Source organism: Cupriavidus sp. USMAHM13 (genome assembly GCF_001854285.1).
Classification (GTDB): domain Bacteria; phylum Pseudomonadota; class Gammaproteobacteria; order Burkholderiales; family Burkholderiaceae; genus Cupriavidus; species Cupriavidus malaysiensis.
The window spans coordinates 2090063-2202139 of sequence record NZ_CP017752.1 but is presented as its reverse complement, the minus strand read 5'-3'; the positions used below and the strand labels follow the sequence as shown (position 1 = coordinate 2202139).

Here is a 112077-nt window from a genome sequence, read left to right as displayed (position 1 = left end):
CCCCTGCTGGAAAAGCTTGGCGCCGACCGGGACGGCGAGCGCCGCTGAGGTGCGGGTTTACGGCTTGCCCGCGCGCGGCGGCCCGGCCCGCCGACGGGCGGCATCCGCAGGGGTACGCGCGACTCTCGGGCGCTAGCCCCGCCCGCTCTCCTCGATCGCCGCCGCCTCGACTTCCGCGTTGAATTCCCCATCCCTGGTGGCAATCAACCCCCTCGGCACCGCCGCAATCAGCGGCAGGATCAAGGCATAAACGAACGTAGTCGCCACCACACAATAGACAAATCCCCATTCCTCCCCGCTGCGATAGATCCACGACCCCAGCAGGTCCCCCGCCCGCCCCGACAGCGCGAACACCCCGTCCACCAGCATCATCAGGGTTCCCTGCAGCCCCGGCGGGCAAGCGCGCATCGCCAGGTCGAAGTAGGCCGCGGTAGCCACGCCGCCCATCAGCCCGATCGGCGCCGCCAGCACCAGCGCGAGATTGGCCGAGTGGATGAAGGCCAGCGGGATCATCTGCGGAATGGCAACCAGAGTGCCCCACCACAGCAGCTTGCTCAGCGCCACCCTCTTGCACAGGTAGCCGTACAGCAGGAAGGTCGGCACGAAGGCGGCGGCGAAGATGCCGTTGTAGTAGGAGTAGACGGCATCGGAGGCGTGCAGCGTATTGCTCAGGTAGAACTGCAGCGGCGTGGCGGCGCCCGGCGCGAAGTTCCACAGGAAGCAGATCAGCAGCGCGGGGTAGATGGCCCCATGGTTGACCAGCCGGCGGACGTTGCCGACGAAGTCCGTGCTCCTGGCCTGCGGTTGCTCGTAGGCATGGCGGAAGACGGAGGCCGGTTTCCACAGGGACAGCAGGGCGAGGCCGAGATTGAGCACCGCCACCAGCAGGAAGGCTTGCTGCGCGCCGAGGTGGTCGGAGACGTAGCCGGAGGCGAAGGCGCTCGCCACGACCGGGATGGTGCCGACGACGTTCCATAGAGCGCTCAGCCGGCCGGACATCAGCTTTTCCTGGCCGACCAGCGCGATCAGCCCTTGGTAGGCGGCGGCGACGAAGCGGGAGGACAGCATCGCCAGCAGCATGCCGAGGCCCAGGCTCGCATAGGAAAGGCCACTGAAGGCCATGCCGAGCAGCGCGACGGCGGTGAGCGGGGCGAAGATCAGGAAGAAGCCGCGGTCGCGCCAGCCCAGCGGGTTCCATTGGTCGCGCGCGAGGCCGAAGGCGAAGGCGAAGTAGACCGGAATGCCGGTCAGCAGCCGGAACACGGAAATCTCCGTGGCGGTGGCGTGCAGCTGGTTCTTGAGCAGGTAGGAAGTCTGGATATCGACCAGCGCGCCGCCCGGTGCGGCCAGGTAGGTGAGCAGGGTCAGGCAGCCGAAGTACAGCAGGGTCCGGTCGCGGCCTTCGGCACCGTTATGACCTGAAGCGGCCAGCATATGCGTCCCCCACGCGGCAAGAGCGGGATGGCGTCCGGTGCCGGGCAGGCGGCCGGAACGGCTCGTGGCCCCACGTCCTTGGGCACCGGCGCGGCGATGGCTGCCGCCGGCGGCCAACCGGGCGGTCGTGGTACCGACATGCCAAGGTGCGCCCGCTTGTCGCTGCCGTCAAGCCGGAATCACGCACGGCCCAGGCGCTCGAGATAGGCAACCAACATATCGGCCATGGCGTCCGCGTAGATATCGATTTCCTCGTCGCAGCGCGGCGCCTCCGAGAACTGCTTGCCGACCGCGCCGAGCGTGCTGGCGATCAGCCCGCCGGCCAGCGCCCGCGTCGCGTCCGAGGCCGCGGGCAGGGCCTCGCGCATGAAGGCGTCGACGATGCCCTGCCCCGCCGCCTTCACCTCCTGCGCTTCGGGCGCATCGCGATAGAGCGGTGCGGCGTCGTTGAGCGCCCCCCGGATGGCGGCTTCTTCGCATTCGGAACGCAGGAAGGTGTGCACCAGGACGCGCAGCCGTTCGAACGGCGGCCGGGCGCGGTCTTCGAGAATGGCGCGCAGCAGTTCGGTGGTCCGGCGCCATTCGTCGCTCTGCAGGCGGAACAGGATGGCCGCCTTGTTGGGGAAGTACTGGTACAGCGAGCCGACGCTCACGCCGGCCCGCTCGGCCACGCGCGCGGTGGTGAAACGTGGCGCGCCTTCTTCGGCCAGAACCTGAACAGCGGCTTGCAGGACGGCCGTGACCAGTTCGGTGGAGCGGGCCTGCCGGGGCTGTTTTCGCGAGGCAATCTGGGTGTTTCGGCGCGGCGGCATGGGGTGGTCGGCAATGCGAATAGAAAACCTGAAGGATTCGTCGCATTATAGGTTTCACTCTTTCAATGAGGAAAGCCCGATGACTACCCTGACCACCTCCCCCGTCGCTCCCTTGCTGGAACGCCTGTTCGCCGAGGCCGACGCGGCCTCGCCGGCGCTGCTTGCGGGCTTCGCCGACCTCGCGCCGGCCGAGCGCGCACGGCTGCTGCAGAGCAAGACCGATTATCTCGAGCTCTATGGCCGCCTGAAGGACGTGCCGCTGCCGGTCTCGCGCGCAACCGGCCGCCTGCTCTACCTGCTGGCGCGCGGCTGCGGCGCGCGCAGCATCGTGGAGTTCGGCACCTCTTTCGGCATCTCGACCCTGCACCTGGCGGCGGCGCTGCGTGACAACGGCGGCGGCCACCTGATCACCAGCGAGTTCGAGCCGTCCAAGGTAACGCGCGCCCGCGCCAACCTGGCCGCCGCCGGCCTCCACGACCTGGTGGAAATCCGTGTGGGCGACGCCCTGCAGACACTGGCCTCCGACCTGCCCGCGCGCATCGACCTGCTGCTGCTCGACGGCGCCAAGGCGCTCTACCCCGACATCCTCGCCCTGGTGGAGAGCCGGCTGCGGCCCGGTGCGCTGATCGTGGCCGACAACGCCGATGACAGCCCGGAATACCTGGCGCGCGTGCGCGCGCCGGCGGCAGGCTATCTGTCGGTGCCATTCGCGGAGGATGTGGAGTTGTCGATGCGGCTGGGCTGAGCCTGCGCTGACTGGCATCATGGCGGATTGGCAAGGCAATCGCGCAGTTCCCGCCCTGCCCATTGGATACCCCATCCTGCCACCCACATGAAACCAGCACCACGGATCTTCCTCAAGGCATTGCTCAGCGTCCCGGTCGGCTACGGCCTGGCCTATCCCTTCTTCCACCCCGAGGCCGGCGGCGGCATCCTCGCTGAAATGCAGCGCTTCGGTCAGGGCACCGGCGCGGCCGTGGCCCTGGTCTTCCTCGCCCTGGTCTACCTGTACGCCCGTGACCTGAAGACGTCGCTGTCGCTGGTCTCGCCACAGGCCCGCCGCGCTTCCCCTGCCAGCGTATGGCTGATGTTCCTGCTGCCCTACAACTTCATCGAAGACTTCTGCATCGTGGCGAACGTCGCGCGCTCCCTGGAGGCGCAAGCGCGTTCCCACGCAGGCCTGGCGCGGTTCCGCTCCTTCGGCCTGGCAAGCGGCATCGGCTGGTGTGCGGCGCAGCTCGTCTCATTGCTGCCGAACGCGCTGGGATCGGCCGCCGGCCTGGCCGCTCTCGCCTTCTGGGCCTGGCATTGGGCCTTCATCCGCCGGGCCAATCGCGTTCTCGGGCAGGCTGCCGAACCTGCATCGCGCCAAGTGCGCCGCCAACAGGGGGGCGCCTGAGAAGCGTGGCCCCGGGCAGGCGCATCGCGTGCGTCCCCGGCCGCCGCAGCCACCACGCGCCAGCTCCGGCCTTCGCTTCCGGCCTGTCGCGCAGTGAGCCGAAGCCGGCCCGGCGCTCGTCGTCCTGCCCGGTAGCCCCTGGTCCTGCCACAACGTCGCCGCGTGGCACGGCTGAGGCCATCGCCCTCAGCGCGGCAACCCTCGCAAGGCCGCCACGAGCCGCCCTGCCTCCTCCACCGTGGTCAGGTAGCTGACCGATGCCCGCGCCACCTGGTCCAGGCCGCGCGCGCGCATGTCGAGCGGCGTGTAGGGAATGCCGCTGGTGCCGATCGAGATACCCTGTGCCGCCAGCGCGCGCTGCAGCGCGGCCGGCTCGTGCCCGGCCACCTGGAAGGCCACCAGACCGGAGCGTTCGGTGCCCGCGTCGAGCACCGTCACGCCGGCAACCGCGGCCAGCTCCGCGCGCAGGTGGGCGGCCGTGGCCAAGATCCGCGCGCGGATGGCCGGCAGGCCGATGGCCAGCGCTTCGCGCAGCGCGTTGGCGAGACCGCAGCGCAGCGCCAGCGAGGCCTCCGCCGCTTCGAAGCGGCCGGCGTCCTGGCGCAGCCGCGGCTCGCCATGGGCGTCGAGCGGCGCGGCATGGCGGTCGACCCAGGCCGGCGTGGCCATGCGCGGCAGGAACCCGCGCCGTACATAGAGCAGGCCGGTACCGCGCGGCGCGCGCAGCGCCTTGCGGCCAGCCGCGCTCAGCACGTCGCAGCCGAGGCGGGCCACGTCGACCGGCAACTGGCCGACCGCCTGCGCGGCATCGACGAAGTACGGGATGCCATGGCGGCGCGCCACCTGGCCCACGGCCTCGGCCGGATTGATCAGGCCGCCGTTGGCCGGCAGCCAGGTCAGCGCGATCAGGCGCACGCGTTCGTCCAGCATGGCCTCGAGCGCGGCGGGATCGACCGTGCCGTCCGGCGCGCAGGGGATGGTTTCGACCGAAGCCCCGGCCTCGCGTGCCGCCAACTGCATGACCGCAAGATTGCCGCCCCATTCGTGGCGGCTGACCAGCATGCGCTCGCCCGCACGCCAGCGGCCCAGCGCGGCGAAGGCGCTGCCCCAGCCTTGCGAGGTGCCGCCGGTCAGGGCGATCTCGTCGGGCCCGGCGTTGAGCAGCGTGGCGGCGAGCACGCGCGCCTGCTCGCTCTGCTCCGCGGCGGCCACGCCGGCCTCCATCGGCCCGCGCGTGGCCTCGCGCTCCAGGTGGGCGTGGATCGCGCCGAGGGTGGCGGCGGAGGGCAAGGAAGCGCCCGCGTGGTTGAAGTGGATGGTCGTGCGCGTGCCGGGCGTGGCGGCGCGCAAGGCGTCGACTGCGGCGTCGGTGAGCAGTGCGGTCATGGCGGATCAGGCTGCGGGCTGGCCAGGCTGGCCGGACGGCGCGTCCAGCGGCCGCAGGGCGACCACGGCCTCGATCTCGACGGCGCTGCCGGTGGGCAGCTCCGCCACGCCGACGGCGCTGCGCGCGTGCCGGCCGGCCTCGCCGAAGACCTGCACCATCAGGTTGGAGGCGCCGTCGGCCACCGCGCTCTGCCGGCGGAAGCCCGGCGCGCTGGCGACGAAGACGCCGAGGCGCACGATGCGCGCCACGCGGTCGAGGCGGTCGCCGGTGGCGGCCGCGATCTGCGCCAGCACAGCCAGCGCGCACAATCGCGCCGCCTCGATACCCTCGGCTTCCGTGACCTCGGCGCCGAGGTGGCCGACGCAGGCCGTCTCGCCCTGGCGGCGCGCGATCTGGCCGGAGATATACAGCAGGTTGCCCTCCTGCACGAAGGGAACATAGTTGGCGGCCGGCGCGGCGGCGGCCTCCAGGTGCAGGCCGAGTTCGGCCGCGCGTGCGCTGAGGGACTGGGTCATGGGGATCGCTCGGGTCGGGGATCGCGGGTTGCGGCTTGCAGGTTGCGATCGGGAAGTCCCATGCTAGCGCCGGCCGCGGCGCCTGACCAATCAATCCTTTGCACGCACGGATGAGCCAGATTGATCCATGCCGCCGTCGTCCTTGCCGAGCGGCGCCGCGCCTGCGTTGCCGACCTCCTCCACGGCTTGCGCGGCCACGGCCATCAGCCAGTCGCAGAAGGTCTCCAGCGCCGCGCCGCGCGGCCCGTTCGCCGTCACCAGCCACCAGCCGATGTCCGGGTCGTCCAGCACCATGCCGGGCAAAGCGTGCACCAGCGCGCCGCTGGCGAGCTGCGGCCCGATCAGGCGGTGACGGCCCATGGCGATGCCCTGGCCGGCCAACGCGGCCTCGACCACGATGTTGTAGTCATGCAGGTGCACGGTCTGCGCCTGGCCCAGGTCCAGGCCGAAGCGGGCCGCCCAGGCGGCCCACTCGAAGGGCTCGCTGGCGTGCGAGCTGAGGATGGGGAAGCGCAGCAGGTCCTGCGGGCGCAGCCGCCGCGGCGGCCGCCCCGGGCCGGCGAGCAGCGCCGGCGCGCACACCACCGCCAGCCGTTCCGGCATCAGCTTGCGCGCGCGCAGGCCGGGCCACTTGCCGCGGCCGTAGCGGATCGCCACGTCCACCTCGCCGCGCGCGAGGTCGGCCAGCGCGATGTCGGGCCGCAGGCGCAGTTCGATACCCGGGTGCGCCGCGTGGAAGCCGCGCAGGCGCGAGGCCAGCCAGCGCGTGCCGAAGGAGGCCAGCAGCCCGACCGTCAGCACGCTCGGCGCGGACGCGGCGCGGATCGCTTCGGTACCCAGCCGCAGGCGCTCGAAGGCCGCCGCCACGTGGACCTGGTAGGCCTGCCCTGCCTCGGTCAGCGCGACCGCGCGCGGGCGCCGCGCGAACAGCGGCAGGCCCAGGTCTTCCTCCAGTTTCTTGATATGGTGGCTGACCGCGCTCTGGGTCACGTTCAGTTCCTGCGCCGCGCTGCTGAAGCTCAGGTGGCGCGCCACCGCCTCGAAGACGCGCAGGGACAGCAGCGGCGGGATGGGGCGCACGGAACGCATGGCAGGCACGGCAACAAGGCAGGATGCGGAAGGCGGACCATTCTACGCCACGCCTCACGCACCGCCGCGGCCACGCTGGCGCTCAGCGCGCATCGGCCCCGCCCCTCGCGGGCGCTTCGTCCCCGCTATGCCGCGCGCAGCGCCCACAGGACGTCGAGCACATGCTCGGTGGCACGCTCGACCTGCCCCGCGCGATGTGCCAGGCCCAGCTGCCGCCACAGTGCCGGGCGCAGCGGCCGCATCACCACACGCGCGTCCGGCACCGGCGTGGTGGCCTCGTGCGGCAGCAGCGCCGCGCCATAGCCGGCCGCCACCAGGCTCTTGATGGCGTCGTTGTAGTTGAGCTGGATGCGCGGCACCGGCCGGTGGCCGCCGCTGGCGAACCACTCGGCGGTCAGGCGCGACAGGCGCGTGGTGCCGTCGTTCAGGATCAGCGGGCGCGACACCAGCCAGGCCGGCGTGATGCGCGCCGGACAAGGCCAGCTCGCCGGCAGGAAGGCCAGCACCGGGTCGCGCCGCCAGGGGCGGATGGCCAGTCCCGCCACGCGCGCCTGCGGCAGCGCCACCAGGCCGACCTCCAGCGTGCCGGCGGCCAGCCGCGCCAGCGTCTCCTGGGAGGTCAGCACGGCCACCTGCACGTCGATGTCGGGATGCCGCTCCGCCAGCATGGCCAGCGCCTGCGGCAGCAGGTGGGCGATGGCGCCGGTCGAGGCGCCGAGGCGCACCCGCCCGGCCAGGCCCTGCACCTGGCGCTGCACGTCGTCCAGCGCCTGGTCGGCATCGGCCAGCAGGCGGCGGGCGCGCTCCACCAGCGTCTCGCCGATGGCGGAGGGCCGCACCTCGCCACGCTTGCGCGTCAGCAGCGGCGCGCCGACGCGGGCCTCCAGCTCGGCGATATGCAGGCTGACGGTGGGCGGCGCCAGGTGCAGCGCGCGCGCGGCCTCGGCGAAGGAGCCCAGGTCGGCGATGGCGACGAGGGTACGCAGGCGGTCCAGGCTGATTTCGCGCATCGGCGGCACTCCGGTTGAGGGTGGGTCCGTGGCAGCGGACTTCATTCAGGAAAGATGAACTTCAGCGTCATGAAATTCAACTTTTCCGATTCTATCCGGTGGCGCAAGATGGCGCTTCCCGTACCGGCCACGCCGGCCCCGGGCTGACGCTTTCCCATCGATTCCCAAGCCACTTTCGAGGACCCACATCATGCGCTACCCCCTCGTTTTCATCGACGGCGACCAGGGCACCACCGGCCTGCAGATCCACGAACGCCTGCGCGACCGCGACGACCTGCGCCTGCTGACGCTGCCCGCCGGCCAGCGCAAGGATGCACGCGCCCGCGCCGAGGCCATCAACGCTTGCGACATCGCCATCCTGTGCCTGCCGGACGCGGCCGCGCGCGAGGCGGTGGCATCCATCGCCAACCCGGCGGTGCGCGTGATCGACGCCAGCTCGGCGCACCGCACGCAAGCCGGCTGGACCTACGGCTTCCCGGAAATGGCGGCGGGCCAGGCGCAGCGTATCGCCGGCGCGTTGCGCGTCAGCAATCCGGGCTGCTACCCCACCGGGGCGATCGGCCTGCTGCGCCCCCTGGTGGAGGGCGGCCTGCTGCCGCCCGCTTACCCGCTCGCCATCCATGCCGTGTCGGGCTACTCCGGCGGCGGCCGCGCCGCGGTCGATACCTACGAGGGACCGGACGCCGATCAGGCCCTGCCGTTCCAGGTCTACGGCCTTGGCCTGGCGCACAAGCACGCGCCCGAGATCCAGCAGTACGCGGGCCTGGCGCGGCGCCCCGCGTTCGTCCCGGCCTACGGCGCCTTCCGCCAGGGCATCGTGCTGACGGTGGCGCTGGAACTGGACCTGCTGGCCTCCGGCACGGACGGCGACAAGCTGCATGCCTGCCTGGCCGACCACTACGCCGGCGCGCGCCATGTCGAGGTGATGGCGCCGGCCGAGGCGGCCGCCGCCACCCGCCTCGACCCGCAGGCGCTGAACGGCACCAACGACCTGCGCCTGGCCGTGTTCGCCAACCGCGAGCATGGGCAGGTATTGCTGGCGGCGGTGTTCGACAACCTGGGCAAGGGCGCTTCGGGCGCGGCGGTGCAGAACCTCGACCTGATGCTGGCGGGCGTGGCGGCCGACGCGCGCCAGGCGGCCTGACGCGGGCGGGCGGCCCCTGGCACCGGCCGGGGCGCCCGCCGACATCAGGCCGCACATCGCGGCAGCATTCCCGATCGCCTCCGCGCATCCCCAGCCCCGCCGATCGCCGCGCGCCGGGTCCCGGCCCGAGCCCGGCCAGCACCGGCAATCCCGCGCTGCCGCCGGCCCGGGTTCCGTCCATGTTGACCGGACCTCACACCCTTGCCGACAATGCCGTCCACGGCATCCGTACCGGTGCCACCATCGTCGGGGATCCCGTCATTGGAACCCAGGGAGCATGCCATGAGGGGATTGCGTTTTCGCCTGGTTTGCCGCGTCGTCGTGGCGCTGGGCACGATCTGCGCCTTGGCCGCCCCCGCGCTGCCGGCGCACGCTGCATCCGCGGCAACCTTTCCCGATTTCACCACCCCACCGGAGCAGATCGCGCGCGCCGTCCTGGCCGATGAGCCCGGCACCGTCGCGGTCGGCATATGGCGCCAGGACCACGAACAGTCGGCGCTGCTGCGCCGCGCGTCGGAGGATGGTCCTGCCATGGTGCAAAGCGCAGCCGCCGGCGCCGAGCCGCTGTTCGAGATCGGCTCGATCAGCAAGCTCTTCACCGGACTGCTGCTGGCCCAGGCCGTGGAGCACGGCGAGCTTGGGCTGGACGATTCGCTCGGCACCTTGCTCGGCGGCGCCTACCGGCTGGCGCCGGAGACCGCCGCCATCACGCTGCGGCAGCTCGCCACCCATGGCGCCTGCCTGCCGCGCGAGGCGCCCGGCTTTCCGGGCTATACCGAGCCCAACCCCTTCGCCGCCATCGACCGCCAGCGCCTCTACGCCGCCGTGGCCGGCCTGCGGCTGGCACACGCGCCGCCCTGCGCCGGCGCCTACAGCAACTTCGGCATGGGCCTGCTCGGCCAGTTGCTGGCCGACCACTACGGCAAACCCTGGGCCACCCTGGTGCGCGAGCGCATCACCGGCCCGCTGGGCATGCACGACACCATGCAGGTACTCGGCGCCCGGCAGGAACGGCTGGTGCCCGGCCACTTCCACCTGGAACCCGCGCCGCCCTGGGACTTCGATGCCCTGGCCGGCGCGGGCGCGCTGCGTTCCAGCACCACCGACCTGCTGGCCTTCGCGCGCGCCCTGTCGGCAGGCAGCGCCGGCCCGCTGGGCCCGGCCGCCACGCGCATGCTGACGCCGCTCGGCCGCTACCGCGCCGGAGAGATCGGCTACGCAGTCATGATGCGAGGCACCGGTGCGCACCGGACCTACTTCCACGACGGCCTGACCGCCGGCTACCGCGCCCTGCTCGTGTTCGCGCCGGACACCGGCGAGGCGGCAGCGCTGCTGGCCGCCAATACGCATGCCGAGCCATCCCGGCTGCTGACCGGCGTGCTGGCACGCCGCTACCCGCCCGCCGCCACGGCCCGCGGTACGCCGTCGGACGCCGAGCTGGCGGCCGTCAGCGGCAGCTACCGCGTCGACCGGGACACCTTGGAGATCTTCGCCGCGCAGGACGGCCGGCTGTACCGCCGGCTCTCCGGCGGCGGCTTCCGGCCGCTCGAGCCGGCCGGGACCGATACCTTCATCGATGCGCCCGTCGGCGCCGAATTCGTCTTCCGGCGGCAGGACGGCCGCGTAGCCGGCGTCGACCTGTATCAAGGCGGTGGGAGCTATTCGGCAAGCCGCACCGAAGCGGCGGCGCCTGCGGCGGTGGTGATCGAGCCGGCACGCGCCGCCGACTACGACGGCCGCTACGCAGGCAAGCGCCTGCTGCGCACGGAACTGAAGCTGGATGTCCGGCAGAGCGCCGGCCAGCTCGGCGTCCGGCTGGGCAATTTCTGGCGGCAGCCGGTCTTTCCGCTGCCGGGCCGACCCGACCGTTTCGTCTTCGAAGACGGCCGCGCGCAGCTCCAGTTCACCCGCGACGCAGGCGGCAAGGTCGACGGCGCAGTGCTGTACGACCGTGGCGTGATTTCGGTGCGGCGGTTGCCCTGAGGCACCGCGGCATGGCGGCAGCGTCCCGCCGCTCAAGCCGCCGGGTAGCTCGCCACCTCGATCAGGTTGCCATCCGGGTCGCGGCAATAGACTGAAGTCATCGGCCCGAGCGCGCCGGTGCGCTCGGCCGGCCCGGCCTCGATCGGCACCTCGTGGGCGAGGAAATGCGCCACCACTTCCTTCGGCGGCATGCGGGTGATGAAGCACAGATCGTCGCTGCCGGCGGTGGGACGGACGCCGGTGAACCATGCCACCGTGTCTTCGCCGACCGGCCGCAGGTTGATCTTCTGCTGGCCGAACCTGACGCTGACGCGCGTGCCGGTACGGGAGGCAAAGTCCTCGCGCTGCATGCCGAGCACGTGTTCGTACCAGGCGGCGCTGGCCTCCACGTCTTTCACATTGAGGACGATATGGTCGAAGCGGTCGATCACCAGGCTCATGGCAGGGTCCTGTGGGCGGTGGGTGGAGGAAGGGAGCCCCGCGGCCGGCTTGGCGCGCGGGCTGTCGTACTCTACACCGGATGGCGCCGACGCCGCGCCGGGGTCCGCCTACGGACGCAGCAGGTCCAGCCCGCCGAAGGCGACCACGCCGCTCAGGGCCAGCATCGACACGGAGTCGTGGGAGAACAGGAGGATCGCCGCGGCTGTCCAGCTCACGACGAAGAATGCAGCCATCCGCTTCATGGGGTAGTACCAGGTGCAATGCCGTGCAGCTTCACGGCCGCCCGACCCGCATGTTGGCAGCCGGGACAGCCGGGCACACGGCCGAGGGCCGGGCGACGGGGGCGCGGGAGACAGCGGGACAGGGGTTGAAATCGTCAGCGGCCCGTCCAGGCGGGCCGCTCTCACTCGCTGCCGCCGCGTGGCGGAAGCGTGGCGATCAGTATAAACCCTAGGTCAGCCCGCCACCAACGGGAATATCGGCCGATCTGCCGGCTTCTCCCGGCATTCCCTCTCGATGTGCATCCAACGCCGCCGCCACCGATGTGCCGGCGCGGCGGCGGGCCGTGGCGCCGTGCCCTGGCCTCAGGCCGCGCCTTCGCGCAGACGCTCCTGGGCCCACAGCACGGCCACGCGGGCCGGCGCCTGGGCGCTGGCGCGCACGCGTTCGGCCAGCTCCAGCACGCGCTCGCGGATGCCGGCCACTTCGGCCATCACCGTGGCCTCGTCGGCGCCGCCCAGGAATTCGCGGGCGCAGCTGATGATGCCACCGGCATTGATGAGGAAGTCGGGTGCGTAGAAGATGCCACGGCGCTGCAGTACATCGCCTTCGGCCAGCGAGGCGAGCTGGTTGTTGGCCCCGCCCGCCACCACCTGGAAGGCGCAGCCGGCGGCCACCGCCGGCGTGATGACGGCGCCCAGTGCGCACGGCGCGAACACGTCGGCCTGCACCTGGACGATGTTGTCCGGCGCCACGGTGCGGGCGCCGAAACGTTCGGCGGCCTGCGCCACCTTGGCGGCGTCGACGTCGGCCACGACCAGGCGGGCGCCGGCTTCGTGCAACAGGCGGCACAGCTCCCAGCCGACCGAGCCCAGGCCCTGCACGGCCACGGAGACGCCGTCCAGGCCGGTGCGGCCCAGCGCGACCTGCACCGCGGCTTCGATGCCGACGAACACGCCATAGGCGGTCTTGGGCGAGGGATTGCCGCCGAAGCCGCCGGCGCGCGGCAGGCCGCTGATATAGCGCGTTTCCGCCTGGGCGGCGCGCATGTCTTCCACGGTGGTGCCGACATCCTCGGCGGTGATATAGCGTCCGTCCAGCGACTCCACCAGGCGGCCGAAGGCTTGGAACAGCGCCGCGCGGTCGGTCTGGCCGGGCGCGCGCAGGATCACGGCCTTGCCGCCGCCGAACGGCAGCCCGGCCAGCGCGTTCTTGTAGGACATGCCCTGCGACAGACGCAAGGCGTCGGTCAGCGCGTCCTGCTCGGCCGCATAGGTCCAGTAGCGGCAGCCGCCGAAGGCCGGGCCGCGGGACGTATCGTGGATGGCAATGATGGCTCGCAGGCCCGACGCGGGGTCGGTGGCAAGCGTGATGTGCTCATGGGACGGGCCTTCGCCCGTGCCGAACAGGCCGCGGGCGGCGTCGGCGGGGATGCGTGCAGTCAAGACGTCTTCTCCAGCAGGAATGGAAGCGCAAAGGGGTAGCTCTGCCTTCCCGGCACACCGCGTCGGGTCGCGAAGCGGTGCAGGTTCGACAGCTGCCGGCAAGCGGCGGCGGCCATCATGGGCGGACCGGGTGCCAATTGTGTTGGCGCCTGGCCCGGGAAACTCGCGGTTGCCGCCATGCGAAGCGGCACCGAGGGCGCATCGTAGCGGAATCCGCGCGGCGGCGGCATCAGGGTTTCAGGGGAGTTGACGGCGGCGGCATCCGGCGGGCCAGGCCTGGCCCGCCGCAGCGGAGGGCCGTACCGTGCGGCCGGGCTACGTGGCCGGGGCCGCATTGCGGCACGGGTGCGCGAGCCTATACTCAAGGCACGATCCCGGACCGCCCACCCGCCTCCCGGCACGCTGTCCGGCAACGCTTCCCGCGCAAGGAGCCCGCCATGTTCCAACACCTGCTGATGCCGGTCGACGGTACCCCGGGCTCCGAGGCCGCCTTCCGCAAGGCGCTGGAATTCGCCGCCGCCATCGGCGCCCGCCTCACGCTGCTGCACGTGATCCCGGATTTCCAGCTCCACACCTACCAGGTGGAACTGCTGGGCGACACCCGCACACGGTACGCGCGCGAGGCCAGCCGCGCCGCGGAGGACTACCTGGGTGGCTTCGCCAGCGAGGCGGTCGAAGCCGGCGTGCCCTGCGATACGGTGGCGCTGATCCACGACCATCCCTACGAGGCCATCCTCGACACCGCACGCGACAAGGGCTGCGACCTGATCGCGATGGCCTCGCACGGCCGGCGCGGCATGGTGGGCATGCTGCTGGGCAGCGAGACGCGCAAGGTGCTGACGCATGGCAGCATCCCCGTGCTGGTCTACCGCTAGATCCCTCGCCAGGCCTGCCGCCAGGCGCTTGCGCCGCCCCGCCGTCAGGCCTCCCAGTCGAGCAGCACCTTGCCACTGTTGCCCGACATCATGGCGGCGAACCCCGCCTCGTACTCCGCCACCGGGAAGCGGTGCGTGATCATGGGCGCCAGGTCCAGCCCGCTCTGCAGCATCGCCACCATCTTGTACCAGGTCTCGAACATCTCACGGCCGTAGATGCCCTTGATCTCCAGGCCCTTGAAGATGACCTGGTTCCAGTCGATCGGCACGCTCGACGGCGGTATGCCCAGCAGGGCGATCTTGCCGCCGTGGTTCATGGCCTCCAGCATGGCCGCGAACGCCGACGGCACGCCCGACATCTCCAGGCCCACGTCGAAGCCTTCGACCATGTGCAGGCCGGCCGCCACCTCGCCCAGGTCCTCGCGCGCGACGTTGACCGTGCGCGTGGCGCCCATGCGCGCCGCCAGCGCGAGGCGGTAGTCGTTGACGTCGGTGATGACCACGTTGCGGGCGCCCACGTGGCGCGCGATCGCCGCGGCCATGATGCCGATCGGCCCGGCGCCGGTGATCAGCACGTCCTCGCCGACCAGGTTGAAGGACAGCGCGGTATGGGTGGCATTGCCGAAGGGATCGAAGATGGCGGCGATCTCGTCGGGGATATCGTCCGGGATGCGGAAGGCGTTGAAGGCGGGGATCACCAGGTATTCGGCGAAGGCACCGGCGCGGTTCACCCCGACGCCGACCGTGTTGCGGCACAGGTGGCGCCGCCCGGCGCGGCAGTTACGGCAGAAGCCGCAGGTGATATGGCCCTCGCCGGAGACGCGGTCGCCGATGGCCAGCCCGCGCACCTCCTGGCCGATCGCCACCACCTCGCCCACGTACTCGTGCCCGACCTGCATCGGCACGGGGATGGTGTGCTGCGCCCACTCGTCCCACTTCCAGATATGGACATCGGTACCGCAGATGGCCGTCTGGCGGATGCGGATCATCACGTCGTTGTGGCCGACCTCGGGCTCGGGCAGGTCGGTCAGCGCCAGGCCTGGCGCGCGTTCTAGCTTGGCAAGGGCTTTCATGCTGGACCTCCTGCTTCCAGCTTAGGCGATGGCGGGCGGAAAGCGGAGCACGATGCGCAACATGAGGCGCAACATAAGGCGCAACATGAGGTGCAAGACCAGGCCGGGCACGGCGGGGAACCCCTCAGGGAATCGCGCCCAGCTTGCGCCCGACCTTGGCAAAGGCTGCCACCGCCTGCTCGACCTGCGCCGGGGTGTGGGCCGCGCTCATCTGCGTGCGGATGCGGGCACGCCCGCGCGGCACCACCGGATAGGAGAAGCCGATCACGTAGACGTGCTCCGCCAGCAGGGCGTCGGCCATGGCGGTGGCCCGGTCGGCGTCGCCCAGCATGACCGGGATGATGGGATGCCGGCCCGGCACCAGCGTGAAACCCAGCGCGCTCATCTCGCGGCGGAAAAGCTCGCCGTTGGCGCGCACACGCGCGCGCAGCGCGGCGCCCTCCTCGCTGCCGAGCAGTTCCAGCACCTTCAGCGTGGCGGTGGCGATGCTGGGCGCCAGCGCGTTGGAGAACAAGTAGGGCCGGGAGCGCTGGCGCAGCAGTTCGACCACCTCGCGCCGGGCCGCCACATAGCCGCCGGAAGCGCCGCCCAGCGCCTTGCCGAGGGTGCCGGTGAGGATGTCGATGCGCCCCTCGACGCCGCACAGCTCGGGCGTGCCGCGCCCGTGCTCGCCGACGAAGCCCACCGCGTGCGAATCGTCCACCATCACCAGCGCGCGGTAGCGGTCGGCGAGGTCGCAGATGCCCTTCAGGTTGGCGACGATGCCGTCCATGGAGAACACCCCGTCGGTGGCGATCACCTTGAAGCGCGCGGCGCCGGCCTCGGCCTCCTGCAGGCGGGCCTCCAGGTCGGCCATGTCGTTGTTGCTGTAACGGTAGCGGCGCGCCTTGCTCAGGCGGATGCCGTCGATGATGCTGGCGTGGTTGAGCTCGTCGCTGATGATGGCGTCGCGATCGTCGAACAGCGTCTCGAACAGGCCGCCATTGGCATCGAAGCAGCTGGAGTAGAGGATGGTGTCCTCGTAGCGCAGGAAGGCGGCCAGCGAGGCTTCCAGCGTCTTGTGGACCGACTGCGTGCCGCAGATGAAGCGCACCGACGCCATGCCGAAGCCGTCTTCCGACAGGCCGCGACGGGCCGCCTCGATCAGGCGCGGGTCGTCGGCCAGGCCCAGGTAGTTGTTGGCGCAGAAGTTCAGCACCTCGCCGCCGGCCGCCAGCCGGATGGCGGCGGCCTGCGGGCTGCCGATGACGCGTTCGGCCTTGTAGAAGCCTTCGGCGCGGATGGCGGCGAGCGTGTCGCGCAGATGCGGAAGATAGCGGTCGTCCATGTCGGCTCCCCCGGGCGGCAAGATGGCAGGCCGGAGCGGCGGACTGAGCGCCCGCGCGCGTCCCGGCCCGACCAGTCTAGTGCGCGCGCCGGGCGCGCACAAGACGGCCGCGCCAAGGCTGCCGCCTCAGGCGTACTTGCCGGTCAGGCCGCCATCCACCACCAGCTCGGTGCCGGTGATGTAGGCCGCCGCGTCCGAGGCCAGGAAGGCACAGGCGTGGGCCACCTCCCAGGCACTGCCCATGCGCCCCATCGGCACCTGGCGCGCGCGCGCCTGGCGGGCCTCGTCCAGGCTGTCCTGCGAGAACATGTGCGCCACCGTGCCGGCGATGCGCGGCGTGTCGATCAGGCCCGGCACCACGGTGTTGGCGCGCACGCCGTGCGGCGCGTACTGCTGCGCCACCATGCGCGTGAACTGCATCACCGCGGCCTTGGTCACGCTGTAGGCCAGGTGCGGATAGCCCACGTAGCGCATGCCCGCCACCGAGGCGATGGCGACGATGGCGCCGCGCCCCTGCTCCACCATGCCGGGCAGCACCTGCTGCGTGCACAGCAGCAGGCTGCGCACATTGACGGCGTGGACCCGCTCGAGGTCGGCCGCGCTGGTCTCCATCGGCCCCCCGGTCTTGCCGATGCCGGCATTGTGGTGCAGCACGTCGATGCGGCCGAAGTGCTCGCGCGCGGCAGCAAAGACGCGCACGATGTCGCCCTCCTCCGCCAGGTCGCCCTGCAGCGTCAGCGCGCTGCCGCCCTCGGCGCGGATCAGCGCCGTGGTCTCGTCGGCCGAGGCGGCATCGCGGTCCACCACGCAGACTTGCGCGCCGAGCCGGGCGTAGGTCACGCAGGAAGCGCGGCCGATGCTCCAGCCCGGCCCCGCCGAGCCGCCGCCGGCCACCAGCACGGTGCGCCCGGACAGGTCGAGCGGCAGCGCCGGCGCGTTCATTGCCCTGCTCCGCCGGCCTTGCCGCCTCCGTTGCCGCCTCCGTTGCCTCCTTCCCCCACGTAGGGAATGGCTTCCTCCACCGTGTCCCAGATGAAGCGGCCGGACGGGCTCTGCTGCTCCTCGACGATATGCGCGACCAGCCCGGCCGCGCGCGAGATCACGGCGAAGCCGCGCATCACGCCGGTCGGCACGCCGATCTCGCCCAGCAGCGCCGCCACGGCGCCGGTGGCGTTGATGGTGATCGGGCGGCCGGCCACCGCGTCCACGGCCTGCGACAGCCGTTCGAGGGCGCGGATCTTGTCGCCCGCCAGGTCCGGCTCCGCGCGGCCCATCTCCAGCAGCTTGTAGGCGCGCGGGTCCACCGGCTTGTGCAGGTGGTGGCCGAAGCCGGGCACGGCGCCCTTGATCTCCTTGTAGTGCCGGGCGATGGCCAGGGCCTCGGCATCCGGATCGGCGGCAGCGCCGATGCGGTCGAGCAGGCGCGAGCAGTTCTCCATGGTGCCGACGAAGGAGCTGCCCACCGCGAGCAGCCCCGCCGATACCGCGCCCTGCAGGTTCTCGGGCGCGCTCATATAGATCAGCCGCGTGGCGATGGCGCTGGGGGTCAGGCCGTGTTCCATCAGCACGATCAGCACCACGTCGGTGATGCGCAGGTCGACCGGGCGCGGCGTGCGGCCCAGGATCTGCATCAGCATCACCTCGGTGAAGGTCTTCTTGCCCATCAGGTCTTCAACCAGGTTGGCATCGCGATAGTGCAGGCTGGTCAGCGTGTGCGTGCACAGGCGGGTGACGGGGCCCTGGTCCGGCTTGGTTGTCATGGCGGTCTCCTCAGTTCTGGGTCTGGTTCTGGGTCTGGTTCTGGTTCTGATTCCGGATGGGGTTCTGGTGACCGCGGCCCGCCGCATCGGCGGCGATGGCCTGTTCGCGCACGGCGGTCTTCAGCACCTTGCCCACCGGCGACAGCGGCAGGCTGGCATGGAAGTGGACACGCTTGGGTGTCTGCACCGGGCCCAGGCGCTCGCGCACGAAGGCGATCAGCTCGGCTTCCTGTGCCTGCATGCCGGGACGGAGCTGCACGGCCGCCTGCACCGCCTCGCCCCATTTATCGTCGGGCACGCCGAACACCGCGCATTCGTGCACGGCCGGGTGCTGGCCCAGCGCGTTCTCCACGTCGACCGGATAGACGTTGAAGCCGCCGGTGATCACCATGTCCTTGAGACGGTCCTTCAGGTAGAGGTAGCCGCGTTCGTCGATCAGGCCGCGGTCGCCGGTGTGCAGCCAGCCGTCGACCAGGGTCTGCGCGGTCTTCTCGGGCAGCTTCCAGTAGCCGCCCATCAGCAGGTCGCCGCGCGCCACCACCTCGCCCACCTCGCCGGGCGGCAGCAGGCGTCCGTCCGGCGCCATGATGGCGACGTCGCTGAACCAGGTGGCGCGGCCCACCGCCGCCCAGTTCTGCTCTTGCTCGAAGTCCTCGGGACGCATCACGGTCAGGATCTGCGGCGCCTCGGTCTGGCCGTAGGTAGTGCCCAGCACCGGGCCGAAGAAGTCGCGCGCCTGGCGGATCTTCTCCGGCGGCATCGGCGCGCCGCCGTAGATCAGGCGCCGCAGCGCGGGGAAATCGGCGCGCGAGGCGCCCGGCAGCGCCATCAGCATGTAGATCAGCGTGGGCGGCATGAAGCAGACCGTGCCGCCGCGCGTGCGGAAGGCCTCGCGCACGGCCTCGGCGCCGGCGCCGGCCAGTACCACGTGGCAGCCGCCCTGGGCCAGGATGGGCAGCAGGTAGGTGGAGGTGCCGTGGGTGACCGGCGCGGCCACCACATAACGATCGTCGGCGTCGAAACCCCAGGCCTGGATCTGGTTGGCGATATTGGCCATCCAGGCCCGGTAGGGCTGCATCACGCCCTTCGGCAACCCGGTGGTGCCGCCGGTGAACTTGATGGCCTGCGTGGCCTCGGGCGGCAGGTCGAACAGCGGGCGCGGCGCCCCCGCGTGCGCCGCGCACAGCCCGGCGACACTCAGGCCGTCCGCGGGCGCGGTGCCGCAATGGACGCGCGCGCCGGGCGCCCCCTCCAGCAAGGGGGCACAGGCCGGGTCGAGCACCAGAATCGAGGGTTCGGTCACCTCGAGGATGCGGCGGATCTCAGGATGCGTGCTCTTGGGGTTGAGCGGCACCCACACCTTGCCGCAGGCCAGCACGGCCAGCAAGGCAACGATATGCTCGGCGCTGTTGCCGGCGCAGATGCCCACCCGGCTCTGCGGTGCGCTGTCCAGGGACTGCAGCGCGGCGGCCAGCGCCGCCACGCGCGCGGCCAGCTCGCGATAGGCGATGGTGCCCTCGGGCGCGTCGATGGCCGGGCGCTCGGGCCAGCGCTGGGCTGCGCGCCAGAAGAAGTCGATGGGGTACATGATTGGGCTGTCTCTCCTGTGGATTGGCTGGCGAATGCTGGCCGGTCCTAGTCCACTGAATCGCTGAAATCGGTCGGTGCCTGCCATGGCATGCGGGCTCATCGCGTCGTTGCAAATGCTCGCCATCGCCGTGCTATGGCTGCGCTTTGCGCCTAGCGCTGATTCCCGCATGCCATGTCTTTCCCCTCCCATTTCAATGATTCAGTGGACTAGTCCGCCTTGGCGCCGGACTGCTTGACCACCTCGCGCCAGCGCTTGATCTCGGCGGCGGCGAAGGCGCGCGCCTGTTCCGGCGTGCCCGGCTCCGGCGTGGCCGCCAGGTCCTGCAGCCGCTGGCGCACGTCCGGCGCACCCAGGGTCTTGTTCAGCACGGCATTGAGCTTGTCGATCACCGCACGCGGCGTGCCGGCGGGCGCGGCCAGGCTGAACCAGGACTGCACGTCGAAACCCGGGTAGCCCGACTCGGCCACGGTTGGGACCTCCGGCAGCAGCGGCGAGCGCTGCGCGCTGGTGATGGCGATGGCGCGCAGGCGGCCGGCCTTGACATGCGGCAGCGAGGACGGCGTGTTGTCGAACATCGACTGCACCTGGCCGCCCAGCAGGTCCGACACCGCCGGCGCGCTGCCGCGGTAGGGCACGTGCAGCATATTGAGGTGGGCCTGCATCTTGAACATCTCGCCCGACAGGTGGATCGACGAACCGCTGCCGGACGAGGCGAAGGTGACGCCGTCGGGCGAGGCCTTGGCGAAGCGCACGTAGTCGGCCACGGAGTGCACCGGCAGCTTGGGATTGACCACCAGGATGTTCGGGATCTTGGCGATCAGGCCGATCATCTCGAAGTCCTTCTGCGGGTCGTAGCCGAGCTTGCTGTAGAGCGTGGCATTGATGGTGTTGGCGATGGTGTAGTCGTACAGCGTGTAGCCGTCAGGCGCCGCCTTGGCCACCATCTCGGCACCGACGTTGCTGTTGGCGCCGGCGCGGTTGTCGACGATCACCGCCTGGCCGAGCTGTTCGCCCATCTTGAGAGCGATGATGCGCGCCAGCACATCGGTGGCGCCGCCGGCGGCATAGCCGACGACGAGGCGGATCGGCCGCGTGGGCCAGTTGGCGGCGTCGGCACGCGCCGCCGCCGGGGACAGCGCCGCGCCGAAGGCGAGCGCCGCCATGAGCGCCAGCCAATGCCGGCGACCCTGGGTCTGCATGGTCATCTTGTCTCCTCTTTCTGTTCTGCCGGGAGCCGTTCGCGCCGCGCTGCGGCATACTGGCGGACGGCTCCTACGACCAGCAGATTCTTCCCCATGCCTTCCCTCCCCGCCAACCGGAATGTCCGCCAGCCGGACGTTTTTGCCGCCGGTCCGACCATCGCCCACGCCATCGCCACACCTGGCGAGGACAGCGCCGATGCAGTCGATGCAGTCGAGGACAGCGGCAGCCGCACGCTGCGGCGCGGCCTGCAATTGCTCGATGCCATCCTCGCGGGCGGCCGCGAAGGCCTGCGCGTGGTCGACCTGTGCCGTGCCGCCGGCCTGGAGCGGGCCACCGTCTACCGCCTGCTCTCCACCTTGGTCGAATGCGGCTATGTGGCGCAGAAGGGGCGCTTCCGCTATGTGGGCGGACCGCGCCTGGCGGCGGTGGCGCAGGCGCGCGGCACGCCGGCGGTGGTCTCGCGCCTGCAGCCGGTGCTGGCCCTGGTCAGCGAAGCCTGCGGCGACGCCGCCTTCGCGGTGATACGCGAAGGCGCGCTGTCGCACTGCATCGCGCGGCACGTGGGCAGCTATCCGGTGCAGGTGCTGGTGATCCAGGTCGGCACGCGCCAGCCGCTCGGCGTCGGCGCGGCCGGGCTGGCGCTGCTGTCGGCGCTGCCGGACCGCGAAGTGGAAAACGTCATCGCGGCCAACGGGGCCACGCTCGAACGCTACGGCGGCATGACGCCGGAACGCATGCGCATCCTGGTGCGTGCCACGCGCGAGCGCGGCTGGTCGGTGATCGGCAACCATGCCACGCGCGATGTGCTGGCGGTGGGCATGGTGGTGCGCGATGCGGAAGACGAACCGGTGGCGGCCATCAGCGTGGCCTCGACCATGGCCCGCATGCCGCGCGCACGGCAGGACCTGATCGTGCGCGCGATGCGCAAGGCGTTTGCCACGCAGCTGCCGCGCGGGTTGTAGCGCGGGCGATCTGCCCGGGAAGGCGTGCCGGGGCGATGGATGGCGCGGCGGGGCTGCCGGCGCCTGCCCTCTCCCCCGGCCCCTCTCCCGCAAGCGGGAGAGGGGAGCAAACCAGCGCGGCGCGAAGCCCATCGCACTGGGCGAAGCCGACGAGATGCACCAACACCAATCGCCAAGCACACTGTCTTGGCTCCCTCTCCCCGCACGGAGAGGGTTGGGGAGAGGGGTGGTTCAGCAAGGCGCCACGCATGACGAAGCCGTCGGTGTGGTCCAGCCCGCGAGCCAAAAGACGAAGCCGATGGTGTAAACCCAACCATCCCAACCCTCCCAGCCAGCCCCGCCGCCGCGAAGCTCAATCCTCCAGCGTCTCGTGCACCGCCGAGGCACCGCGCTTCCAGTAGGCCGAGGCGCGGATGCGGCTCTTGTCGATGCCGCGTTCGCCCACCAGGTGCTGGCGCACCGCACGCATCGCCTGCGCTTCGCCGGCGGCCCAGGCATAGCCTTCGCCCGGCGGCAGTTGCAGGTCGTGCAGCGCCGGCGCCAGCAGGCTGCCTTCGGCGGCCTCGCCGTTGCGATGCAGCCAGCGCACGGTAAGCTGCGCGGCGCTCTGCAGCGGGATCTGCGCGATCGGGCTGGCCACTTCCACCACCACCAGCGCCTGGCTGCCCGCGGGCAGTTCTTCCAGCCGGCGGCCGATCGCCGGCAACGCGGTCTCGTCGCCCACCAGCAGGTGCCAGTCGAACTCGCGCGGGATCACGAAGGAGCCGCGCGGCCCGCCGATGCCCAGGAACTGGCCCGCACGCGCCTGCGCCGCCCAGGTCGAAGCGGGGCCGTCGCCGTGCAGCACGAACTCGATGTCGAGCTCGCACGCGGCGTTGTCGAAGCGGCGCGGGGTGTAGTCGCGCGCGGCGGGCCGCGCCGCCCCTTCCGGGAACACCGGGCCGTTCGGCCCGACTTCGGGCAGCGCCGGCTGGTCCTGCCCCGGGGCGGGAAAGAACACCTTGACGTGGTCGTCGAAGGAGCCCGAATGGAAGTCGGCCAGGTCGTCGCCGCCGAAGGTGACGCGCAGCAGTTGAGGGGAAACCAGGCGGGTACGCAGCGCCTGCACCAGCCGCATCTTGAGCGGATGGCGCACGCGCTGCACGGTCAGGTCGCGTGTCGTCATGAAGTTCCTTGTCGATCCGCCTTGCCGGGCAAGGCGTGGGAAAGCGGGGTGCGCCGGCATCGGCCTCAGGCCTTGCCCGGCGCCTCGATCTCTGCGGTGGCGCGCTGCAGGATGGCGGCGATGCGCCGCTGTTCGTCGGGTGAGGCCTCGCCGCGCAGCACCAGCGCGCGCTTCAGGCCCTGGCGCGCGGCCACGTACTCTGGCAGCCAGCCGCCGGCCTCCGGCTCGACCTGCGCTTCGCCGGCCATGGCGCGGCGCATCCACTCCATCTTGCGCGCCACGTGCCGCAGTTTGCCGAGCATCAGCGCCAGGCGCTCGCGGTTGGCTTCGAGATGGTCGCGCCCCGGCTGGGCGAGGTGGTAGCGCTTCTTGTTGCCCTCGCTATCCACGGTGGCGTAGCCAACCTCTTCCAGATAGGTCAGCGCGGGATAGATCACGCCCGGGCTGGGCTTGTAGAAGCCGCTGGTGCGTGTCTCGAGCGCCTTGATCAGTTCATAGCCGTGGCTGGGCTGCTCTTCCAGCAGCGACAGCAGCAGCAATTGCAGGTCGTCGGCGCTGAACTTGCGCCCGCGCCGCCAGCCGCCCTCATCGAAGCCATCGGTACCGTCGCCGCCATCGGCATCGCCGAAGCCGCTCCAGAAGCCGCGGCCGCCGCCGCGCGAGTGGCGGCCGATGGCGTGGCGCGCAAAACGCTCGCCGAACTGCTCGGAGAGATGACCGAGCAAGTGCCGGCCGAGACCTCTGCCAAAGGGATGGGAATGCATGGATTCACTCCGATATATCGTAAAACATATCTTACGATATAAAGCGAGGCGTGACTTGTCAAGGACGGCTTTGTCCCGGCGCGGCGGCATTCTCCCCTTCCCCGCCCGCCTTGCGGCATCCTGCCGCCCCCCCTGCCGACGCGCCTTGTCCTCTTGACATGAAGCATGCCCGGCCCTAACGTTCGTGACTAAACGGTCGTCATACAAATATACCGCGACCGTTCCGGCCAGGTCCCTTCCGGACCCGCCCACGACATGGACATGGCATCGACACAGGAGACAAGACCATGCAACAGTCCGCGCGCCGCACCTTGGAGTTCTTCTTCGACTTCGGCAGCCCCTATTCCTACCTCGCCTACCTGGAGGCGCCGCGCGTGGCGCAGCGCGCCGGCGCCGACATCGCCTGGCGGCCCATCCTGCTCGGCGGGGTGTTCAAGGCCACCGGCAACCACAGTCCGGCGGAGATCCCCGCCAAGGGCCGCTGGTCGAAGACCGACCTGGCGCGCTGGGCCAGGAAGTATGGCGCGCCGTTCCGCCACAATCCGCACTTCCCCATCAACACCTTGATGCTGATGCGGGCCGCGATGGGCTATCAGCGCCAGGACGAGGCGCTCTTCCAGCGCTATGTGCAGGCCATCTTCCAGGCCATGTGGGTGGACGGGCGCAACCTGAACGATCCGGCCGAGATCGGCGCAGTGCTCGCGCAGGCCGGCCTCGACCCGCGCGCGGCGCTGGCCATGATCGACGATCCTGCCGTCAAGGACGCCCTCAAGCAGGCCACCGAAGCCGCGGTGGCGCGCGGCGTGTTCGGCGTGCCGAGCTTCATCGTGGGCGAGGAGCTGTTCTGGGGCAACGACCGGCTGCACTTCGTCGAGGAAGCGCTGACGGAGTGAGCGCCGCGGAGGATCGTCGGCGCCGCCCGGCGGCGGCCCGCGTCGCGCCGCAGGATGCAACAGGGGCAGGCCCTGCCCCCCTCAGAAGGCCGGCAGGATCGCGCCGTGGAACTGCCGGGCCAGGAAGTCGCGCACCTCCTGCGACTGGTAGGCCTCCACCAGCGGCTTGACCCAGGGCTTGTCCTGGTCCTGCTCGCGCACTGCGATCAGGTTGGCATAAGGACCGCGCAGGTCCTCGGTGGCGATGGCATCGCGCGTGGGCGACAGGCCGGCCTTGACGGCATAGTCCGTGTTGATGGACGCCGCGTCGAGGTCGGCGAGCGCGCGCGGCAGGATGGCCGAGTCCAGTTCCACCAGCTTGAGCCGCTTCGGATTGTCGACCACGTCGAGCGGCGTCGCGTTGCGGCCGCCCGTGCCCGCGCCGGCGCGCAGCTTGATCAGCCCTTCCTTCTGCAACAGCAGCAGTGCGCGGTTGCCGTTGGAGGGGTCGTTCTGGATGCCGACGCGCGCACCGCGCGGCAGCTCGCCCAGCGATTTCACCTTGCGCGAATAGAAGCCCATCGGCGCCACATAGGTCAGGCCGACGCTGACGATCTTGTAGTGGCGCGCCTGCACCTGGCTGTCGAGGAAGGGACGGTGCTGGAAACCGTTGGCGTCGAGATCGCCGGCATCCAGCGCCGCATTGGGCTGCGCGTAGTCATTGAACTCGACGATCTTCACTTCGACACCCTTGCGCTTGGCCACCTCGCGCACCACTTCCCAGATCTGGGCGTCGGGACCGCTCATGGTGCCCAGGCGCACCACCTGGTCGGCGGCGCGGGCCAGCGGCAAGGCCCCGACCGACAGCGATAGTGCCAGCGCGAGCGTGGCGGCGTGGAAAACGTGACGGCGTTGCATGAAGGCTCCTCTGTCCTGTGCGAAGGTGTCGCGGCCACGCCGCCCGCGCGGGCAGGCTCCGGCCGCGGCCCGCGGCACCTGCCGGCGGGCATGTGCTGCCCATCCTAGCGACACGCCGCGGCGACGGGAATGAAGGAGTTCGGCTATCGATATGCCATGCGCGCCACGCTGGCATCGCCACCATCGGCCGCACCGCCGCGCGCCTCGAGTGGCATTTCCAGAACCCATCGCTGAGCGCGGGCGCCGCGCGCGCCGCGCGAATGCGGCGCGCTTGCGATTCCGCTTGGCCGCGCGCGCGGATCTTGCCTACCATGGGCAAAGAGTTGCCGGGCACGCCGGGGGGCATGAACGGGAGGCCGTCATGGATATTCCGCGCCTCATCCTCGAGTTCTACCGGTGCGCGCACGAATGCGACGCGGCTTCGTTCCAGGACACGGTGCTGCGGACACTGCAGGGTGCGCTGCATTTCGACGCCGGCAAGTGGGGCATCGGCCGGATCGCACCGGACGGCATCCATTTCCTTTGCGCGCATCTGTTCCACGACGACCCCGAAGCCCCGCTGCTGTACGAAAGCATCTCGCTGCAGGACACCGCGGCCTTGCGTGCGCTGGCAAGCCCGGGCATGCCGGCACGCTTTCATGCCGAGAGCGAGTTCGGCGCCGCCTCGCAGAAGGCGCTGCTCGACTACAAACGACGCTTCCGCCATGCGAACGGCCTCATCACGGTGCTGCCCGGCCAGGACGGCACGGTACAGAGCCTGTCGCTGTACCGCCATGCCCCCAACCAGCACTTCAGCGCGGCCGACACACGCCTGTGCCACCACCTGGTTCCCCACTTGATGGAAGCCCTCGCCATCAACCGGTCGCTGGCGCTGGCAGCGCTGCCGCCCTCCTTCGGCGAGCAGCGCTATCCCGGCGCCATCGTCGCCCTCAGCGGCTACATCCTGCACGCCGAAGCGGCCTTCCTCGACCTGCTGCGAGCGGAATGGCCTCAGGCCGAGGCACTGCACCTGCCCGAAGCCCTGCGCGCCGCGCTGGTCGCGCAGGGCCGGCCGGCCTTCCTCGGCGAAGCCATCGCCGTGCGCCGCGTGCTCGGCGGCGAGCCGCTCTTCCTGCGGGCCAGGACACGGCTCCCGGTCGACCGCCTGACCGCGCGCGAACTCGCCATCGCGCAATGCCTGGCGGCCGGCGACAGCTACAAGACGATCGCGCGCAAGCTGTCGATCGCGCCGGCCACGGTGCGCAACCACATCGCCGGCGCGCACGAGCGTCTGGGCATCCGCTCCAACGCGGAACTCGTACTGCACCTCAAGGCCGCCGCCTTCTGAATGCGCCACACCAACGCGCACTGGATGCGCACTGGATGCGCACTGGATGCGCACTGGACGCACGCTGGCTGCGGGGATTGATGCATTTGCATCATTGGCAGGCCCGGCGCCGATTCCTATGCTCACCCTGCGCGGCCGGAAGGCCCGTGCCAGCCCCCCGGCGAAAGCGCCCCGGCGGAAGCACCCGACTCCCGCCAGGCACGGTGCGCGCGGCGCTCCCTTGTCCATGCGCCGCCGCCCGCGCCGCTCCCCCTGGGGCATGCCCCGTCACCCGCAGGAGAAACCCATGACACCTCATCATCGAATGGCCTGGATGGCGGCCCTCGCGGCCGCACTGGGCACCGGCGTCTGCGCCGCGCAGGCAGCCCCGGGCGCGATCGGGGCGGCCCGTCCGTCGATCGACGCCCATTACGCCGCCGCAGCGCGGAGCGCCACCGGCACGCACGACCCCTACACCGACGGCATGCGCACCGTCAGCGACCTGCGCGATCCGTTCACTGACGGCAGCCGTTCGTCTTCCGCCCCGCGCGACCCCTACAGCGAAGGCGGCAACTGAGCGCCGCGCACTCGCGCCGCACCGTTCCCTCTTTTCCGCGCCGGGCCGGCCGCCCTCCCTGAGGGGGCCGGCCCGCCTGCATACGCCAGTCTCCGGTCCCCTCCTAGCGTCCCGCATGGCGCCGGCCCGCCCCCTCCGGTGAGCGGCCCGGCCCTGCCCGCGCACGCGGCGGCAAACCCCGTGCGCGGCCCGCTCAGCCGGTGCGCGGCCAAGAATCCGAATGACCGCATCAGGATTCTTTCCCCATCTGTCACTGCGATGACAAGCCCCCTCCTTACGCTGCGTACGCATTGCGGGGAGCGCAATCCGACACGCATCCAGCGCCGTGGCACACAGGCGCCGCGGCACAACAGAAGAAGGGGAATCTCAGATGGCATGGACTCGACACGCACGCCTGGCGTGCGGACTGGCATTGGCCGGCACGCTGGCCGCCTGCGGCGGCAGCGATGACGGCGCTGCGGCATCGGGCGGGCAGAACCCGCCCTCGCCCAGCACCCAGACACCGGCGACGGCCAGCAAGAAGGTGCTGCTGGTCGGCGTGGACGGCGCCACCTATTCCGCGCTGCAGTCGGCGCTGCTGGCGCACGCGCTGCCGAATCTCGGCCAGCTCACGCTGATGCCCAGCGCCACCGGCGGCACCCTCGGCACGGTGACCGAGCAGGCACCGCTGGACGCGCCGAGCTGGGCCACGGTGCTGAGCGGCACCTGGCGCAACCGCCATGGCATCGCCGACGACAGCGCCAGCCAGCTGCAGGCGCCGACGCTGTTCGCCCGGCTGCGCAGCGCCGCCGGCAGCGCGCGCCAGGCCGGCGCCGCCACCAGCTCGATGGTGATGCCCGGCCTGCTCAAGTCCGACCAGGCCAGCGGCGCGCTGAACACCCTGGTTGACTGCGCCGGCGCCGACGACTGCGTCACCCAGAACAGCCTGCGCCTGGTGCGCGCGGGCTACGACACGGTGTTCGCGCACTACACCGCGCCCGCCGCCGCCGCGGCCGCGGCAGGCCTCGAAAGCAGCGCCTACACGAGCGCCCTGGTCAGTGTCGACGCCGCGCTCGGCAAGCTGCTGGCTGCCGTCGCCGAGCGCCGCAAGGCCAACCCCGGCGAGGACTGGCTGGTACTGGTCACGGCCAGCCACGGCCTGGACGCCACCGGCGCCACCACCTCGGTGCCGATGCTGGAGAACCGCACCGCCTTCATCGCGCTCAACAAGGCGCTCAACGCAGACCTGACCAGCCCCGGCGGTCCGGCCCCGACCAACAATGCCCAGCTGGCGGCGCTGCCCAGCGGCGCCGACATCGCCCCGACCCTGCTGGACCATGTCGGCGTGCGCGCCGACGCGGCCAGCAATGCCACCGACGGCGCCTCGCTGATCGCCAGCGCCACCGGCGTGCGCGGCATCGCCACCACCGTCGGCCGCTACGGCGACGCGCTGCTGCTGAACTGGCAGAACCCGTCCGCCGCCAGCGGCAGCATGACCCTGCTGCGCGACGGCAAGACGGTGGCGACGCTGCCGGCCGGCACCACCCAGTACAACGACAGCGGCTTCGACCTGGCCAGCGGCCTGTACCGCTTCAACTACACGCTGGTGCGCAACGGCGTGCCGACGTCCTACCTGGCCCAGATGAACTACATCCGGCCGACCCCGCTGGCGACCACGCTGACCAATAACCTGGCGCTCTACTACAGCTTCGACAAGCTGCCTCCGGTCGACGTCAAGGGCGCCTCCACGCTCGGCCCGTGGATCGCCGGCACCGACGGCGGCTCGGCCAGCACCGACAACTTCGGCAGCGGCGCGCTCAAGGTGGACTCGCGCATCGATGCCTACAAACTGGCCTTCAGCGGCACCGACCTGGCGCTGAGCCCGCAGTTCACCATGGGCTTCTGGTTCAAGACGGACTGCACCCAGGGCAACGGCACCGGCGAGCCCATCCTGTCGAACAAGGACTACTACACCGGCAGCAACCCCGGCATTGCCATCGCCCTGTGGGGCAGCTGCGAGCTCCGCTTCAACATCGGCAGCGGCGGCAAGCGCGACGACATCACCGGCATGAAGGTCAGCGCCAACCAGTGGGCCTATGTCGCCCTGTCGATCAACGCCACCGCCAAGACCTTCAGCGCCTACATCATCGACCCCGTGCTGGGCCTGCAGAAGACCGAGAACAAGGCCATCGCCAACACTGACGTCAGCAAGCTCGGCGGCCTCGGCACCAAGACCTGGGGTGTCAACGACGACGCCACGCATAACTACGTCGCCAACAATCCGGGCTCGCTCAAGGGCGTGATGGAGTTCAACGACCTGGCGATATGGACACGCACCCTGACGCTGGACGAGCTCAAGTCGATCCCGGGATCGCGCCAGCCGATCTCTTCGCTGCAGCCGTGACAGCCCAACCTCATCATCGGACCTCACTGACATGACGCCACTCCTCCCCACTCTTGCGCGCATGCGCTGGCTCGGCGCCGCGCTGCTGTGCGCCGCGCTGGCCGCCTGCGGCGGCGACGGCGGCAATGCCGGCACCACCGGCGGCACCGGCTCGCCGGCGACGCCCGCGGCCGACGCCGATGCACCCAACCAGACGCCCGACAAGACGCCGCAGAAGCGCTGCGCGCCTTGAGCGCCGCGCCTGCCGGAAACCGCCCACCATTCCACGCTGCACGCACTGACATGACTTCGTCCAGCCGACGCAACTTCCTTCGCATGGCCGGCAGCGGCACCGCCGCCGCCGCGGCCCTGGCCGCCTTCCCGCCTTCCATCCGCCGCGCCCTGGCCATCCCGGCCAACAACGCCACGGGCACCATCCGCGACGTCGAGTACGTGGTGATCCTGATGCAGGAGAACCGCTCCTTCGACCACTATTTCGGCACGCTGATGGGCGTGCGCGGCTTCGGCGACCGCTTCCCGATCCCGCTCGCCGGCGGCCTCAACGTCTGGCAGCAGACCTACACCTCGGGCTCGCGCACGGTGCTGCCGTACCACCTCGACAGCCAGGCCGGCAACGCCCAGCGCGTCAGCGGCACGCCGCACAGCTACCCCGACGCGCAGAACGCCTGGGACCTCGGCCGCATGAACAAGTGGCCGACCTACAAGCAGACGCAGTCGATGGGCTACTACACCTCGGCCGAACTCGATTTCCAGTTCGCCCTGGCCAATGCCTTCACCCTGTGCGATGCCTACCACTGCTCGTTCCACGGCGGCACCAATACCAACCGCCTGTTCCACTGGACCGGCACCAACGATCCCACCGGCGCCTTCGGCGGGCCGGTGATCGACAACAGCGGCGACTCGCTCGATGCCACCGGCATCAACTACCGCTGGACCACCTACCCGGAGCGCCTGCAGGCCGCCGGCGTGAACTGGAAGGTCTACCAGAACATGCCGGACAACTACACCGACAACCCGCTCGCCGGCTTCGACCAGTACCGCAAGGCCAACGCCGCGCGCGGCAACGCGGCCAACGGCAGCCCCTATCCGGCCTACACCGTCAATGACGAGACCATCAGCCCGCTCATCAAAGGCATCGGCAACACCATGCCGGACGCGGGCTTCCTGCAGGCCTTCAAGGACGACATCGCCGCCGGCAAGCTGCCCCAGGTCTCGTGGATCGTGGCACCCGCCACCTACTCCGAGCACCCCGGGCCGTCCAGCCCGGTGCAGGGTGCGTGGTACACCCAGGAAGTGCTCAATGCCCTCACCGCCAATCCCGATATCTGGAGCCGCACCGTCCTGCTGATCAACTTCGACGAGAACGACGGCTTCTTCGACCATGTGCCGCCGCCGTGCGCGCCGGCCTACGACGGGGGCGTGCTGGCGGGCGGCGCGACCATGTCGGCCGACGGCGAATATCACACCGACCAGCACCCCTACGGTCCGGGCCCGCGCGTGCCGATGTACGTGGTCTCGCCCTGGAGCCGCGGCGGCTGGGTCAACTCGCAGGTGTTCGACCACACCTCGGTGCTGCGCTTCCTGGAAGCCCGCTTCGGCGTGGCGGAGACCAATATCAGCGCCTTCCGCCGCGCCGTCTGCGGCGACCTGACCTCCGCCTTCAACTTCGTCACCCCCAACCGCGAGGTGCTGCCCACGCTGCCCAACCGCGACAAGACCAGCGCCGACGCCATCCGTACCGCGCAAGGCCTGCTGGCCCAGGTACCGCTGCCCACCGTGGCGGCGCAGAAACTGCCGGCCCAGGCCACCGGCTCGCGCCCTTCGCGGGCCCTGCCCTACGAGCTGCACGTCAGCGCCCGCGAAGACTACGCCGGCCGCCGCGTCTGGCTGGCCCTGCGCAACACCGGCAAGGCCGCCGCGGTGTTCCACGTCTATGACCGCCTGCACCTGGACCGCGTGCCGCGCCGCTACGCGATCGAGCCGGGCAAGGAACTCAGCGGCAGCTGGGACACCTTCGCCAGCGACGGCGGCAAGTACGACCTGTGGGTGCTTGGCCCGAACGGCTTCCACCGCGCCTTCCAGGGCGACGTCAGCGCGCTCGGCGTGCCCGGCGCCAGCGCGCCGGAGATCCGCGTCTGCTACGACGTGGCCAATGCCCACGTCTACCTCGACCTGATCAACACCGGCACGGCTGCCTGCACCTTCACCGTGACCGCCAACGCCTATCGCGGCGACGGCCCCTGGACCTACGAGATCCCGGCCGGCAAGCAGATCGAGCAGCACTGGCCGGTGGGCCGCCAGGGCAACTGGTACGATTTCACCGTGACCACCGCCCAGGGCGGCTTCCTGCGCCGCTTCGCCGGACGCCTGGAGACCGGCGCCGACAGCGTCTCCGATCCCGCCATGGGCCAGGGCTGATGCGCCGCGCGGGCCGGCCCGCCGGCCCGCCACCCACCTGCGCCCCGGTTCAGTGAACCAGCCTTCGCCAAGGCGGCCTCCCGGCCAGGGAGGCCGCCTGTCTGCACGCCATCCACGCGACTGTCACAAACCGCCCGTAGACTGGCGCCCCGCATACTCTCCCACCCCTATCATGCTCGGCGACCTGTTGATGACCTTCTTCGAGGTGGCCCGCCAGGGCAGCATCACGACCGCCGCCAAGCAGCTACGCGTCAGCCAGCCCACCGTCACCGGCCGCATCCGCCAGCTCGAAGACCTCTACGGCGTGGAACTGTTCTACCGCCGCGCCAGCCGCGTCGACCTCAGCGACGTCGGCGTGGCCCTGATGCCCATCGTCGAGCAACTGGTGCAGCAGGAAGGCAGCGCCGACTTCCTGCTGCGCAACGCCGGCGACCTGCGCTTCGGCAACCTGCGCATCGGTGCCACCGGCCCGTACTACATCCTGCGCAGCGTGGCCGCCTTCCGCCAGCGCTACCCCGCCATCGACGTCAGCATCGACATCGGCAACTCGCAGCAGATGCTGGACGCGCTGTTCGAGTACCGCATCGACGTCGCCATCTCCTCCCACACCGTCGACGACCCCCGCCTGGCGCGCGTGATGCTGGCCTCCGACCCGCTCGTGCTGGTGGCGCCGCCCACCCATGCGCTGGCGCGCCAGACCAGCGTCAGCCTGGCCCAGCTCACCACCTGCCACCTGTTGATGCGCGAACACGGCTCGATGACCCGCAAGGCGACCGAGACCGCGCTGGCCGACGCCGGCTTCGAGCTGCCGCAGCACACCGTGATCGGCAGCCGCGAGGCGATCTACGAAGCGATCCGCCAGGGCCTGGGCGCGAGCGTGGTGCCCCTGGGCGAAGTGCCGGACGACCCGGCGCTGCGGGTGGTGCCGTTCTCGTGCCAGCCACCGGTGTTGCATGAGTACCTGTATTGCCTGGAGAACCGCAAGGGGACACGGCTGCTGGGGGCCTTCCTCGATTGCCTGGTGTTGCCGCAGGAGCGCGGCGGGGAGCGGGTCGGGACCCGCAGGCCGGCGCCGGCACCGGCGCGGACCTGAGGCATAACGGGCCGCATCGTTCGATACCGGCCCGGGTGCTTGCCCTGGGTGCTTGCCCCGGGCGGTCAGCCGGAGCACGCCCCGGTGCAGCGGGTGCGGCCCGCTGCGGTCCGCGCATGCCGGAGCCCCCGCCGGCATGCCCGGCCGGCATCCCCGGCATGCGCACATTTCCCTTGATTCCGGGGGCGATGCACAGTGAAATCTACGTCCCATCACACAGTCGGGCCATGCGCCCGCGACCTCATCATGCAAGCATTCTCTGCCGAGCATCGGAAGAAGGCCCAGGCCTTCCGCGATCGCCATTTCCAGGGCGAGGGTTTCATCATTCCCAATCCCTGGGATGCCGGCACGGCCCGCCTGCTCGCCCATGCCGGCTTCGAAGCGCTGGCCACCACCAGCGCGGGACTTGCCTTCTCGCTCGGCCTGCCGGACGGCGCGGTGCCGCGCGAACGGGTGCTGGCCCACCTGGAGGAGATTGCCGCGGCGACCGGGCTGCCTGTCAGCGCCGACCTGGAGAACGGCTACGCCGACGCGCCGGAAGATGTGGCCCGCACCATCCGGCAGGCCGCGCAGGCCGGTGTCGTCGGCGCCTCCATCGAGGATGTCACCGGCCGCGCCGACGCGCCCTTCTACGACATCGGCTTCGCCGCGGAACGGATCCGCGCGGCGGTGGAGGCCGCGCGCGCCCTGCCCATCCCCTTTACCCTCACGGCACGGGCCGAGAACTTCTTCCTCGGCAAGCAGGACCTGGCAGACACGATCGCCCGGCTGCAGGCATTCCAGGAAGCCGGCGCCGACGTGCTCTATGCACCGGGCCTGAGCCGCAGCGAGGATATCGCCACGGTGATACGCGCGGTGGACAGGCCGGTCAACGTCCTGGCCGGCTTCGGCGGCTCGACGCTGAACGCACCGGAACTGTTTGCCCTCGGGGCCCGGCGCGTCAGCGTGGGAGGCGCGATGGCGCGCAGCGCCTTGGGCGCCTTCATGCAGGCCGCGCGTGAGATGCAGGAGCAAGGCAGCTTCGGCTACATGCGGACTGCCGCGAGCGGCGCGGCGATCAACGCGATCTTCCGCCCCTACGCGACCAACTGATCCGCGTGGGCGCCGCCGTGGCAGCGCATGCTGCCGGGAAACATGCCATTTGCGCCGGCATTGGCTTGCTCTCCCATTCTTTGCCCTTGGCGCTGCTCCCCTTCCTGGCTGAGCTTCCCATGGCGGTGCGCGCGACCCGCTCAGGTCTGGCGCATGAACGCCGAGACCAGGCCGGCCACGGCAGCCGGGGCATCTTCCAGGCAATAGTGGCCGACTCCCGCCAGGCGCTTGACCGGCGCCGCGGGAAAGATCTCGGTGAACAGGGGCAGGAAATGCTCAGCGCCGAGCGTGCGGTCCGCCTCTCCCCAGATCGCGAGCGCCGGTTTGCCGCGGATCGCCCGCTCCGCCGCCGCATCGGGCGTTTCGAAGCGGTGAGCACCGGTGGCGAATCCCTTGGCCCAGCCGATGGCGCCCAGGCAGTCGGCCGGCGTGGCGAATGGCGCGGCATAGGCCGCCAGCCAGGCATCGCTGATGATGGCGTTGTGTTCGAAGCCGTTCAGTTTCAGCGTGCTCAGGATATTGAAGCCGAGCTGGCCCAGCACGGTTTCCAGGCTGCCGTCCGCTTCGGCCTTGGCGATCCACCGGAACCACGGTGACTCGGCGGCATTCGCCATGACTCGCTGCGGCAGGGTCGCCTGCCCGAAGGGAGTCGGACCGTTGGCGCTGATGACGCGGCGGATCCGGTCCGGATGGCGGGCTGCCAGCCCCATTCCGACAGGACCGCCGAAGTCGTGCATCACGAGCGTGATGCCGGTGAGGTCGAGCGACAGGACCAATCGTTCGAGATTGTCGATGTGGTCCTGCAGCCAGTAACTGCGGCCTTGGGGCGTTTCGCTCTTGCCGAATCCCATATGGTCGGGAACGACTACGCGCCAGGTCCCGCGCAGCGTCTTGATGAGATCGCGGAACAGGTAGCCCCAGGTTGGCTCGCCGTGCAGGCAGAGCAGGACTTCGCCGTCGGCGGGGCCTTCATCGACGTAGTGCATGCGGAAGCCGGGGCTGTCGGTGAAATGGGGGGTATAGGGGAAGGTGCCAGCCAATGTTGTCGCGTGATCGGTCATCGTTCGTTCCTCCATCTTTTTTGGTTGCAAAATAAAACCAGATGGAATTTACAAGGCATGGTTTTGTTTTGCAACCACCTGGTGATGAGGGGTTCTTGCTGGGTGGGCGTGGTGCATGTCGGGCGGTGTTGGTGTGCGGGGCAACGGCCTGTTTCGGCTCTCGTGACTTGGTGCTTTGGTTGGGGCGATGTCGGTGTGCGAGGCAAAAGCCTGTTTCGACTCCCCTGCGGGGAGCCGACCTACTTTCTTGTCTTGCCAAGAAAGTAGGCAAAGAAGGCGCGCCGGGTGCGGCTTAAAACCCCCTCGCGTGCTGGGGCAAAGAGCGGCCGGGCCCCAACTCGGATCGCCTTAAGGCGATCCTCAGACAGGGGGCCCTCTTTTCCGCTCCTTGCCCCAGCCCGCGAGGCGCCGCACACGGCAGGGAACAGACGCCACGCCTCGCTTCGCTTCGGGTGGGGGGTGTTCGGCCAGCTCGCTGGCCGAACACAAAGAGTCAGCGAACCAAGCCATTACGCAAGAACGAGCCGAGCCGCATACCAACGGTTTGGCCTTTCCCTCCCGTGTGCGGCGCCTCGCGAATGGGCCCCGGCCGCCGATGAAGCCCGTCCGCTGTCTGGGCGGCCGCAGGCCGCGAGTTCGGACGGGCGCGGCGGACGGGGCTAATTCGCGAGGGGGGGGGCGCCGCACCCCGGTCGCCTTTCTTTGCTTACTTTCTTTGGCGAGATGTATAGACCGGGGACATGGTGGACAGGTGTACGAGGACATGGTTGACACTTCACGGCAGAGTTTCTGCCGGAGTCCGTCATGCCCTGGAGCCCACGCGACACCATGAGCCTGCGCCACGAATTCGTCCTGCTCGCCCAGCAAGAGGGCTGCAATCGCCGCCAGCTATGCCAACGCTACGGCATCTCCCCGCAGACCGGCTATAAGTGGATTGCTCGGTACACCGAACAGGAGATGGCTGGCTTGGTCGAGCGGTCGCGCCGGCCCGCGACCAGTCCGACCCGAACGGCGGAGGAACTGGAGCGACTGGTCGTCGACCTGCGCCTGCAGCACCCGGCTTGGGGCGGGCGCAAGATCAGCCGGCGGCTTCAGGATCTGGGCCACACACCGGTGCCGGCTCCGAGCACCGTGACGTCCATCCTGCATCGACATGGCCTGATCTCACCCGAAGCCTCGGTCAAGGCCCAGCCCTGGCAACGCTTTGAACATGCGGCGCCCAATCAGCTGTGGCAAATGGATTTCAAGGGCGGCTTTCGCACGCACGATGGCCAGATGTGCTCACCATTGACGGTACTGGACGATCATTCCCGCTTCGCCGTCACGCTGGCCGCCTGTACGCAGACCCACACTGCTGTGGTCCAGGAGCACCTGGCCCAGGCCTTTCGCCACTTCGGACTGCCTTGGCGTATCAACGCCGACAATGGGGCGCCGTGGGGCAGTCCTTCACAACCGGGGCAGCTCACCGGCCTGCGGGTCTGGCTCATCCGGCTGGGCGTGCGCCTGACCCATAGCCGTCCCGCCCATCCTCAAACCAATGGCAAGGACGAACGCTTTCACCGGCCGGGGCCCATTCGCGAGGCGCCGCCCACGGGAGGAAAAGGCCAAACCGTTGGTCTGCGAGCGGGCTCGCTTTTGCATAACGGCCAGGTTTGCTGAGCCTTTGTGTTCGGCCAGCTGCTGGCCGAACACAGCCCGCCCGAAGCGCAGCGAGGCGTGACTTCTTTTCCCTGCCGAGTGCGGCGCCTCGCGTGCTGGGGCAAAGAGCGGAAAAGAGGGCCCCCTGTCTGAGGATCGCCTTAAGGCGATCCGAGTTGGGGCCCGGCCGCTCTTTGCCCCAGCACGCGAGGGGGGATTGAGCCGCACCCGGCGCGCCTTCTTTGCCTACTTTCTTGGGCAAGACCAAGAAAGTAGGTCGGCTCCCCCGCAGGGGGAGTCGAAACAGGCCGTTGTCACACTGACCGATACCACTCGAATCCACGCGCAAAAGCCTTGCGTCACGAAAGCCAGTCGGCTCCCCGCAGGGGGTCGAAACAGGCCGTTGCCCCGCAGAGCAGCATCGCCCGAAGACAAGCACCAAGTCCAATCCAATACCAGCATCAAAAAACTTACGAAAACCATCACGCACCAGTCACCCCGCTGCCACATGCTTGCGGCTTTCCCCCAGGAGCCCCCAAGCATGACCAGCCTCGCCCTGTTCGACCTCGACCACACCTTGCTGCCGCTGGACAGCGAGTACGAGTGGACACGCTACCTGGTGCGCGTCGGCGCCCTCGACGCGGCCGAGGCTGATGACTACAACGCGCGCTGGCTGGAGGCCTACCAGGCCGGCACGCTCGACGCGCGTGCCCACGCGCGCTTTGCCCTCGGCCTGCTGGCGCGCCACCCCCGCCTCCGGCTGGAGCAATGGCGCGCCGACTTCATGCGCGAGGTCATCGAACCGGCTTTGCTGCCGGATGCCGCGGCGCTGCTGGCGCATCACCGGCACGACGGAGCGCTGTGCTGCATCGTCACGGCTACCTGCCGCTTCGTCGCCGAACCGATCGCGGTGCGGTTGGGCGTGCGGCATCTGATCGCGGTGGAGGCCGTGGTCGATGGGAGCGGTGAGTTCACCGGCGAACTGGAAGGCGAGCCCAGCTTCGGCGCCGGCAAGGTCGTGCGCGTGGCACAGTGGCTGCAGGCGCAGAACCTGCGCCGCGAGGCCTTCGATCGCATATTCTTCTACAGTGATTCGCGCAACGACATCCCGCTGCTGGAGCAGGTGAGCGACCCGGTCGCGGTCAACCCCGACGCCTCGCTGCTGGCGCTGGCGCGCGCGCGCGGCTGGCCGGTGCTGGCGCTATCCACCGATGCCCCGGCCGGCGCCGCGCTATCGGCGGCCTGAGGCAGCCTCAGGCGGCCCGAGGCGGCGGCACGCGCGGGCACCGGCAGGCCGGACTTCCCCCGCCGTCGCGGCCATGTCATGCCGGATTCACAAAGCGTCGCCATCATCACTGCCGCCGCCGCCTCGGGATACGGTGGAACGAGGCGGAAGAAGCGACCCCGGAGACCGAACGCGCATGGCATCGCCCGACCCGCGCAGCGCCAGCTTTGCCGAGTATGAGCAGCTCCAGGACATCCTGGCGGCAGGCGTCGGCGTGCTGCGGGCGCGCGTGGCCTGCGAGGTCAGCACGCAGGGCCACCGCTTTGCCGTCTACGTGGCCTGCCTCGGCAGCGAGGCGCCGCAGGCGCCGGCGATCGGCATCTTCGGCGGCATCCACGGCCTGGAGCGGATCGGCACGCTGCTGGTGCTCGACTATATGCGCGCGCTGCTGGGCCGGCTCGAATGGGATGAGCTGCTGCGGCGCCAGCTCGAATCCGTGCGGCTGGTCTTCATGCCGATCGTCAATCCGGGTGGCATGTGGGCCGGCACACGCGCCAACCCCGCCGGCGTGGACCTGATGCGCAATGCGCCGCAGGACGCCGAGGGCGCGGTGCCCTTCCTTGCCGGCGGCCAGCGCTACGGCGCCTGGCTGCCGTGGTACCGCGGCCGCGCCGGCGCGCCGATGGAGAGCGAAAGCGCCGCCATGCTGCGCGTGGTCGAGGAGGAACTGCTGCCGCGCCCGCTCAGCTTCGCCGTGGACTGCCACTCCGGCTACGGCTGGCGCGACAGCATCTGGTTTCCCTATGCGCGCACCACCCGGCCCATGCCTCACCTGGCCGAGATGTTCCTGCTCAAGACCTTGTTCGAGCAGGCCCACCCGCACCACGGCTACGCCTTCGAGCCGCAGAGCCAGCAGTACCTGCTGCACGGCGACCTGTGGGACTACGCCTACGACCGTGCGCGGGCGCCCAACCTGTTCCTGCCGATGACGCTCGAACTCGGCTCCTGGCTCTGGATCAAGAAGAACCCGCGCCAGCTCTTCTCGCGCCAGGGTATCTTCAACCCCATCATGGCCCACCGCACCGCGCGCGTGCTGCGGCGCCACGTCAGCCTGTTCGATTTCCTCGGCCGCCTGGCGGTGGCGCCGCAGCGCTGGCTGCCGCACGACGAGCAACGCGAGCGCCTGCGCCAGGCCGCGGCCGCCCACTGGCTCGGCGGGGAGCGCCGGTGAGCGGCGCTCCCTGGCTGCTGCTGCGCGGCCTCTCGCGCGAAGGGCGGCACTGGGCCGAACTGCCGGCACGCATGGCCGCGCAGGGCCTGGGGCCGGCCGTGCTGGTCGACCTGCCCGGCTGCGGCCGCCATGCGCGGGTGCCGGCACCGCTCACGGTCGGCGCCATGCGCGACTTCGTGCGCGCGCAAGCGTGCGCAGCGGGGCTGCGGCCGCCCTACCGCCTGCTCGCCATGTCGCTGGGCGGCATGGTGGCGCTCGACTGGGCGCAGCAGCATCCCGGCGAGGTGGCCGCGCTGGTCCTGATCAACACCAGCATGCGGCCCTATTGCCGCGTCGACCAGCGGCTGCGCCCGCGCGCCTGGCCCGCGCTGCTGGCGCTCGCCGCGCGCTGGCCGCGCCACGCCGAACGCGAACGCCTCATCCACGCGCTGACCTGCCGGCGCACGGATACGCTCGACGCCGACCTGAGCGCCTGGAGCGAGATCGGTGCCAGCGCGCCGGTCAGCCGCGCCGCGGCACTGCGCCAGCTGTTCGCCGCGGCCCGATTCCGCGCCCGCCCGGGCGCGCCCGCCTGCCCGGTGCTGCTGCTGTCATCGGCCGGCGATGGATTGGTCAGCCCGCGCTGCTCCGAGCGACTGGCCGGCGCCTGGCGGGCGGAGCTGCGCTGCCATCCCTGGGCCGGCCACGACCTGCCGCACGACGATCCCGACTGGCTGGACCGTACCCTGCGCGAAGCTGTTGCACGCTGAGCCCCGCGGAGCCCGCCCCGGGGATGCCGCGCCCCGCCGATGCGGCTACACTCCTGCCATGCAAGTCCTGACCCGATCCCCTGCCCGTCCCGACCGGAGCGGCCGATGACCCGCCCGAGCTCACGCAAACCCTTCCCGCTGGCACGCTGGCTCGCCGGCGCCGCCTGCGCGGCGCTGCTGGTGGCGCTGGGCCGCGAGGCCCTCTACCTCGCGGTCGAGCACGGCGCCTTCCAGCCGTCCCGCCTCGGCCCGCTGACCCCGGAAGACTTCGGCGTACCGTCGCAACAGTCCACCTTCGACAGCGGCGACCGCACCTTGCATGCATCCTTCGTGCGCGCCGCCGAGCGCGATGCGCCGGCGCTGCTGGTGTACCACGGTGACGACGAGAGCCTGTCCGACTGGGCCCGCGCGCAGGCCCTGCTCTACCGCGCGGGCATCAGCAGCTTTGTGTTCGACTACAGCGGCTATGGCGCCAGCAGCGGTCACCCCACCGTACGCCATCTGGAAGAGGACGGGCGCCAGGCCTACCAGCGCTTCCTGGCGGCAACCGCCGAGGCGCCGCGCCGCTACGTGCTGGGCTACTCGCTCGGCACGGGAGTGCTGCTCGGCCTGATCGACACGCTGCGGCCGGCGCCGGCCGGCGTGGTGATCGCCGCCGGCTTCAGTTCGGCGCGCGCCGCGGCCGTGGCGACCGGCATCGTGCCACCCTGGCTGGCGCCGCTGCTGCCGAATCCCTGGGACAACGAAGCGCGCGTGCACGAGCTGGGCCTGCCGCTGTTGCTGGTCCACAGCCGCAGCGACGAAGTGATTCCCTTCGCGCAGGCGGAACGGCTGGCGCGCGCCGCCACCGGCCCGCACCGGCTGCTGGCCCTGGACGGACTGGTACACAACGCCGCCATCGAGGCCGACGAAGCCGCCATCTTCTGGTCGCCGATCGCGGCCTCGCTGCGCAGCGGCGCCCTGGCCGTCGCGCCTCCGGCGCACGACGCTCGTCCGCCGGCCGGCACGCCGGCGCGGCACGGATAGCGGGATAGCGCGCGGGAAAGCCGCTGAACGGCGCGAAGACGGCCGTTGCGGCCGAGGCAAGAGGAAAAGCAAGAAGAAAAAAGAGGGGAAGGCAGGCGCACGTTCCCGGAGCCGAGCCCGGCCCCGCGCCCGGGCGGCGCCGGCGCGCTGCGGTGCGCCCACACCAGCGGTGACCGGTCAATCTACTCCTGCCGCGCGCATCCGGCAACCGGCCATGTGGATGAGTTGCGACGCTGCCGCGTGTCACAGTGGCGCCCGGCATTCTTGTCTATAGTGCTCACATGGCCAGAACATCGAATCGCCGCTGTTGACAGCCCTGGAGGTACTGCCATGCGTTTGTTCGCGAACCTGTTCAGTCAGCCCACCCCGGAAAAGATCGCCGCGCGGGAACTGGAGAACATGAGGCTGACGCTGTTCCAGGCTGAACGACGATTGCTGGAAGCACAGATGCAGGTCGACTATTACCGCGATGTCATCGCCTTCCTCGAGGACGTGGCGGCCACCGGTGTCGAGGGCGTGGTCGACAAGCGCCGCGCCGCCGCTCGCCCCGCCGCCGAAACCGCGCCGGGCGCGCGCCTGGCCCCCGGCCTGACCACGGTGCCCATCGTGCCCTCGGCCGCCTGACGGGGCGGACGCGCCCCGGCGGCGTAGCGGGCCGGCGCCCGCCATACCGGCCATCGCCGGCTGTGCGATACTCGCGCGGCCGGCCGGCCGCGCGTTGTGGCCTGGCACGGGCACTCCCCAGGAACAGGCCATGAACGAACTGCTGCCCGCCATCGAACTCGAGACCGCGCCCGCGCCGGCGTTCACCGTCATCTGGCTGCACGGCCTCGGCGCCGACGGCAGCGACTTCGTGCCGGTGGTACCGGAACTCGGCCTGCCCGCGGCGCCAGGCGTGCGCTTCGTCTTTCCGCATGCGCCCGCCATGCCGGTCACGTGCAACGGCGGTTACGTGATGCCTGCCTGGTATGACATCTACACCCTGGACAACGCGCGCCGCCATGCCGATGAAGACGGCATTGCCGCCTCCTGCGAGGCGGTGCGTGCGCTGATCGCCAGGGAGAACGCGCGCGGCGTGCCCTGTGCGCGCATCGTGCTGGCAGGCTTCTCGCAAGGCGGCGCGATCGCCTATACGGCCGGCCTGACGCATCCGGAGCCGCTCGCCGGCATCATCGCGCTGTCCACCTACCTGCCGGCACCGGCCCTGGTGGACGCCGGCATGCGGGCGGACAACCTGGCCACGCCGATCTTCGCCGCGCATGGCAGCGAGGACGACATCGTGGCGCCGGCGCTGGGCGAGCAGGCACGCGACGCGCTGCGCGAGCGCGGCTGCCAGGTGGCCTGGCATACCTACCCGATGCCGCATTCGGTGTGCCTGGAAGAGCTGCGGGACATCGGCGCCTGGCTGCGTGCACGGCTGGCCGCGGCGCCGGCCGGCGAGCCCTGAGCGGGACCTGAGCGAGCCCGATCGAGCCGGCCATATGGTAGTCTCGCGTCCTTCCTGAATTCCGCCACCCCGTGCACGGCATGAAGCCCGCCCCGATCGTCCGACTCGATTTCAATACCCGCAAGGCCCTGCTGTTCGCGCTGACCGCCGAGCGGCTGTCCGCCTACTACGAGCACCGCACCTGGCTGACCGAGGCCCAGGGCGCGACGCTGGCCGCGCAATGGCTGTCGCGCTCCAAGCTGCAGCTCGCGCTGGCTGAGCGCCGCCTGCTGTCCGAGCTGAGCGACGAGTTCGCGCGCCAGCTCGCCGGCACGCTGTCGCGCGAGGCTGGGCTCTATGCCTCGCACGAGATGATGGAAGCGCTCGACCCCAACTACCAGTCGGCCTTCGCCCACGACCTGCTCGACGAGTGCGCGCGCCTGCTGCGCGAGCGCGGCGTGGAAGAGTAAGGCAACGGTAAGGCAACGGCGGCGCACGGCAAGCGGCGCAGCGGCGCCTGCGCGCGCCGCAGTGCAGGCTCAGCGGCCTGTGGTGCGCGCGGCGCCGCGGCCCCCGCGGCCCCCGCGGCCCTTCTCCAGCTCGGCCATGTCGAGGCGCCGGAACACCGCGGCCGAGGCCAGTGTGATCAGCCCCACGGTGAGGAAGGCCAGCCGGTAGGCACCGCCGCCCATGCCGGCGTGAGTGGTGAACAAGCTCACCAGCCCGCCGCCGATGGTCACACCCAGTCCGATCGCCAGCATCTGCACCATCGAGAAGAGGGAATTGCCGCTGCCGGCGTCTTCCCGGCTCAGGCCCTTCAGCGTAACGCTGTTCATGGCCGCGAACTGCATCGAGTTGGTGGCGCCGAACAGCGCCAGCTGCGCCGCCGCGAGCGCCATCGGCCAGCCCGGCGCGATCGCCGCGAAGGAGGCGATCGACGCGCCCACCAGCACGGTGTTCACCAGCAGGAAGGTGCCATAGCCGTAGCGGTTGACCAGCGGCACGATCCAGCGCTTGGCGAGGGCGCCGGCCAGCGCCGCCGGCAGCAGCATCATGCCGGAGTGCAGCGGCGAGTAACCGAGCTGAAGCTGCAGCAGCAGCGGCAGCAGGAACGGCACCGCGCCCGAGCCGATGCGGCACACCAGGTTGCCGGCCAGGCCAACGCTGAAGTTCGGCTCGCGGAACAGCGCCAGGCGGAACAGCGGCGCGCGGCTGCGGCGCGCATGGGGGATATAGAGCAACGCCGACAGCAGGCTGGTGGCGAACAGCGCGCCGCTCCACAACGCGTGGGCCGCGCCGCCACCGCCGCCCGGTGCGTCCAGCGCGAGCGAGAAGGCCACCATGCACAGCGACAGCAGCCCGCAGCCCAGCCAGTCGAAGGGCGGCGCCTGCAGGCCGCGGTCGGCCGGCAGGTAGCGCAGCACGGCCGCCAGCCCCAGCACGCCGATCGGCACGTTGATGAGGAAGATCCAATGCCACGACACGCTCTGCACCAGCCACCCGCCCAGCATCGGCCCGAAGATCGGGCCCACCTGGCCCGCCACCGAGACGAAGGCCAGCGCGGCGATGTACTGCTCGCTGGAGACATTGCGCAGGATGGCCAGGCGCCCGATCGGCAGCAGCATCGAGCCGCCCAGGCCCTGCACCACGCGGGCCGCCACCAGTTGCGGCAGCGTGTGGGCGCCGGCGCAGAAGAGCGAGCCCAGCACGAAGATGAGAATCGCGGCGAAGTAGACGCGGCGGGTGCCGAAGCGGTCGGCCAGCCAGCCCGAGGCAGGCGTCAGCATGGCCATGGTCAGTGTGTAGGCAACCACCACCGGTTGCAGCGCCAGCGGGGTCTCGTTCAGGCTGCGCGCCATCGAGGGCAGCGCGGTGTTGACGATGGTGGTGTCGAGCGTCTGCATGAAGAAGCCGGCGGCGACGATCCACAACATCGGCATGCGGGGGGAATCCTGGGTCATTGTCCTTCTCGGTAGTGCCGCATGCCGCACGCCGTGGCACGCCGGGACTGCTGGCATGTTAATCAGCCGCGCACCGATCGTGAACCCCGCTGGCGTCATTGACTGCCATCGGATTTGCCGATGACAATGGCGCATGCTCAATCCGGTCTGGATCCAAACCTTCGCCACCGTGGCCGCGGCCCGCAGCTTTACCGACGCCGGCCGCCAGCTCGGCCTGTCGCAGTCCTCCGTCAGCGAACACATCCGCCGCCTGGAGGAAAACGTCGGTCGCCGGCTGTTCGTGCGCGACACCCATTCGCTGGCCATGACGCCCGACGGCGAGGCCCTGCTGGTCCACGCACGGCTGATCCTGCAGGCGCTGGCGCGCGCCGAATCGCAGTTCAGCGCGCCGCGCCTGCAGGGGCGCGTGCGCCTGGGCACCTCCGACGATCTCGCCCAGGGCCCCCTGCCCAAGGTGCTGGCGGCCTTCCGCAACTCGCACCCGGACGTGGAGCTGGAGATCACCATCGGCATGACGGGCAAGCTGTACGAACTGATGGATGCCGGCACGCTCGACCTGATGATCGGCAAGCGCCGCGACGGCGAGCGCCGCGGCGTGCCGCTGTTCCACGGCGCGCTGGAATGGCTGGCGGTGCCGGGCACGGTGGCCGACCTGAGCCGCCCGCTGCCGCTGATCCTGGTGAATGAACCGAGCGTCACCCGCGCCGTCGTGCTCGACACCCTCGCCAAGGCGGGCGTACAGTGGCGCATCGTGTGCTGCAGCAGCAGCCATTCCGGCTGCGTGGCCGCCGCACGCGGCGGCCTGGGCCTGACGGTGCGCGCGCGCGACCTGGCCGGGCGCGGCCTGGTGCCGCCGGTCAATGCCGACAGCCTGCCGGCGCTGCCCCAGGTCGAGTTCATCTCGCTGGCGGCGCGGCGCCTCAGCCGCCCCGCCGAGACGCTGCTGCGCCTGCTGCAGAAGAGCGACCTGCGCGGTTCGCGGCTGGACGACTGAGGCCGGCCGCCCTCCGCCCGTGCCGGCAACGGCACCGGCCGCGCCGGCCTGCCGGTCCCTCCCCCGTCCAAACGGTTGAGGTCATCCAAAAGCATGTCACCCGATTTACCGCGCCGCCTCCAACCTCCGGCCACTGTCCCCGTGCCCACACATATCGCTTAATGGACCTATACAAGGCCGCCCGCTACGTGGCGACCCGCACAGACGGGCAGCCGCTGTCGGTGGCGTCCGCTTGGTGGCGTCCGCTGCCGATGGCGTCCGCCTTGGTCTTCAGGGGAAACGGGGAGAAGCGCATGTTGGAAACCATCGTCGACCTGTCCGGCAATCAACTGCTGAAGCGCCTGCCGGAGCGCGAACGTACCGCCCTGCGGCCCTACCTGGAGCCGGTCAACCTGCGCGCCGGCCAGCTGCTGAGCGATTCGGGGCAACGCATCCGCCACGTCTATTTCCCGATCAGCGCCATGATCTCCATGCTCTCGCTGCAGGAATCCGGCAGCACCGTGGAGCTGGCCTCGATCGGGCACGAAGGCCTGGCCGGCCTGCCCGCGCTGACCGGCGGCGAGACCATGCCCAACCGTACCGAGGTACGCAAGAGCGGCGTGGCGCTGCGCATCGCCGCCGGCGACCTGCGTGCCCAGTGGCCCATGCTGCCCACCCTGCAGCGCATGACCCTGCTTTACATGCAGGCCCTGCTGACGCAGGTGGCGCAGACCGTGGTCAGCGTGCGCCACCACTCCCTCACCGAGCAGCTGTGCCGCTGGCTGCTGCTGGCACTTGACCGCGCCGCCGGCAACGAGCTCGACGTGACCCAGCAGACCATCGCCGACATGCTGGGCGTGCGCCGCGAAGGCGTCACCGAGGCGGTCGGGCGGCTGGTGCAGCTGCACCTGATCGAGCACAGCCGCGGCCATATCACGGTGATCGACCGCGCCGGCCTGGAGGGCTATTCAGGCGAGTCGTACCGCATCGTCAAGCACGAGTTCGACCGGCTGCTGAGCACGACGGCCTGAGGCAGGCCGCCTCACAGTCCTGCCGAGGGCAAGGCTCGGTAGGCGCCGAACAGGTGATAGGGCGTGGTCGACGGCATGTCGGTGCGCAGCACCTCGCCGGCCGGCCCGAGCACTTCATGCCAGCCGCCGGCGTGCAGGAACCGCGCCTCGAAGCACCCGGCCCACTCCGCCAGCGTGGCCAGCGAGGCCGTGCTGCCCTCCAGCGCCAGCGCGCGGGCGAACTCCGTCTGCGCCCAGATGCGCTGGGTGGCGTCCGTCACGCTGCCATCCGCCGCCAGCGCCGCGCCGACGCCCTGGGTGGCGGCATCCACGCCGAAGCGTTGCGCGAAGGCGAAGGCGCGTCGCAGCGAGGCCTCCAGCGCCGATCCGCCGAACACGGCCGGCGCCATCGCCACCAGCGCAAACCACTCGAACTGGTGCCCCGGCTCGATGCGGTTGCCGGGCTCGCCCTGCGGCAGCTCGGCCACGCAGCCGTTGCCCGGATCGACGAAGCGCGCCAGCACGGCCTCGCCGATCTCGCGCAGGCGCTGGCCGTACCAGGCGTCGCCGGCAATGCCATAGGCGGCCAGGTAGGCCTCGGTCAGGTGCATGATGGGGTTCTGCAGCACCGGCGCGCCGCTGTCCCCATAGCCGGCATCGAGCGCGGAACGGTACAAGCCGGCGCCGTCGGCGAAGCGTGCCTCGATCAGCGCCGTGGTGCGCGCCATCAGCCGCAGTGCCGCCTCGCTGCCGCTGCGCTTGTGGTACTCGGCGCAGGCGAACACGGCAAAGGCGTAGGTATAGAGGTCGCGCGCCCGGTCCAGCGGCTCGGCGGCCGCGTCGACGCTGTAGATCCAGCTGCCCTCGCCGTCGCCGAAGCAGGCCTCCAGCGAGGCGAACAAGGCCGCCGCGTGTTCCGCGTCGGCGCTTCCGGGCAGGCCCGCGTGGGCGAACACATAGAGTTGGCGCGCGCAGGCCATGGCACGGTAGCGCACCGGCGGCAGCGGCGCGCCGCTGCCGCCGTCGAGCGCCTCGTAAGGCAGGCGCAGGGTGGGGTTCCAGCCGGCGCCGCGCCACAGCGGCAGGATGGTGCCCGTGTAGTGGCGGACCAGGGCGTCGACGCGGGCAGCGAGTCGGGGCGGGACGGTGGATGAGGCAGGCATGCGGCGTGTGATGGACAGGGTGCGGGAGGGCGCAAGCCGGCAAGATACTGGAAATGGCGCGCCGGCGGAAGTCCGTTGGAGCCCCGCGCGCCCTGAGCCCCCCGGAGGCACCGGACGCAGGCCGCGGCCCGCCGTCGCCTTTCGCCCCGCGCCGCCGCCGTCTACATTGAAGGATGGAAGACACTCACACCGTCTGTTCCACCAGGCGTTCCCGCGCGGGAGGCTGCCATGACCCACCACCCCCTGACCCTGACCGACCGGCACCGCACGCTGGTGCTCCACGTCGTCGAAGACCACCCCGGCTCCTACTGCTGGCGCATCGTCGTGGAAGAGCGAGGCTGCGCCGCCGACTGCGACTCCACCATCGAATCGCCCGCCGCCTATCCCTCGCATGCGGAAGCCGAGGCGGCCTGCTGGGCGGCCGGCAACCGGCTGCTGGACGGCATCCGCCTGGCCGGCGAATCACGTGCCCACTGAAACGCGCGCCCGGGGGGCTGCGCAGCGACCCGCTTAGCCGCCGCTCAGTCGCCGCTCAGTCGCCGCTCAGTCGCCGCTCAGTCGCCGCCTGGCGCACGCTGCGCCCGGCAACCGCCCCAAGTGGCCGGTTCGGCAGCCCGTGCGTATTGTTCTTGCACCGCGCCATGGATGCGCTAGGCTGTAAGCCTCAGGGGCGGACGCATGTCTGTGCGCTGCCCCACCTTCCCGCATGGTCCCGTGTGGGAATTCCGCCGTTCCGACCCACCGCCGGCCCCGTGCCGGCGCAGGCCGCGTCGCCCCGGACGGCTGGCAAACGTGGGAGCGCGCCATGGCCAAGCCCGTTGTCAGTCCCCAGCGCTTCGTCGAGATGCTCAACGAGCGCCTGAGCAGGCACCCCCTGTACCGGGAGGGCATGCACGTCTACGCCATTCCCCAGCACAGCCCGCGCCCGCGCAGCCTGGTCTGCGTCGGCCCGCGCGGCACCGCCGGCGTGTGCGCCACCATCGAGGTCATCGTGCGCGGCGAATGCGACGTCTTTCCGGACATCGCCCAGGAGTGGGAGCTCAACGGCCCCCGCCCCGGCAGCCTGCCGCACTGAGCCCACCGCACTGAGCCCACCTCCAGCCAGCTTTCCCGTCACCCTTCCCGCCTGTCTCGGCGCCGTCTCAAACCCGCTCCAGCGGCCGGTGCGGCAGCGCCGGCAGCATGACTTCGATGGCATCGCCCGCGCGCACCGCGCCGCCCGCCAGCACCACCGCCATCACCCCTGCCCGGCGCACCAGCCTGCCGTCCGCGTCGCGGCCGAGCACCTCCTTGAGCAGGCCGGGCCGGAACGCTTCGATCTGCGCACAGGGATTGCGCAGGCCGGTCAGCTCCAGCACGGCCTCGGCGCCAAGCCGCAGGCGCGTGCCGACCGGCAGCGCCAGCAGGTCGAGCCCCGCCGTGGCGACGTTCTCCCCCAGCGCCCCGTGCCCGAGGCCGAAGCCCTGGGCCGACCACTGCGCCAGCAGTTCGTCCGCGATCAGGTGGACCTGGCGCAGGTTGGGCTGGCTGGGATCGACCGCCACGCGCGAACGATGCTGCACGGTGACGCCGGCGTGCGCGTCCCCCTCCACGCCGAGACCGGCCAGCAGGCGGATTTCCTGCACCACCTCCTTGCTGAAGCCGTGCACGGCGCTGCGCGCCACCGCGGCCACCCGGGCATCCGGCCCGGCGCCGGCCGCCCTCACGCAGCCTCCAGCGCCACCTGCGGCCGCACCGGCGCCGCCGCCGCATAGCCGGCCGCGAACACCAGCCGGCCGGCCGACCACGTATGCGTCACCAGCGGCTGGCCCGCCACCGTCGCCACCGCGACCAGGTCGGCGCGCAGGCCTGGAATCAGGCCACCGCGGTCTCCAAGGCCGCAGGCGCACGCCGGATTGGCGGTCACCATGGCGAGCGCGCGCCACAGTGGCTGCCCGGCCTGTTGCGCGGCGGCAAAGGCCGAAGGCACCAGCGTCGACGGCTGGTAGTCCGAACACAGGATGCTGGCCACGCCGGCGCGGATGGCGTCGATGGCGCGCATCGAGCCGCTCTGGCTCTTGCCGCGCAGTACATTGGGCGCCCCCAGGATGGTCGGCAGCGCCTGCTCGCACGCGGCGCGCGCCGTCTCCAGGTTGATGGGGAACTCGCTCATGCGCACGCCCAGCGCCCGCATGGCCTCGATGCGCTGCGGCGAGTCGTCGTCGTGGCTGGCGGCGGGGATGCCCAGCCGGCCCGCGCGCGCCAGCAGGCGCTCGACGCGCCCGGCCACACCCTCGCGCTCCTTCAGCTTGCGCTCGGCGACCTCGCCGGCCGCTTCGCGGCTCATGCCGTGGTTGCCCATCAGGTAGGCCAGGTAGGCTTCCACCGTCTTGAACTGCCCCTGGCCGGGCGAGTGGTCCATCACCGAGATCAGGTCGACCACGCCCTCGTCCATCAACTGCTCCAGCGCCGGCACCGCGGCCGCGTCGGTCACCTCGTAGCGGCAGTGCACGCGGTTGTCGACCAGGCTGTGCGCGCGGAAGGCGGCCACCCTGCGCACGATGTCGGAGGCCGTCTGGTTGTTGCGCACGCCGGCCTCGTGGCTGGAGAAGGACAACGCATGGAAGGGTGTGGTGATGCCCGCGGCGGCATTGCGCCGATCCACCTGCGCCACGGCGAAATCGAGCGGGAACAGCACGTTGGCGCGCGGCTCGGCCTCCTTCTCGATGGCGTCGCAGTGCAGGTCGACCAGGCCGGGCAGCAGGTACTGGCCGTGCAGGTCGACCACCTGCGCGCCGCGCGGCACGGCGGATGGTGCGGGCTCGATGGCGGCGATACGGCCGTCTTCGATCAACAGGGCGCTGTCGGCCAGTTCCTGGTCCGGCAGCATCAGATGGGCATGCGTCAGGTAGATCGGTGGCATGTTCGGTTCCATGGGCAAAGGGCCGGGCGGCCGCTCAGGCGGGCCGGGCGGCGGCGGCGGCGGGCACCATCGTTTCGCCCGTCGCCGGGCGCAGCGGCAGCAACCGTGTGGCGACGGCGTCGCGCACCGCCTCGTCGTGGAAGATGCCGACCAGGCAGCGCCCCTCGGCCAGCGTCTCGCGCATCAGTTCCACCACCACCGCGCGGTTGTCGGCGTCGAGCGAGGCGGTGGGCTCGTCCAGCAGCAGGATCGGGTGGCCGCCGATGAAGCCGCGCGCGATATTGACGCGCTGCTGCTCACCGCCGGAGAAGGTGGCCGGCGGCAGGCTCCACAGGCGGCCCGGCAGGTTCAGCCGCGCCAGCAGTGCCGCCGCGCGCTCGCGCGCGGCCTCCTGCGGCACGCCGCGCGCGAGCGCCGGCTCGGCCACCACATCCAGCGCCGAGACGCGCGGAATGGCGCGCAGGAACTGGCTGACATAGCCCACCACGTCGCGGCGCAACTGCAGGATGCGCTGCTCGGGCGCGCTGCTCAGCTCCACCCAGGCCTCGCCGGCGCCGGCCGGGTCGCGCAGGCGGATGCTGCCCTCGGTGGCCAGGTAGTTGCCATAGAGGCAGCGCAGCAGCGTGCTCTTGCCGGTGCCCGAGGGGCCGGCAAGCACCACGCACTCGCCACGCGCGGCGTCGAAATCGACCGCGTGCAGCACCGGCAGCCGCACGCCGCCCTGGTTGTGCAGCGTGAACAGCTTGCCGAGCCCGCGCACCTCGATCATGCGTTCGGTCATGCGCCCGGCCCCGGCCAGGGGACTCCGTACTTCGTCGTTCATGTTCAGACCTGCAGGATGGAGGAGACCAGCAATTGGGTGTAGGGATGCTGCGGATCGTCGAGGACCTGGTCGGTCAGGCCGCTCTCGACCACCCGGCCACCCTGCATCACCAGCGTGCGGTGCGCCAGCAGGCGCGCCACGGCGAGGTCGTGGGTGACGATGATGGCGGCCAGGCCGAGGTCGCCGACCAGGCGGCGCAGCAGGTCCAGCAGGCGTGCCTGCACCGACACGTCGAGCGAGGCGGTCGGCTCGTCCATGAAGACCAGGCGCGGATGCGTGACCAGGTTGCGGGCGATCTGCAGCCGCTGCTGCATGCCGCCGGAGAAGGAAGCCGGCGCGTCGTCGAGGCGGCCGAGGTCGATCTCCATCTTCTCCAGCCAGGCACCCGCCGCGGCGCGCAGGTCGCCGTAGTGGCGCTCGCCCACCGCCATCAGCCGCTCGGCGATGTTGGCGCCGGCGCTGACCTGCATGCGCAGGCCGTCGCGCGCGTGCTGGCGCACGAAGCCCCAGTCGGTGCGCGCCAGCAGGCGCAACCGCGCGCTCGACAGCGTGGCCAGGTCGGTCATGCCCTGTTCGCGCACATCGTAGTGCAGGCTGCCCGACTGCGGCGGCGCCTGCATCGACACCGCCTGCAGCAGCGTGCTCTTGCCCGAGCCGGACTCGCCGACCACGCACAGCACTTCGCCGGGATAGAGGTCGAAGCTCACGTGGTGGCAGCCATGCACGCCATCCCAGGTGCGGGTCACGTCCCGCACCGACAGCAGAGGACGGTCCGCGCTCATGCCGCGCCCTCCCCGCCATGCATGCCCTGCGTGCCGGCCTGCGCCTGCTGGCGTCCGGCGCAGTATTCCGTATCGGAGCAGACGAACAGGCGGGTGCCGCTGTCATCCATGATGATCTCGTCCAGGTAGCTGTCGGAGGCGCCGCACTGCGCGCAGCAGGTCGACCACTTCTCGACGGTGAAGGGATGGTCGTCGAAATCCAGGCTCTTGACGCTGGTATAGGGCGGCACGGCGTAGACGCGTTTCTCGCGCCCGGCGCCGAACAGCATCAGCGCGGGGCTGCGGTCGAGCTTGGGATTGTCGAACTTCGGGATCGGCGAGGGCCGCATCATGTAGCGCCCGTTGACCGTCACCGGATAGTCGTAGGTGGTGGCGATATGGCCGTGATGCGCGATGTCCTCGTAGAGCTTGACGTGCATGGCGCCGTACTCGGACAGCGCGTGCATGGTGCGCGTCTCGCGCTCGCTCGGCTCCAGCCAGCGCAGCGGCTCCGGGATCGGCACCTGGAACACCATGATCTGGCCTTCGGCCAGCGGCGTCTCGGGGATGCGGTGGCGCGTCTGCACGATGCTGGCCTGGGCGGTGCGCTCGGTGGTGCGCACCCCGGTCACGCGCGCGAAGAAGCGGCGGATGTTGATGGCGTTGGTGGTGTCGTCCGAGCCCTGGTCGATCACCTTGAGCACGTCCTGGCTGCCGATGATGGCGGCCGTGACCTGGATGCCCCCGGTGCCCCAGCCGTAGGGCAGCGGCATCTCGCGCCCGCCGAACGGCACCTGGTAGCCGGGAATGGCCACGGCCTTGAGCAGCGCCCGGCGCAGCATGCGCTTGGTCGATTCGTCGAGATAGCCGAAGTTGTAGTGGGCGTCGCGCGCGGCGCTGTTGTCGGTCGGCGCCGGCGCGGCGGCGGCCTGGGTCGGGATGGCAGCGTTCATGCCAGCGTCTCCTCTTGCGTTGCGGCAGGCTGCGGCGCGGCGGCGGCCGGCGCCGGCGCGGCGGCCTCGCGCTCGGCGCGCAGGCGGCGCAGCAGCTCCAGGTTGGCCTGGAAGTCCACGTAGTGCGGCAGCTTCAAATGCTGCGTGAAGCCCGAGGCTTCGACATTGTCGCTGTGGTACAGCATGAACTCGACATCGTTGGCGGGCGCGTCGGCGGCTTCGCCCAGCTCTTCGGCGCGCATCGCGCGGTCGGCCAGGGCCATCGACATCGCCTTGCGCTCCCCATAGCCGAACACCAGGCCGTAGCCGCGCGTGAAACGCGGGCCGGCCTCGGCATTGCCGCTGAACTGGCTGACCATCTGGCACTCGGTCAGCTCGATCTCGCCGACGGTGACGGCAAAGCCCAGCTCTTCCACGAACAGCTCCACTTCGGCGCAGCCGTAGCGGATCTCGGCCGCGAACGGGTGCGAATTGCCGTAGCCGCGCTGGGTCGAGTAACCCATCGACAGCAGGAAGCCCTCGTCGGCGCGCGCCAGGTTCTGCAGGCGCGTGGCGCGCTCGGCCGGCAACGTCAGCGGCTCGCGCGTCAGGTCGCGCGGCGCGGGATCGCCGGCGGCCGGCAGGTCCGGCTCGATCAGCGCTTCGCGCTCCAGCAGCTCGGTCACGCGCGGCATGGAGGCCGCCAGCGGCACCTCGGCGGGCGGCAGCGGGTCGGCGACGCGCTCGGCTTCCAGGCTGAAGTCAAGCAGGCGCTGCGTGTAGTCATAGGTCGGGCCCAGCACCTGGCCGCCCGGCACGTCCTTGTAGGTGGACGAGATGCGGCGGCGCAACTGCATGGTGCCGGTATCGAGCGGCACCGTGTAGCCGAAACGCGGCAACGTGGTGCGGTAGGCGCGCAGCAGGAAGATGGCCTCGATCAGGTCGCCGGCCGCCTGCTTGATGGCCAGCGCGGCCAGGTGAGGATCGTGCAGCGAGCCCTCGGCCATCACGCGCGACACCGCCAGTGGCATCTGCTCGCGGATCTGCGCCAGGCTCAGTTCCGGCACGGCGGGATCGCCGCGCCGGTACTCGTCCAGCAAGCGATAGGAATTCAGGATGGCGCGCTCGCCTCCCTTGACGGCCACGTACATCTCAGTCCTCCATGCGGGTGGTGCGCGGCAGCGCGCAGAAGCGCGCCCCGCTGGTCAGCATCAGGTCCACGCCGAGCGGGAAGCGCGCATGGTTGGCGCGCCATTGCGCGCGCAGCCCCGGCGGCAGTCCCTCCACCTGCAGCGCCTGGCGCTGGGCGATGCCGGGACCGCTCAGGCTCAGCGCCTCGCCCTGCTGCAGCGAGGCGACTTCCAGCAGCAACGTGGCGGAGCGGTCCGGATAGGCCGGATCGCCCTGCGCGCAGGCCGACAGGGCCGGGGCGTCGAAGCCCGCCGGCACCGCCACGAACGCCGCCGCCGCGGGCGTGTCCACCAGCGGGCACCCGCAGTGGAAACGCAGGAAATCGCGCGCGGCTGCCGGCACCTGCGCCGGCAGCCACACCGGCGTGTCGCCGTCGGCCAGCGTCAGCAGCAGCGCCGCCATGGCGGCGCCGAGACCCTGCGGCGCGCCGCAGGCGAGCGCGGGTGCCTGCACCCGCCCGGGGTGGGCCATGGCATCCAGGGCGGCACGGAACACCTGCTGCGCGTCGCCGACCGGGTCGTCGAAGCCGGCCACCAGGCCGGGACCGGCGCCACCGGGCGCCCGCAACTCCATCGTCTTGTCCATCTCAGTCCTCGCCCCTGACCATGGTGAAGAAATCCACGCGCGTCTGCGCCGCCACGGCGGCCTCGGCCGCGCGCCGGGCCGCGTGCGCCTGCGCCAGCGGCGCCAGCACCTTGGCCTCGATGCGCGCCTGCCACGACGGCAGCTGCAGCAGGGCATCCAGCACGGCTGCCTGTTCGGCATGGCGCAGGCTGCGCCCCTGCACATAGGCCACGCCGACTGCGGCGCCCTCGCTGCCCTCGCCATCCAGCGTGACGGCGCAGCGGCTGACCGTGGTCTCGCCCAGGTTGAACTGCGCTCCGGTGCCCCCGGCACGCGCGCGCACCATCGCCATGCCGCACTCCGGCCGGCGCAGGAAGCGCCAGGACGGCAGGCCGCCGGCCTCGCGCAGGCGGCCGAAAGCCGTATCCAGCGCCTCGTCGCCGGCCAGCGCCAGCACGCGCATCCAAGCCGCGCGCCCTGCCTGGCCAGGTGCCGCAGACGCCGCAGACGCCGCTCCGCCGTGCTGGCGGGGAATCCCGCTTTCGCTCATCATCACCCCTATACGTCTATACGTTTAGATGTAAAATTACCACCAACGGCAGCACTACACCATAGGCGCATGAAGCTTTGATGACGCACCCGCGGCGGAGTCGGACTCCTCGCACGGCGGCGCCACGCGGCACCGCAATGAGGCAAAATCGCACAATGACGATGAATGCTTGATGACAGAAGGCAAGGCAATGGCCGAACAAGAAGTCGAACGGGGTTCCGGCGTAGCGGTGTGGCGCCAGATCGGCGAGGCGCTCGCGCACGATATCCGCACCAAGCTGTACGGGCCGGGCGAGCAGCTCCCGCCCGAACCGGAGCTGGCGGCGCGCTTCGCCGTCAACCGCCACACCATCCGGCGCGCCATGGGCGAACTGGAGCAGAACGGACTGGTGCGCATCGAGCAGGGGCGCGGCACCTTCGTGCAGGAACACGCGATCGACTACGCCATCGGCCGCCGCACGCGCTTTTCGCAGAACCTGGCCAGCCAGGGCATGCGCGGCCACAACGAGGTCATGGAGGCGCAGACGCTGCGCGCGCCGGACATCGCCAGGCACCTGGGGCTGGCCCGCAGCGCGTCCATCCTGCGCGTGCAGACGGTGGGCAAGGCGGAGGAACGCACCATCGACGTGGCCGAGCACTACTTCGATGCCGGACGGTTCGACGGCCTCGACGAGCAGATGCGTACCACCAAGTCCATCTCGCGCGCGCTCGGCCACTATGGCATCGCCGACTACACGCGCAAGTGGACGCGCATCACCGCCACCCTGCCGAGCGCGCCGGTGGCACGCCTGCTGAACCAGCCCAAGACCCGGCCGGTGCTGCAGGTGGAATCCCTCAACGTGGACCTCGACGGCCAGCCGCTGCACTACAGCCTGGTGCGTTTCGCCGGCGACTGGGTGCAGCTCACGGTCGCCGATCCCGACTGAGCCGCCCGGCGCGGTGCCGGCAACGGCACGGCGGGCCGCCCTCACTGGTCTAGACATCTGTCTGTCATCTCTCAGCGATAACTTCGCCAGCATGGACACCTACACTTCCCAACCGACACCGCTCGCGGGCCTGACCGGCCGCCGCGTGCTGGGCGCCGACGGTATCGGCGCCGCCACCCTGCCCTTCAATGGCGGGCGCATCGCCACCGGCCGCAGCGCCGGCGCCTGCCTCGACGCCGGCGACCTGCTGGTGCTGCCCGGCATCGTGGACATCCATGGCGACGCCTTCGAGCGCGCGGTGATGCCGCGCCCCGGTGTCAGCTTCCCTTACCAGGCCGCGCTGTTCGACGTCGACCGCCAGTTGCTGGCACACGGCATCACCACCGAACTGCACGGCGTCACCCTGTCGTGGGAAGGCGGCCTGCGCGGCGAAGCCTACGCGCTGCGCATGTTCGACGCGCTGGAGCGCCAGCGTCCCTTCTTCGGCGCCAGCCATTTCGTGCACCTGCGCTTCGAGAGCTACCACCTGACCGGCATCGACACCGCGCTGGACTGGATGGCCAGCGGCAAGGTCAAGCTGCTCGCCATCAACGACCACCTGCCGGGCATGGCCAGGCGCCTGGGCGACGAGCTCAAGGTGGTGCAGTATGCCGACCGCGCCGAATGCGACAGCGACACCTTCCGCAGCCGCCTGCGCCAGGCCAGCCAGCACGCGGCCGAGGTGCCGGCGGCGATGGCGCGCCTGATCGCCGGCGCGCGCGCGGCCGGCCTGCCGGTGGCCTCGCACGACGATCCGGACCGCGCCACGCGCCAGCACTACCACCGCCAGGGCTGCGCCATCGCCGAGTTCCCGCTGACCGTGGAAACCGCCCAGATGGCGCGCCAGCTCGGCAACGACACGGTGTTCGGCGCCCCCAACGTGATGCGTGGCGGCAGCCACACCGGCGCGCCCGATGCCACCGAGATGGTCAGCGCCGGACTCTGCACCGTGCTGGCTTCCGACTACTACTACCCGGCCCCGCTGCAGGCGGCCTTCCATCTCGCCCGCCTCGGCGTGGCGAGCCTGCCGGCGGCCTGGGACCTGGTCTCACGCAATCCCGCGCGCGCGGCCGGCCTGCGCGACCGCGGCACGCTCGCGCCGGGACTGCGCGCCGACGCCATCCTGGTCGACGACAGCGTGCCAGGCTTCCCGCGCGTGTGCGCCACCATCGTCGGCGGCGTGCTGCGCCACGCCACCCAGGGCTTCGGCCTGGCCGCGCCGCAGCCGGCGCGCGCCGCCGCATGAATCCCGCGTGAGAGCCACATGAAGGCCGCCATCCAGCAAGCTCACCGCTACGCCGTCTACCTGGCGCCGGCCGAACCCTTCCGCGGCATCGGCAGCCGCTGGCTGGGGCGCTGCGCCGACACCGGCGCCGCCCTGCCCGCCGCGCCGGACGGCGAGGCCCCGCCGGCAGCCTGGACCCGCGCCCCGGCCCACTACGGCCTGCACGCCACGCTGAAGGCGCCCTTCCGCCTCGCGCAGGACCGCACCCCGCCCATGCTCGACGCGGCGGCCCGCGCCTTCGCCCGCGGCCGCCAGCCCTTTGCCGCCCGGCTGGCGCTGCGCAACCTGCGCGGCTTCCTGGCCTGGTGCCTGGACGACAGCCCCGCAGGCGACGAGGGCCGGCGCCACATGCATGCGCTGGCCGACGATGCCGTGCGCGGCTTCGACGCCTTCCGCGCGCCGCCCACGCCCGAGGACACCGCGCGCCGCCGCCCCGGGCAGCTCGGCGCCGCCGAACGCGAGATGCTGGCGCGCTGGGGCTACCCCTACGTGTTCGACACCTTTACCTTCCACATCACGCTGACCGGCCAGCTCGACCCGGCCGCGCAGCAGGATGCCACCGCGCGCCTGCAACGGCTGGCGGGCGGGCACGCCGCCACGGCGATGCCGGTCGCGCGCATCAGCCTCTACGTGCAGCCCGAGCCGGGCGCCGATTTCGTCGTGGCACGCCACTATGGCTTCTCGGGCGCGGTCGAGGACGGTGCGGGCGCGGCCTGGCTGGGGACGGCGGCATGATGGGCGGCATGAAGGGCGCCATGAGCGGCGCACTGGTCTACGTCATGGGCCCCTCCGGCAGCGGCAAGGACTCGCTGCTGCGCGCGCTGCGCGAAGGCCTTGCCGACGGCGATCCCGTGCTGGTGGCGCACCGCTACATCACCCGTCCGAGCGACGCCAGCGAAGCCTCGGTGGCCCTGACGCCGGCCGAGTTCTCGCGCCGCTCGGAACTGGGCTGCTTCGCCCTGCAATGGCGCAGCCACGGCCTGCACTACGGGGTCGGCATCGAGATCGACGCCTGGATGGCGCGCGGACTCACCGTGGTGGTCAACGGCTCGCGCGAGCATCTCGGCGCCGCCCACGCGCGCTACCCTGGCCTGCACGCCGTGCAGGTCCAGGTCCGGCACGAGGTGCTGGCCACGCGCCTGGCCGCGCGCGGGCGCGAGTCCGGCGAAGCAGTGGCGGCGCGCCTGGCGCGCGCCACGCAGCCCTTCGACCTGCCGCGCGGCTGCCGCCTGACCCGTCTCGACAACAGCGGCCCGCTCGAACAGGCCGCCGATGCCCTGCTGCGCCTGGTGCGCGCGCCGATCGCCGCCTGAGGGCGGCGCCTGACTCCCTCCCGTGGGCCTCAGCCCGCCGCACGCACGCAGCGCGCCGCCATGGCGAGATAGTGCGGCAGCGCGGGCGTGGCCAGCCCCACCACCTTCGCCAGATCGTCGTAGCGGCGCAGCCGCACGGCAGCCAGCGCATGCGGGCCGGCGGCGAAGGCTTCGGCCTGCTGCGCGTCGAACGGACCGCCCTGCAGCGCCAGGCTGTGCTGCGAGGCCGGCGACAGACCGGCATGGTAATCCGCGTCGCGGGCGCACAGATAGCGCTTGGCGGCCACGTGCAGGCGCACCGGCTCGGTCACTTCCGCGCCGAACAACGTCGCCAGCGCGTCCGCGCCGGCTTCCTGGTGGCGCATGTCCGTGGTACTGCTTTCGGCCAGCATCAGGTGCCCGATGTCGTGCAGCAGCGCCGCCACCACCAGCGGCTCGGGCTCGCCCGCCCGCTCGGCCTGCCAGGCGCACTGCAGCGCGTGTTCGGTCTGGCTGATGGCCTCGCCGCCGTAGTAGTCGTTGCCGTGTCCGGCGAAGAGGGCTTGGATGCGGTCGAGGGTCAGCATATCGGATGGGATGGTCATGGGGAAAATCGAAGGGATGCGCCAACGGTGCGCGCCAAGCCTGGTGTCTTGGCTCACTTTCCCCGCATGGGGAGAGGGTTGGGGAGAGGGGTGGTTCGGCAAGGCGCCACGCATGACGAAGCCGTCGGTGTGATCCAGCACGTGAGCGCAAAGACGAAGCCGAGGGTGTGTCCTGGCCAACGTGCTCAGTCAGCGCCTGCCCTCTCCCCCGGCCCCTCTCCCGCAAGCGGGAGAGGGGAGGCCGAAGGCGCGACGCGAAACGGATCGCGCTGGGTCAAGCCTCAGACCAGCACCTTGGCCTCAGACCAGCACCTTGCGGATCTGCGCGGACAGCACGTCGATCGCCGTGACGAAGGCGATCACGATGATCATCACCGCGCAGGTCTGCGCGTACTGGAAGCTGCGGATGATCTCCCACAGCACGGTGCCGATGCCGCCGGCGCCGACGATGCCGACCACCGAGGCCGAGCGCACGTTCGACTCGAAGCGGTACAGGCAGAACGAGATCCACAGCGGCAGCACCTGCGGGATCACACCGAACACGATCTCCTCCAGCGCGCAGGCGCCGGTGGCGCGCACGCCTTCGACCGGGCGCGGATCGATCGCTTCGACCGCTTCGGAGAAGAGCTTGGCCAGCACCCCCATGGTATGCACCCAGATCGCCAGCACGCCGGCGAACGGTCCCAGCCCGACGGCGACGATGAACAGCATGGCGAACACCATCTCGTTGATGGCGCGGCAGGCGTCCATCAGGCGGCGCACCGGCTGGTAGACGGCGGGCGGCACGATGTTCGATGAGCACAGCAGGCCCAGCGGCACCGCCATCACGACGGCGAGGAAGGTGCCCCAGATCGCGATCTGCACGGTCACCACCATTTCGTCGAGGTAGTTGCGCCAGTCGCGGAAATCGGGCGGGAAGAAGTCGGCGGCGAACTTGACCATGTTGCCGGAATCGCGCAGCAGGTCGAGCGGACGCATGTCGGCCCCCTGCCAGGACAGCGCCAGCATGGCGAGCACGATCGCCCAGACCAGCAGCAGCGGCAGCGAGGTGCGCGGCGGCCGGGCCGGCAGCTTGTTGGTGGCGGAGGAAGACATGGCGGGCCGGGGGGAGAAGGACATCGGTGGACTCGGAAAACGTGGCCGCGCGGGCCGGCCCTTGCCGGCCCGCGCGGGAAGCGGCGTTGACGCCTTACTGCGTGGCGGTGGAAGCGGCGGTTGCCTTGTCGAGTTCAGCCAGGCGGCGGGCGACGTCGGCCAGGCGCTTTTCCTTGTCGGCGGCGGCCAGGGTGGTGTCGGTTTCGATCTTCTGCTTTTCCTTGGCCAGTTCGATCTGGCGGATCGGCACCAGCTGGGCGTCGCTCGACGGACGGAAGCCCTGGTAGGTCAGCTTGGCCAGCACCTGCTTCTCGCGCTCGGCGTCGGCGCCCTTGCCGTAGTTGACGAAGAAGGTCTTGATCCTGGTCTTCAGGTCGGCCGGCAGGTCCTTGCGGTAGACCAGCGGATCGGCCGGGATCAGCGGCGACTTCCACAGCACGCGCACCTGGTCGTAGGCGTTCTTGCCGGTGTTGATGCGGTAGCGCTCCATGTTCTCGGTGTTGTTCACCGCCACGTCCACCTGCTTGTTCAGCACCGACAGCAGGTTCGACTCATGGTTGCTGATGCGCATGGCCTTGAAGAAGGTCTTCGGCTCGATCTTGTTGGCGCCCCACAGGTAGTAGCCCGGCACGGCGGTGCCCGAGGTCGAGTTCGGATCGCCCGCACCGTAGCTGAGCTCCTTGCCGCGCTTGAGCACGTCGTCCAGGGTCTTCAGGTCGCTGTCCTTGTTGACGATCAGCAGCGACCAGTATCCCGGGTTTCCGTCCTTGTCGATCACCGAAGCGAACACTTCGCCGCTGGCGCGGTCGACCGCCTCGATCGCCGACTTGTTGCCGAACCAGGCCACCTGCACCTTGTTGAAGCGCATGCCCTCGATGATGCCGGCGTAGTCGGAGGCGAAGAAGGGCTTGACCTGCATGCCGAGCGCCTTGCTCAGGTCGTCGATGACGGGCTGCCACGCCGCCTTCAGGTTGGACGAGGTCTCGGTCGAGATCAGGCCGATGTTGATCGTCTTGCCCTCCTGGGCGGCGGCCGGCACGGCGATGGCGCTCAGGGCGAGCACCGCGAGAAAGGTTCTGCGGAACATGGTGGACTCCAGTGGGGGGATGGCAAAGGCCGAGGGACAATCGGGTGGCCGGCGGCACACGGCCGCCGGCCGCGCGGGACGCCCGCGGGCGTCCCGCCAGGTTCAGGCGGCGACCAGGCCGGGCACGGCTGGCATCGCGCCGGCGCCGGCCGGCGCCGAGGGCTCGAGCAGCTCGGCGGCCTCGGTGCCGTACAGATCGCGCAGCATGGCCGCGCTGAGGGCTGCCGACGGGCCGTCGTAGACCACCTTGCCGTGGCGCAGCGCGACCACGCGCGGGCAGTAGCGCATGGCCACGTCGACCTGGTGCAGCGACACCACCACGGCCGTGCGGCGGCTGCGGTTGATCTGCGCCAGCAGCTCCATCACGCGCCGCGCGGATTCCGGATCCAGCGACGCGATCGGCTCGTCGGCGAGGATCACGCGCGCGTTCTGCACCAGCGTGCGGGCGATCGCGGCGCGCTGCTGCTGGCCGCCCGACAAGGTCGAGGCACGCTGAAATGCATAGTCGTCTATACCAACCTGGGCAAGCGCTTCCAGGCCGGCGTCGATCTCCTCGTTGCGGAAGAAACGGATCAGGCTGCGCCACAGCGGAATGCGCGGCAGCATGCCGGCAGGACGTTGGTGATCACCGGCAGGCGCCCGACCAGGTTGAACTGCTGGAAGACGAAGCCGATCTCGCTGCGCACCTGCCGCACATCGCTCGCCAGGCGCCCGCCGCGCTGCACGCAGCGGCCGTTGACGAGCACCTCGCCGTCACCGGCATCGCCCTGGGCAAAGCCGGCCACGTGGCGCAGCAGTGTGGATTTGCCCGAGCCCGAGGCGCCGAGCAGCGCGACCATCTCACCCGGCGCCACGGTCAGCGTGACGTTGTCGAGCGCCTTGCGGTCTGCGCGAAATGATTTAGACAGGCCGCGCACTTCGATTGCATGCGTCATGCCGCTTCTCCTTGCTTGAACGGTGCGCAGATTCTGGCCGGTGCGGATGACAGAACGATGAAGCCGCGCGGCGAAGGCGTTCGACGCATGGGCGCCGGGATAACGAGGCACCCGCGCCACCCCGCCCCGTCCGCCGCGTCACGCCGGCATCACAGAGTCGTCACCGCTCCGTCACTCAGCCGCCATCAAGCCGCCATCAAGCCGTCGACGCGGATTCACGCGCGTTCACGCCAGCGCCGTGTCACAGCGCCGTGTCACAGCGCCTCAGCGCCTCAGCGCGCGGCGGCCTGCAGCGTATCGCCGGCCGACGCACGCCCCCTGCCGGCGGCCTTGGCGCGGTAGAGATTGTCGTCGGCGCGGCGCAGCAGGCTGGCCAGGTCGTCGTCGCCCCGCAGCACCGCCACGCCCACGCTGGCACCCAGCCTGGCCTCGCCCTCCGGCAGCGGGAACGGCTGCCGCGCCGCCTCCACTACCTTGGCGGCGAACAGCAGCGCATCCTGTTCCGCCCGCATGCCTTCGAGGATGGCCGCGAACTCGTCGCCGCCGAAGCGCGCGGCCTCGTCGCCGGCGCGCAGCGCAGCGCACAGCCGTTCGCCGAACACCTTCAGCACGAGGTCGCCGGCGGCGTGGCCATGGGTGTCGTTGACCGCCTTGAAGTGGTCGAGGTCGACGAACAGCAAGGCCAGCGTATTGCCCGTGGCGCGCGCCGCGCGGATCGCCGCTTCGGCGGCGCTTTCGAAGCCCGCGCGGTTCAGCAGGCCGGTCAGGTGGTCGGTCAGGCTGGCGCGCAGCAGCCGCTCTTCCTCGCGCTTGCGTTCGGTGATATCGGACAGCACCGCATGGAAGCCGACGACACTGCCACTGCCGTCGCGCTGCGGCAGATAGGTGCTCTCGACGTAATGCTTGACACCGTTGCGCATGCGCGCGCGCTCGAACACCACGCGCTCGCCCTGCAGCGCCAGCCGCACGTGCATAGCGATATCACGGTACTCGGCGTCGCCGAGGAAGGCGTGCAGCGTCTTGCCGATGACCTCGCCGCGGCCGACGCCGAAGCCGCGCTCATACGACAGGTTGACGAAGCGGTAGACCTCGTCGCGGTCGATATAGGCGACCAGCCCCGGGATGGCATCGGCCAGCGCGCGCAGCGTGGCCTCGCTGCGCGCGACCGCGTCGGCATTGACCTTGTCCGCGCTGATGTCGCGGATCACCGCCGAGAAGCGCTCGATGCGGCCGCTGTCGTCATGGTGGGCGATGATCATCTCGCTGGCGGCAAAGGGCGCGCCGCCGCCCAGCATGGTGGTCTCCCCCAGCCACATGCCATGCCGGCCGGCATGCGGCAGGATCTCTTCGGCCAGCCGCCGCATGGTCTCGGGCGGATGGAAATCGGCATAGCTGTGCCCTGCCAGCGGCGCGGCCGCGCCGAGGCCCGCGCGCCGCCGGCCGGCCGGATTCAGGTAGATCAGGTTGCCGCGCGCATCGAGCTGGGCGAAGAAGTCGGACGAGGCGTCGAAGATCTCCAGCAGGTGGCGCCGTTCGCTCTCCGCGCTCTCGCGCGCCGTCACGTCCTCGATGGCGCCGACGAAGCCGCGGAAGGTCCTGCCCAGCATCACCGGCCAGCTGCTGACCGCGATCGCGCGCACCTCGCGCCCGCGGCCGTGCTCGATATGCTGGAGCGCCCGGTAGGGGACGCGCCGGCTGACCGCGTGCTGCCAGGCGTCGCGCACGCCGGCCCGCTCCTGGGGCACCAGCAGGTCGTCCCAGTGCAGCGTACTGCCAGCCTCCAGGCCCGTGATGCGGCGATAGGCTTCGTTGACGCTGACGGTGCGCCCCTGGGCATCGGTACGGAAGTAGCCCAGCGGCGAGGCGTCGATGATGGCCGTGGTCACGCTGCGGCGCGTCTCCAGCTCGTCGAGCAGCGCGTCGAACTCCACCGTCAGCGCGTGCACGATCTCGCCGCGGGGCGGGACGTCCTGCGCGCCCGGACGCGGCACCGGGTCGGTGGAATCGCGCGTGGCCATGATATGGCGGATGCCGCGCCGGAGCCGGTCCAGCGATGCCGTGATCCAGCCGCACGCCAGCCAGGCCAGCAGCATCGACAGCGCCGTGCCGCCCAGCACGCCGGCCACGGCCGGCGGCTGCCAGACCGCCGTCGCGGTCAGCAGCAGCGCGCTCGTGGCGCCGGAAAACACGATGATGCGGCTTCGGATCGACCAGGGCATGTGAGGAATTCCGCGGCAAGCGCCACGGGAGCCGCGCGCGCCGCGCGCCACACCGTGGCAGGCGACTAGCCTACGTCGATTCCGGGTCGAAAGGAAGCCACCGCCCCCCAGGCGCCGGGACGATGGGGCGGAAACAAGGAGAAAGCGGGAGAGCGCCCGGCGCGGCGGCCGCTGCCGCGCCCTCCGCGCCGCGCCTCAGTGCGCCACCATGAACACGTTGACGCAGTCCTCGAGCTGCTGGGCCTGCCGCTCCAGCCGCGCCGCGCCTTCGGCGGCCTGCTCGACCAGCGCCGCGTTGCGCTGCGTCAACTGTGCCACCTGCCCCACCGCGCGGTCGATGTGGCCGATCTCCTGGCTCTGTTCGCGGCTGGCGCCGGCGATGGCCATCACGCTCTCCATCAGCTTGCCGACGGTGTCCTCCACCCCGCCCATCGACGCCCCCGCCGCGTCCGCCGCGGCGCCGGCAAGCCCGATCGAGCGGCTCGAATCGTCCAGCAGCTGCTTGATCTCGCGCGCCGCGGCGGCGGTCCGCTGCGACAGGCTGCGCACCTCGCCGGCCACCACCGCGAAGCTGCGCCCGCCCTGCCCGGCGCGCGCAGCCTCGACCGCCGCGTTGAGCGCCAGGATATTGGTCTGGAAGGCGATGCCGTCGATCATCGAGGCAATCTCGCCGACCTTGAGCGACTGCCGGCCCAGCGCCTCGGCCAGCCCGACCACCTTGCGCACCTCGCCGTTCGCCGCCGCGGCGGCGGCCGCGGCCTGCCGGGCGGCGTCGCGCATGCCGTCGGCGCCGCTGGCATTGCGGCGCGCGCTGGCCGTGATCTGCGACAGGCTGGCGGTGGTCTGCTCGACCGTCGCCGCCTGCTCCTCGTTGCGCTGCGACAAGTCCGCGTTGCTGTCCGCCTGGCTGCGTGCCGCGGCACGGATGACGTCGGCGGCGCCGCGCGCGTCCAGCAGCACGCCGACCAGGCGCGCGTTCATCTGGTTCAACACGCGCCCGAGCAGGCGCGTCTCGGCATCGCCGCGCTCGGGAAAGCGCTGCTGCACGCTGCCGCTGGAGACCGCGAAGGCGGTCGCGTTGAGCTGCTTGAGCGGCAGCAGTACCTGGTGCGACAGGTAGGCGGCGGCCCCCACGCCCAGCGCGGCGCCCGCGGCGAACAGCGCCCAGCCCACGGCGCCGTGCGCCGCGCCGCCCGCCCCGGGGAAGGCGGCCCACAGCGCCTGCGCCAGCATGGCCAGCACCAGCGCCAGCATCACGCCCCACAGGCGCACATGGACCGGGCTGCCCAGCACGCGGCCGGCCAGCCCGGCCAGACCCGTGCGCCTGACCTCGCCGCCGCGCAGCTCGAAGGTGCGGTCCCGGCCGGCGCGGATCTTGCGGTAGAGCGCATCCGCCGCCCGCACCTGCGCCGGCGTCGGGCGGGTCCGCACCGACATGTAGCCGACCTTGCGTCCGGCGGCGAACATCGGCGTGACGTTGGCCAGCACCCAGTAGAAGCCGCCGTCGGCACGGCGGTTCTTGACCACGCCGGTCCACGGGCGGTCGGCCTGCAGCGTGCGCCACATGTCGGCGAATACCTTGGCCGGCATGTCGGGATGGCGCACGATGTTCTGCGGCGCGCCCAGCACCGCCTCGCGGGGGAAGCCGCTGCTGCGCAGGAAGGCCTCGTTGGCATAGGTGATGCGGCTCTCGGTATCGGTGCGGGTGACGATCACTTCACCGTCCGGCAGCACGTACTCGTTGTCGTTGATCGGTAGGTTCTCGCGCATGGTCTTGCCTGTGGGTAGATATCCGCGCGCTTCTTGCCGCCGTCGGCAAGCGTGATCCGGGACCAGCCGCCTCCGGCGCGCGCGCGGTGCGGACTGGCGGCGGGCCCTAGCCGGCCCCGCCTTCGCCCGCGCCGCTCGTCTTCAGGAAATGCAGCAGCTCGCCGATCGGCATCGGCCGCGCCAGCGCGAAGCCCTGCGCGTACTGGCAGCCCTCGGCCTCGAGGAAACGCAGTTCCTCGCGCGTCTCCACGCCCTCGGCGATCACGCCCACGCCCAGCGCCGAGGCCAGGTGCAGGATGGCGCGTACGATCTTGCCCGCGGACGCGCCCTGGCGGATGCCGGCGATCAACTGGCGCGCGATCTTCAGCGAGGCGAGCGGGATATGCCCGAGGTAGCCCAGGTTCGAGTAGCCGGTGCCGAAATCGTCGATATAGATGTCCACGCCGGCGCGCGTCAGGCTTTCGAGCGCCGCGGTGGAGCCGTCATCCTGCGCCACCAGCGCGCCTTCGGTGATCTCGATCTTGAGCGCGCCCGCGGGCAGGCCGGCGCGTGCCAGCAGGGCTTCCAGCTTGCCGCTGAGACCATGCGCATGCAGTTCGTCGGCCGGCATATTGACCGACACGCTGAACGGCCGGGCCAGCTCGGCACGGGTGCGTGCAAGGTCCTGGCAAGCGCGTTCGAGCACGAAATCGGTCAGCTTGCCGCCGAGCCCGAGATCGTGCACCACCGGCAGGAACTCGGTCGGCGGCACCGGACCGAGCGTGCGGGAATTCCAGCGCACCAGCGCTTCCGCTCCGACCGCCTGCCCCTTGCGCAGGTCGAACATCGGCTGGTAGGCCACCCACAGCTCGCCGGCGCTGAAGGCGCGCCGGATCGCCTGGTAGATCTGGTGGTAACGCTCGGCGTTGCGCTTGAGCGTGGGCGAGTAGTGCTTGGTGCGGCCGCGCCCTTCCCGCTTGGCTTCGTAGAGCGAGATGTCGGCCTGCTTGAACAGGGCCTTGCTGTCGCCGCCATCGTCGGGAAAACGGCTGACGCCCATGCTGGCGCCGACATAGAGCGTCATGCCGGGCAGCACGATGGGCGCCTCGACCTGGTCGGAGATGCGCTGCAGCAGAGCCTCGCGGTCGCCTTCGGTAAGCGGCCCGGCCAGCGCGATGGTGAATTCGTCCCCGCCGAGCCGCGCCACGATGTCGCTGCCCCGCACCGCGCCGGCCAGGCGCGCGGCCACCTTGACCAGCACCTGGTCGCCGATGTCGTGGCCCAGCGCATCGTTGATGCCCTTGAAGCGGTCGAGGTCGATCAGCACCAGGGTCACGCCCTGGCAGCGCTCGCTGCTGGCCGACAGCAGGGCGTCGAGACTGTCGAAGAAGCTGGCGCGGTTGTGCAGCTTGGTCAGGTCGTCGTAACAGGCCAGTTCGCGCAGGCGGCGCTCGGCCTCGAGCCGGAAGGTGACGTCGCGCCCGGCCGACACATAATGGGTTATCCGGCCCGCAGCATCACGCAGCGGCGTGATCACTTTCTCTTCCGAAAAGAGAGAACCGTTCTTCTTGCGGTTGAGGAAAATTGCTTCGAACGATTTACCGGAGGCAATCACGGACCATAATTCCCGGTAGAAATCGTCGCCCATCTCGCCCGATTTCAATATCGCCAGGCTTCGCCCTACGGCCTCAGCGCGGGAATAACCTGTCAGCTTCTCGAAGGCGTGGTTCACATAGATAACACGCCCGTTCGGCTCGGTAATGACAATCGAATCGCCCGCCTGCTCCATGGCGAAGGCGTAGAGCGAAAGATTATCAGTCGCGCAGGCCGGACCGCACCGCCCCGTTTCACCGGCACACCTGAGCTGCATCGCCACCTGACCCCGTCTTGAAAACCCGGGGAAAAGACGCAGCGCCGCGCCCGCCCCCGGGTGAGCCCGCACCAGAAAAAAATGGGCTCGATATTTTATTCAATAATCCGACCCCACGCGCGCCCGAAACCCCATGACAAGTGCCTCGCGCGACATTTCAGCGCGCGCGAACGTCATTTATGCGGCACCTGGTTCTGCGCCCGGGTCGCCGCCCTCCGATACAAGCCGGCCGAATAATTGTATTGATTTAACTCAAGCCGGATCCGGGCCAGTATGTGTATAGTCGCGCCCCGTGTAAAGCAATATAAATTGATACGGAGGCAGTAGCTCTACTTATGGCTCGCAGACCCACCATCGAGCAGCTGCGCATGTTCGTCGCCGCCGCGGAACACCACAGCTTCACGCTGGCCGCGCGCGCGATGCACAAGACGCAGGCGGCCGTCAGCATGCAGATGCGGCAGCTCGAAGAGATCGCCGATGCCAGGCTGTTCGAGCGCGGTGCGCGGCAATCGATGCTGACCGGGGCCGGCGAGGCGCTCTATGCCTATGCCAAGGAAATGATCTCGCTGGAAGACGAGGCCTGGGGCGCGCTGCGCGACAGCGCCCGGGCCCGCCTGCGCGTGGGGGCGCCCGAGATCTACCTGCCGCTGCTGGCCGAGGTGCTGCGGACCTTCGCCGAGAGCCGGCCGGAACTCTGCATCGAACTGGTGTCCGCCTCCACCCTTCAGCTTGCCCAGCGCCTCAAGGACGGCCGCCTCGACGCCGCCATCGGCGTACGCGGCCGCTATCTGGACGGCGAACTGCTGTGCCGCCAGCCGATGCGCTGGGTCTCGCACAGCTCGGCCGCCGAGATCTGGCTGCGCTCGCCGCTGCCGGTGGCGCTCTACGAGCCGGGCAGCACGGCCCGCACCCATATGCTGGACGCGCTGCAGCGGACCGGCGTGCGCCATCTCTGCGTGCATGAAAGCAATTCGGTGACGGGCGTGCTGGCCGGCGTGCATGCCGGCACCGCGGTGGGTGCGGTGCCGGCGCAGGCCGCGGTCGGCCCGGTGCGCCTGCTCGGCGCCTTCGACGGGCTGGCGGAGATCGAGCCGCTCGACATCATCGCCGCGGCGGGGCGGGACCCTGCCCCGCCGGCGCGCCGCGACTTCCTCGACGCGCTGGCCACCGCCTCGCGGCACTGGGACATCACGCTCCAGTAACCGCCGCCGCGCCTCGGGGCACCTCGGGAACCGCTCAGGGCTTCGGCCGCACCGCGTCGGCGGTGCCCTGGATGAAGGCCTGGATCTTCACGACATCGTCGGCGCTCAGCTTGCCGGTGAAGTCCGGCATGCCGCGCGAGACGAAGGGGCCGTTGAACAGCATCTTGTCGAGATGCTCGATCGGGCCCGCGCCGACATAGGCCAGGTTGGGGATGTTGCCGCCCTTGTCGACGCCCGGCACCCCGTGGCAGAACACGCAGTTGTTGACGTAGAGCTTCTTGCCGGCCTCGACGTGAGCGGGGTCGTACTTGACGCCGCTCAGCAGCTCCGCCATCGGATACGCGCTCCACTCCGGTGCCTTGGCCTTGCCGCCGAGGGCGAAGGTGTACACCGTGCCCGGCGCCTGGCGGTCGGTGGCACGCGCGCTCAGCCCGAACACGCCGCCCCAGCCCACCGCCACCGACACGTACTGCTTGCCGTCGACGAGATAGGTGACGGGCGGCGCCACCACGCCGGTGCCGGTGGGCGCCTGCCACAGCTTCTCCCCCGTGGCCGCGTCGTAGGCGATGAAGCGGCCGTCGGCGGTGCCCTGGAACACCAGCTTGCCGGCCGTGGTCAGCGTGCCGCCGTTCCACGGGCTGGCATAGTCCTGCTGCCAGGCGGCCTTCTGCCGCACCGGGTCCCAGGCGATCAGGCGGCCGAATGGCTTGCTGGCCGGCGGCGCCTCGTTGACCAGCATGCCGAGATTCCAGCCCACGCCGCTGTGCGCCTCGGCCGAGTCCTTCTGGTTGTGCTCCCAGCGCTTGTCGTCGGCCAGCGTGAGCGGCACGTGCTGGGCCGGAATATAGGCCAGGCCCAGCTGCGGGTTGAACGACATGGCGTGCCAGTTGTGCGCGCCGAACGGCCCGGGCACCGCGTCCACCGGCTTGCCCGAGGTGTCGAACAGCGGCGTCTCGATGGGCCGCCCGTCCTGGTCGTAGCCGCTGGCCCAGTTGACGTCGACGAAGTTCCTGGCCGAGATGAACTTGCCGTTGGTGCGGTCGATGACGAAGAAGAAACCGTTCTTGGGCGCGTGCAGGATGACCTTGCGCGGCTGCCCGTCGATCTTCAGGTCGGCCAGGATGATGTCCTGGGTCGAGGTGTAGTCGGCGTTGTCCCCCGGCGTCTCCTGGTAGTGCCACACGTACTTGCCGGTGTCGGGATCGAGCGCGACGATCGACGCCAGGTAGAGGTTGTCGCCACCCTTGGGGCTGCGCTGCTTGCGGCTCCACGGGCCGCCGTTGCCGGTGCCGATATAGAGCAGGTTCAGGCCGGGATCGAAGGCCATGCTGTTCCAGACCGTGCCGCCGCCGCCGTTGACCCAGTACTTGCCGCTCGGGTCCCAGGTCTTGGCGGCCTTCGCCATCGCCTCGTTCTCGTAGGGCCTGGCCGGGTCGCCGGGCACCGTGAACCAGCGCCACTTCTGCGCGCCGGTGGCGGCGTCGTAGGCGGTGACATAGCCGCGCGCGCCGTACTCCGCGCCACCGTTGCCGATGATGACCTTGCCCTTGACCACGCGCGGCGCGCCGGTGATGGTGTAGGAATGGCGGTGGTCGGCGATGGTGTCGCGCTCCCACACTCTCTTGCCGGTGGCGGCATCGATGGCGACCAGGCGGCCGTCGAAGGTGCCGACGTAGACCTTGCCCTGGTACAGCGCCACGCCGCGGTTGACCACGTCGCAGCAGCCCTTGTAGCCGAGCCGGCGCGGCACCTGCGGATCATAGGTCCACAAGCGCCGGCCGCTGCGCGCGTCCACCGCATGCACGACGCTCCAGGGCGCCGACACGTACATGACGCCGTCGACCACGATCGGCGTGGCCTCGACCCCGCGCGTCGACTCCAGGTCGTAGCTCCAGGCCAGGCCCAGCTCCTTGGCATTGCCCGTGTTGATCTGGTCCAGCTTGCTGAAGCGGGTCTCGCCGTAATCCAGCCCATAGGACGGCCAGTCCGCCGTGCGCGCCGCGTTGGCCTGGATGCTCGCGCCGTCCACGCGTGCCGTGATGGCGCGCAGGCGCGCCACGCCCGGGCCGGCGCTGTCCTGCGCGCCGCCCGCCGCGCCCGCCGGCGCCGGCAGCAAAGCGCCTGCCGCCAGTGCCGCCGCCAGTGCCGCCGTCATCCCGCGGCGCGCCATCCGTGCGCCATCGGCCTTGCCTGTCGAATCCTTCATGGTCGTCTCCATATATTGTCCTTGTCGGGTTGCTTCCTGTCGCCGTGCTTCCTGTCGCTGGCCGCGGCTCAGAACACCTTGAGCAGCCGCAGGTTGACGCGGCTGCCTTCCATTGGCCCGTTGCGCACCGCGATGTCCTGGCCGTAGGTCGCCAGCAGCTGCAGCGTCGGGCTGGGGAACCACGCCGCGCCGATCGAGAATTTCGAGGTATTGGTGCGGTCGTTGCGCGACACCCCATCCACCTTGCTCTCGCCACCGGCCGCATAGGACAGGCCGCCGCGCAGGTCCAGGCTGTCGGTGACGGCGTAGCGCAGCCACGCCTGGCCCTGGAACAGCGGATCCTGGGTCAGCCGGGCCGAGTTCGCGCCGAACTGGCCGTTGGCGCCGTAGAAGGTCACGTCGGCGACCAGGTCGAGCGTGAAGCGGCCCACCAGCGGCGTGATATAGCCGGCCTGCAGGGCGAATTTCCAGCGGTTCTCGCCCAGGTTCAGCGCCCGGCTCTTGTCGTAGCTGCCGACCGGCACATAGAGGAAGGGGGTGATGCCGAAATAGCGCTTCTGCTCGGGCTGGTTCAGCAGCCAGACGGTGGCGGCCAGGATGGGATCGGCGACACCGGCGCCGCTGCCGAGCGCGCTCAGGTCCTTGCTGCCGCGCAGGCCGCCGAAGGGCAGCAGGATCTGCGGATCGACGGTGAAGCCGCCGATGTCCATGAAATGCACATAGCGCAGGATGCCGATGTCCGAGTTCAACCTGCCGCCCGCGACCTGCGTGCCACCGGCATAGACCTTGTCGCGCTCGGCGTGCTGGTAGTACAGCAGGCCGAGGTTGGTGCCGGCCGGCAGCGCGGTGTAGTCGCCGGCATCCACGTCGATGGCGTGCGCCGGCATGGCCGCGCAGGCCAGCGCCACGGCGGCCGAGGTGGTGACGGCGCGCAGCCGTCGCCGCAGGCGACCGGGGGTCGTCTGTCCAGGCTTCATGTTTCCTCCGTTTCTCTTTTCTTTTTCGTTGTCTTGGTCGCCGCGCTGCGGCGGCTGCGGGCACGCGCGCGGCGCCGCGCGCGTGCATACGTGCGTACGTGCGGCAGGCTCAGCCGACCTGGCGGTGGGCGATGTTGAGCACGCTGAGCTGGGCGAACTCGGCCAGCCCTTCGGTGCCGAACTCGACGCCGATACCGGATTCCTTGGCGCCCACCAGCGGGATGTGCGGGCCGAAATGCAGGTGGTGGTTGACCCACGCGGTGCCGACGTCGAGGCGGCGCGCCACCTCGCTCGCGCGGTCCTCGCTGGCCGACCACACCGAGCCGCCCAGGCCGTAGGGCGAGGCATTGACGCGGGCCACCGCCTCGTCGATCTGCTCGTACTTCAGCACCGGCAGGATGGGGGCGAACTGCTCCTCGGCGACCAGCGCATTGTGGTCAGGCAGGTCGCGCACGATGGTGGGCGCGACGAAATAGCCGCCGCCCTTGAGCGGCGCCCCGCCGGCGAGGATGCGGCCATCGCGCCGCGCGGCGGCGAGAAAGCGGCCCGCCTTGTCGAACTGCATGGCGTTCTGCAGCGGGCCGATGGTGACACCGGCATCGGCGCCGTTGCCCACCACCGCCTGGCTGGCCAGCTCGGCCAGCGCCTCGCACATGCGGTCGTACTGCGAGGCGTGCACGTACAGGCGCTTGAGCGCCAGGCAGACCTGCCCGCAGTTGTAGAAGGCGCTGCCGAAGATGCGCGGGGCGACCTCGGCGACGTCGGCGTCGTCCAGCACGATGGCACCGTCGTTGCCGCCCAGCTCCAGCGTGATGCGCTTCAGGCGCGGCCCGGCGCTCTCCATGACCTTCTTCCCGGTCGCGGTGGAGCCCGTGAACGAGACCTTGGCCACATCGGGGTGGGAGGTCAGCAGGCTGCCCAGGTCATTGCGGTCGGTGATCACGTTGAGCACGCCCGCCGGGAAGATGTCGGCGGCCATGGCGCCGAGCTGCAGCGACGCCACCGGCGTGGTCGGCGCGGGCTTGAGCACCACCGTGTTGCCCATCAGCAGCGCCGGCGCGATCTTGTAGGCGGCGATCAGCACCGGGAAGTTCCAGGCGGCGATCGCCGCCACCACGCCCAGCGGCCGGTGATGGACCTCGATGCGATGGGTGGCATCGTCCTGCACCACGGATACCGGCAGGCTCAGGCCGGCGATGTGGCGCACGAAGGCCTGCGCGAACGCCAGTTCCTGGCGCGCCTCGGCGAGCGGCTTGCCCTGCTCCAGCACCAGCGTCGCGGCAAGGTCCTCCGCATTGGCCTCGAGGCCGTCGGCGAAGCGCAGCAGCAGCGCGCGGCGCGCCTCCAGGCCGAGCGCGGCCCAGGCCGGCTGGGCCGCCTTGGCCGCCGCCACGGCCGCATTGGCCTCGTGCTCGGTGGCGCGCGACACGGTGGTGAACACCTCGCCGGTGGCGGGATTGACCACCTCGAGTTCCGCGCTGCCGCGCACCAGCTTGCCGCCGATCAGCAATCCTGCGATGTCTTTCATGTCCTGGTCTCCTCGTTGGTTCTTTCTTGTGCTGCCGAGTGATTGAGCTATCGAGCTATCGAGCTGTTGTTCGGTGAGGACCTGTGCGGCCCTGAACGACGGGACGGCACGCGGCCACCCACGCCCCGAGCACAATGCAAAGCGCGTGCCTGCCGCGCCGCCTGCCCTGGCACACGCGGCGGCAGGCGGCTGGAAGCGGCCGCGCGCACGCCGCGCCGTGGAGATGCCCTGCGCGGCGGCGCGACTTGAGACACCGGCGACAGCCGTGGTGTCTCAGGAGCGGGCACTGTCTCGCGCCGGTGAGACAGGCAGCCGCGTGCCTTGCCTGCGGTGGGCACGTGGCACTGGCATCGGCAGGAGACGGGGGGAACGGAAAGCCGCTGAGGAGCGGCGAAGAGGACAGGGCGGCCGCGCTGGATGCGCTGGATGCTGGATGCGCGAGATGCACGCTGCGTGCGCGGCCGGCGCAAGGCACGCCGGGGCACGCCGGCGCGCGCTCACCTGGCGCGTTCGCTCAGCCGCGCTGCAGCCGCGCCAGCTTGCGGTACAGCGTGGCGCGCGAGATGCCGAGCACGCGCGCCGCCTGCGCGCGGTTGCCGCCCAGCTCCGACAGGGTGCGCTCGATCGTCTCGCTTTCCAGGTCGGCCAGCATGGTGGAGCGCGCCGGGACCGCAGCAGCAGCAGCGGTGGCAGCAGCAGCGGTGGCAGCGCCTGGCGCGGCGGGCATGCCGGCCTGCAGGTGCGCGACGGGCGGCGCCGCGGCCAGCGCGGCCGCCTGCGCCAGCCAGGTCTCGTCGAAGTGCTCGCGCCCCACCGTCTCGCCGCCGCCGGACAGCGCCAGCGCCGCGCGCAGGGCCTGGTGCAGTTCGCGCACGTTGCCCGGCCAGGCATGCGCCATCAGCAATGCCATCGCGTCCGCATCGAGACGCTTGCGCCGCCCGCCGGCGAGCGCGTCGACCTGCGCCTGGATCAGTTCGGCCAGGTCGGTGCGCTCGCGCAAGGCCGGCACCTGCACCGAGAGGCCGTTGAGGCGGTACAGCAGGTCCTCGCGGAAGGCGCCGGCGCGCACCAGCGCCGGCAGGTCGCGATGGGTGGCACAGATCACCGAGATGTCCACCGGGATCGCGCGATGGCCGCCCACGCGCGTCACGCTGCGATCCTGCAGCACGCTCAGCAGGCGCGCCTGCAGCGCCAGCGGCATGTCGCCGATCTCGTCCAGGAACAGGGTGCCGTGGCTGGCCTGCTCGATCTTGCCGATGCTGCCGCCCTTGCGGCCGCCGGTGAAGGCGCCCTCCTCATAGCCGAACAGCTCGGCTTCGGCCAGCCCTTCCGGGATCGCCGAGCAATTGAGCGAGACGAAGGCGCGGCCCGGCCGGCTGGCCTCGTGCAGCGCGCGTGCCAGCATGCTCTTGCCGGTGCCGGTTTCGCCCAGCAGGATCACCGGCACCTGCTCGCGCAGGACCGTGGCCGCCTTGCCGAACAGCCGCGCCAGCCTGGCGTCGGCCAGCACGCAACCCTGCGCCGCGCCGGCGGCCGCCGGCGTGGATGGCCGTGGCGCGCCCGCGCCCGGCGTCGCGGCCTGCGCCCGTGTTGGAGCCGGCGCAGGCTCCAGCGCGACGAAATAGCGCTCGCCCCCACGTCCGTTCAGCGTCGCCGCGCCCGCCGCGCCGGCGGCCGCAGCGCGCAGCCCGCCGGCAAAGACCTCGTCGAGCGCGCGCGGCGCCCAGGTCCCGCCCGGCCGCCCCAGCATCTGGCGCGCCGCGCGGTTGGCCGCGACGATCACGTCGTCGCGCGAAATGGCGACGATGCCTTCGGCGGGCGTGCCCAGCATGCGCGGATCGTGGTGCAGGCGCAGGATGCGGCAGCCGGCCATGCCGGCGTACATGCGGTTCTCGATCGACATGGCGGCGGCCTGCACGCGGCTGAGCGCGTAGGCCGGCAGGTCGATGCCGAAGCCCGTGATATCCAGCACGCCGACCAGCCTGTCGTGCGGATCATGGATGGGCGCCGCCGCGCAGACCACGTCGATCAGTTCTTCGAGATAGTGCTCGCCGCGGCGGATCTCGATCGGCTGGCCGCCTTCGCTCAGCACGCAGGCCGGCGCATTGGTGCCCAGCGCCGCCTCGCTGACGCGCTTGCCGCCCACCAGCGCGCGCGCCTGCGACGGCCCGGCGCCCCCCTGCACGGTGGAACTGACGATCACGCCTTCGGCGTTGGTGCAGAACACCAGCCAGTGGCGCGACGGAAACGCGCCCGCCAGGATCGCCATATCCTCTTCGGCGCAGGCGATCAGGGCCTGGTGCTCCGCTTCGAGCCGGCGCAACTGGCTGTGCGTGACGAAGTTGGTGCCGAGCGCGCGGTCGCCCGGGCGCAGCCCGTAGGTGGCGGCACGCTGCCAGGAACTGGCGATGCGCTCGGGGATGGTGCCGGGCGGCACCAGCCGGCCGTCGAAGAACTGGCGCCGCGCGGTGCGCACGTCGAGGGGAAGGCTGTCTGCGGCTTGCCTCATTGGGGGGCTGTCTCCGTGCGGCTTGTTATGTTGTGCCCGGCGGCGCGCATCGCGCGGGGCGGCGCCCGGGTGGTGGATGACTTTAGGTGAGGCCCCGGGCGATTTCAAGCGCGCCGGCGCACGCCTGCTCGTTTTCCCCGAGGCCGCCGGCGCGGCGCGTGCGGCCACCGTCTCGCTTCGATCCACGCGGTGTCTCAGGATGAGACAAGCGGGTCGGCACAGCGTCCGCACACCGGCCGCCGCCGCGCCCGCCCCGCCTCGCCCGGCGTGCTGCCCGCGCCACCCGGCGCGGGGGCTTGCCGCCCGGCTCAGGCCCATGCTATGGTGCGCGTTCCAGGAGAACGGAGCATCCCGGCAGGCTGCCGGTGCCGCTCCTACCGAAGGCGTACCCCCGAAACGCTCAGGTGCAACAGACTGGATACCGAACCAACTGGAGAGCGTCGCGGCAGGCTGGCAGACACCAGCGCCGGCGGCCGCCGAAGGGGCAAGCCGAAGTCCGGGTGGACCAGGCGAATCTCTCAGGCAAAAGGACAGTGGGGGCAGGCGTGCGACACCGCACGCCTGCCCCTTTTTGCTTTCCTGGAGCCAGAGAAATGAAAGTCATCGTGATGGGCGCGGGCGTGATCGGCGTGGCCTCGGCCTGGTATCTCGCCAAGGCTGGCCACGAAGTGGTGGTGCTCGAACGCAATGCCGGCGCGGCGCGCGAAACCAGCTTCGGCAACGGCGGCCAGATCTCCGTCAGCCATGCCGAACCCTGGGCCAATCCCGCCGCGCCGTGGAAACTGCTGCGCTGGCTGGGCAAGGAGGATGCGCCGCTGCTGTTCCGCCTGCGCGCCGATCCCGCACAGTGGTCCTGGGGCCTGAAGTTCCTGCGCGAATGCTCGGCGCGCCGCTCCACCCACAACATGATCCAGCTGCTCAACCTGGGCACCTACAGCCGCGCCAGCCTGCAGGCGCTGCGCGCCGAAACAGGCATCGAGTACGACCACCTCAGCCGCGGCATCCTCCACTTCTACACCAGCGCCAAGGAGTTCGATGCCGCCATCGAGCCGGCCCGCATCATGCGCGAGCTCGGCTGCGAACGCCAGGTCATCGGTGCCGACGAAGTGGTGCGCATCGAACCGGCGCTGGCCGCCATCGCGCCGCGCCTGGCCGGCGCCACCTACACCAGCGCGGACGAGTCGGGCGACGTGCACCGCTTCACCACCGCGCTGGCGGCGCGTTGCGAGGCGGCCGGCGTGCGCTTCCGCTACGGCGTGCGCGTGCAGCGGCTGCATGCCGACGGCGGCGGCATGCGGGCGGTGGAATATGCCGACGACAGCGGCGCCTACCAGCTCGAAAGCGCCGATGCCTACGTGCTGGCGCTGGGCAGCTTCAGCCCGCTGCTGGCGCGGCCGCTGGGGATCAAGCTCGATATCTATCCCGCCAAGGGCTACTCGGCGACGCTGCCGGTGCTCGATGCGGAACGGGCGCCCAGCGTCAGCCTGACCGACGACGAGTACAAGCTGGTCTTCTCCCGCTTCGGCGACCGCCTGCGCATCGCCGGCACGGCGGAGCTTAACGGCTATGCGATGGAACTCAATCCGCTGCGCTGCGAAGCCATCGTGCGCCGCACGCTGGAGATCTTCCCGGGCATGAGCCGCCCGGAACTGGCGCGCTACTGGACCGGACTGCGCCCGGCCACGCCGGGCAACGTGCCGTACATCGGCGCCAGCAGCGTGGCGGGGCTCTACCTGAACACCGGCCACGGCACGCTGGGCTGGACGCATGGCTGCGGCTCCGGGCGCGCCATCGCCGACATCATCAGCGGCCGCGCCCCGGAGGTGGACTTCGCCTTCAGCGGCGCCCTGCCCCAGCGGCGCGTGGCGGCGGTGGCGGCCACCGGCGCCAGCGCGCGCTGAGCGCCGGCGCAAACGCTGTCTATCCGTCGCCCGAAGGCTTGTGGCAGGAAGCGGGCGACGGGAGGGCGTCTCAGGGCGCCGCCGCGATCACCTCGGCGACGGCCGCCGTCAGCTTGCGCGCGTAGGGCACGTGCAGGAACTCGTTGGGGCCGTGGGCATTGGACTTCGGCCCCAGCACGCCGCACACCATGAACTGCGCCGACGGGAAGCCGGCCTGCAATGTGTTCATCAAGGGGATGGTGCCGCCCTGGCCGATATAGGCCAGGTCATGGCCGAAGTGGGTGCGCGAGGCCGTGTTCATGGCCTGTTCCAGCCAGGGCGCCAGGCCGGGCGCGTTCCAGCCGTTGGCCGCGCCGGCGGCGGGCTTGAAGGTGACCTTGGCGTTGTAGGGCGGGTCCAGTTCGAGCAGGGCCTTGAGATCGGCCGCCGCCCGCGCGGCGTCGACCAGCGGCGGCAGGCGCAGCGACAGCTTGAAGGCCGTGCGCGGGCGCAGCACATTGCCGGCATCCGCCAGCGACGGCAGGCCGGCGGCACCGGTGACCGACAGCGAGGGCCGCCAGTTGGCGTTGAGCAGCACTTCCTGCGGATCGGCCACCACCGGCAGCACCGGCCGGCCGTCCTGGCCGCACGACCAGGGCATGCCCTTCCATACCGCCTCGCAGAGGATGCGCGCGGCCGCCTCGGTCTCGCGCAGGCGGTCGGCCGGAACCGGGCAATGGAAGGCGTCGGGCAGGATATTGCCGGTGGCGGCATCCTCCAGGCGCTCGAACAACTGGCGCATCACGCGGAAGCTGGACGGCGCGATGCCGCCATAGGAGCCCGAGTGGATGCCCTCCTCCAGCACCTCCACTTCGAGGTCGCCCACCACCAGGCCGCGCAGCGAGGTGGTCAGCCACAGCTGGTCGTAGTTGCCGGCGCCGGAATCCAGGCAGACCACCAGGCCGACCCGCCCCAGGCGCTGGCGCAGCGCGTCCACATACGGCAGCAGGTCATAGCTGCCGGATTCCTCGCAGGTCTCGATCAGGCCCACGCAGCGCGGGCGCTCCACGCCCTGCGCATCGAGCGCGGCCAGCGCCGCGATGCTGGCGTAGACGGCATAACCGTCGTCGGCGCCGCCGCGGCCGTAGAGGCGCCCGTCCTCCATCTTGGGCGTCCAGGGGCCGAGGTCGCGGCGCCAGCCGTCGAACTCGGGCTGCTTGTCGAGGTGGCCGTACAGCACGATGGTCTCGCTGCTGCCCGAACGCGTGGCGGGCGTCTCGAAATAGAGCAGCGGCGTGCGCCCGGGCAGGCGGATCACTTCCAGCTTGAGGCCGCGCACCGGCTGGCGCTCGACCCAGGCGGCGGCATCGGCGACGACGCGCTCCAGGTGGCCGTGGCGTGCCCAGTCGGCGTCGAAGGCAGGACTCTTGGCGGGAATGCCGATGTAGTCGGTCAGCGCGGGGACGATCTCGTCGTTCCACTTGCGCTCGACGAAGTCGCGCAGCGCGGCGCTGTCGGGCGCGCGGGTCGGTGCAGCCGTGTCGGTGGTCATGGTGCGTCCTGGCAGGTGGGAAGCGGCGCGGGCGGCCGGTGCGAGGCATTGTCGCACAGCGCCGCCCGCGCACGGGACGCACGGCCGCGGAACGCCGCGGCCAGGGTTGGGGCCTCAGGCCGCGGGCATCAGACGTCGATGGCCGAGTCCGACTTGACCTTGCGGCGCAGCTCGAACTTCTGGATCTTCCCGGTCGAGGTCTTGGGCAGCGGCCCGAAATAGACCGCCTTGGGTACCTTGAAGCCCGCCAGCAGCGAGCGGCAGTGCGCCATCAGTTCCTCGGCGGTGACGCTCGCGCCTTCCTTCAGCTCGACGAAGGCGCATGGCGTCTCGCCCCACTTGGCGTCGGGCTGGGCGACCACCGCCGCCGCCAGCACCGCGGGATGGCGGTACAGCGCGTCTTCGACCTCGACCGAGGAGATGTTCTCGCCGCCGGAGATGATGATGTCCTTGCTGCGGTCCTTGATCTTGACGTAGCCGTCAGGCATGCACACGCCCAGGTCGCCGGTGTGGAACCAGCCGCCGGCGAAGGCTTCGCGCGAGGCCTTCTCGTTCTTGAGATAGCCCTTCATGCAGATATTGCCGCGGAACATGATCTCGCCGATGGTCTCGCCGTCGGCCGGCACCGGCTCCATGGTGTCGGGATCCAGCACCGCCACCTGCGACTGCAGGTGGTAGCGCACGCCCTGGCGGGCCTTCATCACCGCACGTTCTTCCTGCGACAGCGCCGTCCAGCTGTCCTGCTCGGCGCACACCGCGGCCGGGCCGTAGACCTCGGTCAGGCCGTAGACGTGGGTCAGGTCGAAGCCCATGGCCTCCATCTGCGCCAGCACCGCGGCCGGCGGCGGCGCGCCCGCCACCATGCCGCGCACCGGCCCGCGCAGCCCTTCGCGCCAGGCCGCCGGCGCGTTGACCAGGGCGGTATGGACGATGGGCGCGGCGCAGTAGTGAGTCACGCCTTCATCGCGCATCAGGTCGAAGACCAGCTTGGGCTCGAACTTGCGCAGGCAGACGTTGACCCCGGCGCGGGCCGCCACCGTCCACGGGAAGCACCAGCCGTTGCAATGGAACAGCGGCAGCGTCCACAGGTAGACGGCATGCTTGGGCATGTCCCATTCGAGGATGTTGGAGACCGCGTTGATGGCCGCGCCGCGGTGGTGGTAGACCACGCCCTTCGGGTCGCCGGTGGTGCCCGAGGTGTAGTTCAGGGCAATGGCATCCCACTCGTCGTCCGGCAGGCGCCAGGCGTATTCCGGGTCGCCGCCGGCGAGGAAGCTCTCGTAGTCGGTCTCGCCGAAGGGCTGGGCCGGCACGGGGCCGAGCGCGTCATGCACGGCGATCACCTTCAGGCCGGGCACTTCCAGCGCCATCTGGCGCGCCACGTCGGCGAACTCGGTGTCGGCCAGCAGCACGCGCGCCTCGCCGTGGCGCAGCATGAACAGCAGGTTGGCGGCGTCCAGGCGGATATTGAGCGCATTGAGCACCGCGCCCGCCATCGGCACGCCGAAATGGGCCTCGATCATGGCCGGGGTGTTGGGCAGCAGCGCCGCCACGGTGTCCCCCTTGCCCACCCCGGCCGCGGCCAGCGCGCTGGCCAGGCGGCGGGTGCGCGCGTAGGTGTCGCGCCAGTTCTGCCGCACCGGGCCGTGCACGATGGCGAGCCGGTCGCCATACACTTCGGCAGCGCGGGCGATGAAGTCGATGGGAGTGAGGGGAACGAAATTGGCCGGGTTCTTGCCCAGGCCCGTCTCGAAGTCGGTCGGCATGCTTGGAGTCTCCACGTGCGCCGGCGCGGACCGCGCCCGGCGCTGTTACTTTTTGCGCTGCAAGGCTATCATCGCACACGCCGCCGCACTGTCGCCTGGATGACAGTGCGCCGCGCGCGCCGCATTCCGCCGCTTCCAGCGCTTCCGCCGTCCTGTCGCCGCCACCGCCTTGCCAGCCGCTTTCCGCCTGCCGCCGCCTGCCGCCATGACCACCGAGCCCCCGTCCGCCGACCCCGGCCCTGCCCCGCAGGCCGCCGCCGTGCTCGCCGGCCATGCGTGGTTCGACGCGCTGGCGCCGCACCACCAGGCCCTGGCGGCACGGCAGACCCTGGTGCAGGACTACGCGGCAGGCGCCTACATCGCCCGCCGCGGCGAGACCTCGCGCTACTGGATCGGCGCCGACACCGGCCTGATCAAGCTGGCGGTCTATACCGCCGATGGCCGCGGCTGCACCTTCTCCGGCGTACCGGCCGGCGGCTGGTGCGGCGAAGGCAGCGTGCTCAAGCGCGAACCGCGCCGCTACGACGTGATCGCCATCCGCGATTCACGCGTGCTGCTGGTGCCGGACGATGTATTCCATACGCTGCTCGGCGAAAGCCTGCCCTTCGCCTCCTTCGTGGTGCGCCAGCTCAACGAACGCATGGGGCAGTTCATCGCCATGGTGCAGAACGACCGCCTGCTGGGCGCCGACGCGCGCGTCGCCCAGGCCATCGCCCAGCTCTTCCATCCGGCGCTGTATCCCCGCACCAGCGCCGTGCTGGAACTGTCGCAGGAGGAAATCGGCCTGCTCACGGGCCTGTCCCGCCAGCGCGTCAACCAGGCCCTGCGCCGCCTGGCCGCCGACGGCATGGTCGACCTGTCCTACCAGAGCATCCGCGTGACCGACCTCGAGCAGTTGCGCCGCTTCGGGCTGTCGGCGCTATGAGCGCTATGAGTGCTATGAGCTCTCTACCGCGCGGCCGGCATACAATGCCGGCACGGCGCGCCTGAAGCGCGCCGGCTTCCCGACCCGTCATGGCCTTCCAGATCCCCTCCGAACTTCGCCTGAGCCGGCTGCGCTTCCCCTTCGCCGTGCGCGTGGAAGCCGTGCGCGGCGTGGCACGGCTGCGCGATGCCAATGCGCGGCGCGAGGTCCGGCCCGGCGATCCCTTCGTGGTCCCCGCCTTCGCCCACTTCGACTGCGACCTGCAGGCCGGCCCCGGCCGGCCGGTGGAGCTGACGCTGACCGCGGTGCCCGACCAGGCCTGCCCGCGCATGCTGCTGGCGGGCGGGCAGGAAAAATACTGGTCACGCGCGCTGGCCCATGCGATCTTCCTGCAGCCCCGCCTGGCCTGGAACGCCACGCTGGCCGCCGAACGCTGGCACGTGGCGCCGCGCCTGGTGCGCGCGCGGCTGTTCGCCGAGGGCGAGGCACTGCACGCCCTGCTGCGCGAGCAGCGCGTGGCGCACGCGCTCTATGCGCTGGCGGTGCCGGGGCTGCCGCCCGACACCGCCACGCCGGCCGGCCTCGGCCGCCTGGCCCAGGCAGCCGGCCTGCGCGACGCCGCCACGCTGGCCAACGCCTGCGCCAACCTGCACGGCATGCACCCCGCCTGCCTGCTGGCGGCGCCCGGCGCGCCGGCGGCCACGCGCACGCTGCCGGGCTGGCATCCGGCCGCCGCCTGAGGCGGCGCAGCGGCGGAACGGCTCAGCGGCGGCCGGAAAATCCGGCGCCCTCCTCCGGTCGTCGCCAGCGGTGCACGCGGGCGCAGGCAAGGTCCGTCAACGTGAGCCCCATCACGCATGCCCGCCACGGAGGCGCCAGCCCGGCCCGCCTGCCCCCTACTCCAGCGTGATATGGTGCGCCCGGATCAGCGCGCCCCACTTGGCCTGTTCGCGCCCGACGAAGGCGGCGAAGCCGGCCCGGCTGTCGCCCATCGGCTCCAGGCCGAGATCCTGCATCTGCTTGACGACCGCCGGGTCCTTGAGCGCGGCGACGATGGCGGCGTTCAGCTTGTCGACCGTGGCGGACGGCGTGCCGGCCGGCACCACCACGCCTTGCCAGGCAAAGGCGGTGAAGTCCGCCAGGCCGGCCTCGGCGAAGGTCGGCACGTTGGGCAGCACCGCGGCGCGCTGCTCGGCGGGCAGCGCGATGGCGCGGATGCGGCCGGCGCGGATCAGCGGCGCGGCGGCGGACAGGTCGGCCATCATGAAGTCGACCTGGCTGCCGGCGAGGTCCTGCAGTGCCGGCGGCGTGCCCTTGTAGGGCACGTGCACGGCCTGTGCCTTGAGACGGTCGAGCATCAGCTGGGCGCTCAGGTGGTGCGGGCTGCCGGTGCCGACCGAGGCGTAGGTGGCCTTGCCGCCGTCCGCTTTCAGCCACTGGATGAATTCGGCCAGGGTGTGGGCCGGCACGCGCGGGCTGGTGACCAGCACCACCGGCAGCCGCACCAGCGGAGTCACCAGGGTGAAGTCGGCCTTGGCGTCATAGGGCAGCTTGGGATAGAGCGCGGGGTTGAGCACCAGCGTGCCCTGCCCCGCCGTCAGCAGCGTGGCGCCGTCCGCCTTGGCGCGCGCCACGTCCTGCGCGGCCAGGATGGTGGCGCCGCCCGGCTTGTTGTCCACCACGATGTTCTGCTGCAGCACCGGCGAGATCTTCTGCGCGACGATGCGGGTGGCGAGGTCGCTGCCGCCCCCCGCGCTGTAAGGCACCACCCAGCGCGCGGGCGGCTCGGCCCGCGCGGCCGTGATGCCGCCGAGGCCGAGGCCGAGGCCGGCCACCAGGGCGAGCGTGCCGAGCCTGGCGCGGCGGCGGGAAGGGAAATGGCGCTGGCGCTGTGCTGCCGGCATGGTCGTGTCTCCTTGGAATAGGGCGTTGTTCTGTGTCTTGGCCCCTGGCGCGGCAGGGCGGGCGTCAGTAGGTCTTGTCCTGTGCCGCTCCGGCGGCGGCGGGCGGCGCCGCCTTGAACTGCGCGGCCAGCGCCTCGGCGCCGCGGGCCAGCACGGTGGTGTCCACGCCGACGGCGGTGAAGCGCGTGCCGAGGTCCATGTAGCGGCGCGACTGCGCCGCGTCGCCGCTGAGGATGCCGGCCGCCTTGCCGGCGGCGCGGATGCGCGCGATGGCATCGGCGATGGCCTGCTGCACCTCGGGGTGGCCGGGGTTGCCCAGGTGGCCGAAGTCGGCGCTGAGGTCGGAGGGGCCGATGAAGACGCCATCGACACCCTCGGTGGCGAGGATGCCATCCAGGTTGTCCAGCCCGGCGCGCGTCTCCACCTGCACCAGCACGCACATCTCTTCGTTGGCGCGCGCCAGGTAGCCGGGCACGCGGTTCCAGCGCGAGGCGCGCGCCAGCGCGGCGCCGACGCCGCGCACGCCCTGCGGCGGGTAGCGCGTGGCGGCCACGGCGGCGGCCGCTTCCTCGCCGGTCTGCACCATCGGCACCAGCAGCGTCTGCACGCCGATGTCGAGCAGTTGCTTGATCAGCACCGCATCGTTCCAGGCCGCGCGCACCACCGGCCGCACCGGATAGGGCGCCACGGCCTGCAGCTGGGCCAGGATGGACGGCACCGTATTGGGCGCGTGCTCGCCGTCGATCAGCAGCCAGTCGAAGCCGGCGCCGGCCAGCAGCTCGGCGGTGTAGGGGCTGGCCAGGCCCAGCCACAGGCCGATCTGCTGCTCGCCCGCCTGCAGTGCGCGCTTGAAGGTATTGACAGGGAAATCCATGGGGAAACTCCTCGGGCCGCACGCGACCCCGGTGCGGGGAGCGCGGGTGGCGCGCTCAGGCGAAATGGCAGCCGACCGTGCCCAGCGGGCCGTAGTCGACGTGGAAGGTGTCGCCCGCCTGGGCCACCACCGGGCGGGTGAAGGAACCGCCCAGGATCACCTCGCCGGCCTCCAGGCGCACGCCGAAGGGATGCAGCTTGTTGGCCAGCCAGGCCACGCCGTTGGCCGGGTGGTTCAGCACGCCGGCGGCCACGCCGGTCTCCTCGATCACGCCGTTGCGCGACATGATGGCCGAGACCCAGCGCAGGTCCACGTCGAAGGGCCGCACCGGGCGCCCGCCCATCACCACGCCGGCGTTGGCCGCGTTGTCGGAGATGGTGTCGAACACCTTGCGCGGGCGCTTGCTCTCGGGATCGATGGACTGGCTGCGCGCATCGATGATCTCCAGCGCCGGGATCACGTACTCGACCGCGTCATAGATGTCGAACAACGTGCAGTTCGGACCCGCCAGCGGCTTGCCGAGGATGAAGGCCAGCTCCACCTCCACGCGCGGCATGATGAAGCGGCCGGTGGGGATCTCGCCGCCTTCGTGGAAGAACATGTCGTCCAGCAGGGTGCCGTAGTCGGGCTCGTCGATCTGCGACGACATCTGCATCGCGCGCGAGGTCAGCCCGATCTTGTGGCCCTTGACGGTGCGGCCTTCTGCCAGTTTCAGCGCGACCCATTCGCGCTGGATCGCATAGGCATCCTCGATGGTGATGTCGGGATGGTCCAGCGAGATCTGGCGGATCTGGACACGGGTCTTCTCCGCCTGGTTCAGGCGTTCCGCCACCTGGCGGATCAGTTCGGGACTCAGCATGGGGACTCCGGCGGCGCGAGCGCCGCGACAATGAACGGATGGGCCGGCTCGGCGTGCCTCAGCCGGCCTTCTTGAAACGGGCGTGCACGTTGTTGTGCTTGTAGCTGCCGCCCTCGTTGAACTCGACCAGTTCCATCGACAAGGCCAGGTAGCGCCTGGCGTAGAGTTCGGCGAAATGCTGCTTGATCGCCTCGAACAGCTCGTCGCAGGCCTTCTTCTTGACCGCTGCCTCGCGCCCGGCGCCGATCTTCAGCGTCACGTGGACGAAGGCGTAGTCTTCTTCCCCGTCGGCCATGCGGTAGTCCGCCAGCGCGATGGCGCGCGAGCGGATGCCGCCGATGGGAAACACCCCGCCCTGTGCGATCAGGGTGTCGTTGATGGTCTTCAGCAGTGCCGGCACGTCGGCTTCGGCGCGGATGTTGTCGGTGTACTCGACGATGACATGAGGCATGGCAGTGCTCGCGGAATCTCGGCAAAGAATCAGGGCAGCGGAAAGATCGCGTTGATCTGGCCGGTACCCGAACTGGTGAAGTAGTCGGTGACGATCTCCACCGGCTTGTCATAGGCGTCCCAGCCCAGCAGCCCCAGCAGCATCGCCGTGTCGTGCATGCCGCCCTCGCCCACGCACAGCTCGTTGTACTCGGGCAGCATGCGGCAGAAGGTGGCCCAGTCGCCCTGCTTCCACAGCTCGACCACGCGCAGGTCGACCTGCTTGTAGAACTCGCGGCTGATCTGGTGGATGCTCTCTTCCGGGCTGTTGTTGTCGTTGAAGCGGTGCGACAGCGAGCCGCTGGCGAGAAAGGCCACGTTGGCATCGCTCTTCTCGATGGCCTCGCGCAGCGCGACGCCGAAGCGGCGGCTCTCGTCGAGCTGGTGCCAGGCGCACCAGCCGGCGATGGAGACCACCTTGAAATGCTGGTCGCCGTTCATGTAGCGCATCGGCACCAGGGTGCCGTACTCAAGCTCCAGGCTGCCGATCTCGTGCGCACGCGTCATCACGCCGTGCTCGCACGCGGTCTGGGCGATCAGGCGGCCCAGCTCCGGGTTGCCCGCATAGGCATAGGCCATGTCCTTGATGAAGTGGGGCAGCTCGTTGCTGGTGTAGATGCCCTCGAAGCGCGCGTTGCAGTTGACGTGGTAGCCGGCGTTGACCAGCCAGTGCACGTCAGACACCACGATGGTGTCGACGCCCAGCTCGCGGCAGCGGCGGCCGATCTCCCGGTGCCCGGCGATGGCCGCCGCGCGGCAGCCGTGGTGCTTGCCGGGCAGCTCCGACAGGTACATCGACGGTACATGCGTGATCTTGGCGGCCAGCGAAAGCTTGCCCATGGTCTTGTCTCCTTCCTGTGGCGCCGTGCCTGCCGGCCTGCGCCTTGTCTGCCTTGCTTGCCGGGTTCCGGCCAGAGCGATGGCCCTTATCCTTCCTGCTGCCTGCTTCCTGCTTCCTGCTTCCTGCTGCCTGCTCCCCTCTCGCGCCCGCGGGAGAGCGGTCGGGGGTGAGGGCCGGCATTCGCCAGTACGACGGCGTTCACCTCATGCCAGCGCCTGCCCACTGCCCATTCCCCCCGGCCCTCATACCCCCCACTTGGGGATATGGTGGCTGCCCATCGAAATACACACGTTCTTCACCTCGGCAAACACTTCGAAGCTGTACTCGCCGCCCTCGCGCCCGGTGCCGGATTCCTTGGTGCCGCCGAAGGGCTGGCGCAGGTCGCGCACGTTCTGGCTGTTGACGAAGACCATGCCGGCCTCGATGCCGCGTGCCAGGCGGTGCACCTTGCCCACGTCCCGGGTCCAGATATAGGAGGCCAGGCCGTAGCTGGTGTCGTTGGCCTGCGCCAGGCCGTCTTCCTCGTCCTTGAACGGGATCAGGCAGGCCACGGGCCCGAAGATCTCTTCCTGCGCCACGCGCATGCGGTTGTCGACGTCGGCCAGCACCGTCGGGCGCACGAAGTTGCCGTGTTTCAGGTGCGCGGGCAGGCCTTCGGGCAGTTCGGGGCCGCCGGCCAGGATGCGCGCACCTTCCTGTTCGCCCAGACGGATGTAGCCGGTCACCTTTTCCCAATGCTGGCGCGTGATCATCGCGCCGACATGGGTCTGCGGGTCGGTCGGGTCGCCCACGCGCAGGCGCGCGGCGCGCTCGGCAAACTGGCGCACGAATTCGTCGTAGACGGTCTCCTGCACGAAGATGCGCGAGCCGGCGGTACAGCGCTCGCCGTTGATCGAGAAGATGGTGAACAGGGCCGCGTCGAGCGCGCGCTCGAGGTCGGCGTCGTCGAACACCAGCACCGGCGACTTGCCGCCCAGTTCCATCGAGAACTTCTTCAGGCCGGCGCGCTCGATGATGCGCTTGCCGGTGACGGTGCCGCCGGTGAAGGAAACCGCGCGCACGTCCGGATGGCGCACCAGCGCGTCGCCGGCCGTGGCGCCCAGGCCCTGCACCACGTTGAGCACGCCGGGCGGCACGCCGGCTTCCAGCGCCAGCATGCCGAGCTGGTCGGCGGTGAGCGGCGACAGCTCGGACATCTTCAGCACGGCGGTATTGCCCAGCGCCAGACAGGGCGCGACCTTCCAGGTGGCCGTCATGAAGGGCACGTTCCACGGCGAGATCAGCGCGCACACGCCGACCGGCTGGTAGAGCGTGTAGTTGAGCATCTGGTCGTCGACCGGATAGGTGCGCCCGTTCATCTGCACGCACACCTCGGCGAAGAAGTTGAAGTTCTCGGAAGCGCGCGGGATCAGCTGCTTGCTGGTCTGCGCGATGGGCAGGCCGGTGTCCTGCGTTTCCAGCGCCGCCAGCTGCGGCACGTTCTGCGCGATCAGCTCGCCGAGCCGGCGCATGATGCGCGCGCGTTCCTTGGCCGGTGTGTTGGCCCACTTGGGAAAGGCCGCCTTGGCCGCGGCGACGGCGGCGTCGATCTCCGCCTCGCCGCCCGCGGCGACCTCGGCGATGGCCTCGCCGGTGGCGGGGTTCCAGGTGGTGAAGCGGTCCTTGCTGTCGACCTGCTTGCCATCGATCCAGTGCTTGATCATCTCAGTCTCCTTGCTGCCGGCGCCCGGCAAGTACGTGTGTCCGCTGCGCCCGGCGCTTCAGTCGGTGCTGCCGTATCCGCCCGCGGCGGCGATGGTGTTCACCAGCCGTCCGATGCCCTCGATCTCCGTGACGACCTCGTCGCCGGGCTGCGTGTCGGCCAGCCCTTCCGGCGTGCCGGTGAGGATCATGTCGCCGGCTTCCAGCGTCATGAAGCTGCTCAGGTAGGCGATCAGCCACGGGATGCCGAAGATCATGTCGCGCGTCGAGCCCTCCTGCGTCAGCTTGCCGTTGACGGTGGTGCGCAGGGTCAGGTTCATCGGGTCGTCGATATCGTCGCGGTCCACCAGCCAGGGGCCCAGCGGCGTGCAGGTATCGCGGTTCTTCACCCGCAGGTTGGGACGGTAGTAGTTCTCGAGGTAGTCGCGGATGGCGTAGTCGTTGGCCACGGTGTAGCCGCGCACATAGTCATAGGCATCGGCTTCCTTGACGTGGCGCGCGGTGCGGCCGATCACCACCGCCAGCTCGCACTCGTAGTGCATGTACTTGACGCCGTCCGGGCGGATGGTGCGGCCGCGGTGGCCGATGAAGGTGCCCGGCCCCTTGAGGAAGACCAGCGGTTCCTCCGGTGCCTTGAAGGCCAGTTCCTTCGCGTGGTCGGCATAGTTCAGCCCCAGCGCGAAACTGGTGCGCGGCGCCACCGGCGGCAGCCACACCACCGCGTCCTCGGCCACTTCGCGGCCGTCGTCCAGCTTCAGCCGGCCCGCGCCGGCAGGCCGGGCACCGTGGACCAGGCCGTCATACGCAACGCGCGCGGTCTTCATGCTGCCTCCCCGCTACGGGCGGCCGCCACGACGCGGTGCTGCAGGCGGCCGACATGCTCGATCTCGATCTCCACCACGTCGCCGGCGCGCGCCAGCGGCGCGCCCTCCGGCACGCCGGCCAGCAGCACGTCGCCGGCTTCCAGCGACATGAAGGCGCTGACTTCCGCCAGCAACTGCTCGACCGGACGGATCAGGTTGGATGTGTGGTTGCGCTGCCGCACCTCGCCGTTGATGCGCACCGAAAGCGCCAGCGCGCCGGCGTCGGCCACCGCCGCGCGGGGCGTGATCCAGGGGCCGATCGGGCAGTAGCCGTCGCGGCACTTGTGGCGCACCGCCGGACGGTAGTAGCTGGCGTGGGGCACGCTGACGTCGGACACCACGGTGTAGCCGGCAATGTAGTCGGCAGCGCGCGCCGCGTCGATGCGGGTGGCGCGCCGGCCGATCACGATGCCCAGCGCGGCGCCGATCTCGAGCGTCTCCGTGCCGGGCGCCAGTTCGACCTCGGCGAGGTGGCCGGCCAGGGTGTTGGCCGGCTTGAGGTACAGGATCGGCGCCGCCGGCGGCGCCTGGTAGGGCGCGGCGTGGACGCTGTCACCCAGGGCCGCCAGCGCGCCGCGGTAGTTCAGCAGCGCCCCGTAGACGGTGCCGGTCACCGCCGGCAGCCAGCGGAAGGCCGCCGGGTCCAGCGTGCGGCCGCCGTCCAGCGGCAGCCCGCTCGTTGCCTCCACCTCGGCGGTGGCCGGCTGGCCGCCGCGCACGGCGATCCGTGCCAGCCGCGTCATGCTTGCGCTCATGGTCTCCTCTCGCTCCCGATGGACCGGTGCCGGCCGCGGGCGCCATGCCCGCGTGACCGACGCGCCGGTCTCGTGCTCATTCATTGATTAACATGTTAATTAAAAAGACCGCTGCTTTCAAGCACCGTGTCTCGCGCCGGCGCCGGCACGCTCCAGCCTTGCGCCGATGGCCGCCGCCGTCACCCTACGTCACCTTACCGTGCTGTCATGGCCCTGTCATCGACGCTCCGCACAATGCCGCCCAGACACGGTTGCCGGTGCATCGACGCACCTGGATGACGCAGCGCAACATGCGCGCACACCGTGACGGGCCTTGACGCCCGCTTTTTTTCGACTGAAATGAAAACGTTTTCAAACCTGCCGGCACGCTGCCGGCAAGCAGCCCGCCGATGACGCAAGACGATGCCCCGCTTCCCGGCGCCGCGACCCTGGCCGATGTCGCCGAGGCCGCACGCGTGTCGCTGGCCACGGCCTCGCGCGTGTTCAGCAGCCCGGCGCTGGTACGCGACGCCACCGCGCAGCGCGTGCTCGACGCCGCCCGCACGCTGCGCTTCCGCCCCAACCTGCTGGGCAGCAAGCTGCGCGCGCAGCGCACCCGCATGATCGGCGTGATGCTGCCGACGCTGGAGAACGCGGTTTTCGCCGAGTGCTGGCATGGCATCGAAGAGGCCGCGCTGGCGGCCGGGTATTCGCTGATGCTGGTGACCAGCGGCTACCGGCCGGAGCGCGAACGCGAGCGCGTCGAGTACCTGCTGCGCCACCGCGTCGACGGCATGGTGCTGACCGTGGCGGACGCCGCCCGCAGCGCCGTGCTCGACCAGCTCGACACGGAAGACATCCCCTACGTGCTGGCCTACAACCAGGCCGGGCCGCGCGGGCGGCGCCACTCGGTCTCGGTGGACAACCGCGCCAGCGCCTGCGCCGGTGTACAGGCCCTGCTGGCCGCCGGGCACCGGCGCATCGCCGTGGTGTCGGGCGCCTTCATCGCCTCCGACCGTGCGCGCCAGCGCTTCGCCGGCTACCAGGACGCCATGCGTGCGCAGGGCCTCGCGCCCGCCCCCGCGCTGTGCCTGCCCTCGCACACGGCCAGCAACGCGGACCAGCTGGCGGCACTGATGGCGGGCCCCGGAGCGCCCACCGCGCTGTTCTGCACCAATGACCTGCTGGCCATCGGCGTGATCTCCGACCTGCGCCGCCTGGGCCTGCGCGTGCCGGCCGATGTCTCGGTGCTCGGCTACGACGGCATCGCGCTGGGCACGGCGGTCGAGCCCGCGCTGGCCACCGTGGCGCAGCCCAGCGGCGAGATCGGCGCGCAGGCCATCGCGCGCCTGCTGGCCCGGCTCGAACCTGGCGCCGCACCCGCCGGCGCACGCGTGACGCTGCTGGCGCATGCGCTGCGCCCGGGCGGCACCATCGGCGCGCCGCCGGGTGACGCTGCCGCAGCCGGTGCCGATGCCATAGTCCCCGACGCTTCATCCGACGCTGCGCCCGCAGCCCTTTCCGACGCTGTCCCCCCCGCAGTCCAACCAAGGAGTTCCTGATGCATCCGATTCGTTCCTGGCGCCGCGGCCTGCGCGCGATCGCACTGGCCCTCGGCACCGCCGCGCTCAGCCATGCCGCCGCCGCCCAGACCGCGATCTGCTACAACTGCCCGCCCGAATGGGCCGACTGGGCCGCGCAGATCCGCGCCATCAAGGACAAGACCGGCGTCACCGTGCCGTTCGACAACAAGAACTCCGGCCAGTCGCTGGCGCAACTGGTGGCCGAGAAGGCCAGCCCGGTCGCCGACGTGGTCTACTACGGCGTGACCTTCGGCATCCAGGCCCGCAAGGACGGCGTCACCGCCGCCTACAAGCCGGCCCACTGGGCCGACATTCCCGACGGCCTCAAGGACCCGCAGGGCAACTGGTTCGCCATCCACTCGGGCACCATGGGCTTCATGGTCAATGTCGACGCGCTGCGCGGCAAGCCGGTGCCGCAGTCGTGGGCCGACCTGCTCAAGCCCGAGTACAAGGGCCTGGTCGGCTATCTCGACCCCGCCAGCGCCTTCGTCGGCTACGTCGGCGCGGTGGCCGTCAACCAGGCGCTGGGCGGCACCCTGGACAACTTCGGCCCGGCCTTCAAGTACTTCAAGGACCTGCAGAAGAACCAGCCCATCGTGCCCAAGCAGACCGCCTACGCGCGCGTGCTGTCGGGCGAGATCCCCATCCTGCTGGACTACGACTTCAACGCCTACCGGGCGCGCTACAAGGACCACGCCAACGTCGCCTTCGTCATTCCGAAGGAAGGCTCGGTGGTGGTGCCTTATGTGATGAGCCTGGTCAACAAGGCTCCGCATGAAGCCGAGGGCCGCAAGGTGCTCGACTTCGTGCTGTCCGACGCCGGCCAGGCGCTGTGGGCCAATGCCTACCTGCGGCCGGTGCGCGGCACCATGCCCAAGGACGTGCAGGCGCGCTTCCTGCCGGCCGCCGACTACGCGCGCGCCAGGACGGTGGACTACGGCAAGATGGCCGAGGTGCAGAAGGCCTTCAGCGACCAGTATTTGAAGGAGGTGCGCTGAGGGCGGGGCAGGCGTGATCGCACCATCCCCGCGATGGTTTGCTCCCCTCTCCCACAGCGTGGGAGAGGGGCCGGGGGTGAGGGCCGGCGCCCGCGCAAAGCGAGTGTCATCGTTCTGGCGAATGCCCGCCCTCACCCCCGCCCCTCTCCCGCAAGCGGGAGAGGGGAGACAACCCAGCGCGGAGTTCGTGCCCGCGCCCATGCCCACTCAGCGGCCATCGAAACCACGACTCCCACCCAAGCCATGCCACGCCGCCCCCCGCTCCTCTTCCTCTTCGCCCTGCCCGCGCTGGTCGTCTTCGCGGCCTTCTTCTGCCTGCCGATGGCCAGGCTGCTCGCCGTCAGCGTCGGCGGCGAACAGGGCGCCGGCGTCTACTGGACCATGCTCAGCAGCCCGCGCTACCTGCACAGCCTGCTGGTGACCGTGCTGCTGTCCGGCACGGTGACGCTGGCCACGCTGCTGATCGCCGGCGTGGCCGGCACCTTCCTGCAGCGCCACCCGGTGCCGGGCAAGCCGGTGCTGGTCGCCATGCTGACCTTTCCGCTGGCCTTCCCGGGCGTGGTGATCGGCTTCATGGTGATCATGCTGGGCGGCCGCAACGGCCTGCTGGCGGCGCTCGGCGACCGGCTGGCCGGCGAGCGCTGGACCTTCGCCTACGGCCTGGCCGGCCTGTTCGTCGGCTATCTGTACTTCTCCATCCCGCGCGTGATCCTCACCGTGATGGCGGCGGTGGAGAAGCTCGACCCCTCGCTGGAAGAGGCGGCGTGCTCGCTCGGCGCCGGCCCCTGGGGCGTGGTGCGCGACGTCATGCTGCCCGCGCTGATGCCGGCGCTGGTGTCGAGCGGCGCGATCTGCTTCGCCACCAGCATGGGCGCCTTCGGCACGGCCTTCACGCTGGCCACCCAGCTCGACGTGCTGCCGCTCACCATCTACAACGAGTTCACCAACTACGCCAATTTCGGCATGGCCGCCGCGCTGTCGGTGCTGTTGGGCGCGGTCACCTGGGCCCTGCTGGCGCTGGCGCGCTGGTTCTCGGGCGACGCCGTGGCCGCCACCGCCTAGGAGACCGCCTATGTCCTCCCTTCCGAATGCCCGCCAAGGCCACCAGCCCCGCCGCGCCGGCTACTGGCTGCAGTTCGCGCTGACCGCCGCCGTCTGCCTGTTCATGACCGCGCCGGTGGTGCTGTCGGTGCTGGCCGGCCTCACCAACAATATCTTCATCGGCCTGGCCAGCGGCCTGACCACGCGCTGGCTGGGCGAGGTATGGGCGCTCTACCGCGGCACCATCTTCCTCTCGCTGGGCATCGCGCTGGCCTGCCTGGCCTGCACCCTGGTGCTGGGCGTGCCCGCGGCCTACTACATGGCGCTGCGGCGCGGGCGCCTGACGCGCCTGGTCGAAGAACTGCTGATGCTGCCGGTGGCCGTGCCCGGACTGGCCACGGCGCTCGGCCTGATCCTGCTCTACGGCGGCTGGGCGGCGCTGCGCACCAGCTGGGTCTTCATCCTGATCGGCCACGTGCTGTTCACGCTGCCGTTCATGGTGCGCGCGGTGCTGGCCGTGCTGTCGGCCATCGACGTGCGCACGCTCGAAGACGCCGCCGCCAGCCTGGGGGCCTCGCGCCTGCAGCGCTTCTTCGGCGTGGTGCTGCCCAACTGCCGCCAGGGCATCCTGGCGGGCGCGCTGATGGTGGTCACGCTGTCGGTCGGCGAGTTCAACCTGACCTGGATGCTGCACACCCCGACCACGCAGACGCTGCCGGTCGGCCTGGCCGACAGCTACGCCTCGATGCGGCTGGAGATCGGCTCCGCCTACACCATCGTCTTCTTCCTGATGATCATTCCCCTGCTGGTACTGATGCAGGCCCTGTCGGCCGCCGGCGCACGCGCGCGCAAGCACCGCGCGCCGATGCCCGATGCCGCCGGCGAGGCCACCTCCATCGCTGCCCCCGCCGCCCAGCTCAACGCCGAGACCCGCCATGCATGACACCATTCCCATCCGCCTGCGCGGCTGCGCCAAGACCTTCGCCGACGGCACCGTCGCGCTGCAGCCGCTCGATCTCGACATCGGCGCGGCCGAGACCGTGGTGCTGCTCGGGCCCTCGGGCTGCGGCAAGACCACCACGCTGCGCCTGATCGCCGGCCTGGAATTCCCCGACGCCGACGGCGAGGTGTGGTTCGGCGAGCAGGACGTGACGGCGCTGCCGATCGAGAAGCGCGGCGTCGGCATGGTGTTCCAGAGCTATGCCTTGTTCCCCAACATGACGGTGGCGGAGAACATCGGCTATGGCCTGCGCGTGCGCCGCCTCGACAGCGCCGCGCGGCGCCGCCGCGTCGACGAGATGCTGGGCATGATGCACCTGGAGGCGCTGGCCGACCGCCGCGTCGACCAGCTCTCCGGCGGCCAGCGCCAGCGCGTCGCGCTGGCGCGCGCCATCGCCGTGCAGCCGCGCGTGCTGCTGCTGGACGAACCCTTGACCGCGCTCGACGCCAAGCTGCGCGACACCCTGCGCGCCGATATCAACCACCTGCTGCGCAGCCTCGGCATCACCGCCGTCTATGTGACCCACGACCAGGCCGAAGCGATGGCGCTGGGCGACCGCATCATCGTGATGGACAAGGGCCGCATCGCCCAGACCGGCACCCCGCAGGAGATCTACCGTGCCCCCGCCAGCGCCTTCGTGGCGGACTTCATCGGCACCATGAACCGCCTGCCCGCCAGCGCGGCCGGCGACGCCTGGCAGGTGCCGGGCGGCTGGCTGCCACGCGCCGCGGAGGACGGCCATGCCCAGGCGGAACTGATGTTCCGGCCCGAGGACGTGGCCCCGGCCGCCGACGGCGAGGCGGCCGCGCTGCAGGGCAGCGTGCTGGCGGCCCTCTTCCTCGGCTCCTGCACGCGGCTGCTGGTCGATGTCGGCGCCCCCGCGCCGCTGGTGGTCGACACCGCCCGGCGCGGCGACTGGCCGGCGGGCTCACGCATCGGCCTGCGGGTCGAGGCGGCCCACCTGATCACGCTGCCGGCAGCGCGGGCCGCCGCCGCATGAACCAGCCACCGGGGTCGCGCCACCGGCCCCCGCCACCGATCATCCTCCTTCTGCCATGACAACCGACACCTACCTGATCGCCCAGATCACCGACCTGCACATCAAGGCCGGCGGACGCCTTTCCTATGGCGTGGTCGATACCGCCGGCGCGCTGCAGCGCTGCCTCGACACCCTGCTGGCCGCGCCGCAGCGCCCGGACGCCGTGGTCGCCACCGGCGACCTGGTCGACTTCGGCAGCGAAGAGGAATACCGCTTCCTGCGCGGCCTGCTGGCCGCCCTGCCGATGCCGGTCTACCTGCTGCCCGGCAACCACGACAGCCGCGCCATGCTGCGCCGGGTGTTCCCCGACCACGCCTACCTGTTCTCCGGCGGCGCCGGCGACGAGCCGGTGCACTACGCCGTGGACGCCGGTCCGCTGCGCCTGGTGGGCTTCGACTGCACCGTGCCGGGCCGCAGCGGCGGCCGCGCCGACGCAGCCGGCCTGCGGTGGCTGGATGCCACGCTGGCCGCGGCGCCGGCCACGCCGACCTTGCTGATGCTGCACCACCCGCCCTTCCACACCGGCATCGGCCACATGGACACGCAAGGGCTGGAGGGCGCCGCCGACCTGGAGGCAGTGGTACGCCGCCACCCCCAGGTGGAGCGCGTGCTGTGCGGCCACCTGCACCGCCACATCGTGCGCCGCTTCGGCGGCACCCTGGCCATGACCGCGCCCGGACCGGCCCACCAGGTGGCGCTCGACCTCGATCCGCAGGCGCCCTCGCGCTTCCGCATGGAGCCGCCGGGCTACCTGCTGCACTGGTGGCATGCCCGGCACGGCCTGGTCACCCATGCCGCCGCCAGCGGCGACCACGGGCCGGCCTATCCCTTCTACGATGCGGACGGCAGGCTGATCGACTGAGGCCGCGCGGACTCAGTGCCCGCGCAGTGAGGCGGCCCGCTGCGCCGCTCTACAGCGCCGGACTACTGCGCCGCTCTACAGCGCCGGACTACTGCGCCGCTCTACAGCGCCGGACTACTGCGCGGACAGCACGAAGTCGTAGCGGCCTTCGTGGAACGGCGTCTCGAAGCCGAAGCGACCGGCCAGCGCGTCGCCGGTGCCGCGCTCGGCGTACGCGATCACCAGCGCCGGCTTGACGCCGAACACCGCGTCCGAGTCCAGGTAGGGATCGCCGGCGTTGAACACATGCGTGACCAGGGTCCGCTTGCCCTCCGCCTCGATCATGAAATGCAGGTGGGCGGGCCGGTACACATGCCGACCGGTGGCCGCCATCATGCGTCCCACGGGACCATCGTCCGGGATCGGGTAGGACACCGGCAGGATGGTGCGGATCGCGTAGTAGCCGTCCGCGTCGGTGCGATAGCGGCCGCGCAGGTTGCCGTGCGGCTGCGCGGTGTCCTGCCCCGAGTACATGCCGTTGACCGCGGTCTGCCAGACGTCGAGCGTCGCGCCGGCCAGCGGGCGGCCCTCGGTATCGCGCACGTGCCCGTGCACCAGCGCCGGGCTGCCGGCCGTGAGAGCCATGTTCTCGCCGGTGGCGCGCTCGGGCATGCCGGCCATGTAGAACGGGCCGAACACCGTGCTCTCGGTGGCGCCGGCCGGCTTGCGGTGGTTGATCGCATCCACCAGCATCGACACGCCGAGCGTGTCCGACAGCAGGATGAACTCCTGGCGCACCACGCCGTCGCAGGTCTGCCCGGTCTCGGTCAGGAAACGGATCGCGGCCATCCACTCGGCCTCGCTCGGCTCCACCTCGCTGACGAAGGCGTGCAGGTGGCGCACCAGCGCCTGCATCAGGTGCCGCAGGCGCGGGTCCGGGGTCCTGGCGAAGGTGTCGATGACCTGCCGGGTCAGGCGCGCTTCGGCGGCATGGGCTTCGTTCATGGCGTGTCTCCTGGGTCGGCGCCTGGCGCGCCTGTCTGTGTTGTCCGGCTCTCGTTCGGCTCTCGTTCGGCTCTCGTTCGACTCTCTTTCGACTCTCTTCCGGCTGGCTTCCGCCGCCGCGCTCAGGCCGGCGCCTCGCCGTGCCAGGCGCGCCTGAGCATGGCGAGCACCTCGTCATAGGTGACCGGGCGCGGATTGTCGTAGGGGTTCGCCACCGCCAGCTGCGCGGCGCGTTCCAGGCCGTCCTCCGGCATGCCGATCCCGGCCAGCGCCAGCGGCACGCCCAGGCGCTGGTTGAGGGCGAACAGCAGCGGCCCGGCCTCCTCGGCGGCGCTGCCGCCGAGCGCGCGCGCCACGCGGCCGAGCGCCTCGGGCGCGGCGGCGTGGTTGTAGTGGGCCGCATGCGGCAGCACGATGGTGTGCGTCTGTGCATGCGGCAGGTTGAAGGTACCGCCCAGCGTGTGGCACAGCTTGTGGTGCAGCGCCATGCCGACCGCGCCCAGGCAGGCGCCGGCCAGCCAGGCCCCGTACAGGGCGCCGGCGCGCGCCTCGCGGTCGGCCGGGTCCGCCACCACGGCGGGCAGCGCCCGGGCGAGTGCGCGGATCGCTTCCTCGGCCATCAGGCTGATGATGGGATTGGCATCGCGGGCATAGAGGGCCTCCACCGCATGGGCCATGGCGTTCACGCCCGAACTGGCCGACAGCGCCGGCGGCAGGCCCAGCGTCAGCAGCGGATCGTAGACCACCGTGCGCGGCAGCACGCGCAGGTCGCGCCCGGTCTTCTTGAGGCCGCCGTCGGTGATGCCGTAGATCGGCGTCATCTCGGAACCGGCGTAAGTGGTCGGCACCGCCACGATGGGCAGGGCCGAGGTCAGCGCGATGGCCTTGCCCAGGCCGATGGTGGAGCCGCCGCCCACCGCCACGCAGCAGTCGGCGCCCAGGCGGGCCGCTTCGGCGCGGGCCGCCTCGGCCGATTCCAGCGGCACGTGCATCACCGCGCCGGGGTGCACGCCGGCGGCGCGCTCTCCCAGGGCCTGTGCCACCTGTTCCCCCAACGCCCGCTGGCCGGGCGTGGTCAGCACCAGCGCGCGGCGCGCGCCAAGCGCCGCCACCTCTTCCGGCAGCCGCGCCAGCGCCCCGCTCTCGAACACCACGCGCGACGGCAAACCCTGGTAGACGAACCGCATGCTCCCCCTCTCCGTTCCGGTCACTGCTCACTGGTCACTGGCCCGGCACGATGCGGCGGCCCTGCCGCCACATCGCCGTGCCTTGTGCATCATAGCCCCGGCGCGGGGCGCCTGCCGGCGGACGAAAAAAAACCCACTGCCGGGTGGTAGTGGGTAGACGAAGTGGTGCCGCCGGCCCAGCGGGGGCAGCGGCTGTCGCATCATCGCAGCCCGGTGGCCAAAGCGGAATAGTCCATACGGACTAAGCTGCGGAAGTCCCACACCCGCCTTCGTGCCGCGCATCGGGCACATGGACAAAGCCGCCGGAATGCGCTTCAATCACATCGCCGCGCACCGGTGGTGCGCCATGCACCCGCCGGGCACCCCCGTGTCCCGGCACCGTCTCCGCGCTTCTAGTCCACATGTCCCGCGCCAGCCTGCTCCTGATCGACGACCACACCCTGTTCCGCACCGGCCTGCGCCTGGTGCTGGCGGACTCGCCGCGCGTCGCCACCATCGTCGAGAGCGGTTCGGTCATGGACGCGGTGCAGGCCTTCGGCGGGCAGGCCATCGACGTCCTGCTGCTCGACATCCAGATGCCCGGCCTGAATGGTATCGAAGGGGTCAAGGTACTGCGCCGCCATTTCCCGCAGGCGCGCATCCTGATCGTCTCCGGCACTTCCGGGCTGGAGGGCGTGCCGGCCGAAGTGCGGCGCGAACTGGCGGGCTTCCTGCCCAAGTCGGCCGACACCCGCCAGATCGAGGAGGCGCTCGCCCGCTGCCTGGACGGCGGCAGCTACTTCGCCACCGAGCGCAGCGGCGCCGCCGCGCCGGCGGCGCGCTACCAGCCCAGTCCGCTGACGCCGCGCCAGCTCGAGGTGCTGGAGCAGCTCAGCCTGGGCCGCTCCAACAAGGTCATCGCCCATCATCTCGGCCTGTCCGAGAACACCGTGCGCGTGCACGTGGCTGCCATCCTCGACCACCTGGGCGTGGTCAGCCGCGTCGAGGCCATCCTCGAGGCGCAGCGGCGCGGGCTGATCCACGCCCGCTGAGCCCGCCCGCCGGCCAGCCAGACGACAGCCCGAGCCCGCGCGATGCCCCGCTCCTTCCCACGCCTGCCGCTGCTGCCCCGCTTCGACGAGCCGCGCCTGCTGGCCGCGCAGATGGGGCTGCTCGACGAGAGCTTCGGCGTGGCCATGCTCGGCAGTTCGCTCGCCGCCGTGATCCTGGCCGTCGGCCTCAGCCTGACCCATCGCACCCTGGGCCCGCTGCCCTGGGCCGCGGCCATGGTGCTGGCCTGCGCCGCCGCGCACTACGGGCGCTTCCGCATCCCCGAGCGCCTCAGCGAGGCCCAGGCGCCGCGCTACGCGCGCGCCGTCACCATCGTGCTGACCCTGATCGGCGCCCTGTGGGGCCTGGTCGCCTGGCTCTACCTGGACGTGCGCTCGCCTTCCACCGTGATCTGCGTGCTGTCGCTGCTGGCGGGCATGAGCGCGGCCGCGCTGGCGGTGTTCTCTGCCTGCCTGCCAGTCGCGGTGGGCTTCTTCCTGCCGGCCATCGTGCCGGTCTGGCTCGTCTTCCTCGCCACCGGCGACCTCGACTACCTGCCGATGTTCCTCGGCACGCCGCTCTATCTCGGCGTGCTGATCGTGTTCGCGCGCAACTATGCGCGGGTGGCCCGGCACTCGATCGCGCTGCGCTTCGAGAATGTCGACCTGATCCACCAGTTGCGCGAGCAGACCGCGCGCTCGGAGCGCGCCCAGCGCGCCGCCGAGGAAGCCAACCGCGCCAAGTCCGTGTTCCTGGCCTCGGCCAGCCACGACCTGCGCCAGCCGCTGCACGCGCTCGGCCTGTTCGTCGTGTCGCTGGACCGCACCCCGCTCGACGCGCACCAGCGCCAGTTGACCGAGCACATCCGCTCCTGCTCGGGCGCCGCGCGCGAGATGCTCAATACCCTGCTCGACTTCTCCAAGCTCGACGCCGGCGTGGTGGTGGCGCGGCCACGCGCCTTCCGCCTGCAGCCGCTGCTGCACAAGCTGGAGAACGAGTTCGCGCCGCAGGCCAATGCGCGCGGCCTGGTCTACCGCACGCGCGACACCACCGCGGTGCTGTTCGGCGACCCCACCCTGGTCGAGCTGGTGCTGCGCAACCTGATCGCCAATGCGATCCGCTACACGCCGCAGGGCGGTGTGCTGGTGGCGTGCCGGCCACAGCGGCGGCCACGCCAGCCACCGCAGCAGGCCCGGCTGGAAGTATGGGACACCGGCATCGGCATTCCGCCCGAGCAGCAGCGCGCGGTGTTCCGCGAGTTCCACCAGCTCGGCAATCCCGAACGCGACCAGCGCAAGGGGCTGGGGCTCGGCCTGGCCATCGTCGAGGGGCTGGCGCGCACCATGGACACGCGCGTCACGCTGGCCTCGCGCCCCGGGCGCGGCTCGGTGTTCGGCCTGCTGCTGCCGCTGTCGGCCAGCGAGCCGGAGGAAGCCCCCGCCATGCCGGCGCCCAGCAGCCTGAACGGCCTGTCGGTGCTGGTGATCGACGACGACGAGGCCATCCGCATCGCCATCTGCGAGCTGCTGGCCGGCTGGGGCTGCCTGTGCCGCGCGGTGGACTCCGAAGCCGAAGCGCTGGCCGTGTCGGACAGCTTCACGCCCGACCTGCTGCTGGCGGACTACCGCCTGCGCGGCGACCGCACCGGCCTGCAGGCCACCGAAGCGATCCGCGCGCGCCTGGGCCGGCAGGTGCCGGCCATCATCGTCACCGGCGACACCGCCGCCGACCGCCTGCGCGACGTGCATACGGAAGGGGAAACGCTGCTGCACAAACCCGTGGTGGCCGAGGCGCTGCAGGCCGCCATGCTCGCCAAGATGCGCGAGCACGGCTGGGTGCGGTCGGCGCCGGCGCAGGACTGAAGCCGGCCGGGCGCCGGCTCCCGGATCTCAGATCTTCGGGATGTGCAGCGCCTTGCTGACCATGAGGGTGCCGGACAGCGCGAACAGCAGCACCAGCGGATGCAGGTCGGCCGGACCGAGGCTCCATACCCCGCCGGGCAGCGCGTCGCCGATACGCTCCTGCGCGGCGCACCAGGCCAGCACGGCGGTCAGCAGCACGCTGGTCGGAATCGGCGTGCCTTCGAAATAGGCCACCTTGTCGCTGCCGGCAGAGAGCTGCTCGGCGGTCACGTTGAAGCGCGCCAGCCGGCTCACGCCGCAGCAGACGAAGTAGATCAGCACCGCCAGGTCCCAGCCGCCGCGCAGCCCGGCGGCAAAGGCCAGCACGGCGGGGCCGACGCCGAAAGAGATGATGTCGGCCAGCGAATCCAGCTCGCGGCCGAGCGCCGAATGCTGGTGGCGCCAGCGCGCGATGCGGCCGTCGAGCACATCGAAGAGGAAGGCCGCCGGCGCCAGCGCGGCGGCGACGAAGAAATCGGCCAGGTCGCGCCCCGCCACGTAGAACATGGCGAAGAAGACCGAGCCCATGCCGCAGGCGGCGTTGCCCAGCGTGAACAGGTCGGCGAGCTGCAGCTCGCGCAGCATCGTGAAGTGCTTGGGGCGTTCGATCGGGGATGACATGGCAGTCCTTGGGCTCTGCGCCGGCACGCTAACGATAGGCCAGGAGCGCCGCCGACGCCAGCCGGCGGCACGCTGGGCCGTGTCTCGCGCGCCGTGCTCCGAGCACGCTGATCAGAGCACCGTGCTCGCGTGCCCGACCTTGGGCGCCGCGGCGAAGCAGTCGCCGACCAGGCGGCGCCACTCGAGGAAGTCGGCCGACTCGCGGAAATGGACCATGTGGTCTTCCACGGTGTCCCAGGACACGACCAGCGTGTAGAGGGACGGTTCTTCGATCGACTTGAGCAGATTCAGGCCGTGGCAGCCGCGCGCGCGCAGGAAAATCGGCTTGGCCTGCGCCACGCCCTGCTCGAACTGCGCTTCCATGCCGGGCTTGATCGAAAACTGTGCGATTTCGGAAATCATGTGGGTGTCTTCCAGGAGAGATGGGAGTCCGGGGAGCGTCCCGCGCGCACGGCCAGCGCGCGCGCCGGGACGGCTCCGCCACCCGCATTGTGCATCGGGAGCGGCGCCACGGGAACCGCACGGCCGCCCGCCGGACATGGCGCCGCGGCCGCGCACCTGTTGCTTGCCACCTGTCGCTTGTCATGTGCCTCGGCTAGAAAGGCGGCGGGCGCCGGGCAGGCGGCGGCTCCCGGAGGGAAGCGAACGAGGCGGACGCAGCGGATGAAGCGGATGAGGGCGCAGGCCAGGCCAATGTATGCCAACCAGTCATCGTCCCGTCATCGGCATTGCCTAGCATCCTGCGCTTTGCTGTTCATGCCAATCGTGCACCAAAGCACGAATCTCTCCAGGAAAGAGCCACCCCATGCGCCTCCACTACACCTTACCCACCCTGCTCCTGCTGGCCTTGCCAGCCCACGCCGAGCTTTTCATCAGCGAGTACGTGGAGGGCACCTCCAACAACAAGGCCATCGAGATCTACAACCCCGATGCCACCGAGGCCGACCTGTCCCTCTACAAGATCGAGCAGTACAACAACGGCGCCAGCACGCCCACCAGCTCCTTTGCGCTGACCGGCAAGCTCGCGCCCGGCGCGGTCCACGTGATGGCCCACAGCACGCTGGCCGCCGTGCTCGGCGCGCGCGCCAACCAGACCGTCACCTTCACCTTCAACGGCGACGACGCCATCACCCTGACCCGCTCGGGCACCGTGGTCGACCACCTCGGCCAGGTCGGCTACCAACCCCCGGCCGGCTTCTGGGGCACGGCCGAGGCCGGCACCAAAGACCATACGCTGCGCCGCAAGTCCACCGTCAAGCAGGGCGATACCGCCACCACCGCGGCGTTCGACCCGGCGTTGCAGTGGGATTCCTACGCGGTGGACGACTTCTCCGATCTCGGCCAGTACAACGGCCAGGGCGGTACCACCCCGCCGGTGCAGGCGGTGTGCGGCGCGACGGCAACCGCCATCGCCGATATCCAGGGCAGCGTGGCCCCCTCGCCGATGGCGGGCAAGAGCGTCGAGGTGGAGGCCGTGGTGACGGCCGACTACAGCGGCGCCAACGGTTTCAACGGCTTCTTCGTGCAGCAGGCCGACGCCCAGCGCCGCAAGCTGCCCGGCGTGTCCGAGGGCCTGTTCATCTATGCGCCCGGCGTGACCGCGCGCGCCGGTGACCTGGTCCACCTGGTCGGCAAGGTCGAGGAGAAGTACGGCCAGACCCAGCTCACGCTCGCCACCGGCGGCTTCGCCAGCTGCTCCAGCGGCCACAGCGTCACGCCGGTCGACGTCACCCTGCCGCTGGCCGGCACCCAGGCGCTGTCCGCCTACGAAGGCATGCTGGTGCGCCTGCCGCAGACGCTGACCGTCAGCGAGACCTATGAACTCGGCCGCTACGGCAGTGTGCTGCTCAGCAACGGCCGCCTGCCGCTGCCCACCAACGTGGCCCCGGCCCAGGGCGGCGCCGCCGCGCAGGCCGCCGCCAACGCGCTCAACCGGCTGGTGCTGGACGACGGCTCCAACCAGCAGAACCCGGGCAGCGTGCCCTACCCGGCGCCCGGCCTGTCGGCCGCCAACCCGGTGCGCGCCGGCTACACGGTCAGCGGCGTGCAGGGCGTGCTGGAGATGCGCTACAGCGCCTGGCGCCTGCAGCCCGTTCCCGGCGCCACCGCGCCCGCCTTCAACGCGGCCGGCAACCCGCGTAGCGGCGCGCCGGCGCGCCACGCGCAGGCCGACGTGCGCGTGGCCTCCTTCAACGTGCTGAACTACTTCAACGGCGACGGCAAGGGCGCGGGCTTCGACGATCCGAACAACCGCGGCGCCAAGACGCAGGCGGAATTCGAGCGCCAGGAGGCCAAGATCGTGGCCGCCATCCGCGCCATCGATGCGGACGTGGTCGGCCTGATGGAGATCGAGAACGACGGCTATGGCGAGCTGAGCGCGATCAAGCGCCTGACCAGCCAGCTCGGCGCCGACTGGCGCTTCGTCGATCCGGGCGTGGCCAAGCTGGGCGGCGACGCCATCACGGTGGCGCTGATCTACAACAGCCGCAACGTGGAACCGGTCGGTGTGCCCGCCACCCTCGCCATCGACGATAAGAACCGCCAGCCGCTGGCGCGCACCTTCCGCCGCATCGGTGGCAGCCACAACGTCACGGTGGTGGTCAACCACCTGAAGTCGAAGGGCTGTACCGGCGCCACCGGCAAGGACGCCGACCAGGGCGACGGCCAGAGCTGCTGGAACCCGACGCGCCTGCGCGCCGCCGGCCTGATCGCCGACTGGCTGGCCACCTCGCCGACCGGCGTGGCCGACGCGGGCAAGCTGCTGATCGGCGACCTCAACAGCTACGCCAAGGAGGACCCGGTGCTGCTGTTCGCCGACAAGGGCTACGCCGACCTGGTCGCCAGGTTCGTCGGCAAGGATGCCTACAGCTATGTGTACGGCGGCGAATCGGGCTACATCGACCATGCGCTGGCCACCGCCGGCCTGGCCGAGCGCGTGCGCGCCGTGCACGAATGGCACATCAACGCCGACGAGCCGATCGCGCTGGAATACTCCTTCGCCTACAAGAGCACCGAGCAGCAGCAGACCTACTATGCGCCGGACGCCTATCGCTCCTCGGACCACGACCCGGTGATCGTCGACCTGTCGCTGAAGACCACGGCAGCCGGCAGCGCCGGCACCGAGGGCAATGGCAGCACCAGCGGTAATGCCGGCAGTGCTGCCAATAGCGGCGACTCGGGCGCCGGCTCGCTCGACCCGCTGATGTGGCTGACCCTGGCCGCCGGCGTGGCCGCGCTGGCACGCCGCCGCTCGTGGCGCGCCTGAGCGCCACGCACGACCGCGCCGGCCGCGCGGGTGTCCCTGCAACGGGATGCCCGCGCCGGACCGGCTGGCTGGCGCGCAGTCCGGTGCATCCCGGCTTCCTGGCGATCGCCGTGCTGCTGCTGGCACTGCAGGCCGGCGGTCCGGCGGTCGCCGCCGCGCTGCGCTACGAACGCGCCGCCATCGCCGGCGGCGAACTGTGGCGGCTGCTCTCCGGCCACTTCGTCCATCTCGGCTGGGCCCACTGCCTGCTCAATGCCGGCGGCCTGCTCGCGCTGGCCGCCATCCTGCCGGCGCCGCTGCGCGCCGGGCGCTGCTGCCTGCTGCTGGGCGGCGCCATCGGTATCGCGCTGTTCGCCGCCCTGCCGGACCTGCAACGCTACGCGGGCTTCTCCGGCATCAACTACGGCCTGGCCACGCTGGCCCTGCTGCCGCGCTGCCGCGGCGAGGCGGTCGCCGTCCTGCTGCTGGCAGCGCTGGTAGCCCGGGCCGCCTGGCAATGGCTGGCCGACGGCGGCGCGGCCGATGCCGCGTGGCTGGGCGCGCCGCCGCTGGCCGCGGCCCATTTCGCCGGACTGGCCGGCGGCGCCATGCTGGCGCTGGCCGGACCGCTCCGGCGCGCGGCGCTACGCTGACCGCCCCTGCAGCACCGCCCTGCCCCCGTCAAGCCAGCGCGCCGGCGACCGAGCCGGCGGCATGGGACGGCGGGGCGGACACGCCGCGCGTATCCATGCCGGCCAGCTGCCGCGCACCATCCGTGTAGACGTCATAGCGCCGGCCGCGGGCGCCGTCGCTGTACACATCGGGGTGGCGGGCGGGATCGGACGACACGCCGCTGCGGTCAAGGCCGGCCACCTGCCGCGCACCCTCGGCATAGACGTCGAAGCGGCCACGGCGGGCGCCGTCGCTATACACGTCGGGATGACGGGCGGGATCGGACGACACGCCGCTGCGGTCAAGGCCGGCCACCTGCCGCGCGCCCTCGGCATAGACATCGAAGCGGCCACGGCGAGCGCCATCGGTAAAGACATCGCGCCTTGTCATCGAGGCTTCCGGGGCCATCGCGGCCGGCATGCCGGCGCCGGTGGCAGCATCGCGCATGGCGGCATGGGCCGCCCCGCCCAGCGGCAGGACGGCGCCGGTCACGAGGGCGGTGGCGAACAGGGTCTTGGCGAACAGGGCTTGCATGGCAGTCTCCGGCAACGGGGGAATGAGCCCATTCGTCGCGCCGGCCAGCGCCCCCCTTACAGGCTGCCGCGAAAAAATCTCGGGCAAGCCCCGGGCCGCCGGCTCAAGCGACCGCCTCGCCACGCCCCGCCGCCGGCCGGGCCTGGTAGTCGGCCTGCAGCGCCGCGCGGCGCTGTGCGGCCTGCTCCATGCTGAGCGCCTTCACGTGGCCGTAGCCGCGGATCTGGTCCGGCAGTTCCGCCAGTTGCACGGCAATATCGAGGTTCGCCGCCGACAGGGTGGCGGCAAAGCCATCGCACAGGGCGATATAGTCCTCGACCAGCCGCCGCTCCGCGCGCCGCTCCTCGGTCCTGCCGAAGGGATCGAACCAGGTGCCGCGCAGCCCTTTCAGGCGCGCCAGCAGGCGGAACGCCGTCAGCATGCCGGGACCGAAGCGCCGCTTGAGCAGGCGCCCCTGCGCATCCTTGCGCGCCAGCAGCGGCGGCGCCAGGTGGAAGGCGAGCTGGTAATCCTTGCCCGGTTCGCCCTCGAACTGCGCGCGCAGCTTGTCGAGGAAGGCCGGGTCGGTATACAGGCGGGCGACTTCGTACTCGTCCTTGTAGGCCATCAGCTTGGCCAGGTTGCGCGCCACCGCGCGGGTCAGCGCCAGCCTGCCGCCGCCCGGCAGCGCGGCCTCGGCGGCGCGCACGCGCTCGACCACGGCGCGGTAGCGGGCCGCGTAGGCCGCATCCTGGTAGGCCGTCAGCAACGCCTCGCGCCGACGCAGCAGGCCGTCCAGCGTTTCCGGCAGCGGCAGCACCTTGGCCGGCGCCGCCGCCGGCAGGCGCGCGCGCACCGCTGCCTCGCCCAGGTGGGCCAGCGCCCGGCCCCAGGTGAAGGCGGCCAGGTTCTTCTCCACCGCCACCGCGTTCAGCTCGATGGCGCGCACCAGGCTGGCCTGCGCCAGCGGGATCCAGCCCTTCTGCCAGGCGAAGCCCAGCAGCAGCGGATTGGAGTAGATCGCGTCGCCCAGCAGCGTGACCGCCCAGGCATTGGCGTCGAGGAAGGCGCAGGCCTCGCCCACGGCGGCGCGCACCTCCTGCTCGGCGGAAGCGCCGGGGAAGGTCCAGTTGCGGTTGCCGATGAACTCGGCGGTCGGCGTGTTGGCGCTGTTGACGGCGGCGGCGGTGACGCCATACCGCATCTTCGAGAGCACTTCCGGCGATGCCGACACGATGGCGTCGCAGCCGATCAGCAGGCGCGCTTCGCCGGTGGCGATGCGGGTCGCGTGCAGCCCGGCTGGCGCCGGCGCGATCTGCACGTGGCTGAGCACGGCGCCGCCCTTCTGCGCCAGGCCGGCCATGTCGAGCACGGTCACGCCCTTGCGTTCCAGGTGGGCCGCCATGCCCAGCAGGCCGCCGATGGTGACCACGCCGGTGCCGCCGACCCCGGTGACGAGCACGCCGTAGGGCCGCTCCAGCGCCGGCAGCACGGGCTCGGGCAGCTCGGCCGCGTCCACGCCCGCGCGGTCCTTGCCGGCGGCCGCGCGCGGCTTGCGCACCTGCGCGCCCTCGGCGGTGACGAAGCTGGGGCAGAAACCGTTGACGCAGGAGAAGTCCTTGTTGCACGAGGACTGGTTGATGCGGCGCTTGGTGCCCAGGTCCGTCTCCAGCGGCTCCACCGACAGGCAGTTGGACTTGACCGAGCAATCGCCGCAGCCTTCGCACACCGCGTCGTTGATGAAGGCGCGCCGGGCCGGGTCGGCCATGGTGCCGCGCTTGCGGCGGCGGCGCTTCTCGGTGGCGCAGGTCTGGTCGTAGATCAGCACCGTGACGCCCTCGGTGTCGCGCAGGCGCAGCTGGATGGCGTCGAGCTGGTCGCGGTGGTGCACCGTGACGCCGGCCGGCAGCATGCCGCCGTCGCCGTACTTGAGCGGCTCGTCGGTCACCACCACGATCTCGCGCGCGCCCTCGGCCGCCACCTGGTGGGCGATCTGCGGCACCGTCAGCACGCCGTCGACCGGCTGGCCGCCGGTCATCGCCACGGCGTCGTTGAACAGGATCTTGTAGGTGATGCGCGCCTTGGCGGCGATGGCCGCGCGGATCGCCAGCAGGCCCGAGTGGAAGTAGGTGCCGTCGCCCAGGTTGACGAAGACATGCTTCTCGCTGGTGAAGTGCATCTGGCCGGTCCAGGCCACGCCCTCGCCGCCCATCTGGCTGAAGGTATCGGTATTGCGGTCCATCCACATCGCCATGTAGTGGCAGCCGATGCCGGCCAGCGCGCGCGAGCCCTCGGGCACGCGCGTCGAGGTGTTGTGCGGACAGCCCGAGCAGAACCAGGGCTTGCGCTCCACCGTCAGGCGCGGCCGCGCCGCCTCGCGCTCCTTGGCCTCGATCAGGGCCACGCGCGCGGCGATGCGCTCGCGCACGTCGGCCGGCAGCTCGGCCTTCTCCAGGCGGCGCGCGATGGCCTTGGCGATCAGCGCCGGCGACAGTTCGTAGTGCGCCGGCAGCAGCCAGTTGCCGCGCGGCAGCGACCACTCGCCGCCCTGGTTGCCGCGCTCGTCGAACTTGCCGTAGACCTTGGGGCGCACGTCCTCGCGCCAGTTGTACAGCTCTTCCTTGAGCGCGTACTCCAGGATCTGACGCTTCTCCTCCACCACCAGGATCTCTTCCAGCCCGGTGGCGAACTCGCGCGCGTCCTGCGCATCGAGCGGCCACACGCAACCGACCTTGAACACGCGGATGCCGATGCGGCGGCAGGTGTCATCGTCCAGGCCCAGGTCCACCAGCGCCTGGCGCACGTCCAGATAGGCCTTGCCGGCGGTCATGATGCCGAAGCGCGCCTGCGGCGAATCCAGCACCACACGGTTGAGCTTGTTGGCGCGGATATAGGCCAGCGCCGCATACCACTTGTGGTCCAGCAGGCGCGCTTCCTGCGCCAGCGGCGGATCCGGCCAGCGGATATTGAGCCCGCCCGCGGGGACGGCGAAGTCCTCCGGCAGCACCACCTGCACGCGCTCGGGATCGATCTCCACCGAGGCGGTCGACTCCACCACGTCGGTCACGCACTTCATCGCCACCCACAGCCCCGAGTAGCGGCTCATGGCCCAGCCGTGCAGCCCGTAGTCGAGGTATTCCTGCACATTGGCCGGATACAGCACGGGGATGCCCGCCGCCAGCAGCACGTGCTCGGACTGGTGCGCTACCGAGGACGACTTGGCGGCATGGTCGTCGCCGGCCAGCACCAGCACGCCGCCGTGCGGCGACGAGCCGGCCGAGTTGCCGTGCTTGAAGACGTCCATCGAACGGTCCACGCCCGGGCCCTTGCCGTACCACATCGAGAACACGCCATCGCGCGTGGCGCCGGGGAACAGGTTGACCTGCTGGGTGCCCCACACGGCGGTGGCGGCCAGGTCCTCGTTGATGCCCGGCTGGAACACCACGTCGCTGGCGGCCAGGTGCGGCTTGGCCTTCCACAGCGCCTGGTCCAGGCCGCCCAGCGGCGAGCCGCGGTAGCCGGAGATATAGCCGGCGGTATTGAGGCCGGCGGCGGCGTCGCGCGCCTTCTGCAGCAGCGGCAGCCGCACCAGGGCCTGGGTTCCGCTCAGGTAGACGCGGCCCTTCTGCAGGGTGTACTTGTCGTCGAGGCTGGCGGCCGCCAGGGTGTCGGCGAGCGCTTGCTGCTCGTCGGGCGAGAGGGGACGGTTCATGTGCATTGTCTCCGGCTGCACGGGTTGTCCGGCGAGTGTAGGATCGCCCCTCGCTATCGTAAAATCACGAAATCTCAGCCCTGGTATCCGAAAAACGCATGGCAAGCCGGCAATCCCCTCCCCCCGCCAAGGACGCCAAGACGCGCGAGACCCCGCTCTCCAAGGAGGTCACGCTGCGCCAGTTCCGCTACTTCCAGGCGGCGGCGGAAACCGGGCAGTTCTCCATGGCGGCCACGCGCGAGCACGTCTCGCAGTCGGCCATCACCAATGCGGTGCTGGCGCTGGAGCAGCAGCTCGGCGTGCGCCTGTTCGACCGCCTGCCGCACGGCGTGGCGCT

General features: G+C 70.9%; 100 protein-coding genes, 2 pseudogenes and 1 riboswitch (2 of these 103 only partly in view). Of the genes and pseudogenes, 46 read left to right on the top strand and 56 right to left on the bottom strand.

Annotated features, from left to right (window positions below; translation table 11 throughout):
- A protein-coding gene (locus BKK81_RS27985) for a UPF0182 family membrane protein (RefSeq protein ID WP_071019671.1) crosses the window boundary here: on the top strand, nt 1-48 show its 3' end. 2709 nt of this gene lie to the left of the window's left edge; 48 of the gene's 2757 nt are visible here — the last part of the coding sequence; its start codon lies beyond the left edge, outside the window; the stop codon is at nt 46-48.
- A gap of 84 nt (nt 49-132) precedes the next feature.
- On the opposite strand, the gene BKK81_RS27980 is transcribed toward BKK81_RS27985, so the two are convergent.
- Both BKK81_RS27980 and BKK81_RS27975 read right to left on the bottom strand, forming a co-directional pair.
- Nucleotides 133-1434, bottom strand: coding sequence for an MFS transporter (locus tag BKK81_RS27980; RefSeq protein ID WP_071019668.1), 1302 nt, complete (start codon nt 1432-1434; stop codon nt 133-135).
- 179 nt (nt 1435-1613) lie between these two features.
- A complete protein-coding gene (locus BKK81_RS27975; RefSeq protein WP_071019665.1) occupies nt 1614-2246 on the bottom strand; it encodes a TetR family transcriptional regulator in 633 nt (210 codons plus the stop codon).
- Nucleotides 2247-2325: 79 nt separating this feature from the next.
- Between BKK81_RS27975 and BKK81_RS27970 the strand changes: the two genes are divergently transcribed.
- Together BKK81_RS27970 and BKK81_RS27965 are read left to right on the top strand one after the other, a co-directional pair.
- Nucleotides 2326-2991: an O-methyltransferase gene (locus BKK81_RS27970; protein ID WP_071019663.1), complete on the top strand. Its 666-nt coding sequence runs from the start codon at nt 2326-2328 to the stop codon at nt 2989-2991.
- A gap of 87 nt (nt 2992-3078) precedes the next feature.
- The gene (locus BKK81_RS27965) at nt 3079-3645 is read left to right on the top strand and encodes a hypothetical protein (protein WP_071019660.1); all 567 of its coding nucleotides are present in this window, start codon (nt 3079-3081) and stop codon (nt 3643-3645) included.
- Nucleotides 3646-3831: 186 nt separating this feature from the next.
- On the opposite strand, the gene BKK81_RS27960 is transcribed toward BKK81_RS27965, so the two are convergent.
- The 4 genes from BKK81_RS27960 to BKK81_RS27945 form a co-directional block, all read right to left on the bottom strand.
- Nucleotides 3832-5031: an aminotransferase class V-fold PLP-dependent enzyme gene (locus BKK81_RS27960; protein ID WP_071019657.1), complete on the bottom strand. Its 1200-nt coding sequence runs from the start codon at nt 5029-5031 to the stop codon at nt 3832-3834.
- 6 nt (nt 5032-5037) lie between these two features.
- A complete protein-coding gene (locus BKK81_RS27955) occupies nt 5038-5547 on the bottom strand; it encodes a RidA family protein (protein ID WP_071019654.1) in 510 nt (169 codons plus the stop codon).
- A 90-nt stretch (nt 5548-5637) separates the two neighbouring features.
- Nucleotides 5638-6636, bottom strand: a complete 999-nt coding sequence (locus tag BKK81_RS27950; RefSeq protein WP_083384490.1) for a LysR substrate-binding domain-containing protein — start codon at nt 6634-6636, stop codon at nt 5638-5640.
- 125 nt (nt 6637-6761) lie between these two features.
- Nucleotides 6762-7646: a LysR family transcriptional regulator gene (locus tag BKK81_RS27945; protein ID WP_071019652.1), complete on the bottom strand. Its 885-nt coding sequence runs from the start codon at nt 7644-7646 to the stop codon at nt 6762-6764.
- A gap of 190 nt (nt 7647-7836) precedes the next feature.
- On the opposite strand from BKK81_RS27945, the gene argC reads away from it, so the two are divergent.
- Together argC and BKK81_RS27935 are read left to right on the top strand one after the other, a co-directional pair.
- The gene (argC, locus tag BKK81_RS27940; RefSeq protein ID WP_071019649.1) at nt 7837-8790 is read left to right on the top strand and encodes an N-acetyl-gamma-glutamyl-phosphate reductase; all 954 of its coding nucleotides are present in this window, start codon (nt 7837-7839) and stop codon (nt 8788-8790) included.
- A 282-nt stretch (nt 8791-9072) separates the two neighbouring features.
- Nucleotides 9073-10773: a serine hydrolase domain-containing protein gene (locus tag BKK81_RS27935; RefSeq protein WP_197523989.1), complete on the top strand. Its 1701-nt coding sequence runs from the start codon at nt 9073-9075 to the stop codon at nt 10771-10773.
- A gap of 32 nt (nt 10774-10805) precedes the next feature.
- Here the strand turns inward: BKK81_RS27935 and BKK81_RS27930 are convergent, their stop codons facing one another.
- The 3 genes from BKK81_RS27930 to BKK81_RS27925 form a co-directional block, all read right to left on the bottom strand.
- On the bottom strand, nt 10806-11213 hold the full coding sequence (locus BKK81_RS27930; RefSeq protein ID WP_071019644.1) for a VOC family protein: 408 nt from the start codon (nt 11211-11213) through the stop codon (nt 10806-10808).
- 108 nt (nt 11214-11321) lie between these two features.
- Entirely contained in the window at nt 11322-11456 is a 135-nt protein-coding gene (locus BKK81_RS36800) for a hypothetical protein (RefSeq protein WP_257786758.1), read from the bottom strand.
- A gap of 342 nt (nt 11457-11798) precedes the next feature.
- Nucleotides 11799-12878, bottom strand: coding sequence for a Leu/Phe/Val dehydrogenase (locus BKK81_RS27925; protein WP_071019642.1), 1080 nt, complete (start codon nt 12876-12878; stop codon nt 11799-11801).
- 437 nt (nt 12879-13315) lie between these two features.
- On the opposite strand from BKK81_RS27925, the gene BKK81_RS27920 reads away from it, so the two are divergent.
- Nucleotides 13316-13753 (top strand): universal stress protein, encoded by a 438-nt coding sequence (locus BKK81_RS27920; protein WP_071019639.1) that lies wholly within the window; start codon nt 13316-13318, stop codon nt 13751-13753.
- A gap of 44 nt (nt 13754-13797) precedes the next feature.
- On the opposite strand, the gene tdh is transcribed toward BKK81_RS27920, so the two are convergent.
- From tdh to BKK81_RS27890, 6 genes are all read right to left on the bottom strand, one after another.
- Nucleotides 13798-14826: an L-threonine 3-dehydrogenase gene (gene tdh / locus BKK81_RS27915; protein WP_071019637.1), complete on the bottom strand. Its 1029-nt coding sequence runs from the start codon at nt 14824-14826 to the stop codon at nt 13798-13800.
- Nucleotides 14827-14950: 124 nt separating this feature from the next.
- On the bottom strand, nt 14951-16153 hold the full coding sequence (locus tag BKK81_RS27910; RefSeq protein ID WP_071019635.1) for a glycine C-acetyltransferase: 1203 nt from the start codon (nt 16151-16153) through the stop codon (nt 14951-14953).
- A gap of 126 nt (nt 16154-16279) precedes the next feature.
- A complete protein-coding gene (locus BKK81_RS27905; protein WP_071019632.1) occupies nt 16280-17095 on the bottom strand; it encodes an SDR family NAD(P)-dependent oxidoreductase in 816 nt (271 codons plus the stop codon).
- Nucleotides 17092-17913: a citryl-CoA lyase gene (locus BKK81_RS27900; protein ID WP_071019630.1), complete on the bottom strand. Its 822-nt coding sequence runs from the start codon at nt 17911-17913 to the stop codon at nt 17092-17094. The genes BKK81_RS27905 and BKK81_RS27900 overlap by 4 nt, the downstream gene beginning before the upstream one ends.
- 10 nt (nt 17914-17923) lie before the next feature.
- Nucleotides 17924-19501: a class I adenylate-forming enzyme family protein gene (locus BKK81_RS27895; RefSeq protein ID WP_083384488.1), complete on the bottom strand. Its 1578-nt coding sequence runs from the start codon at nt 19499-19501 to the stop codon at nt 17924-17926.
- 209 nt (nt 19502-19710) lie between these two features.
- On the bottom strand, nt 19711-20709 hold the full coding sequence (locus BKK81_RS27890; protein ID WP_071019627.1) for a tripartite tricarboxylate transporter substrate binding protein: 999 nt from the start codon (nt 20707-20709) through the stop codon (nt 19711-19713).
- Between the two features lie 90 nt (nt 20710-20799).
- Here BKK81_RS27890 and BKK81_RS27885 point away from each other — a divergent pair, with 90 nt between their 5' ends.
- Complete coding sequence (locus BKK81_RS27885) at nt 20800-21669, top strand: IclR family transcriptional regulator (RefSeq protein ID WP_083384487.1); 870 nt, start codon at nt 20800-20802, stop codon at nt 21667-21669.
- Between the two features lie 352 nt (nt 21670-22021).
- Here BKK81_RS27885 and BKK81_RS27880 read toward each other — a convergent pair whose 3' ends face one another.
- Nucleotides 22022-22834, bottom strand: coding sequence for a siderophore-interacting protein (locus tag BKK81_RS27880; protein ID WP_071019624.1), 813 nt, complete (start codon nt 22832-22834; stop codon nt 22022-22024).
- A 65-nt stretch (nt 22835-22899) separates the two neighbouring features.
- On the bottom strand, nt 22900-23598 hold the full coding sequence (locus tag BKK81_RS27875; protein WP_071019621.1) for a PadR family transcriptional regulator: 699 nt from the start codon (nt 23596-23598) through the stop codon (nt 22900-22902).
- A 287-nt stretch (nt 23599-23885) separates the two neighbouring features.
- Here BKK81_RS27875 and BKK81_RS27870 point away from each other — a divergent pair, with 287 nt between their 5' ends.
- Entirely contained in the window at nt 23886-24491 is a 606-nt protein-coding gene (locus BKK81_RS27870) for a 2-hydroxychromene-2-carboxylate isomerase (protein WP_071019619.1), read from the top strand.
- An 81-nt stretch (nt 24492-24572) separates the two neighbouring features.
- Here the strand turns inward: BKK81_RS27870 and BKK81_RS27865 are convergent, their stop codons facing one another.
- Nucleotides 24573-25388 carry a MetQ/NlpA family ABC transporter substrate-binding protein gene (locus BKK81_RS27865; protein ID WP_071019616.1) on the bottom strand — a complete coding sequence of 272 codons (816 nt, stop codon included), beginning with the start codon at nt 25386-25388 and terminating at the stop codon, nt 24573-24575.
- A gap of 361 nt (nt 25389-25749) precedes the next feature.
- Between BKK81_RS27865 and BKK81_RS27860 the strand changes: the two genes are divergently transcribed.
- From BKK81_RS27860 to BKK81_RS27830, 7 genes are all read left to right on the top strand, one after another.
- Nucleotides 25750-26715 (top strand): helix-turn-helix transcriptional regulator, encoded by a 966-nt coding sequence (locus BKK81_RS27860; protein WP_071019615.1) that lies wholly within the window; start codon nt 25750-25752, stop codon nt 26713-26715.
- 286 nt (nt 26716-27001) lie between these two features.
- Nucleotides 27002-27271 carry a hypothetical protein gene (locus BKK81_RS27855; protein WP_083384486.1) on the top strand — a complete coding sequence of 90 codons (270 nt, stop codon included), beginning with the start codon at nt 27002-27004 and terminating at the stop codon, nt 27269-27271.
- Nucleotides 27272-27641: 370 nt separating this feature from the next.
- Nucleotides 27642-29654, top strand: coding sequence for an alkaline phosphatase family protein (locus BKK81_RS27850; protein ID WP_071019612.1), 2013 nt, complete (start codon nt 27642-27644; stop codon nt 29652-29654).
- Between the two features lie 31 nt (nt 29655-29685).
- Nucleotides 29686-29886 carry a hypothetical protein gene (locus BKK81_RS27845; RefSeq protein ID WP_071019609.1) on the top strand — a complete coding sequence of 67 codons (201 nt, stop codon included), beginning with the start codon at nt 29686-29688 and terminating at the stop codon, nt 29884-29886.
- A 50-nt stretch (nt 29887-29936) separates the two neighbouring features.
- Nucleotides 29937-32072 carry a phosphocholine-specific phospholipase C gene (locus BKK81_RS27840; RefSeq protein ID WP_071019607.1) on the top strand — a complete coding sequence of 712 codons (2136 nt, stop codon included), beginning with the start codon at nt 29937-29939 and terminating at the stop codon, nt 32070-32072.
- 172 nt (nt 32073-32244) lie between these two features.
- Nucleotides 32245-33165 (top strand): LysR substrate-binding domain-containing protein, encoded by a 921-nt coding sequence (locus BKK81_RS27835; RefSeq protein ID WP_071019604.1) that lies wholly within the window; start codon nt 32245-32247, stop codon nt 33163-33165.
- Between the two features lie 246 nt (nt 33166-33411).
- Nucleotides 33412-34257, top strand: a complete 846-nt coding sequence (locus BKK81_RS27830) for an isocitrate lyase/PEP mutase family protein (protein ID WP_071019601.1) — start codon at nt 33412-33414, stop codon at nt 34255-34257.
- Between the two features lie 140 nt (nt 34258-34397).
- On the opposite strand, the gene BKK81_RS27825 is transcribed toward BKK81_RS27830, so the two are convergent.
- Complete coding sequence (locus tag BKK81_RS27825) at nt 34398-35318, bottom strand: alpha/beta fold hydrolase (protein WP_071019599.1); 921 nt, start codon at nt 35316-35318, stop codon at nt 34398-34400.
- An 804-nt stretch (nt 35319-36122) separates the two neighbouring features.
- Between BKK81_RS27825 and BKK81_RS27820 the strand changes: the two are divergent.
- The 8 genes and pseudogenes from BKK81_RS27820 to BKK81_RS27785 form a co-directional block, all read left to right on the top strand.
- A pseudogene (locus BKK81_RS27820) lies at nt 36123-36881 on the top strand (IS481 family transposase); the annotation flags it as partial.
- Nucleotides 36882-37497: 616 nt separating this feature from the next.
- Nucleotides 37498-38202: an HAD family hydrolase gene (locus tag BKK81_RS27815; protein WP_071019597.1), complete on the top strand. Its 705-nt coding sequence runs from the start codon at nt 37498-37500 to the stop codon at nt 38200-38202.
- Between the two features lie 175 nt (nt 38203-38377).
- Nucleotides 38378-39412 (top strand): M14 family zinc carboxypeptidase, encoded by a 1035-nt coding sequence (locus tag BKK81_RS27810; RefSeq protein ID WP_071019594.1) that lies wholly within the window; start codon nt 38378-38380, stop codon nt 39410-39412.
- A complete protein-coding gene (locus BKK81_RS27805; protein WP_071019592.1) occupies nt 39409-40161 on the top strand; it encodes an alpha/beta fold hydrolase in 753 nt (250 codons plus the stop codon). Before BKK81_RS27810 ends, BKK81_RS27805 begins: the two co-directional genes overlap by 4 nt.
- A 105-nt stretch (nt 40162-40266) precedes the next feature.
- Nucleotides 40267-41187 carry an alpha/beta hydrolase gene (locus BKK81_RS27800; RefSeq protein WP_071019589.1) on the top strand — a complete coding sequence of 307 codons (921 nt, stop codon included), beginning with the start codon at nt 40267-40269 and terminating at the stop codon, nt 41185-41187.
- A gap of 330 nt (nt 41188-41517) precedes the next feature.
- Complete coding sequence (locus BKK81_RS27795; protein ID WP_071019586.1) at nt 41518-41811, top strand: hypothetical protein; 294 nt, start codon at nt 41518-41520, stop codon at nt 41809-41811.
- 130 nt (nt 41812-41941) lie between these two features.
- A complete protein-coding gene (locus BKK81_RS27790; RefSeq protein ID WP_071019583.1) occupies nt 41942-42634 on the top strand; it encodes an alpha/beta hydrolase in 693 nt (230 codons plus the stop codon).
- A gap of 80 nt (nt 42635-42714) precedes the next feature.
- Nucleotides 42715-43083, top strand: a complete 369-nt coding sequence (locus tag BKK81_RS27785) for a hypothetical protein (protein WP_071019581.1) — start codon at nt 42715-42717, stop codon at nt 43081-43083.
- A gap of 69 nt (nt 43084-43152) precedes the next feature.
- On the opposite strand, the gene mdtD is transcribed toward BKK81_RS27785, so the two are convergent.
- Nucleotides 43153-44574 carry a multidrug transporter subunit MdtD gene (gene mdtD, locus BKK81_RS27780; RefSeq protein WP_071019579.1) on the bottom strand — a complete coding sequence of 474 codons (1422 nt, stop codon included), beginning with the start codon at nt 44572-44574 and terminating at the stop codon, nt 43153-43155.
- 133 nt (nt 44575-44707) lie between these two features.
- On the opposite strand from mdtD, the gene BKK81_RS27775 reads away from it, so the two are divergent.
- Nucleotides 44708-45568, top strand: coding sequence for a LysR family transcriptional regulator (locus BKK81_RS27775; RefSeq protein WP_071019577.1), 861 nt, complete (start codon nt 44708-44710; stop codon nt 45566-45568).
- 293 nt (nt 45569-45861) lie between these two features.
- Nucleotides 45862-46578, top strand: coding sequence for a Crp/Fnr family transcriptional regulator (locus BKK81_RS27770; protein ID WP_071019574.1), 717 nt, complete (start codon nt 45862-45864; stop codon nt 46576-46578).
- 11 nt (nt 46579-46589) lie between these two features.
- Here BKK81_RS27770 and BKK81_RS27765 read toward each other — a convergent pair whose 3' ends face one another.
- Nucleotides 46590-47720: an AGE family epimerase/isomerase gene (locus tag BKK81_RS27765; RefSeq protein ID WP_071019571.1), complete on the bottom strand. Its 1131-nt coding sequence runs from the start codon at nt 47718-47720 to the stop codon at nt 46590-46592.
- A gap of 228 nt (nt 47721-47948) precedes the next feature.
- Here BKK81_RS27765 and BKK81_RS27760 point away from each other — a divergent pair, with 228 nt between their 5' ends.
- Nucleotides 47949-48197, top strand: a complete 249-nt coding sequence (locus tag BKK81_RS27760; protein WP_071019570.1) for a hypothetical protein — start codon at nt 47949-47951, stop codon at nt 48195-48197.
- Between the two features lie 328 nt (nt 48198-48525).
- Nucleotides 48526-48795, top strand: a complete 270-nt coding sequence (locus tag BKK81_RS27755; protein WP_071019567.1) for a hypothetical protein — start codon at nt 48526-48528, stop codon at nt 48793-48795.
- A 67-nt stretch (nt 48796-48862) separates the two neighbouring features.
- On the opposite strand, the gene BKK81_RS27750 is transcribed toward BKK81_RS27755, so the two are convergent.
- The 8 genes from BKK81_RS27750 to phnG are packed head-to-tail and all read right to left on the bottom strand — an operon-like array spanning nt 48863 to nt 55356.
- Nucleotides 48863-49426, bottom strand: a complete 564-nt coding sequence (locus BKK81_RS27750; RefSeq protein ID WP_071019564.1) for an MOSC domain-containing protein — start codon at nt 49424-49426, stop codon at nt 48863-48865.
- Nucleotides 49423-50622, bottom strand: coding sequence for an alpha-D-ribose 1-methylphosphonate 5-triphosphate diphosphatase (locus tag BKK81_RS27745; protein ID WP_071019562.1), 1200 nt, complete (start codon nt 50620-50622; stop codon nt 49423-49425). Before BKK81_RS27745 ends, BKK81_RS27750 begins: the two co-directional genes overlap by 4 nt.
- Nucleotides 50623-50656: 34 nt before the next feature.
- Nucleotides 50657-51445, bottom strand: a complete 789-nt coding sequence (gene phnL / locus BKK81_RS27740; protein WP_231908111.1) for a phosphonate C-P lyase system protein PhnL — start codon at nt 51443-51445, stop codon at nt 50657-50659.
- 2 nt (nt 51446-51447) lie between these two features.
- Nucleotides 51448-52227, bottom strand: coding sequence for a phosphonate C-P lyase system protein PhnK (phnK, locus tag BKK81_RS27735; RefSeq protein ID WP_071019557.1), 780 nt, complete (start codon nt 52225-52227; stop codon nt 51448-51450).
- The gene (locus BKK81_RS27730) at nt 52224-53159 is read right to left on the bottom strand and encodes an alpha-D-ribose 1-methylphosphonate 5-phosphate C-P-lyase PhnJ (RefSeq protein WP_071019555.1); all 936 of its coding nucleotides are present in this window, start codon (nt 53157-53159) and stop codon (nt 52224-52226) included. The genes phnK and BKK81_RS27730 overlap by 4 nt, the downstream gene beginning before the upstream one ends.
- Nucleotides 53156-54289, bottom strand: a complete 1134-nt coding sequence (locus BKK81_RS27725) for a carbon-phosphorus lyase complex subunit PhnI (RefSeq protein ID WP_071019552.1) — start codon at nt 54287-54289, stop codon at nt 53156-53158. Before BKK81_RS27725 ends, BKK81_RS27730 begins: the two co-directional genes overlap by 4 nt.
- Before the next feature lies 1 nt (nt 54290).
- Nucleotides 54291-54914, bottom strand: a complete 624-nt coding sequence (phnH, locus tag BKK81_RS27720) for a phosphonate C-P lyase system protein PhnH (protein ID WP_156811466.1) — start codon at nt 54912-54914, stop codon at nt 54291-54293.
- A 1-nt stretch (nt 54915) separates the two neighbouring features.
- The gene (gene phnG / locus BKK81_RS27715; protein WP_071019550.1) at nt 54916-55356 is read right to left on the bottom strand and encodes a phosphonate C-P lyase system protein PhnG; all 441 of its coding nucleotides are present in this window, start codon (nt 55354-55356) and stop codon (nt 54916-54918) included.
- Between the two features lie 277 nt (nt 55357-55633).
- Here phnG and phnF point away from each other — a divergent pair, with 277 nt between their 5' ends.
- The 4 genes from phnF (at nt 55634) to phnN (ending at nt 59005) form a co-directional block, all read left to right on the top strand.
- Entirely contained in the window at nt 55634-56368 is a 735-nt protein-coding gene (gene phnF / locus BKK81_RS27710; RefSeq protein ID WP_071019548.1) for a phosphonate metabolism transcriptional regulator PhnF, read from the top strand.
- Nucleotides 56369-56459: 91 nt separating this feature from the next.
- Entirely contained in the window at nt 56460-57653 is a 1194-nt protein-coding gene (locus BKK81_RS27705; protein ID WP_071019545.1) for an alpha-D-ribose 1-methylphosphonate 5-triphosphate diphosphatase, read from the top strand.
- Nucleotides 57654-57671: 18 nt separating this feature from the next.
- Nucleotides 57672-58427 carry a DUF1045 domain-containing protein gene (locus BKK81_RS27700; RefSeq protein ID WP_071019543.1) on the top strand — a complete coding sequence of 252 codons (756 nt, stop codon included), beginning with the start codon at nt 57672-57674 and terminating at the stop codon, nt 58425-58427.
- Between the two features lie 20 nt (nt 58428-58447).
- Complete coding sequence (gene phnN / locus BKK81_RS27695; RefSeq protein WP_231908110.1) at nt 58448-59005, top strand: phosphonate metabolism protein/1,5-bisphosphokinase (PRPP-forming) PhnN; 558 nt, start codon at nt 58448-58450, stop codon at nt 59003-59005.
- Between the two features lie 29 nt (nt 59006-59034).
- Here phnN and BKK81_RS27690 read toward each other — a convergent pair whose 3' ends face one another.
- From BKK81_RS27690 to BKK81_RS27660, 7 genes and pseudogenes are all read right to left on the bottom strand, one after another.
- Nucleotides 59035-59571, bottom strand: coding sequence for a phosphonate degradation HD-domain oxygenase (locus tag BKK81_RS27690; RefSeq protein WP_071022456.1), 537 nt, complete (start codon nt 59569-59571; stop codon nt 59035-59037).
- A gap of 318 nt (nt 59572-59889) precedes the next feature.
- Nucleotides 59890-60684 carry a phosphonate ABC transporter, permease protein PhnE gene (gene phnE / locus BKK81_RS27685; protein ID WP_071019537.1) on the bottom strand — a complete coding sequence of 265 codons (795 nt, stop codon included), beginning with the start codon at nt 60682-60684 and terminating at the stop codon, nt 59890-59892.
- 94 nt (nt 60685-60778) lie between these two features.
- Complete coding sequence (gene phnD, locus BKK81_RS27680) at nt 60779-61771, bottom strand: phosphonate ABC transporter substrate-binding protein (protein WP_071019534.1); 993 nt, start codon at nt 61769-61771, stop codon at nt 60779-60781.
- Between the two features lie 102 nt (nt 61772-61873).
- Nucleotides 61874-62706 (bottom strand): annotated as a pseudogene (phnC, locus tag BKK81_RS27675) (phosphonate ABC transporter ATP-binding protein).
- A 272-nt stretch (nt 62707-62978) separates the two neighbouring features.
- Entirely contained in the window at nt 62979-64925 is a 1947-nt protein-coding gene (locus tag BKK81_RS27670) for a diguanylate cyclase (RefSeq protein WP_071019532.1), read from the bottom strand.
- A gap of 195 nt (nt 64926-65120) precedes the next feature.
- Complete coding sequence (locus BKK81_RS27665; RefSeq protein ID WP_071019529.1) at nt 65121-66695, bottom strand: methyl-accepting chemotaxis protein; 1575 nt, start codon at nt 66693-66695, stop codon at nt 65121-65123.
- 106 nt (nt 66696-66801) lie between these two features.
- Nucleotides 66802-68544, bottom strand: coding sequence for a putative bifunctional diguanylate cyclase/phosphodiesterase (locus BKK81_RS27660; RefSeq protein WP_083384483.1), 1743 nt, complete (start codon nt 68542-68544; stop codon nt 66802-66804).
- A 335-nt stretch (nt 68545-68879) separates the two neighbouring features.
- Between BKK81_RS27660 and BKK81_RS27655 the strand changes: the two genes are divergently transcribed.
- A complete protein-coding gene (locus BKK81_RS27655) occupies nt 68880-69746 on the top strand; it encodes a LysR family transcriptional regulator (protein ID WP_071019523.1) in 867 nt (288 codons plus the stop codon).
- Between the two features lie 34 nt (nt 69747-69780).
- Here BKK81_RS27655 and BKK81_RS27650 read toward each other — a convergent pair whose 3' ends face one another.
- The 4 genes from BKK81_RS27650 to BKK81_RS27635 all read right to left on the bottom strand — a co-directional run bounded on the left by BKK81_RS27650 (nt 69781) and on the right by BKK81_RS27635 (nt 76966).
- A complete protein-coding gene (locus tag BKK81_RS27650) occupies nt 69781-71952 on the bottom strand; it encodes a PQQ-dependent dehydrogenase, methanol/ethanol family (protein ID WP_071019521.1) in 2172 nt (723 codons plus the stop codon).
- 68 nt (nt 71953-72020) lie between these two features.
- On the bottom strand, nt 72021-72929 hold the full coding sequence (locus tag BKK81_RS27645) for a transporter (RefSeq protein ID WP_071019518.1): 909 nt from the start codon (nt 72927-72929) through the stop codon (nt 72021-72023).
- A 109-nt stretch (nt 72930-73038) separates the two neighbouring features.
- Nucleotides 73039-74457 carry an aldehyde dehydrogenase family protein gene (locus tag BKK81_RS27640; protein WP_071019517.1) on the bottom strand — a complete coding sequence of 473 codons (1419 nt, stop codon included), beginning with the start codon at nt 74455-74457 and terminating at the stop codon, nt 73039-73041.
- Nucleotides 74458-74971: 514 nt separating this feature from the next.
- Entirely contained in the window at nt 74972-76966 is a 1995-nt protein-coding gene (locus tag BKK81_RS27635; RefSeq protein WP_071019514.1) for a sigma-54-dependent Fis family transcriptional regulator, read from the bottom strand.
- 420 nt (nt 76967-77386) lie between these two features.
- Nucleotides 77387-77510: riboswitch (glycine riboswitch) on the top strand.
- A 49-nt stretch (nt 77511-77559) separates the two neighbouring features.
- On the opposite strand from BKK81_RS27635, the gene BKK81_RS27630 reads away from it, so the two are divergent.
- Complete coding sequence (locus BKK81_RS27630) at nt 77560-78867, top strand: D-amino acid dehydrogenase (protein WP_071019511.1); 1308 nt, start codon at nt 77560-77562, stop codon at nt 78865-78867.
- A 70-nt stretch (nt 78868-78937) separates the two neighbouring features.
- On the opposite strand, the gene BKK81_RS27625 is transcribed toward BKK81_RS27630, so the two are convergent.
- Together BKK81_RS27625 and BKK81_RS27620 are read right to left on the bottom strand one after the other, a co-directional pair.
- Nucleotides 78938-80398: a M20/M25/M40 family metallo-hydrolase gene (locus BKK81_RS27625; protein ID WP_071019509.1), complete on the bottom strand. Its 1461-nt coding sequence runs from the start codon at nt 80396-80398 to the stop codon at nt 78938-78940.
- A 128-nt stretch (nt 80399-80526) separates the two neighbouring features.
- On the bottom strand, nt 80527-82164 hold the full coding sequence (locus BKK81_RS27620; RefSeq protein ID WP_071019505.1) for an acyl-CoA synthetase: 1638 nt from the start codon (nt 82162-82164) through the stop codon (nt 80527-80529).
- 205 nt (nt 82165-82369) lie between these two features.
- On the opposite strand from BKK81_RS27620, the gene BKK81_RS27615 reads away from it, so the two are divergent.
- Nucleotides 82370-83089, top strand: a complete 720-nt coding sequence (locus BKK81_RS27615) for a Crp/Fnr family transcriptional regulator (protein ID WP_071019502.1) — start codon at nt 82370-82372, stop codon at nt 83087-83089.
- 89 nt (nt 83090-83178) lie between these two features.
- Complete coding sequence (locus tag BKK81_RS27610; protein ID WP_071019499.1) at nt 83179-83829, top strand: AraC family transcriptional regulator; 651 nt, start codon at nt 83179-83181, stop codon at nt 83827-83829.
- A gap of 156 nt (nt 83830-83985) precedes the next feature.
- On the opposite strand, the gene BKK81_RS27605 is transcribed toward BKK81_RS27610, so the two are convergent.
- From BKK81_RS27605 to BKK81_RS27570, 8 genes are all read right to left on the bottom strand, one after another.
- Entirely contained in the window at nt 83986-84993 is a 1008-nt protein-coding gene (locus BKK81_RS27605; RefSeq protein WP_083384482.1) for a Bug family tripartite tricarboxylate transporter substrate binding protein, read from the bottom strand.
- 64 nt (nt 84994-85057) lie between these two features.
- Nucleotides 85058-85867: a 4-hydroxy-2-oxoheptanedioate aldolase gene (hpaI, locus tag BKK81_RS27600; RefSeq protein ID WP_071019496.1), complete on the bottom strand. Its 810-nt coding sequence runs from the start codon at nt 85865-85867 to the stop codon at nt 85058-85060.
- 55 nt (nt 85868-85922) lie between these two features.
- Entirely contained in the window at nt 85923-86726 is an 804-nt protein-coding gene (gene hpaH, locus BKK81_RS27595) for a 2-oxo-hept-4-ene-1,7-dioate hydratase (protein WP_071019494.1), read from the bottom strand.
- 58 nt (nt 86727-86784) lie between these two features.
- A complete protein-coding gene (locus BKK81_RS27590) occupies nt 86785-87177 on the bottom strand; it encodes a 5-carboxymethyl-2-hydroxymuconate Delta-isomerase (RefSeq protein ID WP_071019491.1) in 393 nt (130 codons plus the stop codon).
- A gap of 29 nt (nt 87178-87206) precedes the next feature.
- Nucleotides 87207-88055, bottom strand: a complete 849-nt coding sequence (gene hpaD / locus BKK81_RS27585) for a 3,4-dihydroxyphenylacetate 2,3-dioxygenase (protein ID WP_071019488.1) — start codon at nt 88053-88055, stop codon at nt 87207-87209.
- 243 nt (nt 88056-88298) lie between these two features.
- Entirely contained in the window at nt 88299-89759 is a 1461-nt protein-coding gene (gene hpaE / locus BKK81_RS27580; RefSeq protein WP_071019486.1) for a 5-carboxymethyl-2-hydroxymuconate semialdehyde dehydrogenase, read from the bottom strand.
- 57 nt (nt 89760-89816) lie between these two features.
- Nucleotides 89817-90581 carry a fumarylacetoacetate hydrolase family protein gene (locus BKK81_RS27575; RefSeq protein WP_071019482.1) on the bottom strand — a complete coding sequence of 255 codons (765 nt, stop codon included), beginning with the start codon at nt 90579-90581 and terminating at the stop codon, nt 89817-89819.
- Nucleotides 90578-91375 carry a fumarylacetoacetate hydrolase family protein gene (locus tag BKK81_RS27570; protein WP_231908109.1) on the bottom strand — a complete coding sequence of 266 codons (798 nt, stop codon included), beginning with the start codon at nt 91373-91375 and terminating at the stop codon, nt 90578-90580. The genes BKK81_RS27575 and BKK81_RS27570 overlap by 4 nt, the downstream gene beginning before the upstream one ends.
- A 389-nt stretch (nt 91376-91764) precedes the next feature.
- Between BKK81_RS27570 and BKK81_RS27565 the strand changes: the two genes are divergently transcribed.
- The 6 genes from BKK81_RS27565 to BKK81_RS27540 all read left to right on the top strand — a co-directional run bounded on the left by BKK81_RS27565 (nt 91765) and on the right by BKK81_RS27540 (nt 97877).
- Nucleotides 91765-92916 carry a substrate-binding domain-containing protein gene (locus BKK81_RS27565; RefSeq protein WP_083384481.1) on the top strand — a complete coding sequence of 384 codons (1152 nt, stop codon included), beginning with the start codon at nt 91765-91767 and terminating at the stop codon, nt 92914-92916.
- A complete protein-coding gene (locus tag BKK81_RS27560; RefSeq protein ID WP_071019477.1) occupies nt 92916-93935 on the top strand; it encodes an ABC transporter substrate-binding protein in 1020 nt (339 codons plus the stop codon). Before BKK81_RS27565 ends, BKK81_RS27560 begins: the two co-directional genes overlap by 1 nt.
- Before the next feature lie 243 nt (nt 93936-94178).
- Entirely contained in the window at nt 94179-94997 is an 819-nt protein-coding gene (locus tag BKK81_RS27555; RefSeq protein WP_071019474.1) for an ABC transporter permease, read from the top strand.
- Nucleotides 94998-95007: 10 nt separating this feature from the next.
- The gene (locus tag BKK81_RS27550) at nt 95008-95919 is read left to right on the top strand and encodes an ABC transporter permease (RefSeq protein WP_071019471.1); all 912 of its coding nucleotides are present in this window, start codon (nt 95008-95010) and stop codon (nt 95917-95919) included.
- Nucleotides 95912-96976 carry an ABC transporter ATP-binding protein gene (locus tag BKK81_RS27545; protein ID WP_071019469.1) on the top strand — a complete coding sequence of 355 codons (1065 nt, stop codon included), beginning with the start codon at nt 95912-95914 and terminating at the stop codon, nt 96974-96976. The genes BKK81_RS27550 and BKK81_RS27545 overlap by 8 nt, the downstream gene beginning before the upstream one ends.
- Nucleotides 96977-97031: 55 nt before the next feature.
- Nucleotides 97032-97877 (top strand): phosphodiesterase, encoded by an 846-nt coding sequence (locus tag BKK81_RS27540; RefSeq protein WP_071019466.1) that lies wholly within the window; start codon nt 97032-97034, stop codon nt 97875-97877.
- A gap of 114 nt (nt 97878-97991) precedes the next feature.
- Here the strand turns inward: BKK81_RS27540 and BKK81_RS27535 are convergent, their stop codons facing one another.
- Nucleotides 97992-98861: an intradiol ring-cleavage dioxygenase gene (locus tag BKK81_RS27535; RefSeq protein ID WP_071019463.1), complete on the bottom strand. Its 870-nt coding sequence runs from the start codon at nt 98859-98861 to the stop codon at nt 97992-97994.
- A gap of 122 nt (nt 98862-98983) precedes the next feature.
- Nucleotides 98984-100048, bottom strand: a complete 1065-nt coding sequence (locus tag BKK81_RS27530) for a maleylacetate reductase (protein WP_071019461.1) — start codon at nt 100046-100048, stop codon at nt 98984-98986.
- Nucleotides 100049-100449: 401 nt separating this feature from the next.
- Here BKK81_RS27530 and BKK81_RS27525 point away from each other — a divergent pair, with 401 nt between their 5' ends.
- The gene (locus tag BKK81_RS27525; protein ID WP_071019459.1) at nt 100450-101079 is read left to right on the top strand and encodes a response regulator transcription factor; all 630 of its coding nucleotides are present in this window, start codon (nt 100450-100452) and stop codon (nt 101077-101079) included.
- Between the two features lie 42 nt (nt 101080-101121).
- Nucleotides 101122-102939: an ATP-binding response regulator gene (locus tag BKK81_RS27520; protein ID WP_071019456.1), complete on the top strand. Its 1818-nt coding sequence runs from the start codon at nt 101122-101124 to the stop codon at nt 102937-102939.
- 27 nt (nt 102940-102966) lie between these two features.
- Here the strand turns inward: BKK81_RS27520 and BKK81_RS27515 are convergent, their stop codons facing one another.
- Both BKK81_RS27515 and BKK81_RS27510 read right to left on the bottom strand, forming a co-directional pair.
- Nucleotides 102967-103599: a CDP-alcohol phosphatidyltransferase family protein gene (locus tag BKK81_RS27515; protein ID WP_071019454.1), complete on the bottom strand. Its 633-nt coding sequence runs from the start codon at nt 103597-103599 to the stop codon at nt 102967-102969.
- 111 nt (nt 103600-103710) lie between these two features.
- On the bottom strand, nt 103711-104001 hold the full coding sequence (locus BKK81_RS27510) for an antibiotic biosynthesis monooxygenase family protein (protein WP_071019452.1): 291 nt from the start codon (nt 103999-104001) through the stop codon (nt 103711-103713).
- Nucleotides 104002-104404: 403 nt separating this feature from the next.
- Between BKK81_RS27510 and BKK81_RS27505 the strand changes: the two genes are divergently transcribed.
- Both BKK81_RS27505 and rrtA read left to right on the top strand, forming a co-directional pair.
- On the top strand, nt 104405-106864 hold the full coding sequence (locus BKK81_RS27505) for an ExeM/NucH family extracellular endonuclease (protein ID WP_071019450.1): 2460 nt from the start codon (nt 104405-104407) through the stop codon (nt 106862-106864).
- Nucleotides 106852-107496 carry a rhombosortase gene (gene rrtA / locus BKK81_RS27500; RefSeq protein ID WP_231908108.1) on the top strand — a complete coding sequence of 215 codons (645 nt, stop codon included), beginning with the start codon at nt 106852-106854 and terminating at the stop codon, nt 107494-107496. Before BKK81_RS27505 ends, rrtA begins: the two co-directional genes overlap by 13 nt.
- Nucleotides 107497-107524: 28 nt before the next feature.
- On the opposite strand, the gene BKK81_RS27495 is transcribed toward rrtA, so the two are convergent.
- Both BKK81_RS27495 and BKK81_RS27490 read right to left on the bottom strand, forming a co-directional pair.
- A complete protein-coding gene (locus BKK81_RS27495) occupies nt 107525-108049 on the bottom strand; it encodes a hypothetical protein (protein WP_071019447.1) in 525 nt (174 codons plus the stop codon).
- Nucleotides 108050-108152: 103 nt separating this feature from the next.
- Nucleotides 108153-111740, bottom strand: coding sequence for an indolepyruvate ferredoxin oxidoreductase family protein (locus BKK81_RS27490; RefSeq protein WP_071019444.1), 3588 nt, complete (start codon nt 111738-111740; stop codon nt 108153-108155).
- 98 nt (nt 111741-111838) lie between these two features.
- On the opposite strand from BKK81_RS27490, the gene BKK81_RS27485 reads away from it, so the two are divergent.
- Nucleotides 111839-112077 carry the 5' end (the start) of a LysR family transcriptional regulator gene (locus tag BKK81_RS27485; RefSeq protein WP_071019442.1) on the top strand. 724 nt of this gene lie beyond the right edge of the window, so only the first 239 of its 963 coding nucleotides appear in the window; its start codon is at nt 111839-111841; the stop codon falls past the right edge of the window.

What these genes read in the sequence shown, in the direction of transcription:
- BKK81_RS27980 (WP_071019668.1), bottom strand. Translation starts at nt 1,434, where the DNA reads ATGCTGGCCGCTTCAGGTCATAACGGTGCCGAAGGCCGCGACCGGACC.
- BKK81_RS27975 (WP_071019665.1), bottom strand. Translation starts at nt 2,246, where the DNA reads ATGCCGCCGCGCCGAAACACCCAGATTGCCTCGCGAAAACAGCCCCGG.
- BKK81_RS27970 (WP_071019663.1), top strand. Translation starts at nt 2,326, where the DNA reads ATGACTACCCTGACCACCTCCCCCGTCGCTCCCTTGCTGGAACGCCTG.
- BKK81_RS27965 (WP_071019660.1), top strand. Translation starts at nt 3,079, where the DNA reads ATGAAACCAGCACCACGGATCTTCCTCAAGGCATTGCTCAGCGTCCCG.
- BKK81_RS27960 (WP_071019657.1), bottom strand. Translation starts at nt 5,031, where the DNA reads ATGACCGCACTGCTCACCGACGCCGCAGTCGACGCCTTGCGCGCCGCC.
- BKK81_RS27955 (WP_071019654.1), bottom strand. Translation starts at nt 5,547, where the DNA reads ATGACCCAGTCCCTCAGCGCACGCGCGGCCGAACTCGGCCTGCACCTG.
- BKK81_RS27950 (WP_083384490.1), bottom strand. Translation starts at nt 6,636, where the DNA reads ATGCGTTCCGTGCGCCCCATCCCGCCGCTGCTGTCCCTGCGCGTCTTC.
- BKK81_RS27945 (WP_071019652.1), bottom strand. Translation starts at nt 7,646, where the DNA reads ATGCGCGAAATCAGCCTGGACCGCCTGCGTACCCTCGTCGCCATCGCC.
- argC (WP_071019649.1), top strand. Translation starts at nt 7,837, where the DNA reads ATGCGCTACCCCCTCGTTTTCATCGACGGCGACCAGGGCACCACCGGC.
- BKK81_RS27935 (WP_197523989.1), top strand. Translation starts at nt 9,073, where the DNA reads ATGAGGGGATTGCGTTTTCGCCTGGTTTGCCGCGTCGTCGTGGCGCTG.
- BKK81_RS27930 (WP_071019644.1), bottom strand. Translation starts at nt 11,213, where the DNA reads ATGAGCCTGGTGATCGACCGCTTCGACCATATCGTCCTCAATGTGAAA.
- BKK81_RS36800 (WP_257786758.1), bottom strand. Translation starts at nt 11,456, where the DNA reads ATGAAGCGGATGGCTGCATTCTTCGTCGTGAGCTGGACAGCCGCGGCG.
- BKK81_RS27920 (WP_071019639.1), top strand. Translation starts at nt 13,316, where the DNA reads ATGTTCCAACACCTGCTGATGCCGGTCGACGGTACCCCGGGCTCCGAG.
- tdh (WP_071019637.1), bottom strand. Translation starts at nt 14,826, where the DNA reads ATGAAAGCCCTTGCCAAGCTAGAACGCGCGCCAGGCCTGGCGCTGACC.
- BKK81_RS27910 (WP_071019635.1), bottom strand. Translation starts at nt 16,153, where the DNA reads ATGGACGACCGCTATCTTCCGCATCTGCGCGACACGCTCGCCGCCATC.
- BKK81_RS27905 (WP_071019632.1), bottom strand. Translation starts at nt 17,095, where the DNA reads ATGAACGCGCCGGCGCTGCCGCTCGACCTGTCCGGGCGCACCGTGCTG.
- BKK81_RS27900 (WP_071019630.1), bottom strand. Translation starts at nt 17,913, where the DNA reads ATGACAACCAAGCCGGACCAGGGCCCCGTCACCCGCCTGTGCACGCAC.
- BKK81_RS27895 (WP_083384488.1), bottom strand. Translation starts at nt 19,501, where the DNA reads ATGTACCCCATCGACTTCTTCTGGCGCGCAGCCCAGCGCTGGCCCGAG.
- BKK81_RS27890 (WP_071019627.1), bottom strand. Translation starts at nt 20,709, where the DNA reads ATGACCATGCAGACCCAGGGTCGCCGGCATTGGCTGGCGCTCATGGCG.
- BKK81_RS27885 (WP_083384487.1), top strand. Translation starts at nt 20,800, where the DNA reads ATGCCTTCCCTCCCCGCCAACCGGAATGTCCGCCAGCCGGACGTTTTT.
- BKK81_RS27880 (WP_071019624.1), bottom strand. Translation starts at nt 22,834, where the DNA reads ATGACGACACGCGACCTGACCGTGCAGCGCGTGCGCCATCCGCTCAAG.
- BKK81_RS27875 (WP_071019621.1), bottom strand. Translation starts at nt 23,598, where the DNA reads ATGCATTCCCATCCCTTTGGCAGAGGTCTCGGCCGGCACTTGCTCGGT.
- BKK81_RS27870 (WP_071019619.1), top strand. Translation starts at nt 23,886, where the DNA reads ATGCAACAGTCCGCGCGCCGCACCTTGGAGTTCTTCTTCGACTTCGGC.
- BKK81_RS27865 (WP_071019616.1), bottom strand. Translation starts at nt 25,388, where the DNA reads ATGCAACGCCGTCACGTTTTCCACGCCGCCACGCTCGCGCTGGCACTA.
- BKK81_RS27860 (WP_071019615.1), top strand. Translation starts at nt 25,750, where the DNA reads ATGGATATTCCGCGCCTCATCCTCGAGTTCTACCGGTGCGCGCACGAA.
- BKK81_RS27855 (WP_083384486.1), top strand. Translation starts at nt 27,002, where the DNA reads ATGACACCTCATCATCGAATGGCCTGGATGGCGGCCCTCGCGGCCGCA.
- BKK81_RS27850 (WP_071019612.1), top strand. Translation starts at nt 27,642, where the DNA reads ATGGCATGGACTCGACACGCACGCCTGGCGTGCGGACTGGCATTGGCC.
- BKK81_RS27845 (WP_071019609.1), top strand. Translation starts at nt 29,686, where the DNA reads ATGACGCCACTCCTCCCCACTCTTGCGCGCATGCGCTGGCTCGGCGCC.
- BKK81_RS27840 (WP_071019607.1), top strand. Translation starts at nt 29,937, where the DNA reads ATGACTTCGTCCAGCCGACGCAACTTCCTTCGCATGGCCGGCAGCGGC.
- BKK81_RS27835 (WP_071019604.1), top strand. Translation starts at nt 32,245, where the DNA reads ATGCTCGGCGACCTGTTGATGACCTTCTTCGAGGTGGCCCGCCAGGGC.
- BKK81_RS27830 (WP_071019601.1), top strand. Translation starts at nt 33,412, where the DNA reads ATGCAAGCATTCTCTGCCGAGCATCGGAAGAAGGCCCAGGCCTTCCGC.
- BKK81_RS27825 (WP_071019599.1), bottom strand. Translation starts at nt 35,318, where the DNA reads ATGACCGATCACGCGACAACATTGGCTGGCACCTTCCCCTATACCCCC.
- BKK81_RS27815 (WP_071019597.1), top strand. Translation starts at nt 37,498, where the DNA reads ATGACCAGCCTCGCCCTGTTCGACCTCGACCACACCTTGCTGCCGCTG.
- BKK81_RS27810 (WP_071019594.1), top strand. Translation starts at nt 38,378, where the DNA reads ATGGCATCGCCCGACCCGCGCAGCGCCAGCTTTGCCGAGTATGAGCAG.
- BKK81_RS27800 (WP_071019589.1), top strand. Translation starts at nt 40,267, where the DNA reads ATGACCCGCCCGAGCTCACGCAAACCCTTCCCGCTGGCACGCTGGCTC.
- BKK81_RS27795 (WP_071019586.1), top strand. Translation starts at nt 41,518, where the DNA reads ATGCGTTTGTTCGCGAACCTGTTCAGTCAGCCCACCCCGGAAAAGATC.
- BKK81_RS27790 (WP_071019583.1), top strand. Translation starts at nt 41,942, where the DNA reads ATGAACGAACTGCTGCCCGCCATCGAACTCGAGACCGCGCCCGCGCCG.
- BKK81_RS27785 (WP_071019581.1), top strand. Translation starts at nt 42,715, where the DNA reads ATGAAGCCCGCCCCGATCGTCCGACTCGATTTCAATACCCGCAAGGCC.
- mdtD (WP_071019579.1), bottom strand. Translation starts at nt 44,574, where the DNA reads ATGACCCAGGATTCCCCCCGCATGCCGATGTTGTGGATCGTCGCCGCC.
- BKK81_RS27775 (WP_071019577.1), top strand. Translation starts at nt 44,708, where the DNA reads ATGCTCAATCCGGTCTGGATCCAAACCTTCGCCACCGTGGCCGCGGCC.
- BKK81_RS27770 (WP_071019574.1), top strand. Translation starts at nt 45,862, where the DNA reads ATGTTGGAAACCATCGTCGACCTGTCCGGCAATCAACTGCTGAAGCGC.
- BKK81_RS27765 (WP_071019571.1), bottom strand. Translation starts at nt 47,720, where the DNA reads ATGCCTGCCTCATCCACCGTCCCGCCCCGACTCGCTGCCCGCGTCGAC.
- BKK81_RS27760 (WP_071019570.1), top strand. Translation starts at nt 47,949, where the DNA reads ATGACCCACCACCCCCTGACCCTGACCGACCGGCACCGCACGCTGGTG.
- BKK81_RS27755 (WP_071019567.1), top strand. Translation starts at nt 48,526, where the DNA reads ATGGCCAAGCCCGTTGTCAGTCCCCAGCGCTTCGTCGAGATGCTCAAC.
- BKK81_RS27745 (WP_071019562.1), bottom strand. Translation starts at nt 50,622, where the DNA reads ATGCCACCGATCTACCTGACGCATGCCCATCTGATGCTGCCGGACCAG.
- phnL (WP_231908111.1), bottom strand. Translation starts at nt 51,445, where the DNA reads ATGAACGACGAAGTACGGAGTCCCCTGGCCGGGGCCGGGCGCATGACC.
- phnK (WP_071019557.1), bottom strand. Translation starts at nt 52,227, where the DNA reads ATGAGCGCGGACCGTCCTCTGCTGTCGGTGCGGGACGTGACCCGCACC.
- BKK81_RS27730 (WP_071019555.1), bottom strand. Translation starts at nt 53,159, where the DNA reads ATGAACGCTGCCATCCCGACCCAGGCCGCCGCCGCGCCGGCGCCGACC.
- BKK81_RS27725 (WP_071019552.1), bottom strand. Translation starts at nt 54,289, where the DNA reads ATGTACGTGGCCGTCAAGGGAGGCGAGCGCGCCATCCTGAATTCCTAT.
- phnH (WP_156811466.1), bottom strand. Translation starts at nt 54,914, where the DNA reads ATGGACAAGACGATGGAGTTGCGGGCGCCCGGTGGCGCCGGTCCCGGC.
- phnG (WP_071019550.1), bottom strand. Translation starts at nt 55,356, where the DNA reads ATGCGCGTGCTGGCGCTGGCCGGCGACGAGGCGCTGGATACGGCTTTC.
- phnF (WP_071019548.1), top strand. Translation starts at nt 55,634, where the DNA reads ATGGCCGAACAAGAAGTCGAACGGGGTTCCGGCGTAGCGGTGTGGCGC.
- BKK81_RS27705 (WP_071019545.1), top strand. Translation starts at nt 56,460, where the DNA reads ATGGACACCTACACTTCCCAACCGACACCGCTCGCGGGCCTGACCGGC.
- BKK81_RS27700 (WP_071019543.1), top strand. Translation starts at nt 57,672, where the DNA reads ATGAAGGCCGCCATCCAGCAAGCTCACCGCTACGCCGTCTACCTGGCG.
- phnN (WP_231908110.1), top strand. Translation starts at nt 58,448, where the DNA reads ATGAGCGGCGCACTGGTCTACGTCATGGGCCCCTCCGGCAGCGGCAAG.
- BKK81_RS27690 (WP_071022456.1), bottom strand. Translation starts at nt 59,571, where the DNA reads ATGCTGACCCTCGACCGCATCCAAGCCCTCTTCGCCGGACACGGCAAC.
- phnE (WP_071019537.1), bottom strand. Translation starts at nt 60,684, where the DNA reads ATGTCTTCCTCCGCCACCAACAAGCTGCCGGCCCGGCCGCCGCGCACC.
- phnD (WP_071019534.1), bottom strand. Translation starts at nt 61,771, where the DNA reads ATGTTCCGCAGAACCTTTCTCGCGGTGCTCGCCCTGAGCGCCATCGCC.
- BKK81_RS27670 (WP_071019532.1), bottom strand. Translation starts at nt 64,925, where the DNA reads ATGCCCTGGTCGATCCGAAGCCGCATCATCGTGTTTTCCGGCGCCACG.
- BKK81_RS27665 (WP_071019529.1), bottom strand. Translation starts at nt 66,695, where the DNA reads ATGCGCGAGAACCTACCGATCAACGACAACGAGTACGTGCTGCCGGAC.
- BKK81_RS27660 (WP_083384483.1), bottom strand. Translation starts at nt 68,544, where the DNA reads ATGCAGCTCAGGTGTGCCGGTGAAACGGGGCGGTGCGGTCCGGCCTGC.
- BKK81_RS27655 (WP_071019523.1), top strand. Translation starts at nt 68,880, where the DNA reads ATGGCTCGCAGACCCACCATCGAGCAGCTGCGCATGTTCGTCGCCGCC.
- BKK81_RS27650 (WP_071019521.1), bottom strand. Translation starts at nt 71,952, where the DNA reads ATGAAGGATTCGACAGGCAAGGCCGATGGCGCACGGATGGCGCGCCGC.
- BKK81_RS27645 (WP_071019518.1), bottom strand. Translation starts at nt 72,929, where the DNA reads ATGAAGCCTGGACAGACGACCCCCGGTCGCCTGCGGCGACGGCTGCGC.
- BKK81_RS27640 (WP_071019517.1), bottom strand. Translation starts at nt 74,457, where the DNA reads ATGAAAGACATCGCAGGATTGCTGATCGGCGGCAAGCTGGTGCGCGGC.
- BKK81_RS27635 (WP_071019514.1), bottom strand. Translation starts at nt 76,966, where the DNA reads ATGAGGCAAGCCGCAGACAGCCTTCCCCTCGACGTGCGCACCGCGCGG.
- BKK81_RS27630 (WP_071019511.1), top strand. Translation starts at nt 77,560, where the DNA reads ATGAAAGTCATCGTGATGGGCGCGGGCGTGATCGGCGTGGCCTCGGCC.
- BKK81_RS27625 (WP_071019509.1), bottom strand. Translation starts at nt 80,398, where the DNA reads ATGACCACCGACACGGCTGCACCGACCCGCGCGCCCGACAGCGCCGCG.
- BKK81_RS27620 (WP_071019505.1), bottom strand. Translation starts at nt 82,164, where the DNA reads ATGCCGACCGACTTCGAGACGGGCCTGGGCAAGAACCCGGCCAATTTC.
- BKK81_RS27615 (WP_071019502.1), top strand. Translation starts at nt 82,370, where the DNA reads ATGACCACCGAGCCCCCGTCCGCCGACCCCGGCCCTGCCCCGCAGGCC.
- BKK81_RS27610 (WP_071019499.1), top strand. Translation starts at nt 83,179, where the DNA reads ATGGCCTTCCAGATCCCCTCCGAACTTCGCCTGAGCCGGCTGCGCTTC.
- BKK81_RS27605 (WP_083384482.1), bottom strand. Translation starts at nt 84,993, where the DNA reads ATGCCGGCAGCACAGCGCCAGCGCCATTTCCCTTCCCGCCGCCGCGCC.
- hpaI (WP_071019496.1), bottom strand. Translation starts at nt 85,867, where the DNA reads ATGGATTTCCCTGTCAATACCTTCAAGCGCGCACTGCAGGCGGGCGAG.
- hpaH (WP_071019494.1), bottom strand. Translation starts at nt 86,726, where the DNA reads ATGCTGAGTCCCGAACTGATCCGCCAGGTGGCGGAACGCCTGAACCAG.
- BKK81_RS27590 (WP_071019491.1), bottom strand. Translation starts at nt 87,177, where the DNA reads ATGCCTCATGTCATCGTCGAGTACACCGACAACATCCGCGCCGAAGCC.
- hpaD (WP_071019488.1), bottom strand. Translation starts at nt 88,055, where the DNA reads ATGGGCAAGCTTTCGCTGGCCGCCAAGATCACGCATGTACCGTCGATG.
- hpaE (WP_071019486.1), bottom strand. Translation starts at nt 89,759, where the DNA reads ATGATCAAGCACTGGATCGATGGCAAGCAGGTCGACAGCAAGGACCGC.
- BKK81_RS27575 (WP_071019482.1), bottom strand. Translation starts at nt 90,581, where the DNA reads ATGAAGACCGCGCGCGTTGCGTATGACGGCCTGGTCCACGGTGCCCGG.
- BKK81_RS27570 (WP_231908109.1), bottom strand. Translation starts at nt 91,375, where the DNA reads ATGAGCGCAAGCATGACGCGGCTGGCACGGATCGCCGTGCGCGGCGGC.
- BKK81_RS27565 (WP_083384481.1), top strand. Translation starts at nt 91,765, where the DNA reads ATGACGCAAGACGATGCCCCGCTTCCCGGCGCCGCGACCCTGGCCGAT.
- BKK81_RS27560 (WP_071019477.1), top strand. Translation starts at nt 92,916, where the DNA reads ATGCATCCGATTCGTTCCTGGCGCCGCGGCCTGCGCGCGATCGCACTG.
- BKK81_RS27555 (WP_071019474.1), top strand. Translation starts at nt 94,179, where the DNA reads ATGCCACGCCGCCCCCCGCTCCTCTTCCTCTTCGCCCTGCCCGCGCTG.
- BKK81_RS27550 (WP_071019471.1), top strand. Translation starts at nt 95,008, where the DNA reads ATGTCCTCCCTTCCGAATGCCCGCCAAGGCCACCAGCCCCGCCGCGCC.
- BKK81_RS27545 (WP_071019469.1), top strand. Translation starts at nt 95,912, where the DNA reads ATGCATGACACCATTCCCATCCGCCTGCGCGGCTGCGCCAAGACCTTC.
- BKK81_RS27540 (WP_071019466.1), top strand. Translation starts at nt 97,032, where the DNA reads ATGACAACCGACACCTACCTGATCGCCCAGATCACCGACCTGCACATC.
- BKK81_RS27535 (WP_071019463.1), bottom strand. Translation starts at nt 98,861, where the DNA reads ATGAACGAAGCCCATGCCGCCGAAGCGCGCCTGACCCGGCAGGTCATC.
- BKK81_RS27530 (WP_071019461.1), bottom strand. Translation starts at nt 100,048, where the DNA reads ATGCGGTTCGTCTACCAGGGTTTGCCGTCGCGCGTGGTGTTCGAGAGC.
- BKK81_RS27525 (WP_071019459.1), top strand. Translation starts at nt 100,450, where the DNA reads ATGTCCCGCGCCAGCCTGCTCCTGATCGACGACCACACCCTGTTCCGC.
- BKK81_RS27520 (WP_071019456.1), top strand. Translation starts at nt 101,122, where the DNA reads ATGCCCCGCTCCTTCCCACGCCTGCCGCTGCTGCCCCGCTTCGACGAG.
- BKK81_RS27515 (WP_071019454.1), bottom strand. Translation starts at nt 103,599, where the DNA reads ATGTCATCCCCGATCGAACGCCCCAAGCACTTCACGATGCTGCGCGAG.
- BKK81_RS27510 (WP_071019452.1), bottom strand. Translation starts at nt 104,001, where the DNA reads ATGATTTCCGAAATCGCACAGTTTTCGATCAAGCCCGGCATGGAAGCG.
- BKK81_RS27505 (WP_071019450.1), top strand. Translation starts at nt 104,405, where the DNA reads ATGCGCCTCCACTACACCTTACCCACCCTGCTCCTGCTGGCCTTGCCA.
- BKK81_RS27495 (WP_071019447.1), bottom strand. Translation starts at nt 108,049, where the DNA reads ATGCAAGCCCTGTTCGCCAAGACCCTGTTCGCCACCGCCCTCGTGACC.
- BKK81_RS27490 (WP_071019444.1), bottom strand. Translation starts at nt 111,740, where the DNA reads ATGAACCGTCCCCTCTCGCCCGACGAGCAGCAAGCGCTCGCCGACACC.